Below are 115,343 nucleotides of genomic sequence, written 5' to 3' on the forward strand. Positions count from 1 at the left end.
CTGCATCTCGTCCAGACCTTTGAACAAAGTCACCGTCCCGCCGATTGCCCCTAAAATACCAAGAATCAAACCGCCGGCCCCCAGGATTAACACCGGGTGTTTCAGTTTATGCACCAGCCGGTGCAGGCGCGGAAGACACCATACCGCGACCATCCCCAGCGCGATGGCGATGGCGACAACGATGGCGCCGCTGAAAATATCGGCTATCTGCATCTGGCCGTAGTGAGGGAGCGAGAGCGAAAAATGGGGATGGAAAAACAGGCTGGTCGTCAACGCGCCGGCGGCTGCGGCCATTAGCGGCGCAAAGAGTTTATCCCACAGCGGGACGTCGTTATTGCTGCTGAGCGTCTGCGAAAAGATCAGTGCAGCAGCGACGGGCGTGCCGAAAAGCGCCCCGATGGTGCCTGCGGAGGCGAGGATGGTCCAGTCCAGCGCGCCGACGCGGGGCAAAATGCGTGAACCGAGGAAAACCGCCAGGCCAATATTCACCGCCATAATCGGATGCTCAGGCCCCAGGCTGACGCCGCCGGCCAGACCGATAATCAACGCGATAATCAGCCCCGGCAGTGCCGAAGGGGAAACCGGGGCGCCAATCAGGGGTTCCTGCGCCGGGTCTGGCCCGGCATGGCCGGGACTGAAACGGATCACCAGGCCCACTGCAATACCGGTCAACGTCAGCATCACAACGATCCAGGCAGGAGAATCCGCGGTAGCGCCCAGTGTTGCCGGAAGCGCTGTCCATAACATTGTTTGTAGTACCGACGCGACTTTCATCACGACAATGAGCACCAGGCTTGAGGCTACGCCAATGATTAACGCCGGAATGGCCAGCAACAGCATGGTTCTGGCTCGCGGGTGGAGCATGATGATTTCCTTGTACAAAACGGTATTACGTTACTTTGCACATTAAGCTTTATGGCAATAGTGCAAAAGGTGCTGAAACGGTAAAGTTATTCTGTGACGAAGATCGATAATCCATGGGCATTCACCTTACGGCCGTTGTTGTTATCACGCCTTGAATTTACAGTGTCCCAAAGATTTATTCTGACTTTAGCGGAGCAGTAGAAGAATGACAAAGTATGCTTTGGTAGGTGATGTGGGCGGCACGAACGCGCGCCTCGCATTATGCGATGTAAGTAGCGGTGAGATTTCCCGGGCGAAAACCTACTCAGGGCTGGATTATCCAAGCCTTGAGGCCGTTGTCCGCGTCTATCTGGACGAGCATCAGGTGAGCGTTGAAGACGGCTGCATCGCGATTGCCTGCCCGATAACCGGCGACTGGGTCGCAATGACCAACCATACCTGGGCATTCTCCATCGCAGAGATGAAAAAAAACCTCGGTTTTGCGCATCTTGAAATCATCAATGACTTCACCGCGGTCTCCATGGCGATCCCGATGCTGAAGCCTGAGCATCTGATCCAGTTTGGCGGCGCTGAACCGGTCGAAGGCAAGCCGATTGCGGTTTACGGGGCCGGTACCGGCCTGGGCGTGTCGCATCTGGTGCATGTTGCCCAGCGTTGGGTGAGCCTGCCGGGTGAAGGCGGCCACGTAGACTTCGCGCCAAACAGCGAAGAAGAGGGCATTATCCTCGAAGAGTTACGCGCTGAGATCGGCCACGTCTCCGCCGAGCGCGTCCTTTCAGGTCCGGGGCTGGTGAACCTCTACCGGGCGATTGTGAAATCTGACGGTCGTCTGCCGGAAAACCTGCAGCCGAAAGACGTCACCGAGCGCGCGCTGGCGGACAGCTGCATTGACTGCCGTCGTGCCCTGTCGCTGTTCTGCGTGATCATGGGACGTTTTGGCGGCAACCTGGCGCTGACGCTGGGTACCTTCGGTGGGGTCTATATTGCGGGCGGGATCGTACCGCGCTTCCTCGACTTCTTTAAAGCCTCAGGCTTCCGTGGCGGGTTTGAAGATAAAGGGCGTTTCAGAAGCTACGTGCAGGACATTCCGGTTTATCTGATCGTGCATGATAACCCTGGCCTGCTGGGTTCGGGCGCCCATCTGCGTCAGGTTCTTGGTCAAATCCTCTGACGCATAGCCCTCTCCCGCGGGAGAGGGCGCTTTCTTTACAGGTGCATCAGCTGGCGGAACTCTTTCACCTTGCTGCGGCTCACCGGCACCTGAAAATCCAGATCCTTCAGACGCAAAATGTAGGTGTTGTTAAACCAGGGTTCGATCTCGCGGATCTTGTTTAAATTCACGCAGAACGAACGGTGGCAGCGGAAAAAGTGTGCCGTCGGCAGCTTGCTGCAAAACTCGGTGATGTTCATTGCCATCACGTACGATTCCCGCCGCGTATAGACAAACGTCATCTTTTCATGGGCTTCGGCATAGTAGATATCGTTGACCGGCGTCACGATGATGCGCTCGTCTTTAACCAGGTTAATGGTGTCGTTTTCCCGTACCGCTGGGGTGGCGCTAGCGGGAGCGGTCTGCTGCTGCCATGCGGCCTCCAGCTTTTGCAGCATGCTGACAATCCGAGACTCCTGATAAGGCTTAAGAATGTAGTCAAACGCCTCCAGCTCGAAGGCCTCTACGGCGTGCTCTTTCCAGGCGGTGACGAAAACGATAAACGGCTTGTGGGCAAACTGATTGATGTTTTGCGCCAGCAACACGCCATCCAGCGACGGGATATTGATATCCAGGAAAATGGCGTCGACCCGGTTATGCTGCAAAAACTTCAGCACGTCCAGACCATCATCAAACGTACCCACAATCTCCATCTGGCTGTGGTTTTTAATAAGCCAGGTGAGCTCCTGTTGAGCCAGGAACTCATCTTCTACGATGATAACTTTCATGGGCTACTCCACCTGGGGCAACAGTGATGTCGTCGTATGCGCGAGAGAGCGTTCATTCGGGACGTAAAAAGAAATTTCGGTGCCCGGCTCAAGACGGTGAATATGCAGTCCGTCGCCGTAAAGCAGCTTGACCCGGTGGTGCACGTTCAGCAGGCCGATTTTATTCCCGGGCATCTCGTTAGACTCCACGCGCTCAATGACTTTTGGATCAATCCCGTGGCCGGTATCGCGCACGGCAATACGCACGCGGTTGCCGCTTTCGGTGACGCTGATGGTGACGACGCCTTTGCCTTTACAGGGCTGAATACCGTGAACAATCGCGTTTTCGACCAGCGGCTGGATAAGCAGGCTCGGGATCACGCAGTTGACCTCTTCATCAATATCGTAAATGACCGTGAGCTTGTCGCCAAAGCGCGCCTGCTCAATCGCGATGTAGTCCTTGATTTGATACAGCTCTTTTTTAATGTCGATCTGCTCGTCATCTTTCAGCTCGATGTTGTAGCGCAGATAGCGCGACAGGTTGAAAATCAGCTGGCGCGCGGTGTCCGGATTAAGACGAATGGACGAGGAGATAGCGTTCAGCGCGTTAAACAGGAAATGGGGATTGATTTTGCTCTGCAGCGCGCGCAGCTCTGCCTTATTTGCCATCTCACGCAGCTGTTCCGCCCGTGAAACCTCAAGCTGGGTGGAGATAATCTGCGACAGGCCAATCGCCATCTCCTGCAGGGAGGAGGTGATCTGATGCGCGTGACAGTAATAAATTTTCAGGGTGCCCGTCACGACGCCTTTCTCCCACAGCGGGATCACCAGCATCGAGTGGATCTCCGGCGTTCTGTGGGCTTCATCATTGTTTTTAATAATAATTTTACCGTAGTTAATCGCCTGCCTGGTGGTCGGGCTAATGGTGTCATCGTTGTCGCGATAGTTGTGTTCGCCGACGCCAACGTAGGCCAGCACGTGGTCAATATTGGTAATGGCGACGGCGTCAGCATGGATATCGTGGCGGATAATTTCGCAGACCTGACGCAACGATTCCGCGTTAACGTGGCGGAAAAGCGGCAGCGTTTTGTTGGCGATATCCAGCGCCAGCTTGGCCTGACGGGCGGCACTGGCCTCTTTTTCCCCTTCAACGCTTTGCACCAGCAGCACGATAAAACCGATGCACACGCTGCCCAGGATCATCGGAATACCGATTTTTGAGACGATATCCAGCCCCAGCGCGGTGGTGGGGGCCCAGACGACGACCAGGATCATGGTCAGCGTTTCGCACACCATGCCTGCGACGATCCCGGCGCGCCAGCGCTGTTTTTTCGGGGTTTTTCGGCCGATCCAGCCGGAAAGCACCCCGGCGATAATGCTGGTGATAAAGCACGGCACCGCCGTTACGCCACCGATATCAATCAGGTAGCGGTGCGTCCCGGCAATCAGGCCGGTGATGACGCCCACCCACGGACCAAACAAAATCCCGCCGGACATGACGGCGATAATACGCACGTTAACCAGCGAACCCTCTACCGGCACGCCGGACCAGGTGCTGAACAGGGCGAACAGCGAAAAGATGGCGGTAACGGCCAGCAGCTCTTTTGGCGAGTGGGCTGATTTGTGCAACAGCTCGCGAAACAGGCGAATGCGAATGAGGAAGAACAGGCAAATCAGCATTAATGCCGCACGGTCAAAAACCGCCAGCAGCATAGTGAATATTTCGTGCACGAGGAGACCTGGGAAAACGGGAAAGAACCATGATAAAAAACCTGACGCGTATTGACCAGCTATCCGTCAGGTTTATCAAATGAGGAAAACCATAATTTGCAAAGGGGATTATCTGGCGGTGACCGATGCGTCCTGTTTTTTCCTTGCCCGCGTAACGTCAGGTAACTGGTTTGATATCATCATGTTAAATAACAGCTATCAGAAAGCCGATTCCGAAACAGAGGCTTCCGCTTTTAGGCGCAGCCGGGTTCCGGTTTTCAGACGATCGCTTTTTTTTCATTTCCCTCTCGACAGCATGATTTTTTTCAGGTTATTTTCTAAACATGCCACATCGGTGGCAGCGTCGCTCGGACGGTCCGGGCGCTAACGTTAATCTGAGGAATCTATGGCTGAATTCAGTCCTGAACGCCGTTTTACGCGTATCGATCGTCTCCCCCCTTATGTTTTCAATATCACTGCTGAACTGAAAATGGCTGCGCGTCGGCGCGGCGAAGATATCATTGATTTCAGCATGGGTAACCCTGACGGCCCAACGCCGCCGCATATCGTTGAAAAGCTCTGCACGGTTGCCCAGCGCCCGGATACGCACGGCTACTCAACCTCTCGCGGTATCCCCAGATTACGTCGCGCGATCTCGCGCTGGTATCAGGATCGCTATCAGGTTGATATCGATCCGGAAAGTGAAGCGATTGTCACCATCGGCTCGAAAGAGGGGCTGGCACACCTGATGCTGGCCACGCTGGATCATGGCGATACGGTGTTAGTGCCTAATCCAAGCTACCCGATCCATATCTACGGCGCGGTGATTGCCGGGGCGCAGGTCCGCTCCGTGCCGCTGGTGGAAGGTGTCGATTTCTTTAATGAACTGGAACGTGCGATTCGCGAAAGCTATCCGAAACCCAAGATGATGATCCTTGGCTTCCCGTCGAACCCAACGGCCCAGTGCGTGGAGCTCGATTTCTTCGAGAAAGTTGTCGCGCTGGCCAAGCGTTATGACGTGCTGGTGGTTCACGATTTAGCCTACGCTGACATCGTCTATGACGGCTGGAAAGCCCCGTCGATTATGCAGGTCCCGGGCGCGCGTGACGTGGCGGTAGAGTTCTTTACTCTGTCTAAAAGCTACAACATGGCGGGCTGGCGTATTGGTTTTATGGTGGGTAACAAAACGCTGGTGAGTGCACTGGCGCGGATTAAGAGTTATCACGACTACGGTACCTTCACGCCGCTGCAGGTCGCTGCTATCGCTGCCCTGGAAGGCGATCAGCAGTGCGTTCATGAGATTGCCGCCCAGTATAAGCGCCGCCGCGACGTGCTGGTAAAAGGGTTGCATGAAGCTGGCTGGATGGTGGAAATGCCGAAAGCGTCCATGTACGTCTGGGCGAAAATTCCGGAGCCATATGCGGCGATGGGATCGCTGGAGTTTGCCAAAAAGCTGCTGCAGGATGCGAAGGTGTGTGTGTCACCGGGCATTGGCTTTGGTGATTATGGCGACACCCATGTGCGATTTGCTCTGATTGAAAACAGCGACCGTATTCGTCAGGCGGTGAGGGGCATCAAGAGTATGTTCCGTGCCGACGGTCTTCTCACCTCAAAGAGTGTCGCAGAACACCCCGCGTCGTCATGACATAAAAAAACAGGAGCCGATGGCTCCTGTTTTTTTGACTGCATGTTCTTCACTAGATCATCAGGGCAAAGGTTCCGGCCCAGACTAAAACAATCACCGAAATGCCCATAAAGAAATATTTCACGTTTCATCGCTCCGCGTATCTTGTGGTACGCATTTAAAAACAGAGTCCACCTGATTATAGAGAACTGAAATCCGGTCAAAACGGAAATGAGAGTTTTCCCGTTACGCCGTTAACTCCAGCTCAGAATTCTGTGCTTTCCTGTTGCCATACGGCGCTAATGTACGCCTAAAAATGAGGGGTGACAAGAGGCATTTTTTTAAATAATTTCCGTCACTTACGAGTGTCGTGGAACGGCGACAGTTTGATTTCGCTTCGCAATAAATTTACTTTGGGCGACGCAATCAAAGACGGTTTTCAGCGGGAAGACAGGTGATTGAAAAGGTTAGTTTCTTAGCGAAACTAACCTTCATGAAGGGCTTAAATATAGAGCGAGGATTCGCCAAGAGGGCGGGTTTTGAAACGGCGATGCATCCAAAGATACTGCTCTGGCGCACGCATGATTTCAGTTTCGATGACTTTATTGATAAACGCTGCGGCTTCGCACTCGTTTTCCGGATAGTTAGCCATTTCAGGGGAGATGTGCAGACGATAGCCTGACTTATCTGCTTTTCTCACCATCGTCACGGTCAGCATGGAGGCGCCAGACAGACGTGAAATGACAAAGGTGCCGTTAGTCGTCGCAACGTCTTTCACCGCAAAGAAGGGCGCAAAGCTGCTGCCTTTACGTCCATAATCCTGATCGGGTGCAAACCAGACGGCCTCTCCTTTCTTGAGAGCACCGACCATACCGCGCAGGTTGTTACGGCTGATCATCGCCTTATTGGAACGCATGCGGCCTCGCGTCTGCACCCACTCCATTAGCGCACTGTTGTGCGGTCTGTAGGTTGCCATCATTGGCTGACAAAGCCCCATCACGCGGCCGCCCAGCTCCAGCGACATAAAGTGAACGCCAACGACCATCACGCCGCGTTTTTGCATCTGCGCGCGTTTAAGGTTATCCAGTCCTTCCACGTCAAACCACTTGCGGACACGCTCATCGGGCCAGAACCAGGCCATGCCGGTTTCAAGCAGCGCCATGCCGATAGACTTGAAGTTTTCAGCGATGAGTTTCTCGCGCTCTTCAGCATTGTACTGAGGAAAGCAAAGCTCAAGATTTTTACGCGCGATGGATTCGCGACGTTTCAGGAAAACGCGGGAAGCGCTGCCCAGTTTCGATCCCAGCAAGCGCAGAACAGGGTACGGAAGTTGAACCAACAGCCAGAGTACGCCAAGACCAAACCATGTAAACCAGTAACGCGGGTGCAAAAATGCGCGTTTGAAATTGGATTGAGACAAAATAGAGAAACCTATGTAGAGCCGGTGAAAGTAACGCATAGTGCGATACCACGTGCCTATTAGACCGTAGTACAAGGTCATGGTTGCAGGCTTTACCGATCTTTACGGCGTTACCTGGCCATAGCTGACATTGGGTGGGCGGCATAATGTAACACCGTTATACGATATGTGCTATTACTCGTTTTTGATTAAAAAAGCGGCAGTTCGGAAGGTGTTTGATTTTACAGATTTTATAATCAATCGCTGCAAGAACAGGCCGTCTGCGTGAGTTGAGCAGGTAGCTCATCTTCTGATGAGGGCGTGAACAGGCAAAAAGAGCGGCGTATATATTCGTGACAGATTGCTCATTTAAGAAATTTATTTATCGCTTCTAAATGAGTGATTAGGAATATTCCTTGTGAAATTTCCTATGTGTTATTTATGCGATCAATAATTCAGTTTTCATTGATTATTTCCAAATATCTTATTTTTATCTTGCCGCAATAAGCATTGCGGTCCATTCATGATTTTTGGTTTCGGCTTCTTGATGTAAATCAATATAAGATGTTTTTCCTGGTGTCTATCTGCCTGCAATCATTTTTTCGATATAAATATTCGGTTTACATACCAAAAGTAGTGTCTTTTTCTGAGGCGGCAGGGTAATTTGCCATAATATTTTAGTGGAAAATTCTTAAGAAATTTCTTGTCGCAGATAAAAGATCTGTGTATTTGATTTTGTTTCGATCATTATTCTATTATTGCGCATCAAGAACGATACCGTGAAGTTGGCATAGCAAAACAAAGAGGGATGATGAGATGGCTGACAGTTTTCAGAATGAGGTGCCTAAGGCACGTATTAACCTGAAGCTTGACCTGCATACAGGCGGAGCAAGCAAGAAAATGGAATTACCCTTGAAGTTGCTCGTTACGGGTGATTTCAGCAATGGGCAGGAATCTGCGACAATATCCGAGCGCGAAAAGATTAACATCACCAAAAATAATTTTGATAGCGTTCTTTCCGAATATTCCCCAAAAGTTAATCTGACCGTTAAAAATACGCTGTCTGATGATGGCGGCGAGGACAATATTCAGCTGACTTTTCAGAATATGAAAGATTTCACGCCGGAGCAGGTGGCTGCTCAGATACCGCAGCTGAAGGCGATGCTGGCGATGCGCAACTTGCTGCGCGATCTGAAGGCCAACCTGTTGGATAACCAGACTTTCCGAAAAGAGCTGGAAAAAATCGTTTTGGACCAGTCGCTTAGTGCTGAGCTGCGAAATGAGCTTTCAGCACTGGCATCAAAACAACCTTAACCATCGCGCTGTTTTAACGGATTAATCAAGGAATGCTCATGTCTGTACAAAATAATATTGCTGGCGGTGAAAGCGTGGTGCTGGAACGTCCTGCTGCGGGTGGGGTTTATGCCTCCCTGTTTGAGAAAATCAATCTGAGTCCTGTCTCCGAGTTGAGCGCGCTAGACATCTGGCAAGATGCGCAGGCGATGTCAGATGCGACCGCTGATGAGCGTCTGACTGCCGGTATGCAGGTCTTTCTGGAGTGTCTGACCAAAGCAGGCTCGAAGGTCGAAAAACTGGATAAAAGCCTGATTGATCACCATATCGCTGAGCTCGATTATCAGATCAGCCGTCAGTTAGATGCGGTTATGCACCATGACGAGTTTCAGGCGGTTGAAAGCCTGTGGCGCGGGGTGAAGTCGCTGGTTGATAAAACAGATTTTCGCCAGAACGTGAAAATTGAGCTGCTGAGCATGTCTAAAGAAGACCTGCGCCAGGACTTTGAAGACAGCCCGGAAATTATCCAGAGTGGTCTCTATAAACACGCCTACATTGATGAATATGATACCCCAGGCGGCGAGCCGATTGCGGCGCTGATTTCCGCTTACGAGTTTGATGCTTCAGCGCAGGATGTCGCTCTGCTGCGCAACATCTCTAAAGTTTCCGCTGCTGCGCATATGCCGTTTATCGGCTCTGCAGGTCCAAAATTCTTCCTCAAGGAGTCAATGGAAGACGTCGCGGCGATTAAAGATATTGGCAACTATTTTGACCGCGCAGAGTACATCAAGTGGAAATCGTTCCGCGATACGGACGACGCTCGCTACATCGGTCTGGTGATGCCGCGCGTACTGGGTCGTTTACCGTATGGCCCGGATACCGTTCCGGTTCGCAGCTTCAACTATGTCGAAGAAGTCAAAGGTCCGGATCACGACAAATACCTGTGGACCAATGCCTCGTTTGCCTTCGCGTCCAACATGGTGCGCAGCTTTATCAACAATGGCTGGTGTGTACAAATCCGTGGCCCGCAGGCCGGCGGTGCGGTTCAGGATCTGCCTATCCATCTGTATGACCTGGGTACCGGCAATCAGGTAAAAATCCCGAGCGAAGTGATGATCCCTGAAACCCGCGAATTCGAATTCGCGAATCTGGGCTTCATTCCATTGTCCTACTACAAAAACCGCGACTACGCCTGCTTCTTCTCAGCCAACTCTACTCAGAAACCGGCGCTGTATGACACAGCAGATGCGACGGCTAACAGCCGCATCAACGCCCGTCTTCCTTACATTTTCCTGCTGTCGCGTATCGCCCACTACCTGAAGCTAATTCAGCGCGAGAACATCGGTACCACCAAGGATCGCCGACTGCTGGAGCTGGAGCTGAACACCTGGGTCCGCAGTCTGGTGACCGAAATGACCGATCCGGGCGACGAACTGCAGGCGTCTCATCCACTGCGTGATGCGAAAGTCGTGGTGGAAGACATTGAGGATAATCCGGGCTTCTTCCGCGTGAAATTGTATGCGATTCCGCACTTCCAGGTGGAAGGTATGGACGTCAACCTGTCGCTGGTTTCCCAGATGCCGAAAGCGAAGTCGTAAGAACAGGCAGGAAGCCGATGAAAACGGAACAACCGTTATGGGGTAGGGGCGTTATGGTCTCTCCCCAGCATTTTCAGCAACAGGTCGCGTATGCGGCCTGGTCTGCCGAATGTATTGCCCGGCTGGGCCTCTCCTGTCCGTGGGGGGTTATCAATGCCACTTTCGAACCGGAAGCTCTCAGGCTTGGTCGTTTGCAGGCCCGTCATCTGCATGTCCGTTTTCAGGACGGCACGCTGATTGATACAGACAATACCGATACTCTGCCTCCAGTGCTGTCGCTTGAAAGCGAATCGCAGGTGGTAGAGGTGGTGCTGGCGCTCCCGCTACTGCGGGCGAACGGCGGCAACTGCCTGAAGCCTGATGAGGTAGCCGAGCGTCCGGTGCGATATCGTCAGCGCTGGCGGGATATACGCAATACCTTTGGGGAAGACACCCGTCAGATTGCCGTGATGCAGCCGGAACTGACGCTGCGTTTTGCCCATCAGAACAACAGCGACTATCTGACCTGCCCGGTCGCCCGACTGCAGCAAGACTCGCAGGGGACATGGCAATCAGATGAGACGTTTCTCCCTCCGCTGTTGACCCTCCAGGCGAGCCGTTGGTTGGTAACTCAACTGGAACAACTGATGACCCAACTGCGTGCTCGCCTGGGCCGTCTGATGGCAATGCGGCGTGAAAGCAATGAGCGCATGGCTGATTTCGCCGTAGCAGATGTATCCCTGTTCTGGCTACTCAACGCGCTGAACAGCGCCGAGCCCGTGCTGGGTCAGTTCCAGCGTAACCTGCAAAGCCCACCGGAACGTCTGTATCCGGAACTTTCTCGCCTTGCAGGGAGTTTGCTGACCTTCTCTCTGGAGCATCAGGTGAGCGCCATACCGGCCTGGCATCACGAGCAACTTAATGCGGTGTTTCCACCGCTGTTTGATTTGCTGGGTGATCTGCTTGAAGCCAGCCTGCCGTCCCGCGTGGTGGCCCTGTCACTCGACTATGACCCACGGCTGCACTTCTGGCAGGCTCGCCTGCATGACCCTCGTCTGCGCGAAGGGGCTGATTACTATCTTTCTGTACGCTCGCCGATCCCGGTGGCGCAACTGCAGGAACAGTTCCCGCGTCAGTGTAAGGTGGGCAGTCCTGACCATGTGCGGGGGATTGTCAACTCTTCCCGCGTGGGCGTGCCGTTGACGCCGTTGCGCCATGTACCAGCCGCCATTCCGCTGCGCCTGGAAAATCAGTATTTCAGTCTCGATCTCTCCCATCCTCTGGCGACTGAGATGCTCCAGAGTGGGACGTGCATGTTTTACGTCCCAGGCATGCTTGGCGAGCCTGAACTTGAACTCTTTGCGGTACTGAGAACATGAGTGAACGTAAAAACGGCGCTGCCGTGTCTGTTGATATTGACGCCCTGCTGCAGGATACCTGGCTTCAGGTCATTAGCCTTCGCCATGGCCCGCAGTTTCAGGAAGGTGATGGTCGGGTATTGTGGGAGCGCTGTATCGCTGATGTGGAGCGCGTTCAGCGCGAACTGAAAGCGAGTGAACTCGATGAAGCCAGCTGTGAGCATATTCTCACTGCGCAATGTGCATTGCTTGATGAGGCGGTTAAAGGACGCGGTGTGGAGGATGACGCCTGCGTGCAGTGGTATGACATTCCTCTGCAGGGGCACTTCCTCGGCACGATGGACGCCGGCGACACCCTGTGTGACAGGATGCGTGATGTGCTGCGAGAACCTGCACCAGACAATGCCGTACTGACCTGCTTCCAGCGGGTAATGATGCTCGGATTCCTGGGAGACTTTCGTGCGCTGAACGATCCTGAACGCCAGAAGCTGATCTGCGCACTCAGTGAACATGTCGCGCCGTTCAGCTATCCGCAGACCCATCCTGTTCTGGCAGAAAGCCGCGCAGGGCGGGGAATGGGCGGATGGTTTGCATCGTGGCCCGCACGTATTGGACTAAGCGTGATTGTTCTTGCCGCGCTCTGGTGGGGACTGGATCGCTGGCTCGATCAGATGCTGCTGACCCTGCTGCCGGGAGCCATAAAATGACTTCTGCACAACAGCGCGGGCTTGCGCTGTGGGCCGCCCTGCTGAGTGCAGTGGTCTGTATGGCTTTTCTGCCGGTCTCCCGGCTGGCTTCGGTGCTCGTTCTGCTGGCGATGCTCGGGGTTATCTTCGTGTTCTGGTATATCACCAGACCTCGTGCGGAGCATGACGTCACCCTGCGTCTGGATGACCTTCCTGAAGCCACTTATCGTCAGCCCGTGGTGCTGGTTTGTGGCGATCTGCCGCTGACCTGGCCGCAACAGTCACCGGTGCTAATTGTCACGCAGGGATGCTGGATCCGCGTTGAGGACCATCAGGATCTGGAGCAGGTTGCCCGCCAGATACTGTGGCAGCGCCCGGACTGGGGGCGTCAGCTGTCGGTGATGGTCAGTATCTGCCCGCAGAAACACGTCGACAGCGAAGCCCTGACAAGTCGTTTACTGGCTCTGCGCTGGCAAATCAGCCAGCTGCGTAAAGAGACGGGTCATTCTGTGCCATTGATTCTGAATGGTCAGATCGGCAGCGCGATGACGGATGACATGCTCTGGCAGGCTGCTATTCCTGGTGAAGAGAGGAGCGTCTGGCGTGAGTCGAATGCGCCTTGTTCGATCGCCGCGTGGGTCAACACCGGCGGTGCGCCCGTGATGCAGCAGCAGGTGCTGATGAACAGCCTCATGAGCTGGTTCCATCAGCATGTCCAGGCGGTATTTATCGATGAGAATCCTGATGTTCCGACCATCGCACCTGCAGCAGTGCTGTGGGGGATGGGGCCGATTCTTGCCGCGAGCCTCGCGTCATCGGCCTGGACGGCGTGGTTGTCGCGTCACACCGCCATGCAGCAGGTAGCCGGCTGGCAGCCGGTGGGGACGGACAGCACGGTGATCTCACCCTTCCCGGATTTCATCCTGCCGCTGCTACCGGAGGGAGGAGGACTCACTCCCCGGGCCCGCACCTGGCGCTGTGTCCTCGGTCTTTTCACCCTGGCGGCCATCGCCGCGCTGCTCAGCAGTGGCTGGAACAATCGCCAACTGCTACATCGCGTGAGTTTCGATATTGCACGTTACGACAGCCTCTCCATGGATGACTACGTCCCGAAGGCTAGCGCCGTTGCGGTCCTCCGCGAGGATGCGACGCTGCTGGATGACTATGCCCGTAACGGCGTACCGACCCGGCTGGGTCTGGGGCTTTATCAAGGGGAACGTCTACGGATGCCGGTGCTGGAAGCGATCCGCTCGTATGTGCCGCCACCTCCGCCACCCAAACCACAGCCGACCCCAAAACCGGTACCGAAAATTGTGCGGCTCGACAGCATGTCGCTGTTCGATTCCGGCAAGTTCATGCTGAAAGCGGGTTCCACCAAAATGCTGGTCAATTCCCTGGTGGGGGTTAAGGCCAAACCGGGCTGGCTGATTGTCGTGTCCGGTCATACCGATAATACCGGTACTCCGCAACTGAACCAGACGCTGTCCCTGAAACGTGCCGAAGCGGTGCGCAACTGGATGCGTGACACCGGCGATGTGCCGGAAAGCTGTTTTGCGGTGCAGGGCTATGGCGAAAGCCGTCCGATCGCAACTAACGACACCCCGGATGGGCGCGCGCTCAACCGCCGTGTCGAAATCAGTCTGGTACCGCAGGCCAATGCCTGCCAGATACCGGGCCACACCCAGGCGTCATCGCAGGATGATGGCGCATCACAACACAATGGAGAGTAATTCCATGGCAATTCCTGTTTATCTTTGGCTGAAAGACGACGGCGGCGCGGACATTAAAGGTTCTGTGGACGTTCAGGATCGTGAAGGCAGCATCGAAGTTGTCGCTCAGGAACATAACCTGTACATCCCGACCGACAACAACACCGGCAAGCTGACCGGTACCCGTATCCACACCCCGTTCCTGTTCACCAAGGAAATCGACTCGTCCAGCCCGTACCTGTACAAGGCTGTGACCACCGGTCAGACCCTTAAGTCTGCGGAATTCAAGTGGTACAAAATCAACGACGCGGGCCAGGAAGTGGAGTACTTCAACACCAAACTGGAAAACGTGAAGGTGGTGAAAGTGAATCCTGAAATGTATGACATCAAGGATCCTTCTAAAGAGAAGCACAACCACCTTGAGCGCGTTGAACTGCGTTACGAGAAAATCACCTGGACCTACAAAGACGGCAACATCATTCATTCCGATTCCTGGAACGAACGCGCCACCGCGTAAGTCGCAAGCGGGCAGATTTCTCTGTCCGCTTTTCTCTTTGCTGAACGTCTGCAGTGGCGGGCGCTGAGCAAAGAAAACATCATATCCCGGAAACAGACCTTATGGGCCTCGGTAACGGCCAGGGGCGGTAGCGTGCCTGTCAGGTCCTCAACAGTGAGTAAAACCAACATGGAAAACCCGGCAATCCTCCTTCGACGTCTTAATCCATACTGCGCTCGAGCTCTGGAAGGTGCAGCTTCGCTCTGCCAGACCCGCGCCCATGCAGAAATTCTGCCTGAGCACTGGCTGCTGAAGCTGCTGGAGCAGGGGGAAGGTGACCTGACGGTGTTGGCGCGTCGCTACGAATGGGATATGGATAGCATTTGGCAGGATTTGCTCGGCTGGCTGGATAGACAACCTCGCTCTGTTCGCCATCGGCCTCAGCTGTCTGATGACATCCAGACTCTGATGCAGCAAGCCTGGCTACTCGCTTCACTTAACGAAGAAGAGCATATTCGCAGCGTCCATCTGCTGATGGCACTGGTGGAAAAACCGAAACTGGCACGTTGTGACGGCCTTTGGCCGTTGTTAACCCTTGGTCAGAGTCAGCTGGAGCGCCTGCGACCTTTGCTGGATGCGCAATCGGACGAGCGTCTGGAAATGCAGCGCGAAGCTGAGCTGGCACAGAGCCATGGTGGTGAGGTGGAATTTGTCGGACGCCCGGCTGGAGTAGAAATGAAAGAGGGGGAGCTGAGCCCGGCGCTACAGAACGCGCTGGATAAATTCACCCTTGATGTCACCGCCAAAGCCAAAGAGGGCAAGATTGACCCGGTATTTGGCCGTGATACCGAAATTCGTCAGATGGTGGACATTCTCTCCCGCCGTCGCAAGAACAACCCGATTCTGGTGGGCGAGCCGGGTGTCGGCAAAACTGCACTGGTTGAAGGTCTGGCACTGCGTATTGCCGAGGGGAATGTACCGGAATCCCTTAAAACGGTTGTCCTGCGTACCCTTGACCTGGGCCTGCTGCAGGCTGGCGCGGGCGTGAAAGGTGAGTTCGAACAGCGCCTGAAAAACGTCATCGATGCGGTGCAGCAATCGCCTGTACCTGTCCTGCTTTTTATTGATGAAGCGCACACTATCATCGGCGCAGGTAACCAGGCGGGTGGTGCAGATGCTGCCAACCTGCTGAAACCGGCGCTGGCGCGTGGTGAATTGCGCACTATTGCGGCCACCACCTGGTCCGAGTACAAACAGTACTTCGAACGCGATGCCGCACTGGAGCGCCGTTTCCAGATGGTAAAAGTGGATGAGCCTGACGATGACACCGCCTGCCTGATGCTCCGTGGCCTGAAATCCCGCTATGCCGAACACCATAATGTGCATATTACCGACGATGCGGTTCGCGCGGCAGTCACCCTCTCGCGCCGCTACCTGACCGGACGTCAGCTTCCTGATAAAGCGGTGGATCTGCTGGACACCGCTGCCGCCCGCGTGCGTATGAGTCTTGACACGGTACCGGAGCAGCTAACCCGCCTTCGCGCGAGTATCGCTGCGCTCGACATGGAAAAGCAGGCGTTACTGGAAGATATCGCCATTGGCAATCAGTGCCATGCCGAGCGCCTGAGCGAAATTGAGCAGGAAGAGGTGCGCCAGATAGTGGCACTCGACGAACTGGAAACCCAGTACGGTCAGGAGATGAAACTCACCGAGCAGCTACGCGAAAGCCGTCAGGATATCTCACGTCAGCGTGAGACTCATAGGCTGCAACAGGAGCTTAACGAGATGCAGCATAGCACCCCGCTGCTTTCCCTGGATGTGGATATCCGCACCGTTGCCAACGTGATCGCCGACTGGACAGGCGTGCCGTTGTCATCGCTGATGAAGGACGAGCAGACCGAACTGCTGACCCTGGAAAATGAAATCGGTAAACGTGTGGTTGGGCAGGATGTGGCGCTTGAGGCTATCGCCCGGCGTCTGCGTGCGGCAAAAACAGGCCTTACGTCCGAGAACGGCCCGCAGGGCGTATTCCTGCTGGTAGGGCCGAGCGGCGTGGGGAAAACCGAAACAGCGCTTGCGCTGGCCGATGTCATGTACGGCGGCGAGAAGTCACTTATTACGATTAACCTCTCTGAATACCAGGAGCCGCACACGGTTTCCCAGTTGAAAGGGTCACCTCCGGGCTACGTCGGCTACGGCCAGGGCGGGATCCTCACCGAGGCCGTGCGTAAGCGCCCTTACAGCGTGGTGCTGCTGGATGAAGTGGAAAAGGCGCACCGCGACGTGATGAATCTGTTCTATCAGGTCTTCGATCGCGGCTTTATGCGCGACGGCGAAGGGCGCGAAATCGACTTCCGCAATACCGTCATCCTGATGACTTCCAATCTCGGAAGCGACCACCTGATGCAGCTGCTGGACGAAAACCCGGAAGCCGCCGAAGCAGATCTGCAAGAACTGCTGCGTCCGATACTGCGCGACCACTTCCAGCCCGCGCTGCTCGCGCGTTTTCAGACGGTGATTTACCGTCCGCTGGCTGAAGCTGCCATGCGTACCATCGTGGAAATGAAACTGTCACAGGTCAGCAAGCGCTTACATCGTCACTACGGCCTGACCACGCATATTGATGAGAGCCTGTATGACGCGCTGACTGCCGCCTGCCTGCTGCCGGACACCGGCGCACGCAACGTCGACAGCCTGCTGAATCAACAAATTTTGCCGGTGCTGAGCCAGCAGTTACTGACCTGCATGGCCGCAAAACAGACGCCGCACTCGTTACGCCTTGGCTGGGACGATGAAGAAGGGATCGGCCTGGAATTTGACTGGAATCAGGAAGCAACGTATGAGCACTAATCCTCCGATCAGATATAGCCATAACCATCACCTCCTCGTGGTGAAAGGCTGTGAAGCCGAACCCGACGTGCTGGCTTTTGATGGCGATGAAGCCCTGAGCAGACCGTTCAGCTACCGTGTTGAGTTCACCAGCCGCGACCATGGCATCAGCAAAGAGATGATGCTGATGAAGCCCGGTTCTCTGACGCTGCAGGCCCCGGTTGATCAGGGTTACGGCATCAAAATCCAGCAGCCGCTGCGGGTGATTCAGGGGGGGTGACCGGTTTGAACGCCTCGGCACCTCAAAAGATGAAACGCATTACGCCCTGACGCTTCAGCCGCGTCTGGCACTGCTTGACCGTTCGCACCAGAACGCCATTTACCAGGATATGTCGGTCCCGCAAATCGTGGAAAAAATCCTGCGCGAACGTCACGGCATGCGCGGCCAGGACTTTCTGTTCTCGCTCACAAAAGAGTACCCCCGCCGTGAGCAGGTGATGCAGTACGGCGAGGACGACCTGCACTTTATCACCCGCCTGCTTGGCGAAGTGGGCATCTGGTTCCGCTTCACCACCGACACGCGCCTGAACATTGACGTGGTGGAGTTTTACGATGGTCAGCAGGGGTATGAAAAAGGCCTGAGCCTGCCGTCGGTACCGCCGTCCGGGCAGCACTCGCAGGGTGTGGACTCGGTGTGGGGGATGGAGAGCCACCACAATGTGGTGCAGAAGCAGGTCAGCACCCGCGACTACAACTACCGGCAGGCCACGGAGGATATGAATACTCAGGTTGACGTCACCCGGGGCGACGCGACCACGTACGGGGAAGCGTACCACTATGCCGACAATTATCTGACGCCGGGCAGCGCGTATGAGCGTAATCCGGCGCCCGAGTCCGGCGCGTTTTATGCCCGCATCCGGCATGAACGCTACCTGAATGGCCAGACGCAGACGCGGGCCATCACCAGCAGTCCGGCGCTCTCTCCGGGTATGCTGCTGAAAGTCACCGGCGGGTATGAAGTGGCTGACGTGTTTGCTGCGGGTGTGGTCATCACGGCGATGCTGCTGGAACAGCAGCTGACAGACCTCAAAAAATCAGTGCTGCTGATGAGCGCACCGGATGGAATGGCGCTGAATTCTACCTTTAGCCAACGCTATAAATGATGGCAGCCATAATATTCGTTATTTGTGTGTAGATGATAATGGCGTACCGATGTTAAATACCCCTTACAAGGCATTTCTGGCTGATAGTTTGGTATCAGAGGGGGTTAGTGATGGTGAGGGGTATACGAAGTTGTTTACGTCTGCATAGACTCAGGATGTTCTACTACATATGATGCCGGAGGCTATTAATGCCTAAATATAGTATTTATACAAAAATTGAATCGAATGTTTCAGCAGTCGACCTTTTTTATGATCTCAATGTGTATAGAACTGATGCCAATAATAAAAAACATATGCTACTGTCAGTGGCGAAACAACCAGTAACTTCGAATTATCAAACTCAGTCCCATGAAACGAATGAAACTGAGGATGATCTATCTGTAATCTACATTATGGAAATGAACTTATACCGCAAGCACGGCGGTAAGTTGGTTTCTGTGCTTTTATCACCTGCGAAAAAAATGTACACACTTGGTGAAATGGCATCAGGGCAAGCGTACTCTAAAAATAAACGCGAAAATGTCTGCTATTTTGAAACTAAAGCTCTGACAAAACCGGTTAATGAGAGCGGGGGTGACAATATCCACCGTATACAAATCACTTGTATGCCAAGATTTTTTGTCGCACAGGAACATCCAATAGGAGATCCATTAGACCCTTTCACGAAAAATAATATAAAAAATGAACTTGAAGGCAGAAAGGCTGCTTCCCTGTTAGGCCCGGAAGGGGAATACTATCCAAACCAATATTATTCGATGCTATGTGGTCCTGCAGCATTTTATTATTGTTTAATGATGGATCGATATGATGTTTATGAGCAACTGGTCTGGGATCTGTGGAATAATGGTAAAGCAAGGCTGGGTTCTTACTTACTTGAGCCAAGTATTAGCACGTTGAAAGTGAATGATTTATTTTCAGGAGCAAATCATCCTCGGGTTTCCGCACTTGATTGGATTACAATGGCCAGTTTGCGTGACTCATCTAATTCTTTGTTAAGATATGAATCAGTTGGCGATAATGTATCGGCAATAACATTATGGGGTGATATTGAAAAATGGATGCTGAGTATAGGTGCGCAGAAAATATTTAGTAATATAAGTTTATATCACAGCAGTTTAAACGATATTTGTAAATTAAACTCATTAATGAGTAATGATGTCCATATCTTTAGTTTGATATCTGCTGGCATGCTCCAACAAGGCGCAGATGTTCCATTTAAAGACCATTGGATTGTTTGGGATGGAACGTTAAAGTTAGTAAACGGGGGACGTATTACTAACAAAACCAATTTAGAGGAGCCTGTCTCGTTGAGACTTTTTTCATGGGGTGAAGTTAAAGATAATTCGCTTCGGGCATCATTAACATTAGGTGACTTTCTTAACCATACTTTTGGGGGGATGGTATTTACAAAAATACCATAATCAAAAAATGAATCACTATCTAACAACCTTTATTATTTCTTTGTTTTTGACAGGATGTAGTAATAACCTTATATTTGAGCCCAATAATTTGCCAGATGGGTATATTAATCAGGAGTATTATGTTCCAGTCTCCATCACTGGAGGTACAGGACCGATTGTTGATTTGACTTATGAAGTCCATCCATCAAACTCAGGATTGAAACTGGTCTTCGCTGAAAAAAAATATTACACTAAATACATATATAATAATTTCACCATACAAGGCAAGCCTAAATTACAGGGAGTTGTAACAATCAATATTAGGGGAGGGGTTGTTGCTAGTGCTGGACAATATTTTGAAAAAAAATATGAGATTAATGTTCGGAAATAAATAAGCAATAAAGTATTTTTGAGTATTAAAGAATTTAAAAAAATCATGAGTATTAAAAGATCGCTGAGGAATGGTGATTCGTTGCTAAAGAATGACTGAGGATCCTAGGATAAAATCCTAAAGATAATTTAGGAAATATCTAAAGTCATTAGGTGAGTACAAGGAATACTAGGTTTTTTTACCGTAATCCTAAAAAGCCTAACGAGGTAATCGAAAGATCCTGCCCTAGTAATTTAGGTATGGAGTTTGTAGGGGGATTGAGAAAAGAATTCAATCAGGGCAACCAACTAAATATAAATAATCCTAGGGGGTATGGGTAATGCTAACAGGATAAATTGTTGTTGGGTTGCTGTCACAATGGTATTAATATTGTCCCTTGTATGTTTTTTTGTTGGTGTTGAGCAGGTGTCTGGTGAATTCAAGGAAGATACAGAATATGTTTTTATTAAAAAGCATATGAGTGCAAAACTTTTTTTGTGGATCCAATAAATTGTAATGCAGGTTGTGATATACCATTACTTAGTAATTTAAATGATAAATACTCAAGCAATTCTAGGGTTATTGTTTTTATAGATGTTATTTATCTTCTGAAGAGGTTTATTATAACATGCATATAAAAGTAATAATTGAATTGGTAGAGGGGTTAATTGCGAGAGATACATTATTAATGCAGTGGACTGATTGCTTTTTATTTATGCTAACAAAATGGCTATTCAACAGCCAGAACCTAACTGTGAGTGATTTGATATTATTAATTTCAAACGGATGGGTCTAATAAATGTTTATGGCTTAATGAGCTATATACCTGTTTTTTTATATTATCAGTAGGCATAAAAGTTAGGCGTGAATTAACAATCCATTTTGGCAAAGACTTTCATAAAGAATATACGATAAAAACTAAGCAATAATTAACTTACTTAATGCATGGCTGCTTTTTTCTGAGCATAATTTTTCTGCCAATGTGAAGGAATACAATGAGCATCAATACCCCGATAAGATTCAGCCATAACCATCACCTGCTCGTGGTGAAGGGCTGTGAAGCCGAACCCGACGTGCTGGCTTTTGAAGGCGACGAAGCCCTGAGCAGACCGTTCAGCTACCGTGTTGAGTTTACCAGCCGCGACCACGGCATCAGCAAAGAGATGATGCTGATGAAGCCCGGTTCGCTGACGCTGCAGGCCCCGCTTGACCAGGGTTACGGCATCAAAATCCAGCAGCCGCTGCGGGTGATTCAGGGGGTGGTGACCGGTTTTGAACGCCTCGGCACCTCAAAAGATGAAACGCATTACGCCCTGACGCTTCAGCCGCATCTGGCACTGCTTGACCGTTCGCACCAGAACGCCATTTACCAGGATATGTCGGTCCCGCAAATCGTGGAAAAAATCCTGCGCGAACGTCACGGCATGCGCGGCCAGGATTTTCTGTTCTCGCTCACAAAAGAGTACCCGCGCCGTGAGCAGGTGATGCAGTACGGCGAGAATGACCTGCGCTTCATCACCCGCCTGCTGGGTGAGGTCGGTATCTGGTTCCGCTTCACCACCGACACGCGCCTGAATATTGACGTGGTGGAGTTTTACGATGGTCAGCAGGGGTATGAAAAAGGCCTGAGCCTGCCGTCGGTGCCGCCGTCCGGGCAGCACTCGCAGGGTGTGGACTCGGTGTGGGGGATGGAGAGCCACCACAATGTGGTGCAGAAGCAGGTCAGCACCCGCGACTACAACTACCGGCAGGCCACGGAGGATATGAATACGCTGGTTGACGTCACCCGGGGCGACGCGACCACGTACGGGGAAGCGTACCACTATGCCGACAATTATCTGACGCCGGGCAGCGCGTATGAGCGTAATCCGGCGCCCGAGTCCGGCGCGTTTTATGCCCGCATCCGGCATGAGCGCTACCTGAATGGCCAGACGCAGACGCGGGCCATCACCAGCAGTCCGGCGCTCTCTCCGGGTATGCAGCTGAAAGTCACCGGCGGGTACGAAGTGGCTGACGTGTTTGCTCAGGGTGTGGTCGTTACGGCGATGCGGACCCACGCGCGGCGGGATGAAGACTTTCGCCTCCGTTTTGACGGCATTCCGGACAGCCCGGATTTCAGCTACCGCCCTGAGCCGGGGGCACGCCCGGTGATGGCAGGGACGCTGCCGGCCCGCGTCACCAGTACCACCGAGAACGACACCTACGGCCATATCGATAAGGATGGGCGCTACCGCGTCAATATGCTGTTCGACCGGGACAGCTGGGAAACGGGATTCGAGAGCCTGTGGGTGCGGCAGTCACGCCCGTATGCAGGCGACACCTACGGTCTGCACCTGCCGCTGCTTGCGGGCACCGAGGTGGCGATTGGTTTCGAGGACGGTAACCCGGACAGACCGTACATCTCCGGCGTGCTGCATGACTCGGCGCACGGTGACCACGTCACCATCCGCAACTACAAACGTAACGTCCTGCGGACGCCGGCAAACAACAAAATCCGCCTCGATGACGAGCGCGGGAAAGAGCATATCAAGGTCTCCACTGAGTACGGCGGCAAGAGCCAGCTGAATCTCGGACATTTAGTGGATGCTGAGAAGCAGAAGCGAGGTGAGGGTTTTGAGCTCAGGACGGACAGCTGGGGGGCCATTCGTGCGCAGAAAGGCATTTTTATCAGCGCTGACGGCCAGACGAAGGCGCAGGGTCAGGTGCTGGATATGCAGCCGGCGGTCAGCAATCTGGGTGATGCCCGGGAGCAAATGACGTCCATCTCCGATGACGCGCAGAAGGCAACCGCGAACCCGGCCGATCTCCAGGCGCAGATCAAGCTGCTGGAACAGCAGCTGACAGACCTTAAAAAATCAGTGCTGCTGATGAGCGCGCCGGATGGAATGGCGCTGACCAGCGGACAACATCTGCAGGTATCTGCCGGGCAGAACCTGATAGCCACTGCCGGTAAAAATGCCGACGTCAGCGTGGCGAAAAATCTGTTCATCGGGGTGGGTAATGCCCTGAGCGTGTTTGTTCGCAAGCTGGGGATTAAGCTCATCGCGAACCAGGGGCCGGTGCAGGTACAGGCGCAGAGCGACCTGATGGCGCTGCTGGCCCGGAAGGAAATCAGCATTGTCAGCACGGAGGATGAAATCAGAATCATCGCAAAGAAGAGGCTCACCCTTAACGGTGGGGGGAGTTATATCACTCTGGATGGCAATGCTATTGAGTCAGCAACTATTGGCGACTATCGAACCTGTGCAGGTCATTATGACAGGCAAGAGAAAGCTTCCAATAGACCTGAATTGCCGGAGATGCCAGTTCTTTCTCCTGGCTCTAATCACATGTTTACAAGGATCAAAGGAATGAATGGTTCAGACGCTGAAGGATTAATTTTCAAATCATTTCCGGTGGAGGGGGTGTGATGGCTGACAACTTAATACCCCTGTTTCACAAACCTGTTGATGAGCCAACGGATTTTCATGGGCTTCTGGGATGGTCAGCCGACTGGCGATGCATAAATGATCCCGAAGAAAAACCCGTGCCGTTAGATCATATTGAATCTCTTAATCCCAAAGATAACGTCATTATGGTTCAAAAGGGCGATACTCTAGGAAAAATAGCCAAGGATAACAATATCTCGATAAAAGAGCTGGCAGAGTATAATGAAATAAAAAATGCTTCTCTGATCTATCCTGGACAAGTAATTATATTACCATCATATAAATATCCCGGTGAGATATCGATTTCTGAAACTCCTTCCCATGAAAAATGTGTTATGTCATTTACATTTCAGGACCTTATTGAGAAACCAATTCAAAATCTTAAAGTGAAATTGGTTGCATTGAGTGGAGAGGTATATGAGTCGGTGACAAACGATCTGGGTAAAATTAGTGATTTTATACTCGATAAGGTTTCCGACGTACAGGTGTTTGTTTCTGCTGGGTCTGGTGAGCCAAAAAAAATTGCAGACATATCTCCATCAGAATCGAAAAACAACATTCAGCTAACAAGTCCGAAAGTTAGAATTAGAGGGACGTCATCCGCATTAAATGGTCAACCCGGTCATCTTGACTCTCAAGCTGGAGAGTTAAATACAGTCACAAAAGGACGTGACAGTAAAGGGAATCCTGTACTTCAAATTAATCATGCTTGCCCTAATGAGTATAATCTTAACCTTGGAAGAAATATAATTTATTGGGATGACATAATTGCAGCCTCTAAGCGTAGTGGGATTATACCTCAAAGTATTGCCGCGGTAATAAATGCAGAATCGGCTAAAGATAAAGAGTTGGTCTGGAAACAAGAATCAGTTTGCTATAATTATGGCGAAATGAAAAAGAGAAAGGAAGCCAGAACCAAAGCTGATTTACCTCCGCTTGATATTGTGCTGTATAAAAGTTCAGCTGCGGGGATGACGCAGTTTCTTAACAAAACATGGTTTGGAGAGACTTTTAGAAAGGGAACCTTCTTAAATGACAAAGCCAGAGAAATGGGATTACTAGCTGAAAAACCCAAAATGGATAAGCAAGGAAAGCCCGTTCTAAAAAAAGATAAAACTCCTGTTCTGGAAACTCAGTTCAATGTTTCCCCTGATGTTTGGAAATCAATGTCTGATATAGTTAAAAGTGATTACTTAGTCGGGGAAACACCATACCCACAAAAATCAACAAAATCGATTCAAGATTGGTTAAATATGAGATTTAAGTCACTTTATGCAATTATGGCTGCAGTAGATTATGGAGTGTATAATTTATCTATCCTGAAGAGTATTGGTTACAATATTGATTCCTTAAATGATGCAGATAAAGCTAAAATTATATACTTAACTCATCACCTTGGTGTATCTGATGCATGTAAGTTTATTAACAATGAAATCAGCGAGGTTAGGGCAAAAAAATTACTTATTGCTCAGATTAAAGAGAAGAATGCTAAAGTTAGGGCGGAAGATTGTGATGGAAGCTATCTATTGGCTCATCGACAATGGTTAAGTGGATATATTAATTCAAATATTAAACTTTTCAATTTTTATTGTCCAAAGGTTATTGGTAATCAAGTTAAAGATGTACGGCTTTTTAGCGTTATTGATAAATTATGAGGCTGAAATGAAAGTTAATAACTTAATCCTGACATATTTTCTTATAGTTCCTTCCAGTGTTTTTGCTGCACTAAATTGTTCATCTAATCAAGATGGATGTGAAACAGTGAGCGGACTGTTGCGTTCAAAATTGAACTTTGCAGGCGATACTGATTTAATATTAAATAATGAAACTATTTTAACTCTTCCGACTGATGAGGTAGACGAAGCCTTTGTCTACAATAACTTACCCTATCATAAAAATAATATAAAAAAGATTGATCAGATAATAATTTCCTACAATTCCAACTCCTGCAAGCTAGATGATGCAGAAGTAAACTGCACGAAATACAAGTTGCTAAATTTTAAAAATAAATTAATTATATCTAATGCATTTTACCCTAAAGTTGCGAATTCAAATTTAATGAATGTTACATGGGGCACGGATAATGTTCTAATCAAATTTGAAGATTCTTCAGTGTTTGAATTCAAAGCAGGTGAGATAAGTCTTAAATCTGGTGGAGTTGAAGTTCGAAGTGATAGATTCAAATCTCAAGATAACATAACTTCTAACTGACATTTCAGTCTTTTTTAGGTGTTGGTTTTCTATTGGATAACAACTAATGAATATGCATGTTGGCAGTTATGTAAATGCAGTGAAGTGAGTTAATCAATATGAAAAAAATAGTCAGCGCAGTTTTAGTATCTTTTATAATTCACCGCGGGAGCTGCTTTGCAGCGAGCTATTCTTCAATTCAATCTATGCTGGAAGCAAATTACTCTCATTCTAATGATGCTGGGAACCCCTGGCATAAAGATAATTCAGAAAGTGAAATGAATAATTATAGTTTATGTAAAAAGGATAAGATCCAATGTATTATATCTGACTTTTTAATTCTAATGTACCCAGTTCAAGACCTTGCAACATCACTTAATCAATATATCCCTACTGATATTTATTGGGTGAGAAAAAGTTCAAAAGGTATTTATATTATAAGTTCAGTCAAATATCTCGGCGAGCATTATGTTAGTATCATGACAGTATCACCGATAAAATAGGCAACTGAGGTGTCTTATGGTTCAAATAATCAGGGTTATTTGCAAGAACATCATCTGTTAGGTTTTTCGCTAACAATGATTTTAGTATGATTGCTCAGTGGACGGCTATCATGGAAGATCTAGATGGCAATAATTCAATGCAAAATACATTATCTATCGAAACAAAAAACCGTTAGTCAATGATTCCTATCTGTTGTATATAATTTCATTATCAATCAATGAGAAAAAGAAAATCGAGAAAAATTTTTAATTGCATTTTGACACAAATAATAGCAGCTACATTATTCCTGAAGAATTGAATGGCAGTTATTAACTCACGAATGAGTGATAGATGGTTGATTTAATATATGTATTCACTTAAAAACTTACCTCCCTTATATGGCTTCCCCCCTCCTCTTAAAGGAGTCCGCTGGTTTTGCTTTTTAGTTTTCATTACATGTCTTAGCATAATACTGATGCGCATGTTTGGCAGCTACATTAAAGGTCAAAACTTTTGGTTTCTCGCAATTGGCATTCCCTTTACATGTTGGTTTATCATTGGTTCTGTCTGTGTCGTCATTTGGATACTAAAAGGCATAAAAGCGAACAGCTACGATAAGCGACGAGAAAAGTGGATTCTAAGTGAGACACGAAAAAGCAGAAGGGCGTTTCAGGTTTTATCAACATCATTAATCACCGGGCATAAAGTAAAAGGTAAAGATGACTTATTAAATTTATTAATTACGAATAAATCTATTCTTTTCTCACAAAAAGATCGGGCTGGAAATGAAGGTGTAAGGCTAAGCCTGCTTCAGGACGATAATAATAATCTATCTGAACTTATTCTTTGTCTATTCAATAAATTGATTTGCCAGCTACCTCTGAGTTATATCCCGAACAATGTAAACTTAGTTATTGCATTGGATGTGTCATCAGCAATCCCTAAAGAGAACATCAATGAAATGTGGCTCAAATCATGGCGTGAGTTTGGCAGTTTGCATTCTTTTGAATTAATGGAAAACAATGGTCCAGTAATTTTAGAACATTGGTTAAATAGCAAAACAAAAGAAAATTCACTGCTTTTGGTTGTAGCATTACAAGTTGCACCTATTCATGCGACCAATAGCGCAGAAACTGCAGTTGCATTACTTCTGGGTAACAGACTTATGCAGGAATCAATAACCCCAATGGCAATACTTCATCGCCCCGATCCCTCTTCAGCTGAAGAGCTTGAATCCGGTATGCGAATGGCTGCCTACAACGTTCCGATCAAGGATGGTGTGCTCAAACATCTCTGGTTATCCGGACTCACTGATCAACAACATGCCGAGGTGGTGATTAATCAAAATAAATCACCGGTTCGGGCGGTTGAAAGCGATACTGTCATCAATCTCGATAGTTCCATGGGCCACGCAGGAGCGGCAGCGCCGTGGTTAGCAATTGCCGCTGCTTCGGAAACGGCGCAGCAAACACAGTTACCCCAGATGATTATCTGCGGTGACACGACACAGGATGTGCTGTGGAGCACAGTTGTTACCCCAACGTTTTTCCGACAGGAGATGGATTCGTGAGGTTATCTGCGTTACTTCCTAGAACAATAGTCGGGCGTTATCTTGCTTTGGTCGTCTTCTTCTTGATTTTATTAGGGGCAATGACATTTATCGTCTGGAAATATCCTGACGTTGCTGGTCTGTCAGCAGATACTGAGCAACAGACACACTGGCTTATTGCTGGCTACTGCCTGATCGGGAGCTTAATTGCTGGAGCAATACTGCTATTTATTGCTGTCCAGCATACTGGTAGTAAAGAGTTCGAGACCATCGTTCAAATAACCAACGGCGATGATGAGAAGAATCGTAAGAAAGAGAAAACACCTCATACTCCTGAAGCTATGATGTACGGTGATATTAATCACCACCTGCGCAAACGTTATAACTTCTTCTGGCACCGCAAAATCCGTCTGCTACTGATCACCGGCGATGAAGCCGCGATTGACCAACTGGTGCCTGGCCTGCGACAGCAGCTTTGGCTTGAAGGAAACCGCACCGTGCTGATTTACGGCGGCAGTCTGACAGCTGAACCGGATAAGGAGAAATATACCGCGCTGCGTAAACTGCGTCGCGAGCGCCCACTAGACGGGATTATCCGGGTCATGCCTCAGTCGCTTAACCTGACTCCACGAATCAGCGACAACGACCTCCGCGGACTGGAAAAAATCAGTGAGTTGCTGCATTACTCAACACCGATCTGGCTGTGGCAACTGAGTGACAGCAAGTGGCCGCAGACGACACGTACTGAACAGGTGGTCGGGGCGACGTTCCCGCTGCATGCCAAAGCAGACGATATTACCCGTCAGCTTGAGCTGATGTTGCCTGCATTGCGGACGCAGGGTATGAGTCAGGTCGCTGAGAACAGCGGCCACGACTTCCTGTTGCGCCTGGGCCAGCGCCTCAAAGACGGTGGTATCGTCCGCTGGACTCAACAACTGGTGCCATGGTTGGCTGCCTCCCAGCAGCGTGTTCCGCTGCGTGGTCTGATGTTCAGCCTGCCGGATAGTCAACCTATTCATACGTCTGAGGGCACAGCTGGCGCTGAGAAATATGTCTCCGAATCTCAGCGTCATGCCCTGACCCTGCCAGCAACCTGGCAGGGCATCGTGGATGACTGCACCCGCGTGCGTGGCCGCCGTGTCGGTATGGCCTGGGAGCAGACCCTTGCCTGGACACTGATGACAATCATTGGTGTCTGGGGGGCGGGAATACTGCTGTCTTTCGCAGTCAACCGGATGCAGATAGTTTCTGTTGCTGAGCAGGCTCATGCCCTGGTCGAGCATCCTTCCGTATCCGACTATCAACTGTCGGCACTGCATGAACTGCGAAACGACGCCGGCCGCCTGTTGCACAATGTTCAGGAGGGCACGCCCTGGTATCAGCGTTTCGGTCTTGACCATAACCAGCAGTTGCTCAACGCAATGCTGCCCTGGTACGGCGTGGCGAACAACAGCCTAATACGCGACCCGGCAAATGCTGCCCTGGCGCAAAAGCTCACAGATCTGATCAACTCTGCGCCAAATAGCGACCAGCGTGCACAGCTGGCGAAACCGGGTTATGACCAGCTTAAAGCCTGGCTGATGATGGCTCGTCCGGATAAAGTCGACGGTGCGTTTTACGCACAAACTATGAAAACCGTGCAGCCGACGCGTATGGGGATCTCCACCGGGCTATGGCAAAGCCTGTCGCCGGATTTATGGGCCTTCTACATCTCCGAACTACCAAAGCAGCCACAGTGGAAAATCACGCCGGATGCACAGCTGGTTAGCCAGAGCCGTCAGGTGCTGTTACAGCAGATTGGCCGCCGCAATGCAGAAAGCACGCTGTATGAGAACATGCTCAAATCCGTGCGCCGTAACTTTGCCGATGTATCTCTGGAAGACATGACCAGCGGTACCGATGCGCGGCGGCTGTTTACCACTGAAGAGGTGGTGTTGGGCATGTTCACCCGCCAGGCATGGGAAGGCGGGATTCAGCAGGCCATTGAGAAGGCTGCTGGTTCTCGCCGGGATGAAATCGACTGGGTGCTGAGTGATTCCCGTAAAGCCGTATCGGCGGATATGTCGCCTGAAGCGCTCAAAGCACGCCTGACTGAGCGTTACTTCACTGACTTTGCCGGCAGCTGGCTGAACTTCCTTAACAGTCTGCGCTGGAATCCTGCGAATAATATTGCCGATGTAACCGACCAGCTAACGCTGATGAGTGATGTCCGCCAGTCGCCAATGATTGCCCTGATGAATACTCTTGCCTGGCAGGGGCAGACCGGCCAGAAAAGCGAAGGCCTTTCTGACTCCATTATCAAATCGGCAAAAGATCTGGTTGGTGGAAAAGACAAACCCGCAATTGACCAGTCTGCGACAGGTCCACAGGGGCCACTGGATGAAACTTTCGGTCCGCTGCTTCAGCTTCTGGGCAAAAACACGGGCAGCAACGTCATGTCGGCTGACAACACTCTGAGTCTGCAGACCTATCTGACCCGTATCACTCGCGTGCGCCTGCGCCTGCAGCAGGTGGCCAGCGCCTCAGATCCGCAGGAGATGATGCAAACCCTGGCGCAGACCGTATTTCAGGGAAAAAGCGTTGACCTGACCGACACCCAGCAGTATGGCAGTCTGATTTCGGCAAGCCTTGGTGAAGAGTGGAGTGGTTTTGGTAGCACGATGTTTGTGCAGCCGCTGACCCAGGCCTGGGAGACTGTACTCCAGCCGTCGGCGGCGAGCCTGAATGACAAATGGAGCCGATCCGTAGTGGCGAACTGGCGCACCGCCTTTGATGGGCGCTTCCCGTTTGCAGCGAGCAAGAGTGACGCCTCTTTGCCGATGCTGGCAGAGTTCATCCGTAAAGACAGTGGTCGCATAGATCGATTCCTGACCACAGAACTCAGTGGGGTGCTTCACAAAGAAGGTAGCCAGTGGGTACCGGATAAGGTCAACAGCCAGGGGCTGAGTTTTAACCCAGCTTTTCTGCGGGCCATTAATCAGCTGAGCGAGCTGTCAGACATTCTGTTTACCGATGGCAGTCAGGGCATCAGCTTCGAGCTGCAGGCACGCCCGGCATCGCAGGTTGTGGAAACGCAACTGACCATGGATGGACAAAAGCTGCACTACTTTAACCAGATGGCTGACTGGCAGTCCTTCCGCTGGCCGGGAGAGACTTACAAGCCGGGAACCATGCTGACCTGGACCACGGTCAACGCCGGTGCGCGTCTGTTTGGGGATTACCGCGGAACCTGGGGCTTTATTCGTTGGCTGGATCAGGGCAAGCGTCAGCAGCTTGACCGCAGTCAGTGGATGGTCAGTTTCACCGCTCCGGATGGTCGTACCCTGCAGTGGGTACTGCGTTCACAGCTGGGCAGTGGGCCACTGGCATTACTGGCACTGCGTGGCTTCACGCTGCCGGATCAGATTTTCAGCGTTGACAGCGCGGCCACGGCTCAGGCGCTGATGGCCAATACGGAAATCAGTGACAGGGATGGAATCGAATAATGAGCACTTTGCAGAATCTGATTGCCGCCTGTCAGGCGGATGAAATTGCGTTGCGACAGCAGGCAGAGGCGCGCACGGAACGCTGGCAGACCTGGCTTGCCCCTGTCAGCGATACCAGTCCCACTGGGGAGGAGCCAGGCTATGATGATGATTTCCAGCGTATCAGAGAGGAGGTCAATAAACTCTCCGGCATCGATACAGGGCTGATTTGTACGCTTGCCGAAAAACTGCTGACCACTACCGCTAAAGATATCCGTATTGCGACCTATTACTGCTGGGCCCGTCTGCACCAGGATGGAGAAGCTGGCTTTGCCGAAGGGCTTGAACTGCTGGCGGGATTGCTGCAGCGCTACGGTGCGCAACTTCATCCACAGCGGGAGCGAAGCCGTAAACCGGCACTGGAATGGCTGGCAGGCTCTCGTCTGCTTGACAGCCTTTCCCTGTGGCCTGAAGTGGTACGCGACGATGCTATACGTACAGCCGGTGCGCTGTTGCTCATCCGCAGCAGTCTGGATGCTGAGCCGGAAACGTCACGTCCCGAGTTGAATGCGCTGTACAGCGCGCTGGAATCCCGCCTGATGAAGGCCGGTGGCGTAGATGCTTTGGTTCCGCAGAACGCCAGTAACAGCCTTCAGTCACAGACCTCTGCACACGCGACAGATCATGACGCACCAGTCCTAAGCCACATCACATCCGGTCAGGATTTGTTGACTCAAGCCCGTACTCTGGCGGGATATTTGCGTGAACAACCCGATGGATGGCTTCCTGCACACCGGCTGATGAAAAGCCTGCGTCATGACACGCTGAGAGCTATCCCTGCACCGGATGCTGAGGGGAAAACGCGCATTGAACCGCCGCGGGCTGACCAGCGGGCCATGCTCAAACGCCTGTACCTGCAGCAGAGCTGGCTGGAGATACTTGAGCAGGCGGACAGCACCTTCTCGCGTGGCGCCAATCACCTCTGGCTGGATTTGCAGTGGTATATCCATCAGGCTCTCGTGAAGTTAGGTCAGGATGTGCTGGCCGACATCATCATCGCCGACCTGAAAGGGCTGCTGCGACGCCTCACCGGGCTTGAAACGCTGGCCTTTAATGACGGAACGCCGTTTGCTGATGAGGTCACGCTTAACTGGATCAATCAGAGCGTGCTGGACGATATGTCCGTCTGGCGTGATGAGCAGGTCAGTGCTGTCAGTGGGTCGGACAATGATATCCTGGCCCTCGAGCCGGAAGCGCTTGAGAAAGCTGACACGGATGGCTTGGATGCTACGCTCCTCTGGCTTCAGACACGTCCCGGGACGGACTCCACGAAAGACAAATGGTTGATGCGCCTGCTGATGGCCCGCGTGGCAGAGCAGAAGGGTAAGAACGAACTGGCCCTGCATCTGCTGGGTGAACTCGATGCTGCAGCACAGTCAATCACACTGACGCAGTGGACGCCGGCGCTATTGTTTGAAGTCAAATCGCGTCGTCTCAGGTTACTGCGCATGAAAGCCACACGCAGTGAAACCGATAAATCACGGCTTCAGCCCGAGATGGATTTGCTTCTGTCCGGTCTGATTGCGCTCGATCCGGCCAGCAGTGCAGTGCTTTGCGGGTAACCAAGACTGAATCAAAGGAGTGAACTATGACAAAAGGTTATTATCTCGTCCAGGGGGATATGACAACCTGTGGCGGCAAGATTGTGGACGGTGCAAGTGATCACTGCCTCTTTGGGAAGGCGATCGCCCTTGAACGCGATCGGGTGACCTGTGGTCAGCATCCAGGAATGTATATGATTGCGGGCGGGATCTCGAATGACAGCGTACATGGACGTAAAATGGCGGGTACTCTAGACAGCACCAGTTCCTGCCCCTGCAGGGCGCGCTTTGTGCCATCGATGATGCGGGACACTTACGAGAAAGGAGGAGAGTGTATAAGCTCTTCATTTACACTTGATGGGCTTATTGCTTCTTTACAGACTCCCTATGAGAACCTGCATTCGGAAAATAAGAGTGAACGTCATTGTGCTCATACTGATGGAGCCATTAAGGTTGCTGAATATATACTCAGTGAAATCAAAGCTAATGTCAGAGGCCGTAAGGCAGAAACAATTCGAGGTTTAATTGACGAAGATACATTAAATAAAAGACGTGCCGAATGGGATAACCTTCCCTTTTACTCAAAGTTATCTCTCCCTCCCCAACCTGATCTGCTGGCTGCCATGGCTATCTGGTATCAGACTGTAAAAACGGGTTCTACATGGGATCATAAACCAATAATTCGCGATAGATTTTCGTCAGTGGCTGTTGCACGACCTTTACCTAGAAAAGGAAAACCATCAAGATCTTATTACCACAAGTTTAAACAACACGATTACTTTTATGATGTGTGGTCAAATATACATTATGGCTATGTTGGCCTTAGTGTCGGTTTTTCTGAATCATTGCTCCTAAAAGGTTCTACTTGGGAACAAAATATGACGCCAGGTGCCATTGGGGATGATACGGTAGACGATGTTACGAGCATGAAAATCGGGTTTGCTCTGTTTCATCAATATGGGAAATATGCAGAGAATTTGACTGTAGATAATATACTTGACGCGCTCGTGAAAACACCTGATGTGCTACTTCCTCACTCAAGAGAAAAACATTGGTGCTGGAATGGAAATAACTCAGAAAAGATTGAGGAGTGATTTTGGCAAAGAAAATAAGACTGATTTTTATTATGTTTTTTTTAGGTCTATTGGTGCTGGTTGCTCAAGTTATCCCGATACGACCCGTAATTACCATTATAAATCATACTAATAAATATATATACGTCTTTGCAGGTGTGAGTGTCTATAATGTCGACCCTGATCCTGGCGAAGTTGAGCGAATTGTAAAAGCAAAGCCAGAAATTATAGCGCCTGGTGGGGAAAGTGTATTTACGCCTTCATTTATATCTCTATTCAGAAAGGATGCAGCAATTGATATCAGTTGGAGGGTTGGTAGTCAATATGAATATAATCAAACTGGTGGGGGAGGGCGAAATTTTATCCTGTCTTCAGTTGAGGGTTCTTGTTCTGTATTGATTAAAATAAAAAACGGACGCAATGACGATGCTCTTGAAAGTGTTCCTGGTGATTTGTGTTTAAAGAAGATAAAAGCATTCAGATATAAATATTGATCAATATCTCTTCCTTTTTGATGGCACCTTATTAAGTTTGATATTTTCAGTTCATTAATTAATGAGAAAAATTAATAAAAAACCTATGGACGATTTAACCCTGCGTTATTACGACGCTGAAATGCGCTACCTGCTGGAAGCCGGTGAAGAGTTTGCCCGTGCTCACCCCGAACAGGCGGCAATGCTCAATCTCGATAAAGCGGGCGCACGCGATCCTTACGTGGAGCGGCTGTTCGAGGGCTTTGCCTTCCTGATGGGGCACCTGCGTGAAAAGCTCGATGACGACCTGCCGGAACTAACCGAAGGGCTGGTCAGCCTGCTGTGGCCGCATTACCTGCGTACCATTCCGTCAATGTCGGTGGTGGAGTTCACCCCTGACTGGCGCGAGATGAAAGAGCAGATGCGCATCGTCAAAGGTTTCGAGGTGAACTCGAGGCCGATCGGTGAGAAGGGTACTCGCTGTCGGTACACGACAACCAAAGAGATTACCCTTCAGCCGCTGTCGCTGGAACACGCTCGCCTGTCAACTGACCCTGACGGGCGTTCGGTCATCAGCCTGCGGTTTAACTGCAGCCACCTTGCCGACTGGAGCCGTGTCGATCTCAGCCAGCTCCCGTTCTACTTCAATGCAGACGCCCCGCTGGCCTGCGCCATGCATGAAGCCTTTACCATGAACACGGCGCGTCTCTGGCTGCGGATGCCGGGTGACATGGACAGAAGACCGCTCGACGGGTACTTCGCCGCGCTGGGATTTGGCGATGACGATGACCTGTGGCCGAAGGGAAGCAGCAGCTTTAGCGGCTACCAGCTGCTTCTGGAGTACTTCACCTTCCGTGAGAAATTCATGTTCACGGGGCTACGTGGGCTGGAGACTGTGGTCTTTCCGGCTGAGCTCTCCTGGTTTGAAATCGACGTGGTACTGGCGGAGCGCTGGGAGCATGATTTCAGCTTTACTGAAAAGCATCTGCGTCTGAACTGTGTGCCGGTGATTAACCTGTTCCCGCTGGAGTCTGACCCGCTGACGCTCAACTCCCTTCAGACCGAATATATGCTGCGCCCGATGCGCGTGCAGGATGGCCATACCGATATATACGCGGTGGATTCAGTGATGTCATCGAGCCAGCATACCTACGTGCCGTTCTCCAGCTTTCGCCACAAAGGTGGAATGATGCGCCATGAAGCCCCGGAATATTACTACCACACCCGCGTGCGCCGCGGTCCCTCCGGGCTGCATAACACCTGGCTTATCCTGGGGGGCGAAGCGTTTGATAACCACACCGTCCCTGAAGATGAAAGCCTGTCGCTGACGCTCACTGGTACCAACGGCCAACTGCCGCGACGAGCATTGCAAAGTACCGTGCTCGATACGGTAATGAAAACCACGTCGGCCAGTATCGCCGTGCGCAACCTGTGTGCGCCAACGCTTCCTTGTTACCCGCCGGCGCAAGACCGTTTCCACTGGCGCGTGCTGAGCCATCTCGGTAGCGGGTTCCTGTCGATGATGGATAACGCCGATGTGCTGCGCGGCACCCTTGCGCTGTATGAATGGACCGATAGTGAGATGAACCGCCGCCGCCTGGAAGCCATTATCGACGTGAAGCATAGTGAAACCGAGCGATTTGAGCAGGGTTACCTGGTGCGCGGCGTGCAGATTGAAGTAACGCTGGATAGTCACGGCTTTGCCGGGCGCGGCGACATCTGCCTGTTCGGCGAGATGCTGAGCCGCTTCTTCGCGCTCTACACCGACATCTATCTGTTCAATCGCCTTATTATTATTCTGCAACCAACCGGAGAGCGTCTGGAATGGGAAGAGAAGCACAACCGCCGCATTCCCGGCTGACACCGAGGCTTGAAGCCGACCTTCACCGCATTAACTTCTATCGGTTATGTCAACTGCTGGAGAAACGCAACCCGGGCAGACCGATAATGGGATCGACCAGCCATCCCTCTGATGATCCGGTGCGTTTTGCGCCGCATCCTGGGATGGGGTTCCCGGCCAGCGAACTGAAGGCTGTCGAATATGACGAAGAAGATGACAGCAAGCCAGCTGTTATTCGCACCACCTTTATGGGCATGTACGGTGTCGATTCGCCCTTACCGACGGCGTATCTCGATGATATCACCTTGCGCCGGGAAGGGCATGAGACGCTGCAGGGTTTTCTGGATATCTTCAGTCATCGCATTCTGACGCAGTTTTACCGCGTCTGGCGTAAATACTCTTACCCCGCCACGTTTGAGCCGGGCGGAACGGACAGCATCTCGCAGTCGCTGCTGGGGCTGGTGGGGTTGGGTATTCCCGGTACTGCGAAGCATATTGCCACTCCAGTATCCCGTTTTCTGTCGCTACTTGGAGTGCTACAGCAGCCGGGAAAAACCCAGGAAGGGATCCAGGCTCTTGTGAGTCTGCTGGCCCCCGATACAACGGTGCAGGTCAGCCCCTATTGTCTCCGGCCTGTAGAGATCGACAGGCCGCTGGGTTTTTACGGCGACGAAGATTTTCTGCTTGATGGCAATACGCCGCTGGGTGACGAAGCGATGGATGCAGGTAGCCAGCTGCTGATTGCTCTCGCGACGGATAATGAACAGGAAGCGCAGGGCTGGAAGCCTGATGGACAGTTGTACCTGGATTTCCTGGTTATGTTGCGGGTGTATCTGGGCTGGCGGTTTAAGGCCAGAATGACCCTCACGACGTCTGTTCGACTGCTTGCCGTACCCCCGCTGGGTGAGAATCCTTTCTGGCTGGGAATGAACGGCGTGCTGGGAGCAGAAGGGGATAGCCTTCCTGACGACATCCCTGAAACCTTTACGACAGAGCTGGGTTATTACAGCGGGCTGGAGCCCGCGCAACCACAACAAGGAAACCGACATGTTACGTACAAGTTTAATTAAGACTACGTGCTGGGTGATGCCTCTGATAGCGCTTACTCTGACAGGTTGCGGGGTGACGCAGAGCGTCGCCGACGGTACCAAATCGGCGTTTAATTCTGTGTTCTATAAAAAGATTAAAATCCTGCATCTGGATTTCACCGCCCGTGAAGCGCTGAACACCGACTCTCGCGAAAATAACTCGCTGTCAGAGCCTGTCGTGCTTCGGGTTTACCAGCTCAAAGACCGTAAAACTTTTGATAATACGGTTTATCAGCACCTGCTTCAGGATGATGCCAGCATTCTGAAAGAGGATATGCTGGCCAGTCGTGATGTCGTGGTGAAGCCGGGCGGTGATGCGAGCCTTGATATGCCGATGGAAGAAGAGGCGCAGTTTGTCGCGGTAGTGGGGTTATTTCGCCATCCGGATATGACCAACAACACATGGAAGCAGGTTATCAAACGCAGCGATCTGGATCCGGATAAACCGCGCATTCTGGAAGCTGGTGAGAACCATCTGACGCTGCAGCCGCTTAAGGACGACTGATGCCCCAGAGACATAACACCCCTTCGCTGTATGAAATGCTAACCGGAAATTTTACAGGTGGCCTCAACCTCAACCAGGTCAGTGAAGAAAATCAGGTCATTCTCTCGGTATTGGATAACATGCAGCGCGTACTCAACTGTCGCGCCGGCACGCTGGCGCATTTGCCTGACTACGGGTTGCCTGATATGACGAAAATCCTGCAGGGGATGCCGGGAACGGCCCATGAGCTTATGGGCACATTGTCTGCCGTCCTGCTCAAATATGAGCCACGGCTGAAAAAGATAGACGTTGTTCTGCTGGAGCAGAACGTACCCGGCGAGTTGCGCTATGCCATTGACGCCGAACTTAAAGGGATTGGTCTGGTGCGGTACGGCACTGAGTTTATGCCCGAAGGACGGGTCCTGTTGCGACATCTCAGGCAACAGCAGTATCTCGACACAACAACCCGTATATAAGGTCAGATAACATCATGTCCGTAAAATCACAGTTCCTGAAGAAGCTTCAGGAAAGGCAACCCGTTCCGGCTTCTCCTGGCAGTAAGTGTCAGACTGATATAGCAGAGTTTCGCCTGCGAATGGAGCAACTTCAGACGCAGATGGATGAGTGGCTGACAGGTACTGGGCTGAATGTAGAGCCGCTGGCGGCATTTGTTCCGGACCTGCTGGTAGAGGGAGGTACTTTCGAGATTTCCGGTATCGTTCTGCGTTATGACAGCCGTGCGGTAAAGTTTATGCCGATATTTCTGTATGGCCAGGGCGTGGCTGGCTGTGTCGATGTAACTTTCTGTTCTGGGGAAAAGATTATTTCTCAAGGACGCCTGTTCATGCGGGTGGGGTGTGTGAGTAACTGGACTTATACTCCCCCTGAAACGTCATCTCAGTCAGGGCAACTATTTGATGAAGGTACTTTTTTTGGTCTGATTTTAGCGTTATTGCCATAGCGATAATATTCATTCTCTTTATTAGTCACTGCGAATTGACCCGTGAAATGATCATGGAAGTAATAATGAAAAAACTAAGCCTCTTTCTTATGTTCAGTGTCCTTTTTACCTTACAGGCTGAGGCCGCACGAGGAAGACAGCCCTGCTCAGGTTCAAAAGGAGGGATTGCACATTGCACCTCGGATGGCCGTTTTGTCTGTAACGACGGCAGTTTTAGCCAGTCGAAGCGATTCTGCTCCGGGTACGGTAATGCCGCAACTCACCAGCAGGAAAATTTTTCCGCGCCTACAAGTAAAACACGGACTAAAAAGGTGAAAACCCCGAAAAAACAGGAGCAGCAACCCGTTATGGAAAGTGTTGAGCCAGTCAATACGCAACCCCGTCAGCCCACATGCGCTCCTCTTTATATGGCAAACAAACCCGGCTTCACCCATTTACCGATTTGTTCAGGGAATCAGTATTAATCCTTGTGGAAGAGGTTCCTTCTCCACTATGCGGATTGAATGAACTGGAATGCAAGAAGAAAGGAAATAAAAAATGGCACGTAGAAAAAAGGATAACAATTCTGCGGGAATTATTCTGGTTATTATTGGTGTAATTGCCTGGGGTATTTATGTCGCGGTAAGAGCATTAATTAACCTTAATGAGCGATTTATTGAATCAGTGTCGAATCCGGTCGGAATAGTCGGTCTGTTTTTTGGTTTACTGATAGCTGTTGCCCTGATAATACGGGTTTTCATTTACCGTGGCTTTCTGAAGAAAACAGCGGAGCTTGAGCAGGCTATGTCGTACCTCATTCAGAAAGAGAAAGCCTTTGAAGAGACGGTCAGCACTGAAGTGGCTCGCGGTCTGTATCACGAAAAGAAACAGCTTTCGGGTCAGTGGGAGGAATTTCGCAATGCCAGAAATAAAGCCTCCCGGGCACTGCAGCGTATTGTGGATTCTGCATATAAATTCAAAGTCAAAACCCTGCTTTCCGGTACCACGGTGAATAACTGGCAAAGCAAGTATGACCAGCTCAGGAAGGAGAGAGACGCTTACGCTGCTATCAGCGAGAAAATCACCTTTCTGGAACTTGTGTCAACAACGGGTAAAAAGTGATCCACTAACCGTCACCACCAACGGTTTAATATTGATCCACCTTGTTTACTCAGGATTAGCTTCCGCTATAACCCCGGCCTTTCGTTTCTGCTTCAGTCGATAGCTCTCTCCTTTTATCTGGACTACGTGTGAGTGATGTAAGATCCGATCCAGCATCGCCGATGTCAGGGCCGCATCACCTGCGAACGTCTGGTCCCACTGCCCGAACGGCAGGTTGGAGGTCAGGATCATCGCGCTCTTCTCGTAACGTTTGGCGATGACCTGGAAGAACAGCTTGGCTTCCTCCTGACTGAACGGCAGATAGCCTATTTCATCGATGATAAGCAGCTTCGGGGCCATGACACCACGATTGAGAGTCGTTTTGTAACGGCCCTGACGCTGTGAAGTGGACAGCTGTAGCAGCAGGTCCGCTGCTGTTGTGAAGCGAACCTTGATGCCCGCCCGTACTGCTTCGTAGCCCATAGCTATCGCCAGATGTGTTTTTCCCACGCCCGATGGCCCCAGCAACACGATGTTTTCGTTACGCTCTATGAAGCTCAGGGATCGCAGCGACTGGATTTGCTTCTGAGGAGCGCCGGTGGCGAAGGTGAAGTCGTACTCCTCGAACGTCTTCACCGCCGGGAAGGCTGCCATCCGCGTGTACATCGCCTGTTTACGCTGATGCCGGGCCAGTTTCTCCTCATGTAACAGGTGCTCCAGGAAGTCCATGTAGCTCCATTCCTGATCCACCGCCTGTTGCGACAGCGCCGGCGCTGCGCCGATAAGACTGTCCAGCTGCAGCTGTTCAGCAAGTACCATCAGCCGTTGATGTTGCAGTTCGACCATCATGCGGCTCCTCTGCAGAACGTGTCATAGATGGAGAGTGGATGATGCAACGGCTGCCTGTCGAAGGTCATCAGGCTTTCATCAACCTGCACGTCATACTGTTTCTTCTCCGGTGGCAGTGCCAGCATGGATTGCTGTTCCTCCACCCAGCGATCACAGGGGCGGGTCTGGATAGTTTCATGCTTACGTTGATTGGCCACATCGTACAGCCAGCGCAGGCCGTAACGGTTTGCGGTTTCAACATCGAGGGTGATCCCCATCGGGCGCAGGCGCGTCATTAACGGGATATAGAAGCTGTTTCGGGTGTACTGCACCATCCGCTCCACCTTGCCTTTAGTCTGCGCCCTGAAGGGACGGCACAGGCGGGGAGAGAAGCCCATCTCTTTACCGAACTGCCACAGGGAAGGATGGAACCGGTGCTGCCCGGTCTGGTAAGCATCACGCTGCAGCACCACCGTTTTCATATTGTCGTACAGGACTTCCTGCGGTACACCGCCGAAGAAGCTGAACGCATTGCGGTGACAGGCTTCCAGCGTGTCGTAGCGCATGTTGTCGGCGAACTCGATGTAAAGCATTCTGCTGTATCCCAGAACAGCAACGAACACATGCAGGGGTGACTTGCCGTTTCGCATGGTCCCCCAGTCAACCTGCATCTGCCGTCCGGGCTCGGTTTCGAAGCGAACGACCGGTTCTGCCTGTGCTGGCAGGGTCTGTTTGCGGATGAACTCTCTCAGGATAGTAAGCCCTCCACGATAGCCCAGCTCCATGATTTCCCTGGCAATAACGGTCGCCGGAATTTTGTAGGGATGCGCATCGCTGATCCGCTTAGAGATGTAATCACGGTATTCATCGAGCAGTGATGATGGTGCCGGGCGTGGTGAATACTGCGGCTTTTCAGATTTAGCTTTCAGGTGGCTGCGGACAGTATTGCGCGAAATACCCAGCTCCCTGGCAATGGCCCGGATACTCATTCCCCGCTTGTGCAGGACTTTAATTTCCATACGAATCTCAAAAGTGATCATAAGCTCCCCTGTATTCAGAGGAGCAGATTAACCCCTGGATCAATTTTCAACCGCTGGGGTGGATCAGTTTTGCACCGTTGGTGACATATGTGGATTGACTACTGCAACAACCCGGCAGATGCATGGCCGATTATCGCTGAGAACAAAATCAAGATTGAGCCCGTGAAACGAGTTAGAAACTACAACGAGTGGTATGAGGAATGGGATGCTAGCGTTAATTCACCGCATTTCTGTGAATCACATAAAAACCCATTACGCGCGGCGATGATTGTGTTCCTGCTATCTCAGGACGACAAACATGCTTAGCCAATCAGAAGCCCAATCCTACGAGCAGCAGAGCATACGTCGAACGTTGTGCGCAGGCTGCACGAAGGAGCTATCCGACGATGAGGCTCACGTATGTGAGGAATGTGCGGCACTGGCAATAGCGTATCGCGACCCTAACGGATTTATGACGGAGGAAGATGAGTCGTGAAATTTAATATCAATAACTACGTAATGGTTAAATTAACCGATGCTGGAAGAAATGAGCTACAGAGGCAGCATGATGAGCTCGTTAAAACAACCGGATACAGGGGTGCATATCAGCATCCAAACACCGATAGCAATGGCTACTCCAGATTCCAGTTGTGGGATTTGATGGCGACATTCGGTCATATGATTTTTAACGGCTGTACGCCTCCTTTCGAAACTGAAATCATCATTGGTGAAAAAACGGAGAGTTAAAAATGGCTAAAGGCAAAACGCCGAAGCCTAAGACCTGTCCAATCTGCTCTACCGAATACACCCCCCGAAGTTCTCTCCAGAAAGTCTGCCACAACTACAAATGCGCCATTGCGTTCAATAAGCAACGTGATGCGGAAATTGCTGCCCGTGAACAGCGCAAGCGCGACAAGGAAGCTCGTGCAAAGTGGCGAGAGCGCAAGGCTGAAGTTAAGCCGCTAAAGCACTGGGAAGACCTGACGCAGCGAGTAGTTAATGACTACATCCGAGAACGAGACAGGGATTTGCCATGCATCAGCTGCGGAACGTGGACAACGGTACAGTGGGAAGCGGGGCATTTTAGGTCAAGAGGCAAGGCATCACATCTGAGGTATCACGAAGACAATATCCATGCTCAGTGCCATCACTGCAATGTGCATCTGTCAGGAAACCAACAGCAGTACCGAATCAATCTCATAGCCAAAATCGGCGCAGAACGCGTTGAGGCGCTCGAAAACAACAATACCCCTCACCGAAACACCAGAGAAGAACTGGACGCCATCAGAAAGCGTTACAGGGCTTTGCTGCGCGAACTGGTTAGGGCGAGACAGGAGGCAGCATGACTGATAAATACACTCTTATTTATGCAGATCCACCTTGGGTATATCGCGACAAAGCAGCCGATGGAAATCGCGGCGCTGGGTTCAAATACCCAGTGATGAACGTACTGGATATTTGCCGGCTTCCAGTTTGGGAGTTAGCAGCAGAAGATTGCCTGCTGGCTATGTGGTGGGTTCCCACTCAGCCTGTTGAAGCATTAAAGGTTGTAGAGGCATGGGGATTCAGACTAATGACCATGAAGGGATTCACCTGGAATAAATGCGGTAGCCGACAGGCAGATAAATTGGTGATGGGGATGGGGCATATGACTCGGGCTAATAGCGAAGACTGCCTGTTTGCCGTACGCGGAAAGTTACCTGAGCGCATTAATGCCGGGATTATCCAATCATTTACTGCTCCGCGCCTTGCACACTCGCAAAAGCCGGATTGTGTGCGAGAAAAACTGGTGAAGTTATTAGGTGATGTGCCGCGCATTGAGCTTTTCGCACGCCAATCTTCGCATGGGTTCGATGTATGGGGAAATCAGTGTAAAGGTCCAGCGATTGAATTAATTAGCGGAAAGGCAGTTCATCTTAATCGCAAGGAGGTCGCATGAGTACCGTAACCAACATCCAGCAAGTCAAATGGCAGCGTCACGCAGATGAGCAGGAACTTAAATCACTCGATGCGAAGATTGCTGATGCGGAGAAGGCGGTTAGCTTGCTCAAAAAGCGCCGCGGCGAGCTTGAGAGCAAGCTTTTCATCAACAAGCCTGACAATGACCCCGAGGCTGCCTAGATGAACATGAGTATAAGTTCACTAATCCCCCTTCTTGGTTGGTTCGCAGCAATTTTATGGTTAGCCCACGACATTCTGAAATACAGGGAAGAGCACAGGGTAAGGACTGTAATTGATGCCGCTGAGAGATTTCATGTCGAATATAGATTGATGAAAATCCACAAAACGTCATACCGGAGAGCTAAAGCATGAAGCACACACCGATATTCGGCATGGTCAACTTCATCGACGATGCTCATTTCCGCCGCGTATGGAAGCACCCAAAGAAAACCATCAACTCACGCCAGAAGGCATGGGTTCACTACATGCTCCAGGTATGGGGAAAGGTTAACGCCGGAGATGATTCCCCGGGTGGTGCAATCAACGTTATCGGCCGCCTGATGATTCGTAGCCAGTGGAGTGATGACAAGGCTAAGCAGATTGAGTCTGTCGTCATGCGGCTGTACGAAGAAGATGGACTGCGTGGAGATGCGCTCTATAAGAAAGCTCGCGAACTGGTCATCCCTCAATCATCGTTCAGCAACATCATCGCTCTCGCCAAAGAATCCGATGATGCTGCTTTCGTTGAACGTGTGATGGTCAAGACGTTTCACCGTGAAAGCCCCGTCCGCGATGTAGCTATTAAGCGATATTGCAATCGCAATTGCACGCAAGATATCGCCAGGCTGATGAATGCAGTAACCGGAATGGATATCCAGTCATGCAGGCGTAGGGTTGTCTGGTGCGAGAATGTGCTCGATTCGGAAATCTTTTATGCGATGAGGCGTGAAATTGAGAAGGAATTTCCACAAGCAGCATAATATTTAGGTCAATTGCCCTAAATAACTTGCCATCGCGAAATTGAAGTAGTACATTTTGTGTATGCTCGGAGCAAAAGCGAACAGAGCAGCCAAACAAATAAGCCCTGAGGTTCACGCCTTGGGGCTTTTTGCGTTAATGCCGATAGCAAAACACATCGTCACTGTGGCGGTGTTATCTTGCATGAGGTGGAAGAGTAGCGCTCCTTCCCGTCAGCTCCACGAAACGGAGCCCATAACAGGTAAAATCATTGCCCCGGCGAGTCCAGGCACACTTCCCTGGCGCGGCAATGATTTTTCCGTTGTGGTGAATGCGCAGGCTGATGCGACAAATGTGATGGCGCTGCAAACGCCAAATCCATTTATAGGGGCTAAGCGTGTCCTGTCATGCCTTTAAGACTCGCGAACTTATTGGTACTGAAAGCCGGATATCAGCACCGGCCACCACACAATGAGCGTTTCCTTCCCGCGTCGGCATGAATTGGAAGGTGTAGGTCAGCATTAACATGTCGCCTGATGAAGCTTAAGGCAGAAACCGAAAGGTCGCGACACTTCCCCGAGCTGACTACGATGGGAAGACAGGCCGACACCATTCAAGCCCTTGCAGAAATGCAGGGGCTTTTTATTGCACGACCTTTCTGAAAATGCCCTTCCACCAACAACCAGAACCTCACTCACACACCTCATGCGCTTCGTGGTCACGGGGTAGGGCATTTTACAAAAAAGAAAACCCGCTCAATGGCGGGCTTCGTGAAGATGGGTGGCAAGAGACTGCTCGAACAGCCTCTTGCCTGATTTGCTCATGCCTTTAGTCACGAACAAACCACGTTACCGCAAAATGTATCCTGGATTTGTTCTCAAATACATCAACCTTTTCTTAATAATGAACAAATCCCCCAAAATGAGGGGTGGAAATGAAACGTATGCCAGATAAAGAAAGCATGGCGGGACTCTCATGGCTGGTCTTGCTTGGGCTGGCTTGCTGGGGTGGTCTTGTGCGCTACCTCATCGACGTGAAAAACAATAAAGCAACCTGGAGCTGGGTTAACGCTCTGGCACAAATAGCAGTATCAGGACTCACCGGGGTGATAGGCGGCCTGATAAGCCTGGAGGGTGGACTGAGTTTCTATCTTATTCTTGCTGCATCTGGATTGAGTGGGGCAATGGGGTCTGTTGCGCTGACTTATTTCTGGGAGCGGCTTACAGGAATTAAAGATGCAAATAATTAATTCTCAGCGCAAGGCTTTCCTCGACATGCTTGCATGGTCGGAAGGAACCGATAAGCCCGGGCAGAAAACAAATAATCATGGTTATGATGTAATTGTTGGTGGATCAGTATTCACCGATTATTCAGATCACCCTCGCAAGCTAGTAACACTGAACCCTAAGTTAAAATCCACAGCAGCCGGTCGCTATCAGCTTCTGGCTCGTTGGTGGGATGCATACAGAAACCAGCTTGGGCTGAAAGATTTCTCGCCAGCCAGTCAGGATGCAGTAGCGTTGCAGCAGATTAAAGAACGTGGCGCACTGCCTATGATTGATAGTGGCGATATACGCCAGGCTATCGACCGATGCAGCAATATCTGGGCATCACTGCCCGGCGCTGGATATGGTCAGTTTGAACACAAAGCTGACAGCCTTATCGCCAAATTCAAAGAGGCTGGCGGCATCGTTAATGAGCCAAAATCATGAGCAGGTTAACCACAATCATCATTGCTGTTGTCGTCTGCATCATCGTATCGCTTGGGTGGGCTGTTAATCACTACCGTGATAACGCCATAGAATACAAGAAGCAACGAGACACGGCGGTTAACGAAGCTGCACTGGCAAAAGCAACCATTACCGATATGCAGACTCGTCAGCGCGACGCTGCCACTCTCGACGCCAAATACACACAGGAACTCGCAGATGCAAAAGCTCAAAATTATGCTCTGCAGCGCAAGCTTGATAATGGTGGCAGGGTGCTCGTCAAAGGCCGCTGTCCAGTGCCAGCCTCAACCCAAACCGCCGTCACCTCCAGCATGGGCAATGATGCCTCCGTCGAACTCTCTGACGTTGCTGGACGAAACGTTCTCGGTATCCGCTCCGGAATCATCAGTGACCAAGCATCCCTGAGAGCCCTGCAGGAATACATCAACACTCAGTGCCTGAAATAGCCGCATAAGGAACCTTCATGCTTAAGCCAAAAATCACTTTTGATTCCTACAGGAAAAGATGGAGATGCCAGACCATTGTTCAATGGCCTGGAGAAAAGTGCTTTGTAACTGGCGTGGGCACGACGATTAATGGTTCATATGCTCGCTGGAAAGTTCTGCAAAGAGTCTGCGACCAGAGAGGCCCAGAGTAACCCACCATATCGCTACATCTTCGCTGCTTACCTGCATTAGCCATGACTGCAGTCCCTCCTTTCTGCAAGAGCGTGCAGGTTATTCGAAAAAGATGATACCGCGTCACAGCATTGCGGGATGTCTGTGGCGTTCATAGCTGCCTTCTCAAGCAGTGGTAGAAGAATTGAGGATATATAAAGTTCTGCAAATGGTGTCGGTAAAGCGCCATTGACAGAGTTTTATGTAGATTTGAAGCGTCACTGGTGTCGAGAATTCCCAGTGAGATATCCAAACATCCAGCAGGAAATTCCAAAATGACTAAACGCGCTATCTCAACTGGTGGTTATCCAATCGAAGTATCCACCCCAACTGACCCGGTAACCATCCCTGCAGCGACAACCTCAGCAATCGGCGGGGTTAAGAAGATGGCTGCACAGGCTGATTCAACTGCAACTGATGTTGCTGGCCTGTTGGCTGACTTCAATGCTCTACTGGCTAAAGCTCGTGCTGCCGGGCTGATGTGATGATCACCATGAAGGTGGTCGCACAAAAGCGGTGGTGGGTAAGCCCATTACTTTCCGTGCTTAAGGCATTTGTCTATGCACGCATCGTTAAAGATAAACACTTCAGATCCCTTTCATGCTTCATTGCTCGATGGGGATTCAAGTTCAAGAAGGAGAAGTGAAATGGCCCTCATACATATCACGCGTGAAAACGGAAAGTATATTGCGCGAGGCTATGGCCACAGCAATGCCAGTCATTCACCAATAAGTGCATATGTTGGGCTCAAATTGATGAGAATGTATAGGCTTGGTCTTATTGGCAGCAAGTATCCATTTACCAGAATCGAATGGATACACATCCAAGCAAAAAACATCACTAACAAACTCTCCATGGAGCGCAAGCTAATGAATCAACGCTTTGCGACACCAAGAGTGACATTCTGAAAGAGAAATAACTATGGCCAGGCCAACCAAGTACCAGAAGGCGTACGCCGAGCAGGCTCGCAAGCTGTGCATGCTTGGCTACACCGACGCTCAATTAGCAGACTTCTTCGAGGTCTCTGAAGCAACTATCAATACGTGGAAGAAAGAGCACCCAGAGTTTCTGGAGTCCGTAAAAAAGGGCAAAGACCTTGTTGACGCTGAAGTGGTCGATAGCCTCTTCCAGCGAGCAATGGGTTATGTAGCCCCTGACACAGATATCCGCGTTATTGATAACCAGATAGTCAAAACGCAAATCAAGAAGCATTACCCTCCTGATACTGCAGCCGCCATCTTCTGGCTTAAGAATCGACAGAAGAAAGACTGGCGAGACAAAATTGACCACGCTATCGAGGGTGCCAATGGCGGCCCGGTAGAAGTCGTCAATTACACAGCAGCAGATTACGCGGCAGCTCAGGCAGCAATGGAGGAGAAACTAAAAGGCCTGGACTGATATGAACGAAATTATCGAATGGGATGATTTGTCATTCCCTGAGCGTGTAGTGCTTCGTTCAAAGTCCACCAAATCGTTTCTCAACTTCACTCGCCTGTGGTTTGAGCTGATTCAGGGCGATCGCCTTCTGGTTAACTGGCATCACCGGTTAATGGCGTCAAAGATTGATGACCTGATAGCCGGTCGATTAGAGCCTGGCAACCTGATTATCAACATTCCTCCTGGCGGGACGAAAACTGAGTTCTTCTCGATTCACTTTCCGGCCTACGTCAATGCACTGGTGCAGGAAGGCAAGCTCAAGCGCTTTCGTAACCTGAATATCTCATTTGCTGACACTCTGGTTAAGCGTAACTCACGCCGCACCAGAGACATTATCGCCAGCAAGGAGTATCAGGAGTTCTGGCCTTGCTCATTCGGCGTTAATCAGGCTGAAGAATGGGAGATAAAAGACGATCGCGGGCGCTCAATCGGGCAGACGGTTTCCCGTTCAAGCAACGGGCAAATTACCGGTGGTCGTGGTGGTTACTACGGTCCAGAGTTCTCCGGCATGGTTATGCTGGATGACTACAACAAGCCAGTCGACATGCTCAGTGAGTCGCGCAGGAATAGCGCCAACACGCTTCTGGTGAACACCATTCGCTCTCGTCGTGGTGATAAGTCCAAAGAGCACCCAACGCCGTTTGTGAGCATTCAGCAGCGCCTTCACACCGATGATGCAACAGGTTTCATGTTATCTGGCGGGATGGGCGTAAAGTTCCACCATGTAGCTATCCCTGCCCTGATTGACGAGAAGTACATCCAGTCTCTTGCTGAGCCATGGCGCTCTCTGTGCTGGGAGACGGTGAAGGATACTGACTCTGTGGAGGTATCCGGCACTCGCTACTGGTCATACTGGCCGCAGATGGAAGACGTGAACGACCTCCTGCAACTCTGGGAGAAAGACCGTTACACATTCCTCTCTCAGTACCAGCAGAATCCTATGGCGCTCACTGGTGGAATCATCGATACCGACTGGTTCCAGACCTACACCACGCTTCCCAAGCTCACTCACCGAGCCGTATACGTTGATACGAACAGCGGCAAAGTTGAGGACTGGCTTGACTACACGGTATTCACGCTTGTTGGCATGGGTGTTGATGGCAACCTCTATATCATCGATGTAGTGCGTGGTCGCTGGGACCCTGAAGACCTCCTGAAGAAAGCGGAAGAGGTCTGGGAGAAATGGCGTATGCAGGGCTCGCTACGAATCATGCCAATGCGTCATATGGCTATCGAAGAGAAACAGGCCGGGCAAGGTCTGATAACCACCCTCAAGAAGCGCAACAGCATACCGGTTAAAGAGATACCTCGCGGTGCAGGACAGAACAAACTGGTTCGCTGCCTCAACGTCATACCTCAGATTAAAACTGGCAAGGTCTATGTTCCTGCCACTCACGATGAGCACGGAGCTATCAGGCCTCACGTTTACTACGAGGACGGAACGGTAGCTGGTACTACCTCATGGGTTATCACCGCAATGACTGAATGCGCCGCTTTCTCTGCTGACGACAGTCACGACAATGACGACATCCTTGACACCTGGATGGACGCCATTGACGACAATCTTATTTCTGGTCGCCAGCCAATGGTTATCGACCCGAGCCAACTCAGGAGAATTTAAGTGTGGCCGTTTAAAAAGAAACAAGTCGCCGCGCCTGAGCCGGTGAAAGAACAAAAGCCTGAGATGAAAATCCGGGCAGAGGCGGTAGCAGAGATTCAGGCTAAGCCGCATCGCGAGATTGAACAGTACAAGCCACCGAAAGGCGTTATCCCTGAGAGCATAGAGAAAGGCATACTGGCGATGGACTCAACGCCATACGCCTCTCTGAACGAAGCTTATATGGGATATACCTATGGCTATCCTGACAGTTTTCCTGGCTATCCATATTTGGCTACGCTCGCTCAAAAGCCTGAGTATCGCAAGATGGTCGGAACCATCGCCGAAGAGATGACCCGCAAGTGGGTCAAGCTTAGGACGGTTGGCGATGACGATAAAGCAGATCGCGTCCAGAAACTCTACGCTGCAATGGAAAAGTTCAAGGTTAAGGACCGATTCCGCGAGGCAGCAGAGCATGACGGTTATTTTGGCGGCGGCCAGATTTATATCGATGTTCAATCGGCTAAAGGCGTTTCTGCATGGACTGACCCGGTAGAATTGCAGTCAAAGCTTTTTCTGTCTGACAAGAAGATTAAGAAAGGCAGTCTCAAGGGATTCACCGTTATCGAGCCAGTCTGGACTTACCCTGGCGTCTACAACACAGATAACCCGATGAGCCCTGACTTTTACAAGCCGACAGAATGGTTTGTGATGGCTAAGACGGTAAATGCCAGCCGTATGCTGGACTTTGTGTCACGAGAAGTGCCTGACCTTCTTAAAGCGGCGTATAACTTCCGGGGGCTAAGCCTTACGCAGATTGCCGAGCCGTACGTTAATAACTGGCTGAGGACGCGGGACAGTGTAAGCGACCTGATTCACTCGTTCACCATTCCTGTTCTCTCAACCAATATGGCGAAAGTGTTACAAGGCGGTGGCGCAGAGTCGCTAATTAATCGCCTTCAGATGTTCAATCAGTGCCGGGACAATCGCGGTGCTTTTGCTGTAGATAACACACCCGCACAAGAGGAAAAGGCTGAGTTCATTAGCGCGCCTCTTGGTGGTCTTGATGCCTTACAGGCGCAGGCACAGGAGCAAATGGCAGCGGTTTCCAGCATACCGTTGGTCAAGTTGCTAGGCATTTCTCCTGCTGGCCTTAACGCATCATCTGATGGTGAGATTAGAGTCTTCTACGACTACATCCACGCACTGCAGCAATCCATCTTCAAAGACAACCTGAAGCGCGTTCTGGACATCATCCAGCTTTCAGAGTTTGGCAACATCGACCCAGATATCTACTTCGAGTTTGAGCCTCTCTACGAGATGACCGAGAAAGAGAAAGCAGAAATCCGCAAGATTGATGCTGACACCGATGCGGTAAACGTAGCAACTGGAGCGCTGACGGGTAACGAGATTCGGCAGAAGATCGCAAATGACCCCGACAGCCCATACCACTCACTGGACTTAAGCGATGACATCGAAATCGAAGACGACTACGAAGACGATGACCAGCGGGAAGAAGAAATCGACGCGGCAAACGCTGAGGGCAATTCATCCTAATGCCGGTGTTGAGGCGTGGTATCGCAGACAATTAGACAACCAAATCAGAGAGATGCAGAAGTCTGTTGTGTACTGGCTGACCGCTAATTACAAAGCAAGTGGTGCAGCGGTGGCAATGGACGCATCTCCTGCCGTGTTTATGCGTGATGCCATGAAGAAACTCGCTAAGCGATGGACAAAGGCATTTGACAACGTGTCTCAGAAGTTGGCTGAAAGGTTTGCCGGTGACGCGATGAAGAATACCGATGTATCTCTCCATAACGCACTTGAAACTGCTGGATTCACGGTTGAGTTCAAAATGACCGCGCCGATGAATAACGCACTTCAGGCGACCATTGCAGAGAATGTTGGGCTGATACGCTCGATTCCGGAGAAGTATTTCACTGAGGTTGAGGGGCTGGTAATGCGCTCGGTTGCACGAGGTCGTGACCTGTCTTACCTCACTGACGAACTTCAGAAGCGTTATGGCATTACGCGCAGGCGTGCAGCATTAATCGCTCGCGATCAGAACAACAAGGCGACTTCAGTAATGCAGGCAGCAAGGCAGCAATCACTTGGTATCACTCAGGGCGTCTGGAAGCACTCTCAAGCTGGCAAGGAACCACGACCATCGCACGTTAAAGCTGATGGAAAGGTATTTGATCTAAGCAAGGGAATGTATCTGGATGGTAAATGGGTTATGCCAGGTGAGGAAATCAATTGCCGTTGCACCTGGTCACCAGTCATACCCGGTCTTAGCTAGACGGAATAAACAATGAAAACAACTGAACGGTTGGCATTTGACCGCGCATCAGTGCGCTCGTTTGATGGCAACGGCAGGCTTCAGATCGCAAAGACAAACATCAGCAAGGCCAATGTGTGCCCATATTACGGTAAAGAAATACCGAATTGGGAAGCACTAGGACTTGAGCCTGACAAGATATACAGGCTATGGCGTCATCCTGATGAACTGAAAAAAGCCGCTGCAACATTCAATAACATCCCTGTTTTGAGCACTCACATCCCTGACTTCCCTGGCGACCCACCAAGGCAATATCGGGTAGGAACCACCCATTCTAACTGCGAGTTTGACGGCAAATACCTGACCGTAGGGATGAGCATTTGGGATGACTCGGCGATTGCTGGTATCGAGACAGGCGAACAAAAAGAACTCTCTGCATCGTACCAGTACGTCGCAGATATGACCCCCGGCACTACCCCTGATGGTGAAGTTCATGACGGCATCATGAGAGAGATTGTTGGGAATCACGAAGCGCTGGTAGAGACCGGCCGAGCGGGACCAGATGTACTGGTCGCAGATTCATTACCCCCGGAGTTAATGCTCATGAGCAAACGTAAAGCCGCGATTATTCGCGCAACGCTGAAGCCGTTACTGGCAGCTGATGCTGATTTGGAGGCTGAAGTACGGAAGGCGCTTCTGGCGCTGGATGAGGCCGAAAAAGAAGACGAGAAAGAAAAGAAACCGGCTGAAGACGAGGATGACGACAAGGGCGACGAGAAGAAGAAAACCGCTGACGACGAAGATGACGAAGACAGCGATGACAAAAAGAAAAAGCCAGCCGAAGACGAAGACGATGAAGACGATAAAAAAGACGACAAAGTCTCCAAAACGGCAATGGACAGCGCGATCCGTTTAGCAGCCGACAGCGCAACCAAACGTGCGGCGGAGAACTTCCGCAAAGTGCGTGAAGCTGAGCAGGCTGTGCGCCCACTGATTGGCGATGTCGTTGCAATGGACTCAGCTGATGATGTCTACCGCACTGCGCTTGAGCAGGCTGGCGTGGATATCGAAGGCGTTCATCCTTCGGCCTTCCCTAAGATGGTCAAAATGGCTATCGAGCAGCAGAACAACAAACGACCTGTCATTGCGCAGGATTCCGCATCTCACAGCGAATTTGAGAAAGCTTTCCCGACCGCTGGCAAACTGAAACGAGGTTTCTAACATGGCAGGTTTTCAGAGTGTAATTAACCAATACCCAGCACCGGGTGTTGAAGGTGGCTTTGCTAGCACCAACCCTCACGCCACTTTCCTGGCTGGCGAAGCAGCATTGGTAGCTGGCACTAGCGGTCTTACTGTTGGTCGCTTTGCGTGGGCTGTCGATGGTGTTGCATCAAATACCGGCACAGGCGCTCCTTCAGGATTCGTTCATCGCGATGGTCAGGCTTCAATCACTGTATGGCTTGGTGAGGCTTCAATGCTCATTCAGCCAGGCCGTGAAGTAACCCTGATGACCGCTGGCGACTTCTGGGCTCGTACCGCCACTGCAGCAACTCGCGGTCAGAAAATCTTCGCTGTGCTTGCTGACGGCACCATTAAAACCGGTGCGGCAGGAGCAACCATTTCCGGCGCAGTCGAAACGCCTTTCTATGCTGGTAGCGCTTGTGATGCAGGCGAACTGGTCAAAATCAGCACCTGGAGCAAGTAATGAACGAATTTCAGAAACACTATTCCGCTGCTAGCGGCAAATACGGCATCATTCTGCCGGGCGCGAAAGACTACCTGAAGCCTGACTTCGCAGAAAACTTCCAGATGGCTATGGATGCCCAGCCAACCATGGTTACTGCGAACAACGCAGGTATCCCGGCGTATTTCACCAACTACGTTGATCCTGAGCTGATTCGTGTTCTGGTCACGCCAATGAAAGCCGCTCAAATCTACGGCGAAGTGAAAAAGGGCGACTGGACCACCTTGACCGCGCAGTTCCCAATCGTTGAAAGCACCGGTGAAGTTAGCTCCTATGGTGACTTCAACAACAACGGCATGGTTAGCGCCAACGTCAACTGGGTGCCTCGTCAGTCATACCACTACCAGACCCATACCCGCTGGGGTGAGCGCGAGCTGGATATGTACGGCGCGGCGCGTATCGGTTACGCAGCAGAGCTGAACGTAGCATCTGCTCTGGTTCTGCAAAAGTTCCAGAACAAATCCTACTTCTTCGGCATTGATGGGCTGATGAACTATGGCGCACTGAATGACCCTAGCCTTCAGCCATCCGTAACTCCAGCGCCTACTGGAACAGGTGGTAGCGTTCTTTGGGATGACAAAGATGGACAGGCGGTTTATGACGACATCGCCGGACGTCTGTGGAAGCAACTCGTAGCGCAGACCAAAGGCCTTGTGGAGCGCACCGATCGCCTCAAGCTCGGCATGTCTCCAGTGTTAGAGGTCAACCTGACCAAAACTAACATGTACAACGTGAACGTCACTGACCTTCTGAAGAAAAACTTCCCCAACCTGACCATCGAAACTGCTGTTGAGTATTCAACCGATGCGGGCGAAATCGTGCAGTTGATCGCCGAGCGTCTGGGTGAGCAAGACACCACTTATGCTGCATTCACTGAGAAGATGCGTGCGCATGCTGTGGTAGTAGAGGAATCATCCTGGAAGCAGAAAAAATCCGGTGGCACCTGGGGCACCATCATCCGTCAACCTCTGGCAATTGCCAGCATGCTGGGAGCATAAGAAATGGCTGAAGTAGTTACTGTTGGTTGCAAACTGCCTAACGGCCTTCTGATTGATGTTGACGGTGTGGTTGTCCATATCAATGGGGCAAATTCCTCGTCTGTAGTTGGAGGTTACGGCCTGACTGAAGGTGTTGATAAAGACTATTTCGAAAAATGGTTGAAGCAACACGCAAATCAGCGCTACGTGAAAGGCGAACTGGTATTCGCTCAGGCAAAAACCAACAGCGCACAGTCCAAGGCTTCCGAAAACGCCAAAGTGAAAACCGGGCTTGAAGGTCTGCCGCAGGACAAGCCTATGGAAGGCGTGGTGAAAGACGAAGAAGCAATGAAGGCGCGAGGTTAATCATGGCGATCGTTGTTTTCGACATTAACGCATTCCGTGAGCGTTACCCCGAGTTTGACACGGTAAGTGGCACGCTGCTGAATGCGTATTTCGTTGAGGCAACGGTCTACCTTGATAACACTGATTGCAGTCCTGTTACCGATGTAAATGTGCGTGCGGTGTATCTGAATATGCTCGTGGCGCACATTGCAGCCCTGAATTCAGGCGTGGGTGGTCAGAAGCCATCCGGACTTGTCGGCAGGGTTGCGAGTGCATCTGAAGGGTCTGTGTCAGTGTCTACCGGTGAGGTCCCTGTAAGTCCATCGTCATGGTGGTATCTGCAGACACCTTACGGCGCTGCTTACTGGCAGGCTACCGCTCCTTACAGGACGTTTAAATACGCTCCTGGCGCATCACCATCATTCTATCCCGGACATTATTACCGCAGGCCAGTTACCCGGAGGTGAGCATGACCACGTTTAGTGGTGGCGCAGCTTTAGAGGCGAAACTTGCTGAACTGGCGGAAAAGCTTGGTGACGGTAAAACGCTAAGGGTCGGATTCCTTGAAGGGGCAACATACCCTGACGGGCAATCTGTCCCAATGGTTGCCGCAGCCAACGAATATGGCGACCCGGCAATGAACAGGCCGCCACGCCCATTTTTCCGGAACATGATCGCCGAAAAGTCACCAGAATGGCCGCAGGATATTGCGAAAATAGCTGAGGCTACAGGTTATGACGCAGAAGCGATGCTGGGGCTGATGGGTGAGCACATTAAAGTCCAGTTGCAAGGCTCAATCAGGGATTTGATGGAGCCTGCGTTATCTCCAGTTACGATCGCCAAAAAGGGCTTCTCTAAGCCACTCATTGAAACATCCCACATGCTAAACAGCGTCGATTACGACATTAAGGATGGCGTATGAACCTGAGAGGCATAGCCAATAGCGCAACGAGAGCAATAAACCCCAACGTTGATGGAGTGTTCCGGATTAATACCGGATTCACTACGTTACCTGGCGGAAAGCGAGAGCAGACGTACAGCAACGTCGATGTTGAAGTGCAGATGCAGGAGCTATCGTCCACCGACCTACGACAGGTAGATGCTATCAACATTCAGGGCATCCTTAAAAGTGCGTATCTGAATGGAAATTTCAACGGCGTTAACCGACCAGATCAAAAGGGTGGCGACATTCTTATCGTTAACGGTCAGCAGTGGTTGGTGGTGAAGGTTCCTGAGTTATGGCCTGACTGGTGCCGAGTGATTGTTAACCTTCAGAGGTCGCCATGACAGCCACAGTAGACATCACCGAGCTTGACCTGCGCATTGCGCTGCAGGCGTTTCTGATGGATATCACCGGCCTCACCATCGACAACGTACTGGTAGGTCAACAGAACCTCACGCCCATGCCGCTTCATGACTTCATCATCATGACGCCGCTGAAGCAGATAGGACTGTCTACCAATCGAGTCAAATACGACGACAACGGCGTGTATGGCGAAGGTAAGCAGCTAAACCAGCGCAGCACCCAATGGCCTTGCCAGATTGACTGTTACGGCGAGAACGCGGCAGATAACGCAGCAATCATCGGTACGCTAATCCGATCAGACTTTGCCTGTGAATGGTTCAGACAATACGGCAACGTCATCACACCTCTTTACTGCTCAGACCCTCATCAGACAACGATGATAAACGGCGAGCAACAATACGAAGGACGCTGGACGATGGAATTCATCGGGCAATTCAACCCGTCTGTTACCACACGCCAGGACTTCATGGACAGCATTACAGTCGGCGTTATTGCCGCAGATTTAAAATACCCTCCGGAGAGTTAATAAATGGCAATCCCATTAAGAAAGGACGTCCAGATTAACCCTGGCGTTTTGCCTGCTGGCGGTTCAGCGCTTGACTTGAATGGCCTTATCCTTACCGACAGCGCTTATGCTCCGGTGGGGAGTGTTATCACGTTCACAAACAAAGAAGATGTAGCGGCCTATTTCGGCAGTGCATCTGCTGAATTCAGCATGGCTGAAGTGTATTTTCAGGGCTACGACAATTCCACCAAGACCCCGGGTGCATTGCTGTTTGCACGGTTCAACCCGGAAGCAGCTGCAGCATGGTTGCGCTCGGGGTCAATGGCGGCCGTAACGTTAGACCAGCTCAAATTGCTGAGTGGTGTACTGACACTGACCGTTGACGGAACTGCGCATACCTCAGCCAGTATCGACCTGAGCACAGCAACCAGCTTTGCTATGGCTGCTGACCTGATTGAGACTGGTATCGGCTCCACCGTAACTGTAGAGTTTGACACCACACAGAAGCGCTTCATCATCACCAGTGCGACCGATGGCGCAGCGAGTACCATCACATACGCAACCGGTACTTTGTCTGCTGGACTGAAACTGACAGCGGCTACTGGCGCTCAGTTGTCACAGGGAGCAGATGCAGCAGTGGTCACCACGGCGATGCAATCAGTGCTTGATAGCTCTCAGAACTGGGCAATCTTCACTACATCCTTCACGCCGACCGAACAAGAGGCGCTGGACTTCTCAGCCTGGGTTAACGGTCAGAATTACCGATTCGGCTACGTGCCATTCACGCTGGAAGAATCCGCGCTGGTGTCTGGCTCAACTGATACGCTGGCGTACAAAATCATCAGCACTTACGACTATTCCAACGTCGTACCGGTATTCGGTGACCAAGCGCACGCAGCAAGCATCCTTGGATACGCTGCATCTCTTGACTTCGACAGGTTAGAAGGTCGCGTAACCCTTAAGTATCGTGAACTATCCGGGTTGTTGACAGAAGTAAGCACCTCAGCAAATTACGATGCTCTTATCGCGAATGGGTACAACTTCTACGGTCAATACGCAGAAAACAAAGTGGAAGAAAATTACTGGGCTGACGGAACGATCACTGGTGATTTTAAATGGGTAGATTCTTTCTGCTTCCAGATTTGGCTAAATGCCAACCTGATGGGCGACGCAATTCAGTTGTTTAAATCAAACCGGTCTCTCCCATATAACACCCGAGGCGATGCGGCAATTGAGGCTTCATTTGCCGACACCATCAATCAGGGCATTGCATTTGGTGGTATTCGTACCGGAATTGATCTTTCCAGCTCTCAGGCATCAGAAATCAATAATGCTGTTGGAGCCGATGTAATTCCATCTATCACAGCAAAAGGCTGGTATTTGTACATTCCTAAGGCAACAGCAGAACAACGCGCTCAGCGTATTCGCCCGGGGTGCTCGCTTTATTACACCGATGGTGGAAGCGTACAGAAACTCACTTTAGCCTCAGTAATGGTTCAGTAAGGAGCAATCAATGTCTAACACAATTACGAGTGCAGACTCTATTTTTGCCCTCACTGTTACCAACCTGTTCCCCAGCGCTCAAACGCTGGAAGGATACGCAGCGGACGCGATGTTTGCTCTGGGTGATACAGAAATGGCGGTTTCTGTCCGTGGCGCTGACGGTAAGCTCTCTGGCGGTTTCGTTTTCGGTGAGTATCTGCAGACGATCACAATCATGCCTGACAGCCCATCTCGTGACCTGTTCGAGACATGGCAGCTGACGTCTCTGACCTCAAAGGCAGTATTCCGCTGCAACGCAACAATCATCCTCCCGGCGATTAGTCGCAAGTTCACGTTGACCAACGGCATTCTGCAACGCGTAAAAGCTATCCCTGATGCTCAGCGCGTACTGCAGGCAATGACCTTCCAAATCAATTGGGAATCAGTCGTGGGCGAAGCGTACAACGCATAAGGATTAACATGGCACGCAAAGAGATTTTCTACACCGTCGAAGATAAAGGCCGTGACAATGGGAAGATGTTTTACATTCGCGAAATGTCAGCTACTCAGGCTGAGTGGTGGGCAATTCGTGCCGGACTGGCAATGGCTAAAAACGGCGTTAATCTTCCGGATAACTTTTCAGATATGGGTATGGCAGGCATGGCGAAAGTCGGCCTCGAAATGGTGGCTAAAATCCCTCCAGAGGATGCACGGCCTCTCCTGGACGAGTTGATGAAGTGCGTTCAGGCCGTTCCAGACCCAGCCAATCAGAGTGTTAAGCGCAACCTGATTGACGATGATACTGAAGAAGTTATGACTCGCCTGAAACTTCGCGGTGAAGTCTTTAAGCTGCACGTCGATTTTTTAACCGCCGCCGCCAGTTAGACATCCCTCCGGTAATGGGTCAGCAAATCGCTGGCCTGACCGACTATGCCAACGTACCTAAAACAATAGCAACGGTTATGTCATCGGGTAAATGCTCGTTGACGGAGCTAAGCACAACGCTTGGTGTAGAGGATTTATGGTGGTGGCTTGAGGTCATTACGATCGACAATTACAACCAAATGGTCATCAACAGGGCTCAGGAGAATGGCTGATGCCAACGATTATTGACTCACTGGTAGTCACTCTTGGTCTTGACTCTTCCGGATTCAAGAAAGGCCAGACAGAAGTAAAAAAAGGCCTGGACGATACCAGAAAGAATGCTGACCAGACAGCTAAAGACATGGAGGCCGCAGGTAAAAGAGCGGCCTCATTTTTTGGCTCAATCCGAACAGAATTACTTGCGCTGGTAGGTGTTACTTTATCAGCGCAGGGCATCAAGACTTTCATCACCAACATGACATCGGATTTGATGCGGTTGGGGATTGAATCACGCGCTCTGGATATCTCGGCTAAGTCTCTTGATGGATGGGAGCGAGCAGCAGCGGCAGCAGGCTCTACTGCAGAACGCATGGCTGGAACGTTGGGCAACTTCCAGAAGACGCTGACAAACATTCGCACCGGTGGCGGACAGGACGATCCACTTTTCGGTGCTCTGGCATCATTCGCCGGTGCAACAGGCGCTAACTTCGACTACCAGAACGACAACGCCGAAAAAATCATGCGCAAGATTGCCGGCAACTGGGGCAAATTGAGCAAAGACGCTCAGCGTAGATTTGGCGGCATGTTTGGGTTTGATAATGCCACTCAGCAGGGGCTTGCAAGCGGTTCTCTGGTACAGGATGCGGACAAGTTCACGAAGACATCCCGTGCAACCGAAGAGGCGACCAAAAAGGCACTGGAATTTAATCGCCGCGTAGAAGAAATGAAGCTGTATTAGACGTCAACTAGTTTTGCCGACTGGCGCCAACTACTCTGGCCGCATCCATTGAGCGAGGTTTTAAGCCACGCTGGTTACTGCCTTCGATGTCTTCTTCCGGTAACTTTCTCCTTTTAGCTCGAACATATATCCGTGATGGATCAGCCTGTCCGCTGCCGCCACCGCCATCGTTTCATCCACGAAGATGCTGCCCCACGTGCTGAACGGATGATTGCTGGTTATGACCAGACTGCCGCGCTCATAACGATGGGCGATCAGCTCGAACAGCACACCCGTTTCCGCGTTGTCGCGTTTGACATACCCGAGGTCGTCTATCACTATCACCCGGTAGCGATCCAGTTTCAGCAGAAGCTCGTTCAGTTTCAGTTGTGTCCGCGCTTTTCGCAGCTCCTGCAGCAGCTCTCCGGCACTGTAGAACCGGGCCCGGTAGCCCAGTCCTACAACGCCATCCACGATCGCTGCCGCCAGATGGCTTTTCCCCAGGCCGCTGGCACCGAACAACAGGACATTTTCTCCGGCATCAACCCAGTCTGTCGTTTCGCAGAGCTGCCGGAACTGAGCGTTATTCAGTTCCGGCACCTGGCTGAAGTCATACTCACCCAGCGTTTTCGCCACCGGCAACCGGGCTTCCTTTTTATAGCGGCGCAGTTTTTCGCTCTCGCGCCACAGGAGTTCTTCATTGCACAGCGTCAGCAGATAGCGTGACGGGGTCCAGCCCTCTGCCAGAGCCCGTTTCTCCAGCGCATGCCATTCAGCGCTGACGCGGGTCAGACGCAGTTTGCGCAGACTACGCTCAAGGTGGTGGATATTGCTCACTGCAGACCTCCTTTGCCGCGCAACAGCTGTTCATAACTACTCAGGTTGTGCTGAACCACACTGACTGTCGGCAGCTCCTTTTCCTTTATCCCCAGGAACCGCATCAGGCGGTGCAGATCCAGCTCACCCGGGGTATTCAGCATCTGTTCCATCCCCCGTGCCACGATCGAGATATCGTCATAGCCCGCCGCCAGTTTCAGGGCGTGTACCATCAGGCGACCAGCCATCTCTGGCTCCAGATGATTGCACAGGCGACGCCACAGTTTTCGCCATTCATCGTCCGGCAGGATGTCATTTCTCAGCGTGGCATGGCAGAACGCACCAGGCTTTTTCGCCAGACTGTCGATCACATGCCGGAAGTCGATGCACCTGGCCCGGGTTTTCCCTTTTTCTGGCCTGACGCGGGCGCAGCTCATCACTTCACTGCTACCCACGTAACAGCTCAGGCGATCATCCCACAAGCGGACGCGTAACAGCTGACCGACAAGTCTGGAAGGGACGCTGTAGACGACGTGCCTGACGTTGATGGTACTGCTGCTACTGACCCTCACCGTCAGTTCGTCATAGTCGGCGCTGCGACGCAGCGGCAGTGGTTTCAGATGGGGGCGCTCTTCTTTCACCAGATCCTGGTTGTTGCGGTTGTGGCGCATGACCTGCTGAGTGATGAAGGCCTGGTATTCTTCCACGGTGCTGAAGTCGTTACTGCCCCTAAGCATCAGCGCCTGGCGGATCCGTCTTTTCAGATGCCCGTGGGCGCTTTCAACTGAACCATTTTCGTGGCCACGACCGGCGTTATTGTGCACGCCCTGCATACCGTAGTGCTGGCAGAGGGCAGCATAGCGCTCAGTCAGCTCGCGGCGACCGTCTTCACCCTGGTGTTTCCATGCTGCCCGCAGGCTGTCCGTTTTATGCTCTGTTGGTACGCCACCCAGTTGCCCGAGGGCTTCCTGCAGGCCTTCAGCCAGGGCAGAGAAGCTCTCACCACCCAGTACAACCCGCATCCAGCTCCAGTGGCTCCACTCCAGGCGGAAGTGATACAGCTTATGCGTCAATAACTTGCCACCGATGGTGACAACTACACCTTTCAGCTCGGTAAAGTCCGACAGGCCGCGCAGGCCAGGCTGATGAAGTTGCCGGAACATCACTTCCTGCTCGGCACCATACTGCAGCTTCCACTCGCGCACCCGCCGTTGCATCGTCCTGCGAAGGCTGCTGGGGTACTGACCGGGATATTTATCCTGCAGCATTTCCAGCAGGGTCGTGGGCATCAGAGCAGGTCTTTCCTTCAACAGGGGAACAAGCTCGCTGTCCCAGACGGCCTCAAGCGGATCTTTACGTGTCCGCCAGTGACGATTACCGGTTTTAGACCACTGATCTTTTTCGATCCTGCGACCTGAGCGAACAGAGATACCGGCCTTCATGGCCGAGATATGCTGGGTTACACCTTTTTTACGCTGAGTCATGTAATAACTGACCTGATGAGTATTGAGCGTCACGCCATTTCCTGTGGGATCATGAACATGGTGCTCAGATTACAAAATCGGCCAGAATAATCAGCGCTAACCGGACTGAGTTATTGTCGCCTAATAGGAATTGTCGACCATGAAAACGGCAAGGGCTACATCAGCTCATCTGACATCATGGGCGGCATTCAGTTGGGCGCGGGTTCATCGGCATCTCGCAATATGCCAACTGCTGCTGGAAGCCAGACCAACATCAATATCGGTAAAATCGACATGCAGACATCGGCTGGTAATGCCAATGCGCTTGGTACTGATATCCAGAGAAACCTTCAGAGAAACCGCCTGGTGAATCCAGCGATGTCAGGGCAGGGATAATATGGCCTTTTCACTGAACGAAACAACGCTACTCAGCGCGATAAACAGCGGCAACATCTTTTCCATTATCAACAGTACCCTTTCGCCTGGTTACGGGATTTACCTGAAATCAGGCCTAAGGGCATTGTCTCCTTCCTCATTTCTTGGGATTGAGTATGGGGCTGATGCTTCAGTGGTATCAACTCCAATTGAACAGGGCTCTTACAGCAGCTTTAACAAGGTAAAACGGCCGCCAATTATCCGGGTTCTGTTTACGCTGGAAGGATGGACGGGGTTTAGCGGTAGCATCCCTAACCTCACCAACTTCACCCTGACTAGCCGATCTGACATGCTTGAAGCTCTTGATGCGATGGTTGCTGATGCGCAGGTGTACGACATAGAAACGCCGGACACGACATACGAAGATTACGACCTTGTTCGATACAATTACCGGACATCAGATCGCGATGTGACCCTTCTGACGGTGGAAGCTATCTTCCAGGCTGTTTTGCAGGAAGCTGAAGTCACCCTGACAAGCACCACAGCCAATAGCAACACCACATCAAACGGCACAAGCAAGGCAGCCAGCGTCGTTACTGAGAAGGCTAACTCAACGGCGACAAATTCCACTCTTGAGGATGTAAAAGGCGCATTAACTGGTCTGAAAGAGTCAGTGTCCAGCGCGGCAACAACTGTCGCAACGTCTGTCACAAATGCCGTTAGCAATGCAACGTCAGGTGCAACGAGTGCCATCAATGGCGCGGCGACATCGGCTATCAAAAACCTTGCGACAACGGTGGATGAACTGGTAGCGGGGTTATCCTGATGCAGAACATTTCTCTCAAGCCCCTCAAGGCTCAGGAAGTCAGCGTTAACCTTGATGGTCAGTCAGTCACTCTTCGCATTGTACAGCGCTCTACAGGCATGTTTATCGACGTTGGGTTGGATAATTTGTGGATAGCCCAAGGTGTGCTTTGCCATAACTGCAACAAGATAGTCCGTTATCCCTATCTCGGCTTCAAGGGTGAGCTTTTCTTCGCTGATACCAAAGGAAGTCTTGATCCTGTTTATGACGAGCTTGGGACGCGATTCAAGCTGTTCTACGCCACAGCAGATGAGATGGCAGCATGACCTATAAAAAGAGAACGCTGAAATTTCAGTTCACGCTGAAAGACGGTGCTTTCGATGAGTCAGGAAACAATATCCTGACCATCGACAACATCAAGGCAGAAATAGAGATAGGTGCTTACGGCGGGATATCAGGAACGACACTGGAAGCAAGGGTGTTTGGACTAAGCATCGAAAACATGGCTCTACTGAGCTATAAGGGCATCCAGTTAAACGGTGCCAAGCAGAACATGATGAAGGTTTGGGCGGATGACAGGCCGGTATTCTTCGGCTCTATCACTAACTGCTTTGCCGACCTTAACCAGATGCCAGATGCGCCACTGATAATCAGCGCCTTTTCTACAGGGTTCGACCAGTCAATCACTGCGCCTCCTTTCTCAAAAGAGGGCATTGCAAGCGTTGCTGAAATTATCACGACAATAGCAGCAAGTATTGGCTATGCGGTGGTTAACAACGGCGTTCTGGCGAAGCTTGAAAATCCTTACTTCGAAGGTAACCCGATAGCGCAGATTCAGCAATGCGCTCACGCTGCAGGCATCGAGATTGATTTCAGGCTGGGAGCTATTTACATCTGGCCGCAGGGTGGAAGCATCGACGACACAATACCTCTCATATCACCAGAACACGGATTAATTGGATACCCGGTATTCAGTAACTACGGGATTAACTTCCAGTGCCAGTACAGTGATCTGATTTTGCGAGGTCGCAAGGTGCAAATAGAAACCTCACTACCGAACGGAAGCGGGGTTTATACGGTGCAGTCGGCAATTCACCATCTTTCGACATGGACTGAAGGCGCTCCGTGGGCAACCATCGTGTGGGCATCAATCGGACAGCTAACAGTGAGGCAGTAATGAACCTATTTACTACGCGGCCTCAGGACACGGCAACCGATGCCAACTCTCAGCAATTCCTGATGCATCAGTTTCTGATGGGAAAGTCATTCATCACGCTGGCGATCGTAACTTCGGTTAATGAATCCGGAGAAGTCGTGTCAGTGAAGCCAATGGTGGAGGGGTTCACTGGGGGCGGAGACCTAATTCCGAACTCGGTTATTCACGGCGTTCCGGTCTGGCGATTGCAGAGAGGTGCCAGCGCCGTAATCATGCCTCCCGTAGAGGGAGATATTGGTCTTATTGCCATATGCGATCGCGATATCACGGCAGTGAAGAAGACAAAACAATCCGCATTGCCCGGGTCAAATCGCACGCACAGTTACTCAGACGCCATCTATCTAGGCGGGGTGCTGAATGCAGAGCCAAGCCAGTATGTGAAGTTCGCCAATGATGGGATAGATATCGTGTCTCCACTGGTTGTGCAGGTTAATGGCAACACGGTTGTAGTCAATGCCGACGACAAAATCTCGCTCAATGCCCCAGTCATTGAAGCAAACGGCCAGCTTACTCAGGGCTCTGGTAGCTTCGGTGGCAATGCGACATTCGGAGGTACGATTACCGCAACCGGAGAAGTCACAGGAAATGGCATCCATCTCAGTACGCACAAACACGGTGGCGTACAAACAGGCTCCGGAAGCACCGGAACGCCAACAAACTAACCCGCTTCGGCGGGTTTTTTATTGCCCGGAGTTTACATGCTCACCAAATCACTGCTTTTGACTGACCAGTGGGATATCACGCTAGACGACAGCGGAAGCATGGCAATCACAGCCAATCCATATGCAGTAGCACAGGACGTTGCTTGCGCGTGCTCAACATTCCTCGGTGAGCCCTGGTATGACACCACGCTCGGCATTCCGTATTACGAGCGGATTCTCGGTCACTGGCCGGGGACGCAGCTCATCAATACCAAGATGGCCACTGAAGCAAAAAAACTCCCTTACGTTCAGTCAGCATTCTGTACCACAACGGTTGGCAAAGCAGATCGCCTTGCATCCGGCGTTATGACCATAACAGACCAAAACAATATCACATCAACGGTGGTTTTCTGATGACTCATGAAGAATTAAAGACATGGCTTAAATATGACATGAAAACTGGATGTTTTACGTGGAATAAAAAGCCTTCTCGCAGAGTTTGCGTTGGTGATATTGCAGGAACTCTTGATACCGATGGTTATAGGAAAATTAAGGTTATGGGAAAGGTAATCCATTCCCATCGACTTGCCTGGTTTTATGTTCATGGCTATCTGCCAGAGCAGGAAGTAGACCACATCAATAGGATTAGATCGGACAACAGAATTGAAAATTTAAGGCTCGCAACACGATCTGAAAATGCGAAAAACAAAGAAAAGTCCAAGGCAAACACAAGTGGCTTTAAAGGTGTTAGTCAGCAAAAGAAGACTGGTAACTGGGTAGCGCATATTAGGTTAAACGGAAAAAATAAGCATCTTGGCACCTTCAGAAGCCCAGAAAGAGCCTCGATTGCATACCGAATAGCAAGTCATTTTCACCACAAAGAATTCTCTCCCACATATGAGGTAACAAATGGCTGAAGTAACAGTTAGCACAGCCGTCCCCTCTGTCACGTTTTCCGCTACCGGCATTGCCGTTCCTGATGAGATAGATATTCTCAACGGGCGATTAACTGACCTTGATACCGCCATGGGCGGAGGGATGAGTAAGAGTCTGACGACTCCGCAGGGACAGATTGCCATGAGCGACACGGCAATCATCGGAGACAAGAATGACAATCTGGCATGGCTGGTTAATCAGATTAACCCTGACTTTGCTGAGGGTCGCATGCAGGATGCGATCGGACAGATTTACTTCATTGACCGTATCGCGGCGATTGGAACAACGGTAACCGCTACCTGCACCGGCCTTGTCGGAACGGTTATCCCTGCTAACAGCATTGCTCAGGATGCCAGCGGTTATCTTTACTTCTCGCTTGCTGACGCTGTTATTCCTTCCTCTGGTTCCGTAGATGTAGTTTTTCAGAATCAGGCTTCAGGGCCAATACCGTGTCCAATCGGATCGCTGGAAACAATCTATCGAGCGATTCAGGGATGGTCAGGTATAACCAATGCAACCGCTGGAGTGCTGGGAAATGAAGTAGAGAGTCGGGCTAACTTTGAGTATCGTCGCAAGCAGTCAGTTGCTGGTAACTCCAACAATCAGCTCGGAGCAGTATACGCAAACGTGCTGGCAGTCAGTGGTGTTACTGATGCATATGTGACGCAGAACAACACCAGTCTGACGGTAACAAAGGGGTTCACTAACGTATCACTGGAGCCGCATTCATTGTATGTGTGCGTGTACGGTGGAACGTCGGCAGATATCGCAAAGGCGATCTGGCAGAAGCTTCCGCCTGGCCCGTCAATGGTAGGAAACACAACATACACGGTGGTTGATGATGTGAACTATGTTCAGCCATATCCAGAGTATGAGATTAAATGGCAAACACCATCAGCGATCAGCGTCTATTTCAAAGTTGAACTTGCAGACAATAACGCATTGCCAGGCGATATCGTCAACAGAGTTAGAGCCGCCATCCTTAGCTCTTTTAATGGCGAGGATGGCGGAACACGAGCACGCATTGGCTCAACCATATATGCCGGTCGTTACTATGCAGGCGTACAGGCAATTGACAGTGACAACGTTGATATCTTCAGCATCACAATAAGCCGTGACGGAACGACATATCAAACATCTGCATCCTTTGGCATTGATGAAGTGCCGACACTGGATGCATCAAACATCTCGGTGACACTGGCATGATAAACGTCGCGGATACAATCCTGACGCAATATGCCGACAGCCCGAAATTAAAATCCCTGATTTATTCGTTCAATGAAGCGGTAGGTATTGAAGGTTTTCTGGATGATTTCTATGACGTGATATGGAACATCCAGACAGCCGATACCTACGGCCTGGACGTGTGGGGAAAAATCGTGGTTGTCAGCAGACAGCTGACGGTAACAGAGAACCAGATATATTTCGGTTTTAATGAAGCCTCATCGACACCACCAGTAGTGGATGATCCACAGCCATTCAACCAGGCACCGTTTTACTCTGGCGAGATTTTAACATCCACCGTGACTCTTTCAAATGATGCCTATCGTAAGCTCATCATGATGAAAGCTGCAGCAAACATCTCCGACTGCACAATCCCAAATCTAAACAAACTTCTTACCTTTATGTTTGGTGATAGTGGCCGCTGTTACGTTAGAAACGATGGGGACATGGTAATGAGCTATGTATTCGAATTTGCTCTTTCCACATCGGAACTCGCAATAGTTCAAAGCTCAGGTGCACTTCCTTCCCCAATCGGGGTAACTGTTAATATTGTTCAGCAGGTATGACATGAACTCCTCAGACTCACCATCGAAAATAATCAAAGCCTTTGGTGTTAATGGGCTAAAAAACACCATTCCTGTTGATTCAAGCACGACGACGGATAACAACGGGGTAGCCACTTTTGATAAAGGTTTCCCGCCGATTACCATGCAGCCTTTGAGTGCAGGAGGCATTCCCCCGTCCGGCAAAGACGTGAATGGCGTGCTGTACTCAGTAACAATTCAGCAGCAATGGCAAAACGCTGGCATGGGATATCTGTTCGATTCCACCTATGCGTCAAATATCTCTGGCTATCCACAAGGTGCCACTATTCCATCAAGTGATTATTCTGGTTTCTGGATTAATACCACAAATGGAAACACAAACAATCCAGAAAGCGCAACAGCACTTCCAACAGGATGGGTTCCTGGTTATGCCTACGGCAGCTCAGCAGTAACTATTTCAACTGCAAATGTTAATGTCAGCGATCTCCAGGCGGCAAAAGACAGAATTATTCTAACCGGAAACCTAACAGGTAACAGAATACTTTACCTACCACAATGGATTAAAGACTGGACAATTGAAAATAAATGCACTGGAACTAATTTCTCAGTAATCCTAAGCACAAGAGCCGCTGGAACAACAGTTCAGTCATTGCCTGGATCAATCCAAAATATTCATTGTGACGGTGTAAATATTTCACCTGAAGTGCCCTCTATATCAGGGAAGGCCAGATTCTCAACTCCTGGAACATTTTCATTTACGGTACCTGCTGGAGTTACGACTTTATATTTGTCTGGTTGTGGCGCTGGAGGCGGTGGCGGCGGAGGCGGTGGCGCACCAGATTCAATCAGTAAAACATCCTCATCAGGCGGTGGTGGTGGCGCTGGAATTTCAGCTTATAGCCTGCCGGTATCCGTTACTCCTGGAATGACATATGCAGTCGTTATAGGAGCAGGTGGCAGCAAAGGAAATGGTGGGGGAGCTGGAGGGGATGGGTTTAACGGGGGTGATGGTGGAGATACATCATTTGGAACTCTACTTACTCTCCCAGGTGGAAAGGGCGGAATTAAAGGCCTGGCAGCAATTGGTACGTTCCCAAACCCAATAGGTGGAGATGGTGGGTTTCCTGGTGGATCGGCAGGAACAACAGGCTCAATCAATTCAATTGTACCATCGGTAGGGGGTGGAGGTGGCAGTGGTCCATTTGGAACTGGAGCAGGATCATCACGAGGAAGTACTGGACAAGGTAGCTCATCTGGTTCTGGCGTAAGCGCACCATCTCCATCTGGATTTGGTGCCGGAGGCGGTGGCGGTGCTGGGACTCTTGGGGCAACTAATACTGCCGGGAATAATGGCACCCCAGGAACTGGCGGACTGATGATCGTTGAATGGTGATTTATTATTAACTTAATAACCCCGCTTTTGCGGGGTTTTTTATTTCCAGGAACCGCAAATGTCAATTTCAGACACATTAAAAGCACAGAAATATGCTTCAATTGCAGAGGTTGCAGCAGCTCAAAGTAAGTTATATGCAGACAAACTAGAAGCGGCTCCAGATTATGCAGCACAGGCCGCGGCATCAGCAAGCCTTGCTGCCACGTCAGCTTCACAAGCAGAATCTGCATCATTAACTGCTATATCTGCAGCGAATTCCGCAACAGCATCAGCTATTTCTGCTTCTAACTCAGCGGAAGCTGCAGGAGAGGCCGCTGCTGATGCAATTCAAAACTATATAGATCAGAGTGTCAGGGTTCCTGGTTCTGAAACAATTAACCCAGTTCCTGTGGCAGCATCACGAGCGAATGCTGTTTTTCTCTGGGATGGCGCATCACAGCCCACAGGAAAGCTTCTTTCTGAATTTGCTACTTTGGATGGTACCGGAAAGATTCCGGTATCCATGATCCCATCTATCGCATTAACAGAGCCATTTGTGGTTAGCTCCCAGGCGGCCATGCTTGCACTGAATGCGCAAGTAGGGGACATCGCAAAGAGGACTGATTTAGGCTATTCATTCTGCCTTGCATCCCTGCCCCCATCTACACTGGCCAACTGGGTTCAGCTTACCGATGATGTCCTGGCTCAGCTTGGGCTTTCATCTGGCGCAACGATGGTTGGTGCCGTTGACGATAGCTCAAACCCTACAACCGTTCAGGGCGCGCTAAACCTGAAGACCTCCATAGCATCTCTTGCTGCATCAACCGGTGCAACACTAATTGGTGCGACTAACAATGCAGGGGCAACCTCTACGGTTCAGTCTGTATTAAATCTGAAACTGGAGAAAACAGAATTAGCTGCAACCGATGGAGAAAAGTTTATAGGAATATGCCCGTCTATAGCTACTCTGCGCTCAACAGAGCCGACATCGAATGGTCAGAGAATTACCCTTAGGGAGCATACGGTCGGTACTGGGAAAGGAGGAGGTCAGTTCCGGGCTGTACTTTCTGGTTCAAGTTACACAGACAACAACGGAACTATCATTAAAACATCTGGCGGTGCCGCCTGGTTGCGTATTAATTCTGAAATTACTAACCCATTAATGTTTGGCGCTCAGGCAACTGTAGGAGTTGATGACTCATCAGCAATCAATGCAGCCATAGCGGCTACAATTACAGAATGCGATGGCTTAGGTTACAGCTATCAAATTGCTTCTACAATAGCAATAAGCCAGCCAAGCAAGCGCTTTAGAAAAGCCAGAATATCCCTTACATCTACTGCCTCAGTTTCTACTGTCATGCTGCGTATGCGCGCTAACTATTCAGAGATAATTGATTGTGTATTTGACGGAAACGGCGGGGCCAATACTAGTGCCGCTATTATCTGGGAAGGAGCATTATGTCAGAGTGGTGGCGTTGTTCGTAATTGCCAGTTTTTGTATTGTGGAGCAAATGGTATTAGTGTAAGTGGAGATTACACTAATAGTTTATTCAATGATGGAGGCGTCATTCAGGATTGCTTCTTCAACACTTGCGGAAGCACCAACCCAAATGATAACCGTCGTTGCTCTATCCTGGCTGATGGTGTTTCTAACTTCCGTATCCAGGGTTGTGATATCCGCAAGAGCAATTGGGGTATATATGTTCGCCAGGATACGAGTTTAGCAGGAAGACCACGCAAATCTGGCAACAAAATTCTAGATTGCCATGTGGAAGGATCAGGTAGAACTCACCCAACCTACACTGTTGCACAAGGTCTTTCTGCAAACCGTCAGGAAGGAATGATTGTTAACAACGTCCGTGTGCATGATTTTGCTGACAACGGGTTTGACTTTGGTAGCAGCAGGGATTGCCAGATATCAAATGCATATTTTAACTCAGTTAAGGATGCTATCTTCATCGGTGATATCTCATGCGAACGATACAATATCAGTAACGTCATTGCAGAAAGTTGTGACCGTGGTCTTCGTGTTGTTATGGATGGCACAATATATCCAACTGAGACAGCACAACAAATACGCATTTCAAACATGCAAGTATTTGACCCTATCTATATCGGTTTCTCTATTGTCAATACTGGTGCAACAACCGTTGTGAAAGATATAGAGCTTGTTAACTGCAATGTAGATTCAACTAACTCGTGGAGTTTAAGTACATACACTCAGGCTTATCGCATTGTTGGATGTCAATTTATTGAGCTACTAAATTGCTCAGCAAATGTGAATAAGCAAGCGGCTATATATATCAAAGCATCAGAGCTTGTAAGCGTTAGAGGCGGAATCTTCCGTAGTTCCGCCAAAGATGGAACAAGCTCTTATGCCATTACCGTAGAGAATGACAGCAACCGCGTAAGCATTTCAGACACTATGATGTTTGGAGAATCAACCGCTGGTGCGGTACTCCTTGCTGGCGGGTCTGGGCATTCAGTGAAACATACCAGATGGAGATCTATGACTGGAGGCGTTAGCTCCAGTGGTGCCACCTCACCTTACTTGCTTGATAATATAGCGTTCTAATAAAAGGCCGCATATGCGGCCTTATTTTTATGCTTCTTTCGGTCTTGATTCAGTGCGCGTAATAAGTCTTCCCTCAATTGACTTTCCAAATCGAATCATTGGCCTTTCAACTAGATAATGAAGGACCGCTCCAGCAGATATGGTAATGGTAGTCATCATGAAGAACTTTGCAATTCCGTTTACGGAAGTGAAAAACTCAGGTTTATAGTATCCAAATATGTTTATAAACAAATAGTGTGATATGTAGATAGAATATGAAACATCACCAAGAAAATTAAGTGATGCACGCTCCTTTACCCCAACAGACCTCTCATAAATAAGATAGCCTATAAAAATAACTAAAGAAATTACTCCTGCCTTATCCAAACCAAAGCCGCTAAAGATACCACTAAAATAGTGAGTAATGAAAAAGCCTAGCGACACAAAGAATATGAAAGTACCAACTCCCTTGCCGAGATCAAAGCTGAATTTTCTAAACGATTCATATATCATCATGCCAATGATGAACTCAATCAGTATTGGAGATGAGGCAAATCTTAGAAATGAAAAAAACTGGCTATCATATGGAACGTTTGCAGCAGCATCTCCAGAAATTGAAATGCCTCCATTATATATGTATTGAATGATAAATATCTGAGACAATAAAATAACAGATGTGATTAGCGTCCGGTATTTATGAGAAATGGACATGGCAATGCAGAATATGGAATAAAAATATATTTCATAAGTAAGCGTCCATGCCGGTCCAAGAATGTTGTATCCGAATCCAGGTGACTCTATCCTGTAGTCTCTATGAATGAAAAGCATGGCTCTTGCCAGGTTTTCTAATGGTTCTATGCTATATACAGAAAGAGCTCCAATAGCGAAGACAACAAAAAATGCCGGATAAATCCTGAAGAACCTTCTTACGGCAAACACTGAGCATGGAGTTGGGTTTTTTGTTGAAAGCGCTATGATGAAACCGCTTATCATAAAGAATAGATCAACGCCAAACGCGCCCGAGTTAAACAGTATTGAACCGATATCTTTTTGCGCATACTGGCCATTGAGATACCCTCTGAAGTGAAAGAAGACAACCATTAAGGCTGCAATTCCCCTCAGCTGATGTATAGACAAAATCTTAGAGTTCATATTTATGAGTCTTATTCTTTCTTGTTTATCAAAGTGAATGCATGTAACACATATGCATTGTGACCTATATCACTACTTAGTTAATCTTTCTTTAATGGAGTTGACGGCATTTGCAATGTTAGACCAGTCAGACATTAGCCATATTAAAATCATAACTATTTCAGATATCTGTAGCTGATAATTGTTAGAGCTAAACCCTGTGACCAATCCAAGAAAAGATAACAGGGCGCAAAATCTAACCAGAAAATTAACCATTTTGTAATCACTTGCGTCATAACCGTACCATGCGACCATGTTAACACCAGCTCATCTCTTGATCACCAATAAAGATCTAATATACTGTATGTACATACAGTCATTATCGGAGGTGCACCATGGGATTCCCGTCGCCAGCAGCAGACTACGTAGAAGATCGCATATCGCTAGACAAGCGCCTTATCGCGCATCCTGCAGCCACATACATGATGATAGCGGGCTCTACATACCTGCGTGCTGGCATCATGAAAGGTGCAATGCTTATCGTCGACTCGTCGCTGACACCGAAAGATGGTTCTCTGCTGGTGTGCACTATTGATGGTGAGTTCAGGATTATGCGCTACAGGACACATCCGCAGCCGTATCTGGAAAACCCTGAAAATGGGAGAAGGGAGCCGTTACCGCTGAAGGACGAAGTGTCGGATACATCGCGGCCGGTGTTCGGGGTGATTACGTACTGCATCAACGATGCTCGCTCTGGTGAGTTTGATGATTGTCCGGTGATGTAACATAAACAAAAAACCCCGCTTTGCAGCAGGGCTTCAGGGGGGGGGGGAAGGATTTTCTTCCAGAGCACAGGTTAACCGTGACTCTTTCGTGTGGAAACTAAAGAATAGTGCTGTTATACCTTTTCGTCAAGCCAGTCTGCCCAGAACTGCATCATCTCGCGACGCGTATCGAGATATTCTGCGTGGTTGTACACTGAGCGAGTTCCGCCGCTAACGTGCGCCAGCTGCATCTCTATCGCGTCTTTGTTCCAGTGCTTCTCGTTGAGTACGGTGCTGAACTGGTGGCGCATACCATGCCCGCTTGTCTGACCTTCATAGCCAATGCTGCGTATCACGCCGAGCACGGCATTTTCACTGATAGGCTTCTTCCTGTCAGTTCTGCCCGGGAAGCATATCTCATACTGGCCAGTGATTTGTTGCAGGAATTTGAAGAGTTCGATAACCTGGTCTGACATTGGAACGACATGCAGCTTTCTGCCTTTCATGACTTCCGGGTCAACACTGATTAACCTGGTTTCGTAATCAATTCCCGTCCATACCAGCGAACGCAATTCCACTGTGCGCATAGCCGTATAGTGAAGAATCTGCGCCGCTATCTTCGATACAATCCAACCGCCATACGCGTTTAGGGCCCTCTGGAATTCGTGGATGCGGTGCATTGGAAGGAAAGGGTAGTTCTTCTTTCTGTATCCCTTCATCGCTCCGGCAAGGTCTCTCGATGGATTGTATTTAGCCCTGCCAGTTATGATCGCATAACTGAACACCTCACCACACCTGCGCCTCGCCTTATCAGCGCGCTCCATTGCACCCCTGTCCTCGAATATCCTGATTATCTTCAGCAACGTCATTGGTTCAACGTCATCCATGCGTAAGTGACCAATGACAGGAAGTATGTCGTCATTGAACATACTCATCATCTCGTCAGCATATCCCTTAGACCACACCTTAGATTTATGTGCATGCCACTCACGGAAGATATCTCCGAACGAGTCAGCCGCCTCTTCTTTCTCTTTCTTCTTTAATGCCTGCTTCTGCTCTGCCGGGTCGACACCAGTCAGCAGTTTCATTTTTGCTTCAGACTGCTTCGCCCTTGCTTCAGTGAGAGAGATTTCCGGATAGGGCCCAATGACCAGTGTCTTTTCCTTTCCCTCGAACCGGTAACGCATACGCCACACCTTCTTACCAGATGGCGGAACGAACAGGAATAGCCCTCCAGAATCTGCGAGGCGATATGATTTTTCAGCAGGCTTAGCTGCGTCTATTTGCTTTACCGTAAGCATGTGGGCATAAATCCGTGGTCATTTTGCAGTGTGCCCACAATATGCCCGCAAAAGTTTGCTGTAGTCAATTCGCTTTGGTTCGCTTCGGTTGAGTATGAATGTCTAATTATAAAGGTGTGATGGGCGTTTGGTTCTGAAGCGGAGAGGTGGGTTCTGTTAAAAATGGTGTCCCCTGCAGGAATCGAACCTGCAACTAGCCCTTAGGAGGGGCTCGTTATATCCATTTAACTAAGGGGACGAGGCGGCACGAGTATAGCGTTATTTACACTTTGCGTTAAGCACATCGCCGCCTGACTGCTCAAAGAGTCACCATTCAGGTCGATTTTTTTGTCGATTTATCATCATTTTCCCGTGCCTTTAGCTCAGCTTTGCGTTTGTTCGACATGTCGTTACGGATTTGGGCATGGCTTAACAGCGCAAAGATAAACGTTCCGCCGCAGATGTTTCCCGCCAGCGTCGGAAGGGCGAACGGCCAGAAAAAATCGCTCCAGTGAAGCGTACCGTTAAAGACCAGATAGAGGATTTCAACGGTACCGACCACAATATGCGTGGTATCCGCCAGCGCAATCAGCCAGGTCATTAGTATGATCACCACGATTTTAGCGCTTCCCGCTGAAGGAAACATCCACACCATCGTGGCGATAATCCAGCCAGAGATGATGGCATTTGAGAACATCTCGATCGGGGTGTTTTTCATCACATCCATGCCTATTTTCACAAACGCATCCCGGGTGGGTTCATCAAAGATCGGCATATATTCAAATGCCCATGCTGCGATGCCTGTACCGATGATATTACCCAGCAGGACCACGCTCCATAGACGCATCAATAAACCGAAATTGCCGAGGGTGGGGTTTTGCATCACCGGCAGCACGGCGGTCACCGTGTTTTCGGTAAACAGCTGCTGGCGGGCCATAATGACAATAATAAAGCCGAAGGTATAGCCGAGGTTCTCCAGTAAAAATCCGCCGGGTACGCCTTCCAGCTGCACATGAAATATCCCTTTTGCGAGGAGTGACGCGCCCATTGAGAGCCCGGCAGCGATGGCTGACCAGAAGAGGGCCATCGCGTCGCGCTCCATCTCTTTTTCGCCATCCTGGCGTATATGCTCGTGGATGGCCATCGCGCGGGAGGGGAGGCGATCTTCATCAATTTCTATCCTCTCACCGCGCGCCTTCTCCTCGCTTTCAATTTCAAGATCCTCATTGTTCTCGCCAATTTTTTCTTCGCCCACGTCTTTCATATTTGCTCCCGGAGGTTGATCTTTCTGTTAAGCGTAGCGGCTTTTATCGGGATGCCTGTGGGGATGCTCTTAAATTGGCGGCAATGACAACAAAGGTGATACATCTCTTTCAAAGTCATTATAAAATTGGCAGCGAAACGAATTCCAAAAGCCAGGCTATGCTGAGATCAGAGTCACGGTGGTTACTGCCCGTAATTGTGCTCATAGACATCGGTAAACGTGCTGTTACAATCGCTTGCACGTTTACAGACGGAGCGTCAACGGCTCCGTTACGGATGGCAATCAACGATAGCCATACTGAACAGGGAGATATTTATGAAACTTCGGCTGTCGGCGCTTGCGCTTGGCGCGACGATGCTTGTGGGCTGCGCCAGCTCCGGTGAGCAAACGGGACGCTCGGATCCTCTCGAAGGATTTAACCGCTCAATGTATAGCTTCAACTACAACGTACTGGACCCGTATGTGGTTCGTCCGGTGGCAGTAGTATGGCGCGATTATGTTCCACAACCTGCGCGTAACGGGTTAAGTAACTTTACCAGCAACCTCGAAGAGCCTGCGGTAATGGTGAACTACTTCCTGCAGGGTGACCCGTATCAGGGGATGGTCCACTTTACCCGCTTCTTCCTGAACTCCATTCTGGGGATGGGGGGCTTTATTGATGTTGCAGGTATGGCTAACCCGAAACTGCAGCGTGAACAGCCGCACCGTTTCGGCAGCACGATGGGGCACTATGGCGTCGGGTATGGCCCATACATGCAGTTACCGTTCTACGGTAGTTTCACCCTCCGTGATGACGGCGGCGATATGGTGGATACGCTGTATCCGGTCCTGTCATGGCTGACCTGGCCGCTGTCGGTGGGTAAATGGACGGTGGAAGGGATTGAAACCCGCGCGCAACTGCTCGATTCTGATGGTCTGCTGCGCCAGTCTTCTGACCCGTACATTATGGTACGTGAAGCGTACTTCCAGAATCATGACTTTATTGCCAACGGCGGTAAGCTGAAGCCGGAAGAGAATCCAAACGCGAAGGCGATCGAAAACGAACTAAAAGATATCGATTCGGAATAAATAAAAAAGGTGAGCAATGCTCACCTTTTTTGATTACAGCGCGATTAGAACGCGTAGTTGAAGTTCGTACCGAACAGCCAGGCTTTACCTTCAGAGGTAAACTCGTACGGACCTTCCTTGAACGTCACTTTCTGACCGTGCATATAAGATACGCCCGCGTCGATGGAGGCATTTTCGTTCAACGCATAGGTTGCGCCAGCACTTAACCAGAAGCGGTCCTGATCCGGAATGGAAATGGAACGTTTGTCTGCCGGAACCGGGCTGTCGTCAAATGCGATACCGGAGCGGAAAGTCCAGTTTTTATCGTAGTAGTAGGTGGTGCCCAACGCAATACGATAGGCGTCGTGGAAGCTTTCGTCCTTATAGAACAGCGTCTGGCCATTGGTTCCGGTCGCTTTCAGTTCCTGGAACTGGCTCCAGCTGGTATAGGCCAGGCTGTAGTGAATAGCCCATTGTGGTGCAACACGGTTGTAACCCGAGACTTCCCACATTTCTGGCAAATGCAGTGACAGTGAACCTGGAACGGTCTGGTTTGACGTTCCCCAAGGAATGGTGGTACCAGCACCTGGAACCAGACTGTTCACAGGCGTCAGGATGCCGCTCTTGTAATCGCCGTCGAAGTCAATTTTGACTTCAGAACGATAGGTCAGGCCCCAGCGATTGTTTTTGTCCAACTCGTACAGGATGCCGGCGTTCCAGCCATAGCCCCACTCATCACCTTTAAGGCTGGCAATTTTGTTGCTGTTTCTTGGCAGGCTAGACGTTTGTTCCCCGGCATAACGTTCGATTTTGGCATCGGCGTAGACGGCATCAAAGCCCAGACCAAAGCTCCAGCTATCGTTCAGGCGATAAGCACCGCTCAGGTTCAGGTTCAGCGTAGTAAGGTCTGTTTTACCGCCGTATTCACCTGCCGGGTAGTTGTTATTGAACTCGGTAGCAAGGCCGTAGTTAGACGTTACGGATGCACCCCAGCCAAACTGTTCATTTATAGGCGCAACGAAGTGCAGGTTCGGGATCCATGCTGTTGGGGCAATATTGTCCGCTTTAAGGCTCGCACCCGTATAAGGCGACTTACCAGAAACGTTGACATCAGGATCGATATAAACCGCACCGGCAGAGAAAGTCGGACGATCAAACATCATGATCAATGCAGGGTTACGACTCGCGTTACCTGCATCATCAGCAATAGCGCCTTCCCCGGAATACGCGCGGCCAAGGCCAGAGGAAGAAAATTCGTTTAACTGAAAGCCCGCTGACCAGGCGGAAGTGGAGACGAGTGCCACTGCGACTGCCAGCGCAGTCTTGTTGAACAGGGTTTTCTGGCTCATGACCATAACCTCATTGAGTTATTTTTATTCAATAATTGTTACATACCGTAACAGGAGCGCGAAGTGTAGGGTCTGAGGTATTACAGACAAATCAGACCAGTGGCCAGAGTATAGGTCTGACCAGCCTGAATGTTGCAAGTTTGTTTATTAATATTTTCAAACATGTTTCGTGAAACGAGATCTGGTTGGCAAAATTGTGACCATCGCGACTCACCCAAAAGGGTGGTTTTTGTTTTAGATCATTTTTTAGTGTGATATTGGTCACTTATCCGATTTTGCGCCATTAACGGCTGGAGAGAGCCCGCGCCGGGGCGTAAAATAGCAGCATCGTGTTTATCTCGCGCGCTGCGCGAATACAGAGGAAATTGAGCTATGAGTAAATGCAGTGCTGATGAAACCCCGGTTTGCTGCTGTATGGATGTTGGGACCATCATGGACAACACCGATTGCACCGCCTCTTACAGCCGCGTATTCACCAACCGTGCCGAAGCGGAAGAGACCCTGAACGCGCTGAGCAAGCGTGCGCGTGATGTTGAATCCGATCCGTGTGAAATCAAGTCTACCTTTACCGAAGTGGAAGGCGGCGTGAAGCTGGATATCGACTTTGTCTTAGCCTGTGAAGCTGAAACGCTGATTTTCCAGTTAGGCCTGCGTTAACCTCTGCTGCCTGATGCCCTCACCCCAACCCTCTCCCACGGGAGAGGGTGCAAACACTAAAAACGGTAACCTACGGGTTACCGTTTTGCTTTTACCTCGGGGCATTTTCTTTTTCTTCTCTGTGCCTTAGCTCGCACTTTTTCGTTTCCCCGATTGGCTGAATGTAAAAAAATGGTTAAGACTATTATCAGGTCAGACCACTTTGTGTTTGCGAAAATTTTTTACAGGGGAGTGTTATGAGTCAGGCATTACCGCTTATTACCCGTCAGGGCGATCGCATTGCCATAGTCAGTGGATTGCGCACACCGTTTGCGCGTCAGGCAACGGTGTTTCATGGCATACCGGCCGTCGACCTGGGGAAAATGGTAGTGGGGGAGATGCTGGCTCGCAGCGAAATTCCGCCTGAGATTATCGAACAACTGGTATTCGGTCAGGTCGTGCAGATGCCTGAAGCGCCCAATATTGCGCGGGAAATCGTCCTCGGTACCGGGATGAACGTGCATACCGATGCCTACAGCGTCAGCCGCGCCTGCGCAACCAGCTTTCAGGCCGTGGCTAACGTCGCTGAAAGCTTGATGGCGGGCACGATCCGCGCCGGGATTGCGGGGGGGGCGGACTCCTCTTCGGTGCTGCCGATTGGGGTCAGTAAAAAGCTGGCGCGCATCCTGGTTGATGCCAATAAAGCCCGCACGATGGGGCAGAAACTCAAACTCTTCTCGCGTTTACGCCTGCGCGACCTCATGCCTGTGCCACCTGCCGTCGCGGAATACTCTACCGGCCTGCGCATGGGCGATACCGCCGAGCAGATGGCGAAAACCTACGGCATTACCCGTGAACAGCAGGATGCCCTGGCGCATCGTTCGCACCAGCTCGCTGCAAAGGCCTGGTCGGAAGGCAAACTTGCCGACGAGGTGATGACGGCTTATATCCCGCCTTATCGTGAACCGCTCGCGGAAGATAACAATATTCGCGGCACCTCGACGCTGGCGGATTACGCAAAGCTGCGCCCTGCGTTTGACCGCAAGCATGGCACGGTAACGGCGGCGAACAGTACGCCGCTGACGGACGGTGCCGCCGCCGTGATCCTGATGACTGAATCCCGCGCGAAGGAGCTGGGCATCACTCCCCTGGGCTATTTACGCAGCTATGCCTTCACCGCCATTGATGTCTGGCAGGACATGCTGTTAGGTCCGGCGTGGTCCACGCCTCTGGCGCTGGAGCGCGCGGGGCTGACGCTGGCTGATTTAACCCTTATTGATATGCACGAAGCGTTTGCCGCGCAAACCCTGGCAAATGTTCAGCTGCTGGCAAGCGAGCGTTTCGCACGCGATGTGCTGGGCCTCGCCCACGCCACAGGCGAAGTGGATCAGAGTAAATTCAACGTGCTGGGCGGCTCTATCGCCTATGGTCATCCGTTTGCCGCCACGGGGGCGAGGATGATCACACAAACATTACATGAACTCCGTCGCCGTGGCGGCGGGTTTGGCCTTGTTACCGCCTGCGCGGCGGGTGGCCTTGGCGCAGCAATGGTTCTGGAGGCTGAATAATGGATATGCCATCTGCATTTAATCTGACGGTTCGCCTCGATAACGTGGCCGTTATCACTATTGATGTGCCTGATGAAAAGATGAATACCCTGAAGGCCGAATTTGGTGTTCAGGTGCGCGCGATGCTAAAGCAGATCCGCGACAACAAAGCCATTCGTGGTCTGGTGTTTATCTCTGCCAAGCCGGATAACTTTATCGCAGGGGCCGATATCAACATGATCGCCCGGGCGCAAAGCGCTCTGGAAGCCGAAGAGCTGGCGCGTCAGGGTCAGCAGGTGATGGCGGAGATCAACGGCCTGCCGATCCCGGTCATTGCCGCGATCCACGGTGCCTGTCTGGGCGGCGGGCTTGAGCTGGCGCTGGCCTGCCACAGCCGGATTTGTACTGACGATGCGAAAACCATTTTGGGTCTGCCGGAAGTGCAGCTGGGCCTGCTGCCTGGCTCCGGCGGAACGCAACGACTGCCGCGCCTGGTGGGCGTCAGCACTGCACTGGAGATGATCTTAACCGGTAAACAGCTGCGCGCCCGTCAGGCGCTGAAGGCCGGTCTGGTCGATGACGTCGTGCCTCACTCCATTTTGCTGGAGGCCGCGGTTGAGCTTGCGCTGAAAGGGCGTCAGGCAAGACGGCCTCTGCCGGTACGCGAGCGCGTGCTGGCCGGTCCGCTGGGGAGAACGCTCCTGTTCAACATGGTGGGCAAAAAGACCGAACAAAAAACCAAAGGCAATTACCCGGCGGCAAAGCGGATCCTGGAAGTGATCGAAACCGGGCTGTCGCAGGGCAGCAGCAGCGGCTATGCCGCGGAGGCCAAAGCCTTTGGCGAACTGGCGATGACGCCGCAGTCTCAGGCGCTGCGCAGCATCTTCTTCGCCAGCACGGACGTGAAAAAAGATCCCGGCAGCGAGGCTGAGCCTGCGCCGCTGCGTGCTATTGGCGTGCTGGGGGGCGGGCTTATGGGCGGCGGTATCGCTTTTGTTACCGCCAGCAAAGGCAAATTGCCTGTACGAATAAAAGACATTAATCCTAAGGGGATCAACCACGCGCTGCAGTACAGCTGGCAGAACCTTGATCAAAAGGTCAAACGCCGCCATATCAAGGCAAGCGAGCGTGATAAAACCCTGGCGATGATCTCCGGCACTACGGATTACAGCGGTTTTGCGCACCGCGATCTGGTGATTGAAGCCGTGTTTGAGGATCTGGTGCTTAAGCAGCAGATGGTGGCAGACGTTGAGCAACATTGCGCCCCGCATACCATTTTTGCCTCAAACACGTCGTCATTACCGATTGGCGATATCGCGGCGAAAGCCGAGCGTCCGGAGCAGGTGATCGGACTGCACTACTTTAGCCCGGTCGAAAAAATGCCGCTGGTGGAGGTGATTCCGCATGCGACCACCAGTCCGCAAACCATCGCCACGGTAGTCAAGCTTGCGAAGAAGCAGGGGAAAACGCCGATCGTGGTAGCAGATAAAGCCGGCTTCTACGTCAACCGCATTCTGGCTCCCTACATTAATGAAGCAATGCGGTTGCTGACGGAAGGCGAGAAAATCGAGCACGTCGACGAGGCATTGGTAAAGTTTGGTTTCCCCGTTGGCCCAATCCAACTTTTGGATGAGGTGGGAATAGACACCGGCACTAAAATTATACCAGTGCTGGAAGCCGCCTATGGCGATCGTTTTAGCCCACCTGCAAACATTGTTTCTGCAATTTTGAAGGACGATCGCAAAGGCAGAAAAAATGAACGCGGTTTCTATCTTTACGGCGCGAAAGGGCGTAAAAGCAAGAAACAGGTCGACCCTTCGGTTTATGGGCTTATTTCGACCACCGGTCAGGGAAAACTGTCCGCCGTTCAGTGTGCTGAGCGCTGCGTGATGATGATGCTCAATGAAGCGGCGCGCTGCTTTGGTGAGCAGGTGATCAAGAGCGCACGCGATGGTGACATTGGCGCGGTATTTGGCATTGGTTTCCCGCCTTTCCTTGGCGGCCCGTTCCGTTATATGGATACGCTCGGCGCGGGAGAAGTGGTTGCTATCCTGCAACGTCTGGCTTCGCAGTATGGTCCACGGTTTACACCGTGTGACGAATTATTGCAGATGGCGGAACGCGGCCAGACATTTTGGCCTGCAAGGGAAACTGTCCTCGTAAGCTGAGGTCAAAGAAGGGTAAATCCTGAAGTGAATGAACCTGTTCTGGCGATTTTGTAAACAGAGATTGACTATACTTACGCCAATGAGGTAAAAAACAGCGTTTCATTCACCGAATGGATCAGGCACAATGCCCGACCATCGGGTTTTCTACCTCGCGGCGTTTATCGCGGGTAGCTAACGCCGGTGATTCTGGTTAACAAAAGCGGTGCAATATGCAAGTTTTTATCATGCGTCACGGCGACGCGGCACTCGATGCTGCCAGTGACTCAGTACGTCCTTTGACCGTCTGTGGCTGCGACGAATCTCGTCTAATGGCGACCTGGCTTAACGGTCAAAAAGTGGACATCGAACGCGTTCTGGTGAGTCCGTTCCTGCGTGCAGAACAGACGCTGGACGTGGTAGGGGAGTGTATGAACCTGCCATCCAGTGTGGATGTTCTCCCTGAACTCACCCCATGTGGCGATGTAGGCCTTGTCAGCGCTTATCTTCAGGCGCTGTGCAATGAAGGTGTCGCTTCCGCGCTGGTCATTTCCCACCTGCCACTGGTTGGCTATCTGGTATCTGAGCTGTGCCCTGGCGAGACCCCGCCGATGTTCACGACATCCGCCATTGCCAATGTTTCTCTCGACGAAACGGGCAAAGGTGTCTTCAACTGGCAAATGAGTCCGTGCAACCTGAAGATGGCAAAAGCGATCTGACGTGACGTGCGATATGGCGGGGGCAATGTGCTTCCCGCCATTCTGTCAGGGCAACTCTGGCGGCTGCCACTCTTCCACTTCAATCAACACCAGCAATGCGGCATCTCCGCCGTACTCTTTGGGTGCCTGATGAAAAGCCATCACGTGTGGATGCTGAGCCAGCCACAGCGGCGTCTGTTGCTTAAGGATATGTTTACCGTGGCCATGCATCACGCAGGCGCAGAAAACATGTTCACGGCGACAGGCCGCGATCAACGCCCCCAGCTCCTGTTTCGCCTGCATCTGCGTTAAACCGTGCAGATCGAGAAACAGCTCGGGCGAATAATCTCCGCGACGTAACTTTTTCAGCTCAAAATGGCTGACGTCTTCGCGTACGTATTTTACAGCCCCCTGCGTATTGAGCAGCGGCTGAAATTCATCTGAAAAATAGTGGCTGTTATCGGCCTGCTCCTGCAGCAGGCGTTTGACCGGTACTTCGCTGATTTTTTTGCGCTGCGGGCGATGGACGATGGTGTCCTGCGTGATTTTACGCGTCCCGGTCATTAGCTGTCGGAAGAGCGCCTGATCCTCCTCGCTGAGCGATGTTTTCTTTTTCATTCGTCATTCTCATCTCGTATTTCCGACAGTGTACCCGACTAAACGCATTTTTTAACCTCAAGCGAGACGCGTCATTGCTGATTTATCGCCGTCTTCATGGCAAACTAGCCGCCGAAAATTATGCGAGCATGCCCTGGAGGAAAGAGTGGATAAAATTTTTGTCGATGAAGCAGTAAACGAGCTGCATACCATACAGGACATGTTGCGTTGGTCGGTTAGCCGCTTCAGCGCCGCCAATATCTGGTACGGTCACGGTACCGATAACCCGTGGGATGAAGCCGTGCAGCTGGTGCTGCCGTCGCTCTACCTGCCGCTGGATATCCCGGAAGACATGCGCACCGCGCGCCTGACCTCCAGCGAAAAACACCGCATCGTTGAGCGCGTCATCCGCCGCGTGAACGAGCGTATTCCGGTCGCCTATCTGACCAACAAAGCCTGGTTCTGCGGCCACGAGTTCTACGTCGATGAACGCGTGCTGGTGCCGCGCTCGCCGATTGGCGAGCTGATTAACAACCACTTTGAGGGCCTGATCGGCCATCAGCCGCAGCACATTCTGGATATGTGTACCGGCAGCGGCTGCATCGCGATTGCCTGCGCCTATGCCTTCCCGGAGGCAGAAGTGGATGCCGTCGATATCTCCACCGACGCGCTGGCCGTGACCGAGCACAACATTGAAGAGCACGGCCTGATCCATCACGTTACGCCAATTCGCTCTGACCTGTTCCGCGACCTGCCGACGCTGCAGTACGATCTGATCGTCACCAACCCGCCGTACGTCGATGCGGAAGACATGTCCGATCTGCCGAACGAATACCGTCACGAGCCGGAGCTGGGTCTGGCGTCAGGCTCTGACGGCCTGAAGCTGACCCGCCGCATTCTGGCCTGCGCGCCAGATTACCTGACCGACGACGGCGTTCTGATTTGTGAAGTGGGCAACAGCATGGTACATCTGATAGAGCAGTACCCGGATGTGCCGTTCACCTGGCTTGAGTTCGACAACGGCGGTGACGGCGTCTTTATGCTGACCAAAGCGCAGCTGCTCGACGCGCGCGAATACTTCAGCATCTATAAAGATTAATCCAGCGGGCTTCGGCCCGTTTCACAACGCTCAAACACAAACAACAATATCGGAGCCGTGATGGCAGGAAACAGTATTGGACAGTTATTCCGCGTGACCACCTTTGGCGAGTCGCACGGGCTGGCGCTGGGCTGTATCGTTGATGGCGTACCGCCAGGCATCGAACTGACCGAAGCCGATTTACAGCACGACCTCGACCGTCGTCGTCCGGGCACCTCTCGCTACACCACGCAGCGTCGCGAGCCGGACCAGGTAAAAATTCTCTCCGGCGTCTTCGAAGGCCGCACCACCGGGACCAGCATTGGTCTGCTGATCGAAAACACCGATCAGCGCTCCCAGGACTACGGCGCCATCAAAGACGTCTTCCGTCCGGGACATGCCGACTATACCTACGAACAAAAGTACGGCTTCCGCGACTATCGCGGCGGCGGGCGTTCTTCCGCGCGTGAAACCGCGATGCGCGTGGCGGCAGGGGCAATTGCTAAGAAATACCTGCAGCAGAAATTTGGCATCGTCATTCGCGGCTGTCTGACCCAGATGGGCGACATTCCGCTGGCGATCAAAGACTGGGATCAGGTTGAACAAAACCCGTTCTTCTGCGCCGATGCCGACAAGCTTGAAGCGCTGGACGAACTGATGCGCGGCCTGAAAAAAGAGGGCGACTCCATTGGGGCGAAAGTCACCGTGGTGGCGGACGGCGTCCCGGCTGGCTGGGGCGAACCGGTATTTGACCGTCTCGATGCCGACATTGCCCACGCGCTGATGAGCATCAACGCGGTGAAGGGCGTAGAGATTGGCGACGGCTTTGACGTGGTTCAGCTTCGCGGCAGTCAGAACCGCGACGAAATCACGAAGGCGGGCTTCCAGAGCAACCATGCGGGCGGCATCCTGGGCGGGATCAGCAGCGGGCAACAGATTATTGCCAACATCGCGCTGAAGCCAACCTCCAGCATCACCGTGCCGGGCCACACGATTAACCGCGATGGCGAAGAAGTTGAGATGATCACCAAAGGACGTCACGATCCGTGCGTGGGGATCCGCGCGGTGCCGATCGCTGAAGCGATGCTGGCGATCGTGCTGATGGATCACTTCCTGCGCCAGCGCGCGCAGAATGCGGATGTGACGACCACCATTCCACGCTGGTAAACATGAAAAAAACCGCAATTGCTCTGCTGGCGCTGCTCGCCAGTGGAGCCAGTCTGGCCGCGACGCCATGGCAAAAAATCACCCACCCGGTGGCGGGAAGCGCGCAGTCGATTGGCGCCTTTTCCAACGGCTGTATCGTCGGTGCCCAGGAGCTTCCTCTCCAGTCTGATACCTATCAGGTGATGCGCACCGATCAGCGGCGTTATTTCGGCCACCCGGATCTGGTGCTGTTCATCCAGCGTCTGGGAAATCAGGTGCATAACCTGGGGCTGGGCACGATGCTGATTGGCGATATGGGGATGCCTGCCGGCGGGCGTTTTAACGGTGGACACGCCAGTCACCAGACCGGACTGGATGTCGATATCTTCCTGCAGCTGCCGAAAGCACGCTGGACCTCCGCCCAGTTGCTGAAACCGCAGGCGCTGGATCTGGTGGCGAGCGACGGTAAGCGCGTTGTGCCGTCCCTGTGGACGCGAGACGTATCCAGCATGATCAAGCTGGCTGCGGAAGATAACGACGTCACGCGGATTTTCGTTAACCCGGCCATCAAGCAGCAGCTTTGTCTGGATGCCGGAACCGACCGCGACTGGCTGCGCAAAGTGCGCCCGTGGTTCCAGCATCGTGCGCACATGCACGTTCGTCTGCGCTGCCCGGCGAACAGTCTGGAGTGTGAAGATCAGCCGCTACCACCGCCAGGCGATGGCTGCGGTGCGGAACTGCAAAGCTGGTTTGAACCGGCAAAACCTGGAACCTCTAAGCCTGAGAAGAAGACACCGCCTCCGTTGCCGCCTTCCTGCCAGGCGCTACTGGATGAGCATGTACTTTAATGGATAATTTCGTCGATCTGTTTATGGTGTCACCGCTGCTGCTGGTGGTGCTGTTCTTTGTGGCCATGCTGGCCGGTTTTATCGATGCGCTCGCCGGCGGCGGCGGGTTGTTAACCGTGCCCGCGCTGCTGGCGGCGGGCATGAGCCCGGCACAGGCGCTTGCCACCAACAAGCTTCAGGCCTGCGGCGGCTCGCTCTCGGCGTCGCTCTATTTTATCCGCCGCAAGGTAGTGAGCCTGGCCGATCAGAAGCTCAATATCCTGATGACCTTTATCGGCTCCACGTCTGGCGCGCTGCTGGTTCAGCACGTGCAGTCTGATATTTTGCGTCAGATCCTGCCGATTCTGGTTATCTGCATTGGCCTCTACTTTTTGCTGATGCCAAAGCTCGGTGAAGAGGATCGCCAGCGTCGTCTGCACGGCCTGCCGTTTGCGCTTATTGCGGGCGGCTGCGTGGGGTTCTACGATGGATTCTTTGGTCCCGGAGCTGGCTCGTTCTACGCGTTAGCCTTCGTGACGCTGGCCGGGTTTAACCTCGCCAAATCCACCGCCCATGCCAAAGTGCTCAACGCAACCTCAAACGTCGGTGGCCTGCTGCTGTTTATCATCGGCGGCAAGGTCATCTGGGCAACCGGATTTGTAATGATGGCAGGGCAGTTCCTGGGCGCGCGCGCGGGCTCGCGCCTGGTGTTAAGCAAAGGACAAAAGCTTATTCGCCCGATGATCGTCATCGTCTCGGCCGTAATGAGCGCCAAACTTCTTTATGACAGCCATGGACAGGAGATCCTCACCTGGTTGGGGATGCACTAATGAACAGTACGCATAAATACGAACAGCTTATTGAGATTTTCGACGGCTGTTTTGCTGATGATTTTAATACCCGTCTGATTAAAGGCGACGACGAACCGATCTATCTTCCTGCTGATGCAGAGGTTCCGTATAACCGCATCGTCTTTGCCCACGGCTTTTACGCCAGCGGCTTGCACGAGATTTCACACTGGTGCATTGCGGGGAAAGCGCGGCGCGAGCTGGTGGATTTCGGCTACTGGTACTGCCCGGACGGACGTGACGCCGCAACGCAGGGTCAGTTTGAGGATGTGGAAGTGAAGCCGCAGGCGCTGGAATGGCTATTTTGCGTCGCGGCGGGTTTCCCGTTCAACGTGAGCTGTGACAATCTCGAAGGCGACTTCGAGCCAGACCGTATCGTCTTCCAGCGCCGCGTTCACACGCAGGTGATGGAATATCTTGAGAAAGGCATCCCGGAACGTCCGGCGCGCCTGATTGAGGCCTTACAGAATTATTACCACACGCCGGAAATCACGGCGGAATGCTTCCCGTGGCCGGAAGATCTTTAACAGAGGAAAGAAGATGATCGCAGAATTTGAATCACGCATTCTGGCGTTAATTGATGACATGGTGGAACACGCCAGTGATGATGAGCTGTTCGCCAGCGGTTATCTGCGTGGTCACCTGACGCTCGCGGTAGCCGAGCTGGAAGCGGGTGACGATCACTCTGCCGACGCCGTTCACGCTGAAGTCACTCGCAGCCTGGAAAAAGCCATTCTGGCCGGGGAGCTCTCTCCGCGCGACCAGTCACTGGTGCTGGGCATGTGGGACAATTTGTTCCAGCAGGCTAAACGCTAAGTCATCGTATTTCGCCCGGTGGCGCTGCGCTTACCGGGCCTACGAATATCCCCTCAGCCCTATTGGTGAGGGCACCCTACTTAACCTTCTTCCCCTTCAGCAGTTTCCGTACCCACAAGCGATTCGGATTCAGCCCCGCAAGCGTAACCCTGTCCAGCGGAATCGGCTCGTCGCTCATTTGTGCAGCTAACACTTCCGCCAGCAGCGGTGCGGAACACAGCCCGCGAGACCCTAATCCACCGAGCATATACAGCTCCGGATAAACCGGCGCGCTTACCGCTTTATCCCGGTTATCAGCAAGGTCCTGATAGGCCGTAAGCGTCGCGTCGTAGTCCGGCACATTTCCCGCCATCGGCAGATGATCGCGTGTGGCACAGCGCACGCCGCAGCGCGCTTCCCCCTCGCTGACGTCAACCGCTTTCGCCCACGCCGCATCCGGGAAACAGTCAATCAGGCGCTGGCGGTTCTGCGCCTGATCCGCGTCGCTGTAGCGCATATCCGTTTCGCCACGATGATAGCTGGCCCCGATGCAGTGATGGCCGTTAGACGGATTTTGCGGCGTCAGATAGCCGTCATAGCACAGCACCTGACGCAGTTTGCTCAGTACGGGCGCGGAAGGAATATGGCTTACCTGGCCACCGACCGGATAAACCGGCAACGCCTCCGTCTGGATAAATTGGCCGATGTTATGCCCGTTTGCCAGCACAACGCTGGCATGGCTCGCCTCTCTGCCATCGGCAAAACGCAGATTCCAGCGTTCTGTCCGGCTCAGCGATTCAACGGTGTGTGCATAATGCGCCGTCAGCCCGCGCGACTGCGCCAGGGCAATGACCGCCGCGGTCAGTTCAGCCGGGCACAGCCAGCCGCCGAGCGGATACTGAATACCCCCACAGCCGGTTTCTACGCCAGCGGTGTCCGCCACCTCTTGTGCACTTACCGCGCGGGCAATCTCGTCAGGCAGGCCCAGCGACAGCATCTGCGTGATTTTTTGCTGGCTCTTTTCATCCCAGCCGAGCTGCGTCACGCCGCACCAGTCATGAGCGAACGCCACCGGCAGGGCGTCGTACAGGCGACGAGCGAAGGTAAACGCCGCCGGGAAAAACTGGAACAGCGCCGGGTCGTGCGCGCTTAAAAGCGGATAGAGCGCCCCCTGGCGGTTGCCGGACGCGCCGCCTGCTGGCGCGTCGTCAGCGCAGTAGAGCGTGGCCTGCCAGCCGCGGTGGAGAAGCGCGAGAGAGAGCAGGGCGCTGGCGATCCCCCCGCCGACTATCGCCACCTCACGTGATGCGCTGGCGCGGCGTGCAAACCAGGGGGACTGAGCGGGAACGTCCAGCGTCTGCTCCATCCTGCCGACCAGCATGTCGCGCTTGCGGCCAAAGCCTTTGGTCTTCTGCATGGTAAAGCCCGCCTCCTGCAGCCCGCGGCGGACAAAGCCCGCCGAGGTGAAGGTGGCAAGCGTTGCGCCAGGACGCGCCAGCCGCGCCATCGCGCTAAACAGATGCTGGCTCCACATGTCCGGGTTTTTGGCGGGGGCAAAGCCGTCCAGGAACCACGCGTCGACCGTCTGATTCATCGAATCATCGAGCGTATCGGTCAGGTCGTTGATGTCGCCAAGCCATAAATCCAGCGTTACGCGTCCGCCGTCCAGAATCAGACGGTGACAGCCGCCGATGTGAGGCGGCCATTGCGCCTGAAGCTGCTCCGCCCAGGCTGCAAGCTCTGGCCAGCGCTGATGAGCGAGCCGCAGATCGTGCGCGGTGAGCGGGAATTTTTCGAAACTGATGAAATGTAATCTTTGTAGCGTAGCCTCAGGGTGTGCAGCGTGAAACTGGTTAAACGCCTGCCAGAGGGTTAAAAAATTCAGCCCGGTGCCGAATCCGCTCTCCGCGACCACAAACAGGCTGCGCGGATGCTCCGGGAAGCGGGTGCTGAGCTGGTTTCCATCGAGGAAAACATAGCGAGTTTCTTCGAGTCCGTTATCATTAGAAAAATAGACGTCATCAAAATCTCGGGAAACAGGTGTACCCTCAGCGTTGAATTCGAGGTTGGCGGGTTGTATAGCGTTTTGTTTCACGTAAGTTACTCGTCTGACAGGCAGTGGCACGATCTTAACGATGTGAGTCCATCGGTGCAAATTTCCGCAGAAAATGTCTGATCGGACTTGTTCGGCGTACAAGTGTACGCTATTGTGCGACTCGAAACTTACTATAGTGCGACTTACAGAGGTATTGAATGAAACGTGCAGTGATTACTGGCCTGGGCATTGTTTCCAGCATCGGTAATAACCAGCAGGAAGTCCTGGCATCTCTGCGTGAAGGACGCTCCGGGATCACTTTCTCTGAAGAGTTTAAAGATTCAGGTATGCGTAGCCACGTATGGGGTAACGTCAAACTGGACACCACCGGTTTGATTGACCGCAAAGTGGTTCGTTTCATGAACGATGCCTCTATTTATGCTTATCTCTCCATGCAGGAAGCGATCAAAGATTCCGGCCTGAGTGAAGAGGTTTATCAGAACAACCCGCGCGTGGGTCTGATCGCCGGTTCCGGCGGCTCATCAAAAGCGCAGGTATTCGGCGCTGACGCAATGCGTAGCCCGCGTGGTCTGAAAGCAGTAGGTCCGTACGTGGTTACCAAAGCCATGGGTTCTGCGGTTTCCGCATGCCTGGCGACCCCATTCAAAATCCACGGTGTGAACTACTCCATCAGCTCCGCGTGTGCAACTTCCGCACACTGCATCGGTAATGCTGTTGAGCAGATCCAGCTGGGTAAACAGGACATCGTATTTGCTGGCGGCGGCGAAGAGCTGGGCTGGGAAATGGCCTGTGAATTCGACGCGATGGGCGCATTGTCCACCAAGTACAATGAAACCCCGGATAAAGCATCCCGTACCTATGATGCTCACCGTGACGGTTTCGTTATCGCTGGCGGTGGCGGTATGGTTGTAGTTGAAGAGCTGGAGCATGCCCTGGCACGTGGCGCGCACATCTACGCTGAAATCGTGGGCTACGGTGCAACGTCTGACGGCGCCGACATGGTTGCGCCATCCGGCGAAGGCGCGGTGCGCTGCATGAAGATGGCGATGCACGGCGTTGATACCCCAATCGACTACCTGAACTCCCACGGTACCTCTACTCCGGTAGGCGACGTGAAGGAGCTGGGTGCGATCCGTGAAGTCTTCGGCGACAACAGCCCGGCGATCTCCGCGACCAAAGCCATGACCGGTCACTCTCTGGGTGCGGCTGGCGTGCAGGAAGCGATCTACTCTCTGCTGATGCTGGAAAACGGCTTTATCGCGCCAAGCATCAACATTGATGAGATGGACGAGCAGGCTGCTGGCCTGAACATCGTAACCAAACCAATGGACGCGACGCTGACCACCGTCATGTCAAACAGCTTCGGCTTCGGTGGCACCAACGCCACGCTGGTCATGCGTAAGCTGAAAGCATAAGCGTTTGAATGTATAGTAGAAGGGAGCCTGATGGCTCCCTTTTTTTATGCCTGAATTCGGAGTTATGCATGACGGCCGCAACCTCAGAAAAAAACGCCACGTCCGGGAACACCTCGCTGTTCCGCATCGCTTTTGCGGTATTTCTAACCTATATGACCGTTGGCCTGCCGCTGCCGGTGATCCCGCTGTTCGTTCATCAGGAACTGGGCTATGGCAACACCATGGTCGGCATTGCCGTGGGCATTCAGTTTTTAGCCACGGTTTTAACCCGCGGTTACGCCGGACGGCTGGCGGATCAGCACGGTGCAAAACGCTCGGCGCTACAGGGAATGTTTGCCTGTGGGCTTGCTGGCGGCGCATGGCTGCTGGCGGCTCTCCTGCCGGTAGACGCCGCGTATAAATTTGCGCTGCTGGTGCTGGGCCGTTTAATCCTTGGCTTCGGTGAAAGCCAGCTGCTGACCGGCACCCTGACCTGGGGAATGGGCCTGGTGGGGCCAGCACGCTCCGGCAAGGTGATGTCCTGGAACGGTATGGCCATCTATGGCGCGCTGGCCGCGGGCGCACCGCTTGGGCTGCTGATTAATAGCCAGTTTGGATTTGCGGCGCTGGCCGCAACCACGATGGTTTTACCCCTGCTGGCGTGGGCGTTTAACGGCTCGGTGCGTAAGGTGCCCGCGCACAAAGGCGAGCGGCCTTCCCTGTGGAGCGTGGTTGGCCAGATCTGGCAGCCGGGTCTTGGCCTGGCGCTGCAGGGCGTGGGTTTTGCGGTGATTGGTACCTTCGTCTCGCTCTATTTTATGAGCCGCGGCTGGGCGATGGCCGGTTTTACGCTTACCGCGTTTGGCGGCGCGTTTGTGCTGATGCGCGTGCTCTTCGGCTGGATGCCGGATCGCTTTGGCGGCGTGAAGGTGGCGGTGGCGTCGCTGGTGATTGAGGCCATCGGTCTGCTGCTGCTGTGGAATGCACCCGTGGCATCCGTTGCGCTGCTTGGTGCGGCGCTGACCGGCTGCGGCTGTTCACTGATCTTCCCGGCGCTGGGCGTTGAAGTGGTGAAGCGCGTGGCCCCGCAGGTGCGCGGTACGGCGCTGGGCGGCTATGCGGCGTTTCAGGATATCTCATACGGGGTCACCGGGCCGCTGGCAGGGGTGTTAGCCACCTCGTTTGGCTATCCGTCCGTCTTCCTGGCCGGTGCGGTTTCTGCGGTGGTGGGGATCGTGGTGACGCTGGTGGCGTTTCGCAGGACTTGAGCCGTTGTTGCCGGGTGGCGGCTGTGCCTTACCCGGCCTACGGTTCGAGCAATTGTAGGCCCGGTAAGCGTCGCGCCACCGGGCAAAACCTCAGGCAACCAGCCAGAAAATCGCCAGTGCAATCAGTAGCGCAATAAACATCAGCCCCGGACGCGCAGAGAGCGTTCTGAACGTCTCGACGACTGGTGCAAACAGCGGGCTGTAGATCGGCTGAATGTTTCTCACCTCCGGCACGCCGCCCTCACGCTCGGCGCGACGAACGAAGATTTGATTGAGCAGATCCTGCACCTGCGCGGTGGTCAGGACCGTTTGCGGCGTGGCCTGCCAGTTTTGCTGGGCGTAATCACGAATCACGTCGAACTCATGCGGATCAAGCGGCTGTTTAAGTGCCGCCTGGACGGTATGCAGGGTAGGGGCATTCTGGGTGCTGAGCGTCTGGCGCGCCTGGAGCCAGGTCGCCAGATGAGTAAACTGTTTGGCCGGGATCAGCTCACCCGCCTTCACGCCGGACAGCTCCAGCATGGATTGCCAGATAAGCTTCGTCGGTTCGCCGGTGGCCGCAGCCAGCTTTGTCACCATCTGCTTGAGCGTGTTGTGCTCGGCAGGCAGCAGCGGACGCTCGGTCGCCGGGCGCACCTGAGGCTGCGGAATCGACAGCTCGTTGTTCTGCAGCAGCGTCAGCACGGTTTTGAGCTGGTCGGGCGTCAGCTGGCCCAGCGCGGTCTGACCATACTGCTGGCGAATAAAATCACTCACCGCCTGGCGGTTATTGCCCTGGCCCAGCAGCTCCGTCAGCTGAGCGACAATCTGGCGCGTGGTGTGGTTCTGCTGCGCGGTAGTGATACGCTGGTTCAGGTTTTGCTCGGCAGCAGGGAAATGACGCGACTGCAGCGGTGCGTCGTTCCTCACGCCTAGATCATGCTTAACCCCGGCCCAGACTTCCGCATTTTGCTGTGAAGTCAGCGCAATCAGGCGCGTGATCAGTCGCTCCAGCACGGTGCGCTGTTGCGTGGATAGCGGTTGTTCACCGGCAACGTTTGGCGTGACGGGGCCTTCACCCGGAGGGCGTGGCGGCGTACCTGAAATGGGCTGCATCGTCAAAAATCCTTAAAGTCAAAACTCAGCGTTAACCAGGTATACGTATATGCCTGGCGGCCAGATTATGGCACACTTGGCAGGTTTTCTTCCTCTCAAACAGGTACTCAGACGTGAAAATCCTCGTTGATGAAAATATGCCTTATGCCCGTGAGCTATTTAGCCGCCTGGGTAACGTTAAGGCTGTCCCTGGTCGCCCGATCCCGGTCAACGAACTGGATGACGCAGATGCGCTGATGGTGCGCTCGGTGACCAAAGTAAATGAGGCGTTGCTCGCCGGTAAAGCGATTAAGTTTGTCGGAACCGCAACGGCAGGGACCGATCATGTGGATGATAAGTGGCTGAAGCAGGCTGGAATCGGTTTTTCCGCCGCGCCGGGCTGTAACGCCATTGCCGTCGTGGAATATGTTTTCTCCTCGCTGCTGATGCTGGCCGAGCGCGACGGGTTTGCGCTGAAGGACCGCACCGTGGGGATTGTCGGCGTGGGTAACGTCGGCGGACGCCTGCAAAAGCGCTTTGAAGCGTTAGGGATCCGCACGCTGCTGTGCGATCCGCCGCGCAAAGACAACGGCGATGAGGGGGATTTCCGCCCGCTGGACGAGCTGGTCGAACAGTGTGACGTGCTGACTTTCCACACGCCGCTGTTTAAAGAGGGGCCGTATAAGTCGCTGCATCTTGCTGACGAGGCGCTGATCCGTCGTCTGAAGGCTGGCACTATTCTGATAAATGCCTGCCGGGGCCCGGTTGTAGATAACGCCGCGCTGCTGACGTGTCTGAACGAAGGACAAGACCTCAGCGTGGTGCTGGACGTCTGGGAGCCGGAGCCGGATCTCAACGTTGATCTGCTTAACAGGGTGGACGTGGGCACCGCGCATATCGCCGGTTACACCCTCGAGGGGAAAGCGCGCGGCACGACGCAGGTCTTCGAGGCCTACAGCGCTTTTATCGGCCATCCGCAGCAGGTAGCGCTGGATACCTTACTCCCCGCGCCTGAATTTGGCCGCATTACCCTGCACGGTCCGCTCGATCAGGCAACGCTGAAAAGGCTGGTGCATTTGGTGTATGATGTGCGCCGCGATGATGCGCTGCTGCGTAAAGTGGCGGGGATCCCGGGTGAGTTTGATAAGCTGCGCAAGAACTACGTTGAGCGCCGCGAGTGGTCTTCCCTGTATGTGATGTGCGACGACGCCTCGGCGGCGACGCTGCTGCATAAGCTGGGATTTAACGCCGTTCATCACCCGGCACGTTAATGTCTTCTTAATGCTCCCTGTCGGATACTCCGACAGGGACGCTTTTTTATTTCTGGAGTAAACCACCATGTCTGAAGGCTGGAACATTGCCATTTTAGGTGCCACGGGTGCCGTGGGCGAAGCCCTGCTCGAAACCCTTGCTGAGCGTCAGTTCCCGGTGGGCGACATCTATGCGTTGGCGCGTACGGATAGCGCGGGTGAGCATCTGCGTTTTAACGGTAAATCCGTGATGGTCCAGGACGCGGCCGCGTTCGACTGGACGCAGGCGCAGCTGGCGTTTTTTGCCGCGGGCGCTGAAGCGACTGCTGCATACGTTGAAGAGGCGACCAACGAAGGCTGCCTGGTGATCGACCTGAGCGGCCTGTTCTCAATGGAGCCGGACGTGCCGCTGGTGGTGCCGGACGTGAACCCGTTTGTGCTCGCTGACTACCGCAACCGTAACGTCATTGCGGTTCCGAACAGCCTGACCAGCCAGCTGCTCACCGCCCTGAAACCGCTGATCGACGACGGCGGCCTGTCGCGCATTACCGTCACCAGCCTGCTGTCCGCGTCCGCGAACGGCAAAAAGGCCGTTGACGCGCTGGCCGGGCAGAGCGCGAAGCTGCTGAACGGTATCCCGATTGATGAAGACGATTTCTTTGGCCGCCAGCTGGCGTTCAACATGCTGCCGCTGCTGCCGGACCGCGAGGGCTCCGTGCGCGAAGAGCGTCGTATCGTCGATGAAGTGCGTAAAATTCTGCAGGACGATGGCCTGATGATCTCCGCGAACGTCGTGCAGTCCCCGGTCTTCTACGGCCACGCGCAGATGGTAGGTTTTGAAGCGCTGCGTCCGCTGGCGGCAGAAGAGGCGCGTGATGCGTTTGGCCGCGGTGAAGACATCGTGCTTTCTGAAGAGAGCGAGTTCCCGACCCAGGTAGGTGACGCCTCCGGAAGCGCGCATCTTTCCGTTGGCTGCGTGCATAACGATTACGGTATGCCGGAACAGGTTCAGTTCTGGTCCGTTGCCGACAACGTTCGCTTTGGCGGCGCGCTGATGGCGGTCAAGATCGCTGAGAAACTGGTGCAGGAGTACCTGTACTGATGTCAGACGTTGAACAAAAGCCGGTCCATAGAATTGCCCTCGGAATTGAGTACGATGGCAGTAAATATTATGGCTGGCAGCGTCAGAACGAGGTGCGCAGCGTCCAGGAAAAGCTGGAAAAAGCGCTCTCTCAGGTGGCAAACGAGCCGATTAACGTCCTGTGCGCAGGACGTACGGACGCGGGTGTTCACGGTACGGGGCAGGTGGTGCACTTTGAAACCGCCGCCGTGCGTAAGGATGCTGCCTGGACGCTGGGCGTAAATGCGAATTTGCCTGGTGACATTGCGGTGCGTTGGGTAAAAGCTGTGCCGGATGATTTTCACGCGCGCTTCAGCGCCACGGCGCGTCGCTACCGTTATGTCATCTACAACCAGCGCCTGCGTCCGGCGGTGTTAAGCCAGGGCGTGACGCATTTTTATGAACCGCTTGATGCAGAACGCATGCATCGTGCGGCGCAGTGTCTGATTGGTGAAAATGACTTTACGTCGTTTCGTGCGGTGCAGTGTCAGTCCCGCACGCCGTGGCGCAACGTCATGCACATAAACGTCAGCCGTTTTGGCGCGTATGTGGTGGTGGATATCAAAGCCAATGCCTTTGTACATCATATGGTTCGGAATATTGTGGGCAGCCTGATGGAAGTGGGTGCCGGACACCAGCCGGAGAGCTGGATTGCAGACCTGCTGGCAGCGAAGGACAGAACGCTTGCGGCAGCCACGGCGAAAGCGGAAGGGCTATATCTGGTCTCGGTTGACTATCCGGATCGGTTTGACCTGCCGAAACCGCCAATGGGTCCGCTATTTTTAGCGGACTAAACAAAGGTGCAATTAGGGTTTAGACAATATGGACGTAATTCGTTTTTTAATTGATTTCATCCTGCATATTGATGTTCACCTGGCAGAACTGGTCGCGCAGTATGGCGTCTGGGTTTACGCCATTCTGTTTCTTATTCTGTTTTGTGAAACCGGGCTGGTCGTTACCCCATTCCTGCCAGGGGATTCACTGCTGTTTGTTGCCGGCGCGCTATCGGCGTTACCCACCAATGACCTGAACGTGCATCTTATGGTTGTGCTGATGGTGATTGCCGCCATTATCGGTGATGCGGTTAACTATACGATTGGACGGGTGTTCGGTGAGCGGCTTTTCAGCAATCCTGATTCAAAAATTTTCCGTCGCAGCTATTTAGATAAAACCCATGCGTTTTATGAACGCCATGGCGGAAAAACCATTATCCTTGCGCGTTTTGTGCCTATTGTACGCACTTTTGCACCGTTTGTGGCGGGAATGGGGCATATGTCCTATCGTCATTTTGCGGCATACAACGTGGTTGGCGCGCTGCTGTGGGTACTGCTGTTTACCTATGCAGGCTACCTGTTTGGCGATCTTCCGATCGTTCAGGAAAATCTTAAGTTACTGATTGTAGCGATTATTGTGCTTTCAGTACTGCCGGGCGTTATCGAAATCATTCGTCACAAACGTGCGGCGGCAAAGCAAGCGAAGTAAATGCACGCTGGCGGTTCGACCACTTTTTTATCCAAAGTTTCGGGCTGTTATGTTTTAATGTGCAACATTCATGGTCTGTTGGAGGCAAAAATGGCATTATTCGCCTCTTATAGCAAAACTGGCATACGACCAGGTTCAGGCAGAAAGGTTATCAATGAGCTGGATTGAACGAATTAAAAGCAACATTACCCCAACGCGTAAAGCGAGCATTCCTGAAGGGGTATGGACGAAGTGTGATAGCTGCGGCCAGGTTCTGTATCGCGCAGAGCTGGAGCGCAACCTTGAGGTGTGTCCGAAGTGCGACCACCATATGCGTATGTCGGCGCGCAACCGCCTGCATAGCCTGCTGGACGAAGGCTCTCTGGTAGAGCTGGGTAGCGAACTCGAGCCAAAAGACGTGCTGAAGTTCCGCGACTCCAAAAAATACAAAGATCGTCTGGCCTCTGCACAGAAAGAGACCGGCGAGAAAGACGCGCTGATCGTCATGAAAGGCACCCTGCATGAGATGCCGGTTGTTGCCGCTGCGTTTGAGTTCGCCTTTATGGGCGGCTCAATGGGCTCCGTGGTCGGTGCGCGCTTCGTGCGTGCCGTTGAGCAGGCGCTGGAAGACAACTGTCCGCTGATCTGCTTCTCTGCCTCCGGCGGTGCGCGTATGCAGGAAGCGCTGATGTCGCTGATGCAGATGGCGAAAACCTCTGCTGCGCTGGCGAAAATGCAGGAGCGCGGTCTGCCGTACATCTCCGTGCTGACCGACCCAACCATGGGCGGCGTCTCCGCGAGCTTCGCGATGCTGGGCGACCTGAACATCGCTGAGCCAAAAGCGCTGATCGGCTTTGCGGGTCCTCGCGTTATCGAGCAGACCGTTCGTGAAAAACTGCCGCCTGGCTTCCAGCGCAGTGAGTTCCTCATCGAGAAAGGCGCCATCGACATGATCGTCCGCCGTCCGGAAATGCGCCTGAAGCTGGCGAGCGTCCTGGCGAAGCTGATGAATCTGCCAGCGCCGAACCCGGATGAGCCGCGCGAAGGCGTGGTGGTACCGGATCAGGAACCCGAGGCCTGATAACTGAAAAGGGCAGGGCCGGTTGGCGCTGCCCTTTTGCTTTCTAATCTGTTAATGACAACCGGGCATTATGGAAAATAAAAGCATTCCCCAAGCCACGTCGCCCCTGGCCGCGTGGCTTTCTTATCTGGAAAACCTGCACAGTAAAACCATCGATATGGGGCTTGAGCGCGTAAGCCAGGTCGCCGCGCGTCTTGATGTGCTCAAACCGGCACCTTTCGTATTCACCGTCGCGGGCACCAACGGTAAAGGCACGACCTGCCGCACGCTGGAATCAGTCCTGATGGCCGCGGGTTACAAAGTTGGCGTGTACAGCTCTCCACACCTGGTCCGCTACACAGAGCGCGTTCGCGTGCAGAACAGCGAGCTGCCGGAATCGGCGCATACGGCGTCGTTCGCGGAAATTGAAGCCGCACGCGGTGAGATCTCATTAACCTATTTTGAATACGGCACCCTGTCGGCGCTGTGGCTGTTCAAACAGGCGCAGCTGGACGTGGTGATTCTTGAGGTTGGCCTCGGCGGACGTCTTGATGCGACTAATATGGTGGATGCGGACGTGGCGGTAGTCACCAGCATCGCGCTGGACCATATCGACTGGCTGGGACCGGATCGTGAAAGCATTGGCCGCGAGAAGGCCGGTATTTTCCGCGCAAATAAGCCCGCGGTGGTTGGCGAGCCGGATATGCCGCATACCATTGCTGACGTGGCAAACGAGAAGGGCGCGCGTCTGCTGCGCCGCGACGTTGACTGGCAGTATGAGGTTCAGGAAAATATCTGGCGCTTTAGCGATGCCCAGGGCGCGCTGGACAACCTGCCGCTGCCGCAGGTGCCACAGCCGAACGCGGCAACCGCGCTGGCGGCACTGCGCGCCAGCGGCCTCGCGGTCAGCGAGCAGGCGATCCGCGACGGCATTCAGAGCGCAATTCTGCCCGGACGTTTCCAGATTGTCAGCGAGTCACCGCGCCTGATTCTGGACGTGGCGCACAACCCGCATGCGGCGGCGTATCTCGCGGAACGTCTCAAATCGTTACCAAAAACCGGGCGCGTGCTGGCGGTTATCGGTATGCTTCATGATAAAGATATCGGCGGGACGCTGGCCTGCATGGAGAGTGTGGTCGATAGCTGGTATTGTGCTCCTCTGGAAGGGCCGCGCGGCGCGACGGCTGAGCAGCTGATGGAACATCTCGGCAAAGGCGCAATCTATAGTAGCGTGGCTCAGGCCTGGCATGCCGCGATGGCGGATGCTAAACCAGAAGATACCGTGCTGGTGTGTGGGTCATTCCACACGGTGGCACATGTCATGGAAGTGATGGACGCGGGGAGAACCGGTGGCGAGTAAGTTTCAGAACCGTTTAACAGGAACCATTGTGCTGGTCGCGCTCGGGGTGATTATTCTCCCGGGTCTGCTCGACGGGCAGAAAAAGCATTATCAGGATGAGTTTGCCGCTATTCCGCTGGTGCCGAAACCGGGTGACCGCGATGAGCCGGATATGCTGCCAGCGGCGACGCAGGCGCTGCCTGCTCAGCCTCCGGAAGGGGCGGCGGAAGAGGTGCGTGCAGGCGATGCCGCCGCACCGTCGCTCGATCCGTCTCGCCTGGCGGCAGCCAGCAACAGCGATATCGATCCGGTGCCGGTAGAGCAGCCTAAGCCTGTTGAAAAACCGAAGCCGGTTGAGAAGCCGCAGCCGAAGCCGCAGCGGGATAAAGCGGCTGACCAACTGGCTGCCGCCTCAGAAACGCCACCGCCAGCGAAACAAGACGCGGCACCGGCCGGTAAAGCCTATGTTGTGCAACTGGGCGCGCTGAAAAACGCCGATAAGGTCAACGAGGTTGTGAGCAAACTGCGCAGCGCGGGCTATCGCGTTTACACTTCTCCTTCCACGCCGGTGCAGGGTAAAATCACCCGTATCCTCGTGGGGCCAGAAGCGTCTAAAGACAAACTGAAAGGTTCGCTCGGTGAGCTGAAGCAGATCTCCGGCCTGAGCGGTGTGGTGATGGGCTACAGCGCGAACTAAGTACGACCTGCTCCTTAAAGAGAGAGGCGATAAGCCACGGCGTTGAACATTTTTTCAGCGCCTTTTTTATTTACGCGCGGGAAGGAAATCCCTACGCAAACGTTTTCTTTTTCTGTTAGAATTCGCCCCGAACTGGATGACAGGGCGTTAAATCGTGGGACACATATGGTCTGGATTGATTACGCCATCATTGCGGTGATTGGTTTTTCCTGTCTGGTTAGCCTGATCCGTGGCTTTGTTCGTGAAGCGTTATCGCTGGTGACTTGGGGTTGTGCTTTCTTTGTCGCCAGTCATTACTACACTTACCTGTCTGTCTGGTTCACGGGCTTTGAAGATGAACTGGTCCGAAATGGAATCGCTATCGCGGTGCTGTTTATCGCAACGCTGATTGTCGGCGCTATCGTGAATTACGTGATAGGTCAGCTGGTCGAGAAAACCGGTCTGTCAGGAACGGACAGGGTGCTCGGGATCTGTTTCGGGGCATTACGAGGCGTGCTGATTGTGGCCGCGATCCTGTTCTTCCTGGATACCTTCACCGGGTTCTCCAAAAGCGAAGACTGGCAAAAATCGCAGCTCATTCCAGAGTTCAGCTTCATCATCAGATGGTTCTTTGACTATCTGCAAAGCTCGTCGAGTTTTTTGCCCAGGGCATAAACCCTGAGATGTGGCTTAACGAGGAAAAGACGAATGTGCGGTATTGTCGGTATCGCCGGTTTCATGCCGGTAAACCAGTCGATTTATGACGCGTTATCGGTGCTTCAGCACCGTGGGCAGGATGCTGCGGGTATCATCACCATTGATGCAAACAACTGCTTCCGTTTACGCAAGGCGAATGGCCTGGTAAACGATGTGTTTGAAGCCCGCCATATGCAGCGTCTGCAAGGTAATATGGGTATCGGTCACGTTCGTTATCCTACTGCTGGCAGTTCCAGCGCTTCTGAGGCACAGCCTTTCTACGTCAACTCACCGTACGGCATTACCCTTGCTCATAACGGCAACCTGACCAACGCGCACGAGCTGCGTAAAAAGCTGTTCGAAGAAAAACGTCGCCACATTAACACCACCTCTGATTCTGAAATCCTGCTCAACGTGTTCGCCAGCGAGCTGGATAACTTCCGTCACTACCCGCTGGAAGCTGACAACGTCTTTGCTGCTGTCGCTGCGACAAACCGTCAGATCCGCGGCGCGTACGCCTGCGTCGCGATGATCATCGGTCACGGCATGGTGGCCTTCCGCGATCCAAACGGCATTCGTCCGCTGGTGCTCGGCAAACGCGACCTCGGCGATGGCCGTACCGAATACATGGTTGCCTCTGAGAGCGTGGCGCTGGACACCCTGGGCTTTGAGTTCCTGCGTGACGTTGCGCCGGGCGAAGCGGTCTATATCACCGAGAAGGGCCAGCTGTTTACCCGCCAGTGTGCCGATAACCCGGTCAGCAATCCGTGCCTGTTTGAATACGTTTACTTTGCCCGCCCGGATTCCTTCATCGACAAGATTTCCGTCTACAGCGCGCGCGTCAACATGGGCACGAAGCTGGGCGAGAAGATTGCCCGCGAGTGGGACGATCTCGACATCGACGTGGTTATTCCTATCCCGGAAACCTCCTGCGATATCGCGCTGGAAATCGCCCGCATTCTGGATAAGCCATACCGCCAGGGCTTCGTGAAGAACCGCTACGTTGGCCGCACCTTTATCATGCCAGGCCAGCAGCTGCGCCGTAAGTCCGTGCGCCGCAAGCTGAACGCCAACCGCGCGGAATTCCGCGACAAGAACGTTCTGCTGGTGGATGACTCCATCGTTCGCGGCACCACCTCTGAGCAGATTATCGAGATGGCGCGCGAAGCGGGTGCGAAGAAAGTCTACCTGGCCTCTGCTGCGCCGGAGATTCGCTTCCCGAACGTGTACGGCATCGATATGCCAACCGCCAACGAGCTGATCGCTCATGGTCGTGAAGTGGATGAAATTCGCCAGATCATCGGTGCCGACGGCCTGATTTTCCAGGATCTGAACGATCTCATCGACGCCGTGCGTGCCGAGAACCCGGAAATTCAGCAGTTCGAATGCTCCGTGTTCAACGGTATTTACGTGACCAAAGACGTTGACCAGCAGTACCTCGACTATCTTGATTCGCTGCGCAACGACGATGCGAAAGCCGTCCAGCTGCAGAACGATCTTGAAAGCTTAGAGATGCACAACGAAGGTTGATGGTCCGGCAGGTGAGGGCGAATGCCCTCACTTGCAACTCCCCGCAAAATCCTGCACAGTCTGCCCTGAAATCAGTAAGGGCGAAAATCATGAAACGACTCATTGTTGGGCTCAGCGGTGCCAGCGGCGCGATTTACGGCGTACGTCTGTTACAGGTTCTGCGTAACGTGGCGGAAGTCGAGACTCATCTGGTGATGAGCCAGGCGGCGCGGCAGACCCTCTCTCTGGAAACCGATCTCTCCCTGCGCGATGTTCAGGCACTGGCAGACGTGGTTCACGATGCCCGTGATATCGCCGCCAGCATCTCCTCAGGCTCGTTTAAAACGGCCGGCATGGTTATCCTGCCCTGTTCCATTAAAACGCTCTCAGGCATTGTGAACAGCTATACCGACACTCTGGTAACGCGCGCGGCGGATGTGGTGCTGAAGGAGCGTCGTCCTCTGGTGCTCTGCGTGCGGGAAACGCCGCTGCACCTCGGCCATCTGCGTTTAATGACCCAGGCCGCTGAGCTTGGCGCCATCATCATGCCGCCGGTACCGGCGTTTTATCATCGCCCGACCTCGCTGGATGACGTGATTAATCAGACCGTTAACCGCGTGCTGGATCAGTTTGACATCGACCTGCCTGAAGACCTTTTCACCCGCTGGCAAGGGGCCTGATTCTGTGCACAAACAGAGTGCATGAAAAGAGACGTTGCCCTGTTTCAGGGCAATTATGCAACGGCGATCATATCCTCGACATTTAATTCGTTTTTTCCCTTTTTCTCTTTCCGGTTCGTTCGGCAGACCTGCTATCTTTCACCATTAAGGCAATATCGCAACGTTTTATTAACATATTTAACGTCGAAGTTTTGACCAGACGGCAATGTGGCATAAGACCTGCAAGATGAAGCCTGCAACACAACACACAACACAATACATAATAAAATCACGGTACTTGAGGGTAAATGTATGAAGAAGACGGTTCTGGCTCTGTCTTTGCTCGTGGGGTTAAGTGCGGCAGCAGGTAGCTACGCAGCGCTTCCACAGACGGTTCGTATCGGTACAGACGCAACCTACGCGCCATTCTCTTCCAAGGATGCGAAAGGCGATTTCGTGGGGTTTGATATCGATCTGGGTAATGAAATGTGCAAACGCATTGCGGTGAAATGCACATGGGTGGGCAGCGACTTTGACGCGTTAATCCCGTCGCTGAAAGCCAAGAAAATCGACGCCATTATCTCTTCTCTCTCCATCACCGAAAAACGTCAGCAGGAGATTGCCTTCTCTGACAAGCTCTACGCCGCGGATTCTCGCCTGATTGCGCCGAAAGGTTCCCCGATTAAGCCAACCATCGACTCGCTGAAAGGCAAGCATGTTGGCGTGCTTCAGGGGTCGACCCAGGAAGGTTATGCCAATGCGACCTGGCGTGAGAAGGGTGTAGACGTGGTGGCTTACCAGAACCAGGATCTCATTTACTCTGACCTGGCAGCAGGCCGTCTGGACGCGGCATTCCAGGATGAAGTCGCCGCGAGTGAAGGCTTCCTGAAGCAGCCTGCGGGTAAAGACTATGCGTTTGCGGGCCCGTCTGTGAAAGACAAAAAATACTTTGGTGACGGCACCGGTATTGGCCTGCGTAAGGATGATACCGAACTGAAAGCCGCCTTCGACAAAGCCTTTGCAGAGCTGCGTAAAGACGGTACTTACGACAAACTGGCGAAGAAATACTTCGACTTCAACGTATACGGTGAATAACACCTGGCGCTAACGCACCGTAAAGGTGCGTTACGGGAGCGGTTGACCCAATGCGGTGCATTTGTTGCACCGTATTGGATCGCTTTGTGCATACTTACGCATTTATAATGCAAAAATTCCCGCCTGGAGGGCATTAGTCTTTGCCTGACAGAGGGGATTGATGGCACATTAACACCACCCCTTCGTCGTAAAAATCCCGTATGAAGACAGTTTGTTGAGGACAAATATGAAAAAACTCGTGTTGTCACTATCTCTGGTGCTGGCCTTTTCCAGCGCCACCGCGGCATTCGCAGCCATTCCGCAGAAAATTCGGATTGGTACCGATCCAACCTATGCGCCGTTCGAATCGAAGAATTCAAAGGGTGAACTGGTGGGTTTTGACATCGATCTGGCCAATGAGCTGTGCAAACGCATCAAAGCACAGTGTACCTACGTTGAGAACCCGCTGGATGCGCTGATCCCGTCCCTGAAAGCGAAAAAAATCGACGTGATTATGTCCTCGCTCTCCATCACCGAAAAACGCCAGCAGGAGATTGCCTTCACCGACAAACTCTACGCGGCCGATTCTCGTCTGGTGGTGGCTAAAGCTTCTGACGTTCAGCCAACGCTGGAGTCCCTGAAAGGCAAACGCGTCGGCGTGCTGCAGGGCACCACGCAGGAAACCTACGGCAACGAACACTGGGCGCCGAAGGGGATTGAAATCGTCTCCTATCAGGGCCAGGAAAATATCTACGCAGACCTGACGGCAGGCCGAATTGATGCGGCATTCCAGGATGAAGTTGCGGCAAGCGAAGGCTTCCTGAAAACGCCGGTGGGTAAAGATTACAAGTTTGGCGGCCCGTCCATTAAGGACGTGAAGTTGTTTGGTGTGGGCACCGGTATGGGCCTGCGCAAAGAAGACAACGAGCTGCGTGAGGCGCTGAACAAAGCGTTTGCTGAAATGCGCGCTGACGGCACCTACGACAAGCTGGCGAAAAAGTACTTTGATTTTAATGTTTACGGCGGCTAATCGCCCCGTCAAATAACGTGCGGCCCCTCCCGCTGCGGGAGGGGAAAAGACACGGTTCCACCACTCACGATACGACAGGGCTCGCGGTATGCTGTACGGATTTTCTGGCGTTATTTTACAGGGCGCGCTTGTCACCCTTGAGCTGGCTATCAGCTCCGTGGTGCTGGCGGTGCTGATAGGTCTGGCAGGCGCAGGGGCGAAGCTTTCGGCTAACAAACCGCTGGCGCTAATTTTTGAAGGCTACACCACGCTTATTCGCGGCGTTCCCGATCTGGTGCTGATGCTGCTGATTTTTTACGGTCTGCAGATTGCGCTGAACAGCGTAACGGACGCGATGGGCATGGGACAAATTGATATCGACCCGATGGTGGCCGGTATTATTACCCTCGGTTTTATCTACGGTGCCTACTTCACCGAAACCTTCCGCGGTGCCTACATGGCCGTGCCGAAGGGCCACATTGAGGCGGCTACCGCATTTGGTTTTACCTCTTCACAAACGTTTCGCCGGATCATGTTCCCGGCCATGATGCGCTACGCGCTGCCGGGCATCGGCAACAACTGGCAGGTTATCCTCAAAGCGACAGCGCTGGTCTCGCTGCTTGGTCTGGAAGACGTCGTGAAAGCGACTCAGCTGGCGGGCAAGAGCACCTGGGAGCCGTTCTACTTTGCGGTGGTCTGCGGCGTGATTTATCTGGTCTTTACGACCGTCTCCAATGGTGTGCTGCTTCTGCTCGAGCGTCGCTACTCCGTGGGTGTGAAGAGGGCTGACCTGTGATTGAGATTATTCAGGAATACTGGAAATCCCTGCTGTGGACCGATGGCTACCGCTTTACCGGCGTGGCGATTACGCTCTGGCTGCTGATCTCCTCCGTGGTGACGGGCGGTATTCTGGCGGTGTTTCTCGCCATTGGCCGCGTGTCGAACAATAAATTTATCCAGTTCCCGATCTGGCTGTTTACCTACGTGTTTCGCGGTACGCCGCTCTACGTGCAGCTGCTGGTGTTCTATTCGGGGATGTATACGCTTGAGATCGTAAAAGGCACTGAGATGCTGAATGCGTTCTTCCGCAGCGGTCTGAACTGTACGGTGCTGGCGTTGACGCTCAACACCTGCGCCTACACCACCGAGATTTTCGCCGGGGCCATTCGCTCCGTCCCTTACGGTGAGATTGAAGCGGCGCGCGCGTACGGCTTCTCGTCGGTGAAACTCTACCGCTGCATCATTCTGCCGTCGGCCCTGCGTATCGCGTTACCGGCGTACAGTAACGAAGTGATTTTGATGCTGCACTCCACCGCGCTTGCCTTTACCGCGACGGTGCCGGATCTGCTCAAAATCGCGCGCGATATTAACTCCGCGACCTATCAGCCGTTTACCGCGTTTGGCATTGCGGCGGTGCTCTATTTAATTATCTCTTATGTTTTGATTAGCCTGTTCCGTAAGGCTGAAAAACGCTGGTTGCAGCATATAAAACCTTCTTCGACGCACTGAGAAAGATGATGGCTGAGAACAAATTAAACGTTATTGATTTGCACAAACGCTACGGCGAACATGAAGTGCTGAAAGGGGTGTCGCTGCAGGCTAACGCAGGCGATGTAATCAGTATCATCGGCTCATCCGGCTCGGGTAAAAGTACTTTCCTGCGCTGCATCAACTTCCTCGAAAAGCCGAGCGAAGGTTCGATTGTGGTGAGCGGGCAGAATATTAACCTGGTCCGTGACAAAGACGGCCAGCTGAAGGTCGCGGATAAACACCAGCTGCGCCTGCTGCGTACGCGCCTGACGATGGTATTCCAGCACTTCAACCTCTGGAGCCACATGACGGTGCTGGAGAACGTGATGGAAGCGCCGATTCAGGTGCTGGGGCTGAGCAAGCAGGAAGCCCGCGAGCGTGCGGTGAAATACCTGGCGAAAGTGGGTATCGACGAGCGCCAGCAGATTAAATACCCGGTGCATCTCTCCGGCGGTCAGCAGCAGCGTGTCTCCATCGCGCGTGCGCTGGCGATGGAGCCTGAAGTGCTGCTGTTCGACGAACCGACCTCCGCGCTGGATCCGGAACTCGTTGGCGAAGTGCTGCGCATCATGCAGAAGCTGGCCGAAGAGGGCAAAACGATGGTGGTGGTGACGCACGAGATGGGCTTCGCCCGTAACGTCTCGAACCACGTGATTTTCCTGCATCAGGGGAAAATTGAAGAGCAGGGCCACCCGGACGAGGTGCTGGCGAACCCGCAAAGCCCGCGTTTGCAGCAGTTCCTGAAGGGGTCTTTGAAGTAGATTTTGCCCTTCTCCCTCTCCCTGTGGCTCTTCGCTTACCGGGCCTACGGGCTGGATGTTCTCCCTCTCCCTGTGGGAGAGGGTTGGGGTGAGGGCATCAGGCCGCAGAGCAGCCCAATCGCCCGGTGGCGCTTCGCTTACCGGGCCTACAAATTCTATTGCCGTTCGGCACACTCCAGCCGATACACCCAGTCGTCATAGCGCACGCCGTCAATTTCATACGCCTTTTCGAGCACCTGCGTACGCACAAACCCCGCTTTCTCCAGCACCCGCACCGAACCGCCGTTATCCGCCAGCACATACGCGTTAATCGCTTTTACGCTGGTCTGGTTGAACGCATAGCCACATACCGCGCGCAGCGCCTCGCTGGCAATCCCTTTTCCCTGCGCGGCAGGCACAACCGTATAACCGATATCGGCCTCTTCACGATTCTCAGGGCTGATTTGCAGGCCAATATCACCCAGCGGCGTATCGTCCTCCAGAGAGCGGATCACGAAGACATGCTCCGCCATCAGGCGTGCGGCAAACGCGCGTCGGGTCTCTTTTTCCGGCGCGATGGCGGCCATGTAGCGCATGATGCTGCGATCTTCACGCAGCGAGCGGAAGAAGGTCCAGTCGGTGGGTTCGAAAGGAGTGAGGTGAAGTCGGGGAGTGGTGATTGTTGCCATTGTTACGCCATTTCTTCGGAACATGGCCTGTCACTGTAACATATTCACCGCACCACATCCCCCAGCACCTCTTCTAATTCATACCAGCGGAACGCAAAGCCGGCCGCTTCCAGCCGTTTTGGCAGCGCCCGCTGTCCGCCTAATACCAGCACGGACGCTTCACCCATCATCAGGCGAATGACCGTGGCAGGCACGCGCAAAATCGCCGGGCGGTGCAGGGCATGCCCCAGCGCGTGAGCAAACTGTTCGTTACGCACCGGATACGGCGCAACCATGTTAAACGGCCCGCGCAGATCGTTATCCAGCAGCCAGAGAATACCGTTGACCATATCGTCGATATGGATCCACGCCAGGTACTGACGACCATTCCCAATGGGGCCGCCGAGCCCGAGCCGGAAAGGGGGAAGCATCTTCGCCAGAATGCCGCCTTTCGGCGCAAGCACGACGCCGGTCCGCAACAGGCAGACGCGGGTACGATCGCTCTGCGCCGCGCAGGCGAGACGCTCCCACTGGGCGCAGAGTTTATGGGTAAACTCGTTATGGGGCGGCTCTTCCTCGGTCACCACCACCTCACCGAGATCGCCGTAATAGCCTACCGCTGAACCCGAAATCAGCACCGAAGGCGGGGTGTGGCTATTACGGATCAGCTCGACCAGCTTTTCGGTAATGTTCCATCGGCTGCTGCATAACAGCTGTTTTTGCTCTTCCGTCCAGCGCTTATCGGCGATGGGTTCACCCGCGAGGTTAATGACGGCGTCGAAGCCGTCCAGATTTTGCTGATCGGCCAGATTTTTCCAGATATCGACACCTGCCCCCAGCACCTGACGCGCTTTCTCCGGGCTGCGCGTCACCACGGTAATGTCGTGATGCAAGGCCTGCAGACGCGCAATGAGGTGACGACCAATAAGGCCTGTACCGCCGGTCAGCAAAATCTTCATACAACCTCCAGGTTTACGCCTGGCGTCGCCAGCTTAACGTCATAGAGACGGAATCGGCGTAGCGCAGGGCGTGAAGTTTATCGATCTCAACTTCAGCATAAGTGACCCAGTGATGTTCGCGTGCGATATCGAGCACATCCTGAGTTAATTTTTCCAGCAGAGAGAAGCGGTTATTCTCCACGTACTGAATGATATTTTTGGTGATTGTGCGGTAGTTCAGCGCGTCGTTGATGTCTTCGCTGGCCCGCGCTTTGTCTGCGGGGTAGTGAATCACCACGTTAATGACAATATCCTGACGGTTGGCGATCTCTTCCTCTTTGATACCGATGAAGGTACGCAAGCGTAAATTTTTTATACGAATAACAGCGTCTGGCTGTGACATTGCAGGTCTTCTCCGTGTCAGTATTTCCTGCTCATAATACATGAGAGGCTCGCAGGCACCCAGTCTCATAGACGGTTAAATCTGCTGGATTTTTTGCATCGCTCGCTCGGTGGCCGGACGGGTTCGGATGCGCTCAAACCAGTTATTCACCGCCGGGTAAGAGGCCAGGTCAATTCGGTGTTTTTCATGCGTATTCACCCACGGCCAGCAGGCGATATCGGCAATACTGTAATGATCGCCCCCGAGCCAGGGGGTTTTCTCCAGCCGCCGGTTCAGAACGTCATAGAGCCGTTGAGTCTCAACCTGATAGCGTTCTATCGCATAAGGGATGGGCTGCGGGGCGTAAGCGGTAAAGTGATGGTTTTGACCCAGCATGGGCCCCAGCCCGCTCGTCTGCCAGAAGAGCCATTGCAGGGTATGGTGACGCTCGCGCAGTTCACCGCTCAGCAGTTTGCCGGTTTTCTCCGCCAGGTAGAGCAAAATTTCACCGGATTCAAACAGGCTCAGCGGTCTGCCCCCATCCGCAGGCCGGTTATCAATAATGGCCGGGATTTTATTATTCGGCGAGATAGCCAGAAAGAGAGGGCTGAACTGTTCGCCTTTGCTGATATCCACGCGAATGATCCTGTAATCCAGCTCGGCTTCTTCAAGAAAGAGGGTGATCTTATGGCCGTTTGGGGTAGGGGCATAATAAAGGTCGATCATTCTCAACTCCTGTCCATGCGAAGAGTGGTGCCATGACAAATGAGTATAGGTGGTTGTTGTAAATCGTGAGTTTTCATCAAGTGACAGCGAGACAAAGAGATTATATGTTGAGTAAAAACCGATCAGCCTATGAGGATGTTATGAACCAGCCCGCCATCACGTTGTGGTCCGATGCGAATTTCTTTTCTCCCTATGTTATGAGCGTATACGTTGCGCTGGCCGAAAAAGGGCTCACTTTTACGCTGAGGACCGTTGATCTTGACGGCGGTGAACACCTCAAACCGCAGTGGCAGGGCTACGACCTGACCCGACGCGTGCCTGTGCTGGAGATTGACGGTTTTGCCCTGAGCGAATCGTCGGCGATCGATGAATATCTGGAAGATCGGTTTGCGCCGCCTGAGTGGGAGCGTATCTATCCTCACGACCTGCAAAAACGCGCGCGGGCGCGGCAGATCCAGGCGTGGCTGCGAAGCGATCTGGTACCGATTCGCGTGGAACGCTCGACGGACGTCGTGTTTGCCGGGGTGAAAAAGCCAGCGCTCAGCGCAGAAGGCAGCGAAAGCGCGCAAAAACTGATTGAAGCCGCCACCTCGCTCCTCGCCCACGGCAACCCAAACCTGTTCGGCGAGTGGTGCATTGCCGACGCCGATCTGGCGCTGATGCTCAACCGCCTGATCCTCAACGGCGATGAGGTGCCGCAGCTGCTGGTGGATTATGCCGCGTTTCAGTGGCAGCGCGCCTCCGTGCAGCGCTATGTGGCACTCTCGGCCAAGCGCGCGGGCTGATAAGCCCTGACGCTTCAGGTATGATGGGGGCAGTCTGTTTTCCCGAGGAGTGACTGATGAAACTGATGTTTGCGTCGGATATCCATGGCTCGCTGCCCGCTACCGAGCGTGTCCTCTCCCTGTTTGCACAAAGCGGCGCGCAGTGGCTGATTATTCTGGGCGATGTACTCAATCACGGCCCGCGCAACGCGCTGCCGGAGGGCTACGCCCCGGCACAGGTTGCCGAAAAGCTCAACCCGTATGCCTCGCGTATCGTTGCCGTTCGCGGCAACTGCGACAGCGAAGTGGACCAGATGCTGCTGCATTTTCCCCTTACCGCGCCATGGCAACAGGTGCTGCTGGAACAAAGCCGCCTGTTCCTGACCCATGGGCATCTTTTCAGCCCGGATAATCTCCCGGCGCTCGCGGCTGGCGATGTCCTGGTTTACGGTCATACTCATATTCCGGTTGCTGAAAAGCGCGGTGAGATTTATCACTTTAACCCGGGTTCGGTCAGCATACCGAAAGGCGGATACCCTGCGAGCTATGGCATGCTGGATGGAAATACCCTGAGCGTTATCGCACTTAATGATCAGCAAGTTATTGCGCAGGTAGCGATTAATCCGTAAGTTACACCTCAACTGCAAACGCGCCGAAAGAGCGCTTAGAAGAGAAGGTTTCCCGATGGTGGAGCAGAGTCATTTGGCAAGTACAGAGTGGGTTGACATTGTCAGCGAAGAGAATGAAGTGATCGCGCAGGCCAGCCGCGAACAAATGCGTGCGGAGCGTCTGCGCCACCGCGCAACGTACATCGTTGTGCATGACGGTATGGGCAAAATTCTGGTCCAGCGCCGTACGGACACCAAAGATTTTCTCCCGGGCATGCTGGACGCCACCGCAGGTGGGGTTGTGCAGGCAGATGAAGTGCTGCTGGATTCCGCACGTCGTGAAGCGGAAGAAGAGTTAGGTATCGCCGGCGTGCCGTTTGCCGAGCACGGTCAGTTCTATTTCGAAGACGAAAACTGCCGCGTCTGGGGCGGGCTGTTTAGCTGCGTTTCTCACGGCCCGTTTGCACTGCAGGAAGAAGAGGTGAGCGAAGTCAGCTGGATGACGCCGGAAGAGATCACCGCGCGCTGCGACGAGTTTACGCCGGATTCGTTAAAAGCGCTGGCGCTGTGGATGACCCGCAACGCCAAAAACGAATCGACCAGATCAGAGAAAGAGGAAGAGGCTGAGTAAGATTCAGCAACTCTCTCTCAGACACAGACTGGACGCGATGGGCTTTTGATCGCGCCAGTCACCGTCATTCAGACGCTCCAGCAGCGCTTTCCCGGCTTCAATTCCAATCTTACGATGCGGCACCGCCATCGTCGTCAGCGGCGGCTGACAGACGCGGCTCACGTCGCAATCGCCAAAGCCGACCACCGCCAGATCGTCCGGCACCTTGATTCGCCTGCGCTGGCATTCGTACAGCGCGCCGCAGGCCAGTTCATCAGACACGCAAACCAGCGCATCCAGCTCTGGCCATGCCAGCAAAAACTCAGGCAACTGCGCAGCACCCGTGGAGAAGCTCGGCGGCATCGCCGCGTTTATGACCCGGTTCGGCGACATATGGTGGCGAAGCATGGCTTTATACCAGCCCTGTAAATGCTGCTGGAAAATCCACTGCTCCTGGTTGGCGCACAGCAGCCCAATATTTTGATAGCCGCGCTTAATCACCATTTCCGTGAGCTCATACATGGCCGCTACGTTATCAATCCCGATATTCATATCTATCGGGTCGGCGCGCATGGCGCCCATCTCCATCACCGGAATAGAGGCATTTTTCAGCCAGTGGCGAACGGTGTCGGTATGTTCAACGCTGAGCAGGATAGCGGCGGCAATATTCGACGCCAGCAGCGTCTCCAGCAACTTCTCCTCCTGCTCAAGACGATGCTGGGATTCAGCCAGCATGATCTGATATCCGGCAGGCTGTAGCACCTGCTGTAGCCCGGCGAACATCTCCGAGCAGCCGGCTTCGGAGAGATTAGGCACCACCATGGCTATCGTCCATGACGACGCCGAGGCCAGCGCGCTGGCGGCAAGATTAGGCATATAGCCCAGCTCCTGCACGGCAGCTTCAATTTTTTCTCGTAGTTTA

At 52.5% G+C, this 115,343-nt stretch carries 117 protein-coding genes, 1 tRNA gene and 2 pseudogenes (2 of these 120 only partly in view); 98 read left to right on the forward strand and 22 right to left on the reverse strand.

The window, feature by feature from the left end; translation table 11 throughout:
• Positions 1-864, reverse strand: partial view of an ion channel protein gene (locus V4835_RS07140; protein WP_259386829.1) — the 5' portion only. Its footprint begins 372 nt before the window's first position; 864 of the gene's 1,236 nt are visible here — the first part of the coding sequence; the start codon lies at positions 862-864; the stop codon falls past the left edge of the window.
• 205 nt (positions 865-1,069) lie between these two features.
• On the opposite strand from V4835_RS07140, the gene glk reads away from it, so the two are divergent.
• A complete protein-coding gene (glk, locus tag V4835_RS07145) occupies positions 1,070-2,035 on the forward strand; it encodes a glucokinase (RefSeq protein ID WP_048029635.1) in 966 nt (321 codons plus the stop codon).
• Positions 2,036-2,070: 35 nt separating this feature from the next.
• On the opposite strand, the gene V4835_RS07150 is transcribed toward glk, so the two are convergent.
• The gene (locus V4835_RS07150) at positions 2,071-2,802 is read right to left on the reverse strand and encodes a LytR/AlgR family response regulator transcription factor (RefSeq protein WP_063143501.1); all 732 of its coding nucleotides are present in this window, start codon (positions 2,800-2,802) and stop codon (positions 2,071-2,073) included.
• A 3-nt stretch (positions 2,803-2,805) separates the two neighbouring features.
• Positions 2,806-4,512, reverse strand: a complete 1,707-nt coding sequence (locus V4835_RS07155) for a sensor histidine kinase (RefSeq protein WP_063143502.1) — start codon at positions 4,510-4,512, stop codon at positions 2,806-2,808.
• A 79-nt stretch (positions 4,513-4,591) separates the two neighbouring features.
• Between V4835_RS07155 and V4835_RS07160 the strand changes: the two genes are divergently transcribed.
• Together V4835_RS07160 and alaC are read left to right on the forward strand one after the other, a co-directional pair.
• The gene (locus V4835_RS07160; protein WP_331411703.1) at positions 4,592-4,879 is read left to right on the forward strand and encodes a hypothetical protein; all 288 of its coding nucleotides are present in this window, start codon (positions 4,592-4,594) and stop codon (positions 4,877-4,879) included.
• An 18-nt stretch (positions 4,880-4,897) separates the two neighbouring features.
• Positions 4,898-6,136 carry an alanine transaminase gene (gene alaC / locus V4835_RS07165; RefSeq protein ID WP_023308710.1) on the forward strand — a complete coding sequence of 413 codons (1,239 nt, stop codon included), beginning with the start codon at positions 4,898-4,900 and terminating at the stop codon, positions 6,134-6,136.
• 52 nt (positions 6,137-6,188) lie between these two features.
• Here the strand turns inward: alaC and ypdK are convergent, their stop codons facing one another.
• Both ypdK and lpxP read right to left on the reverse strand, forming a co-directional pair.
• Complete coding sequence (ypdK, locus tag V4835_RS07170) at positions 6,189-6,260, reverse strand: membrane protein YpdK (RefSeq protein ID WP_099458937.1); 72 nt, start codon at positions 6,258-6,260, stop codon at positions 6,189-6,191.
• Between the two features lie 357 nt (positions 6,261-6,617).
• Positions 6,618-7,574 carry a kdo(2)-lipid IV(A) palmitoleoyltransferase gene (gene lpxP / locus V4835_RS07175; protein WP_063143503.1) on the reverse strand — a complete coding sequence of 319 codons (957 nt, stop codon included), beginning with the start codon at positions 7,572-7,574 and terminating at the stop codon, positions 6,618-6,620.
• 756 nt (positions 7,575-8,330) lie between these two features.
• On the opposite strand from lpxP, the gene tssB reads away from it, so the two are divergent.
• The 25 genes and pseudogenes from tssB to V4835_RS07300 all read left to right on the forward strand — a co-directional run.
• The gene (gene tssB / locus V4835_RS07180; RefSeq protein ID WP_032643508.1) at positions 8,331-8,828 is read left to right on the forward strand and encodes a type VI secretion system contractile sheath small subunit; all 498 of its coding nucleotides are present in this window, start codon (positions 8,331-8,333) and stop codon (positions 8,826-8,828) included.
• Between the two features lie 32 nt (positions 8,829-8,860).
• Complete coding sequence (tssC, locus tag V4835_RS07185; protein WP_032643506.1) at positions 8,861-10,405, forward strand: type VI secretion system contractile sheath large subunit; 1,545 nt, start codon at positions 8,861-8,863, stop codon at positions 10,403-10,405.
• Between the two features lie 17 nt (positions 10,406-10,422).
• Positions 10,423-11,763, forward strand: coding sequence for a type VI secretion system baseplate subunit TssK (gene tssK / locus V4835_RS07190; protein ID WP_331411706.1), 1,341 nt, complete (start codon positions 10,423-10,425; stop codon positions 11,761-11,763).
• Positions 11,760-12,449 carry a type VI secretion system protein TssL, short form gene (gene tssL / locus V4835_RS07195; RefSeq protein WP_331411708.1) on the forward strand — a complete coding sequence of 230 codons (690 nt, stop codon included), beginning with the start codon at positions 11,760-11,762 and terminating at the stop codon, positions 12,447-12,449. Before tssK ends, tssL begins: the two co-directional genes overlap by 4 nt.
• Positions 12,446-14,158 carry an OmpA family protein gene (locus tag V4835_RS07200; RefSeq protein ID WP_331411709.1) on the forward strand — a complete coding sequence of 571 codons (1,713 nt, stop codon included), beginning with the start codon at positions 12,446-12,448 and terminating at the stop codon, positions 14,156-14,158. Before tssL ends, V4835_RS07200 begins: the two co-directional genes overlap by 4 nt.
• Before the next feature lie 4 nt (positions 14,159-14,162).
• A complete protein-coding gene (gene hcp / locus V4835_RS07205; RefSeq protein WP_023325816.1) occupies positions 14,163-14,654 on the forward strand; it encodes a type VI secretion system effector Hcp in 492 nt (163 codons plus the stop codon).
• A gap of 168 nt (positions 14,655-14,822) precedes the next feature.
• On the forward strand, positions 14,823-17,483 hold the full coding sequence (gene tssH / locus V4835_RS07210) for a type VI secretion system ATPase TssH (protein WP_331414094.1): 2,661 nt from the start codon (positions 14,823-14,825) through the stop codon (positions 17,481-17,483).
• A pseudogene (gene vgrG, locus V4835_RS07215) lies at positions 17,473-18,523 on the forward strand (type VI secretion system tip protein VgrG); the annotation flags it as partial. The gene tssH and the pseudogene vgrG, both read left to right, overlap by 11 nt.
• 290 nt (positions 18,524-18,813) lie before the next feature.
• The gene (locus V4835_RS07220) at positions 18,814-20,046 is read left to right on the forward strand and encodes a hypothetical protein (RefSeq protein WP_331411710.1); all 1,233 of its coding nucleotides are present in this window, start codon (positions 18,814-18,816) and stop codon (positions 20,044-20,046) included.
• A gap of 7 nt (positions 20,047-20,053) precedes the next feature.
• Positions 20,054-20,416 (forward strand): hypothetical protein, encoded by a 363-nt coding sequence (locus V4835_RS07225; protein WP_331411711.1) that lies wholly within the window; start codon positions 20,054-20,056, stop codon positions 20,414-20,416.
• Between the two features lie 974 nt (positions 20,417-21,390).
• Complete coding sequence (locus V4835_RS07230; RefSeq protein WP_331411712.1) at positions 21,391-23,805, forward strand: type VI secretion system Vgr family protein; 2,415 nt, start codon at positions 21,391-21,393, stop codon at positions 23,803-23,805.
• Entirely contained in the window at positions 23,805-25,478 is a 1,674-nt protein-coding gene (locus V4835_RS07235; RefSeq protein WP_331411714.1) for a LysM peptidoglycan-binding domain-containing protein, read from the forward strand. The genes V4835_RS07230 and V4835_RS07235 overlap by 1 nt, the downstream gene beginning before the upstream one ends.
• A gap of 7 nt (positions 25,479-25,485) precedes the next feature.
• Positions 25,486-26,034, forward strand: coding sequence for a hypothetical protein (locus tag V4835_RS07240; protein WP_331411716.1), 549 nt, complete (start codon positions 25,486-25,488; stop codon positions 26,032-26,034).
• Between the two features lie 943 nt (positions 26,035-26,977).
• On the forward strand, positions 26,978-28,066 hold the full coding sequence (locus tag V4835_RS07245; protein ID WP_331411717.1) for a hypothetical protein: 1,089 nt from the start codon (positions 26,978-26,980) through the stop codon (positions 28,064-28,066).
• A gap of 320 nt (positions 28,067-28,386) precedes the next feature.
• Entirely contained in the window at positions 28,387-31,530 is a 3,144-nt protein-coding gene (locus V4835_RS07250; RefSeq protein WP_442877322.1) for an ImcF-related family protein, read from the forward strand.
• Positions 31,530-33,131, forward strand: a complete 1,602-nt coding sequence (gene tssA, locus V4835_RS07255; RefSeq protein ID WP_331411721.1) for a type VI secretion system protein TssA — start codon at positions 31,530-31,532, stop codon at positions 33,129-33,131. The genes V4835_RS07250 and tssA overlap by 1 nt, the downstream gene beginning before the upstream one ends.
• A gap of 26 nt (positions 33,132-33,157) precedes the next feature.
• On the forward strand, positions 33,158-34,204 hold the full coding sequence (locus tag V4835_RS07260) for a polymorphic toxin type 44 domain-containing protein (RefSeq protein ID WP_331411722.1): 1,047 nt from the start codon (positions 33,158-33,160) through the stop codon (positions 34,202-34,204).
• A complete protein-coding gene (locus tag V4835_RS07265) occupies positions 34,201-34,677 on the forward strand; it encodes a hypothetical protein (protein WP_331411724.1) in 477 nt (158 codons plus the stop codon). Before V4835_RS07260 ends, V4835_RS07265 begins: the two co-directional genes overlap by 4 nt.
• 85 nt (positions 34,678-34,762) lie before the next feature.
• On the forward strand, positions 34,763-36,517 hold the full coding sequence (gene tssF / locus V4835_RS07270; protein WP_331411726.1) for a type VI secretion system baseplate subunit TssF: 1,755 nt from the start codon (positions 34,763-34,765) through the stop codon (positions 36,515-36,517).
• On the forward strand, positions 36,481-37,566 hold the full coding sequence (gene tssG, locus V4835_RS07275) for a type VI secretion system baseplate subunit TssG (RefSeq protein WP_331411728.1): 1,086 nt from the start codon (positions 36,481-36,483) through the stop codon (positions 37,564-37,566). Before tssF ends, tssG begins: the two co-directional genes overlap by 37 nt.
• Positions 37,544-38,089: a type VI secretion system lipoprotein TssJ gene (gene tssJ, locus V4835_RS07280; protein ID WP_331411730.1), complete on the forward strand. Its 546-nt coding sequence runs from the start codon at positions 37,544-37,546 to the stop codon at positions 38,087-38,089. The genes tssG and tssJ overlap by 23 nt, the downstream gene beginning before the upstream one ends.
• Complete coding sequence (gene tssE / locus V4835_RS07285) at positions 38,089-38,544, forward strand: type VI secretion system baseplate subunit TssE (RefSeq protein ID WP_331411732.1); 456 nt, start codon at positions 38,089-38,091, stop codon at positions 38,542-38,544. Before tssJ ends, tssE begins: the two co-directional genes overlap by 1 nt.
• A gap of 14 nt (positions 38,545-38,558) precedes the next feature.
• Positions 38,559-39,029 carry a hypothetical protein gene (locus tag V4835_RS07290; RefSeq protein WP_331411734.1) on the forward strand — a complete coding sequence of 157 codons (471 nt, stop codon included), beginning with the start codon at positions 38,559-38,561 and terminating at the stop codon, positions 39,027-39,029.
• A 65-nt stretch (positions 39,030-39,094) separates the two neighbouring features.
• Positions 39,095-39,493: a hypothetical protein gene (locus tag V4835_RS07295; protein ID WP_331411735.1), complete on the forward strand. Its 399-nt coding sequence runs from the start codon at positions 39,095-39,097 to the stop codon at positions 39,491-39,493.
• A 73-nt stretch (positions 39,494-39,566) separates the two neighbouring features.
• Positions 39,567-40,106: pseudogene (locus V4835_RS07300) on the forward strand (GIY-YIG nuclease family protein); the annotation flags it as partial.
• Positions 40,107-40,175: 69 nt separating this feature from the next.
• Here V4835_RS07300 and istB (V4835_RS07305) read toward each other — a convergent pair.
• Positions 40,176-40,958, reverse strand: a complete 783-nt coding sequence (istB, locus tag V4835_RS07305) for an IS21-like element ISSen3 family helper ATPase IstB (protein ID WP_001531258.1) — start codon at positions 40,956-40,958, stop codon at positions 40,176-40,178.
• Positions 40,955-41,977: an IS21-like element ISSen3 family transposase gene (istA, locus tag V4835_RS07310; protein ID WP_279750628.1), complete on the reverse strand. Its 1,023-nt coding sequence runs from the start codon at positions 41,975-41,977 to the stop codon at positions 40,955-40,957. Before istA (V4835_RS07310) ends, istB (V4835_RS07305) begins: the two co-directional genes overlap by 4 nt.
• Before the next feature lie 87 nt (positions 41,978-42,064).
• On the opposite strand from istA (V4835_RS07310), the gene V4835_RS24360 reads away from it, so the two are divergent.
• The 28 genes from V4835_RS24360 (at position 42,065) to V4835_RS07450 (ending at position 60,733) form a co-directional block, all read left to right on the forward strand.
• Complete coding sequence (locus V4835_RS24360) at positions 42,065-42,283, forward strand: phage protein NinX family protein (protein WP_442877309.1); 219 nt, start codon at positions 42,065-42,067, stop codon at positions 42,281-42,283.
• Positions 42,276-42,452, forward strand: a complete 177-nt coding sequence (locus tag V4835_RS07315; protein WP_331411737.1) for a protein NinF — start codon at positions 42,276-42,278, stop codon at positions 42,450-42,452. The genes V4835_RS24360 and V4835_RS07315 overlap by 8 nt, the downstream gene beginning before the upstream one ends.
• Entirely contained in the window at positions 42,449-42,703 is a 255-nt protein-coding gene (locus tag V4835_RS07320) for a hypothetical protein (protein ID WP_331411739.1), read from the forward strand. The genes V4835_RS07315 and V4835_RS07320 overlap by 4 nt, the downstream gene beginning before the upstream one ends.
• A 2-nt stretch (positions 42,704-42,705) precedes the next feature.
• Positions 42,706-43,302 carry a recombination protein NinG gene (locus V4835_RS07325; RefSeq protein ID WP_331411741.1) on the forward strand — a complete coding sequence of 199 codons (597 nt, stop codon included), beginning with the start codon at positions 42,706-42,708 and terminating at the stop codon, positions 43,300-43,302.
• Complete coding sequence (locus V4835_RS07330; protein ID WP_331411743.1) at positions 43,299-43,895, forward strand: MT-A70 family methyltransferase; 597 nt, start codon at positions 43,299-43,301, stop codon at positions 43,893-43,895. The genes V4835_RS07325 and V4835_RS07330 overlap by 4 nt, the downstream gene beginning before the upstream one ends.
• Positions 43,892-44,077, forward strand: coding sequence for a hypothetical protein (locus tag V4835_RS07335; protein ID WP_331411744.1), 186 nt, complete (start codon positions 43,892-43,894; stop codon positions 44,075-44,077). Before V4835_RS07330 ends, V4835_RS07335 begins: the two co-directional genes overlap by 4 nt.
• 188 nt (positions 44,078-44,265) lie before the next feature.
• On the forward strand, positions 44,266-44,877 hold the full coding sequence (locus V4835_RS07340; protein ID WP_052923235.1) for a hypothetical protein: 612 nt from the start codon (positions 44,266-44,268) through the stop codon (positions 44,875-44,877).
• Between the two features lie 920 nt (positions 44,878-45,797).
• Positions 45,798-46,103, forward strand: coding sequence for a phage holin family protein (locus V4835_RS07345; RefSeq protein WP_331414096.1), 306 nt, complete (start codon positions 45,798-45,800; stop codon positions 46,101-46,103).
• Complete coding sequence (locus V4835_RS07350) at positions 46,090-46,566, forward strand: glycoside hydrolase family 24 protein (RefSeq protein WP_331411746.1); 477 nt, start codon at positions 46,090-46,092, stop codon at positions 46,564-46,566. Before V4835_RS07345 ends, V4835_RS07350 begins: the two co-directional genes overlap by 14 nt.
• The gene (locus V4835_RS07355; protein ID WP_331411748.1) at positions 46,563-47,030 is read left to right on the forward strand and encodes a lysis protein; all 468 of its coding nucleotides are present in this window, start codon (positions 46,563-46,565) and stop codon (positions 47,028-47,030) included. The genes V4835_RS07350 and V4835_RS07355 overlap by 4 nt, the downstream gene beginning before the upstream one ends.
• 485 nt (positions 47,031-47,515) lie before the next feature.
• A complete protein-coding gene (locus V4835_RS07360) occupies positions 47,516-47,725 on the forward strand; it encodes a head fiber protein (RefSeq protein ID WP_320707195.1) in 210 nt (69 codons plus the stop codon).
• 75 nt (positions 47,726-47,800) lie between these two features.
• Positions 47,801-48,148 (forward strand): hypothetical protein, encoded by a 348-nt coding sequence (locus V4835_RS07365; protein ID WP_331411751.1) that lies wholly within the window; start codon positions 47,801-47,803, stop codon positions 48,146-48,148.
• Positions 48,149-48,161: 13 nt separating this feature from the next.
• Positions 48,162-48,638 (forward strand): hypothetical protein, encoded by a 477-nt coding sequence (locus V4835_RS07370; RefSeq protein WP_063957805.1) that lies wholly within the window; start codon positions 48,162-48,164, stop codon positions 48,636-48,638.
• A gap of 1 nt (position 48,639) precedes the next feature.
• Positions 48,640-50,298 (forward strand): phage terminase large subunit, encoded by a 1,659-nt coding sequence (gene terL, locus V4835_RS07375; protein WP_331411753.1) that lies wholly within the window; start codon positions 48,640-48,642, stop codon positions 50,296-50,298.
• Positions 50,299-51,831 carry a DUF1073 domain-containing protein gene (locus V4835_RS07380; RefSeq protein WP_331411754.1) on the forward strand — a complete coding sequence of 511 codons (1,533 nt, stop codon included), beginning with the start codon at positions 50,299-50,301 and terminating at the stop codon, positions 51,829-51,831.
• Between the two features lie 52 nt (positions 51,832-51,883).
• Positions 51,884-52,573 carry a phage head morphogenesis protein gene (locus tag V4835_RS07385; RefSeq protein ID WP_331414097.1) on the forward strand — a complete coding sequence of 230 codons (690 nt, stop codon included), beginning with the start codon at positions 51,884-51,886 and terminating at the stop codon, positions 52,571-52,573.
• A 12-nt stretch (positions 52,574-52,585) separates the two neighbouring features.
• Positions 52,586-53,773, forward strand: a complete 1,188-nt coding sequence (locus V4835_RS07390; protein WP_331411755.1) for a DUF2213 domain-containing protein — start codon at positions 52,586-52,588, stop codon at positions 53,771-53,773.
• 1 nt (position 53,774) lies between these two features.
• Complete coding sequence (locus V4835_RS07395; RefSeq protein ID WP_044157985.1) at positions 53,775-54,257, forward strand: structural cement protein Gp24; 483 nt, start codon at positions 53,775-53,777, stop codon at positions 54,255-54,257.
• Positions 54,257-55,294 (forward strand): DUF2184 domain-containing protein, encoded by a 1,038-nt coding sequence (locus V4835_RS07400; RefSeq protein WP_331411756.1) that lies wholly within the window; start codon positions 54,257-54,259, stop codon positions 55,292-55,294. Before V4835_RS07395 ends, V4835_RS07400 begins: the two co-directional genes overlap by 1 nt.
• A gap of 3 nt (positions 55,295-55,297) precedes the next feature.
• Positions 55,298-55,639, forward strand: a complete 342-nt coding sequence (locus V4835_RS07405; RefSeq protein WP_331411757.1) for a hypothetical protein — start codon at positions 55,298-55,300, stop codon at positions 55,637-55,639.
• 2 nt (positions 55,640-55,641) lie between these two features.
• A complete protein-coding gene (locus tag V4835_RS07410; protein WP_331411759.1) occupies positions 55,642-56,085 on the forward strand; it encodes a DUF4054 domain-containing protein in 444 nt (147 codons plus the stop codon).
• 2 nt (positions 56,086-56,087) lie between these two features.
• A complete protein-coding gene (locus V4835_RS07415) occupies positions 56,088-56,540 on the forward strand; it encodes a hypothetical protein (RefSeq protein WP_331411761.1) in 453 nt (150 codons plus the stop codon).
• Positions 56,537-56,905 (forward strand): hypothetical protein, encoded by a 369-nt coding sequence (locus tag V4835_RS07420; RefSeq protein WP_063858635.1) that lies wholly within the window; start codon positions 56,537-56,539, stop codon positions 56,903-56,905. The genes V4835_RS07415 and V4835_RS07420 overlap by 4 nt, the downstream gene beginning before the upstream one ends.
• On the forward strand, positions 56,902-57,450 hold the full coding sequence (locus V4835_RS07425; protein ID WP_331411762.1) for a phage neck terminator protein: 549 nt from the start codon (positions 56,902-56,904) through the stop codon (positions 57,448-57,450). Before V4835_RS07420 ends, V4835_RS07425 begins: the two co-directional genes overlap by 4 nt.
• A 3-nt stretch (positions 57,451-57,453) precedes the next feature.
• Entirely contained in the window at positions 57,454-58,932 is a 1,479-nt protein-coding gene (locus V4835_RS07430; protein ID WP_331411763.1) for a DUF3383 domain-containing protein, read from the forward strand.
• 10 nt (positions 58,933-58,942) lie between these two features.
• A complete protein-coding gene (locus tag V4835_RS07435) occupies positions 58,943-59,383 on the forward strand; it encodes a phage tail fiber protein (RefSeq protein WP_226423515.1) in 441 nt (146 codons plus the stop codon).
• A gap of 8 nt (positions 59,384-59,391) precedes the next feature.
• Positions 59,392-59,796, forward strand: a complete 405-nt coding sequence (locus V4835_RS07440) for a hypothetical protein (RefSeq protein WP_331411766.1) — start codon at positions 59,392-59,394, stop codon at positions 59,794-59,796.
• Positions 59,797-60,007: 211 nt separating this feature from the next.
• Complete coding sequence (locus V4835_RS07450) at positions 60,008-60,733, forward strand: hypothetical protein (protein ID WP_331411768.1); 726 nt, start codon at positions 60,008-60,010, stop codon at positions 60,731-60,733.
• A gap of 60 nt (positions 60,734-60,793) precedes the next feature.
• Here V4835_RS07450 and istB (V4835_RS07455) read toward each other — a convergent pair whose 3' ends face one another.
• Together istB (V4835_RS07455) and istA (V4835_RS07460) are read right to left on the reverse strand one after the other, a co-directional pair.
• On the reverse strand, positions 60,794-61,549 hold the full coding sequence (gene istB / locus V4835_RS07455) for an IS21-like element ISEc10 family helper ATPase IstB (protein ID WP_039817893.1): 756 nt from the start codon (positions 61,547-61,549) through the stop codon (positions 60,794-60,796).
• The gene (gene istA, locus V4835_RS07460; RefSeq protein WP_039817891.1) at positions 61,546-63,045 is read right to left on the reverse strand and encodes an IS21 family transposase; all 1,500 of its coding nucleotides are present in this window, start codon (positions 63,043-63,045) and stop codon (positions 61,546-61,548) included. The genes istB (V4835_RS07455) and istA (V4835_RS07460) overlap by 4 nt, the downstream gene beginning before the upstream one ends.
• A gap of 343 nt (positions 63,046-63,388) precedes the next feature.
• Here istA (V4835_RS07460) and V4835_RS07465 point away from each other — a divergent pair, with 343 nt between their 5' ends.
• From V4835_RS07465 to V4835_RS07510, 10 genes are all read left to right on the forward strand, one after another.
• The gene (locus V4835_RS07465; protein WP_331411769.1) at positions 63,389-64,192 is read left to right on the forward strand and encodes a hypothetical protein; all 804 of its coding nucleotides are present in this window, start codon (positions 63,389-63,391) and stop codon (positions 64,190-64,192) included.
• A complete protein-coding gene (locus V4835_RS07470; RefSeq protein ID WP_047749422.1) occupies positions 64,192-64,497 on the forward strand; it encodes a phage baseplate plug family protein in 306 nt (101 codons plus the stop codon). The genes V4835_RS07465 and V4835_RS07470 overlap by 1 nt, the downstream gene beginning before the upstream one ends.
• A complete protein-coding gene (locus tag V4835_RS07475; protein WP_288725706.1) occupies positions 64,494-65,348 on the forward strand; it encodes a hypothetical protein in 855 nt (284 codons plus the stop codon). The genes V4835_RS07470 and V4835_RS07475 overlap by 4 nt, the downstream gene beginning before the upstream one ends.
• Positions 65,349-65,410: 62 nt before the next feature.
• Positions 65,411-66,049 (forward strand): Gp138 family membrane-puncturing spike protein, encoded by a 639-nt coding sequence (locus V4835_RS07480; RefSeq protein ID WP_331411773.1) that lies wholly within the window; start codon positions 65,411-65,413, stop codon positions 66,047-66,049.
• A gap of 36 nt (positions 66,050-66,085) precedes the next feature.
• Positions 66,086-66,442, forward strand: coding sequence for a hypothetical protein (locus V4835_RS07485; RefSeq protein ID WP_331411775.1), 357 nt, complete (start codon positions 66,086-66,088; stop codon positions 66,440-66,442).
• Positions 66,442-66,945: an HNH endonuclease gene (locus V4835_RS07490; protein WP_331411777.1), complete on the forward strand. Its 504-nt coding sequence runs from the start codon at positions 66,442-66,444 to the stop codon at positions 66,943-66,945. The genes V4835_RS07485 and V4835_RS07490 overlap by 1 nt, the downstream gene beginning before the upstream one ends.
• On the forward strand, positions 66,938-68,170 hold the full coding sequence (locus tag V4835_RS07495; protein WP_331411779.1) for a baseplate J/gp47 family protein: 1,233 nt from the start codon (positions 66,938-66,940) through the stop codon (positions 68,168-68,170). The genes V4835_RS07490 and V4835_RS07495 overlap by 8 nt, the downstream gene beginning before the upstream one ends.
• Positions 68,167-68,754, forward strand: coding sequence for a DUF2612 domain-containing protein (locus V4835_RS07500; RefSeq protein WP_331411780.1), 588 nt, complete (start codon positions 68,167-68,169; stop codon positions 68,752-68,754). Before V4835_RS07495 ends, V4835_RS07500 begins: the two co-directional genes overlap by 4 nt.
• A 1-nt stretch (position 68,755) precedes the next feature.
• Complete coding sequence (locus V4835_RS07505) at positions 68,756-70,126, forward strand: glycine-rich domain-containing protein (RefSeq protein ID WP_331411781.1); 1,371 nt, start codon at positions 68,756-68,758, stop codon at positions 70,124-70,126.
• A 58-nt stretch (positions 70,127-70,184) separates the two neighbouring features.
• Entirely contained in the window at positions 70,185-72,680 is a 2,496-nt protein-coding gene (locus V4835_RS07510) for a right-handed parallel beta-helix repeat-containing protein (RefSeq protein ID WP_331411783.1), read from the forward strand.
• Between the two features lie 27 nt (positions 72,681-72,707).
• Here the strand turns inward: V4835_RS07510 and V4835_RS07515 are convergent, their stop codons facing one another.
• Entirely contained in the window at positions 72,708-73,811 is a 1,104-nt protein-coding gene (locus tag V4835_RS07515) for an acyltransferase family protein (RefSeq protein WP_331411785.1), read from the reverse strand.
• 374 nt (positions 73,812-74,185) lie between these two features.
• Between V4835_RS07515 and V4835_RS07520 the strand changes: the two genes are divergently transcribed.
• Positions 74,186-74,575, forward strand: coding sequence for a HumD family translesion DNA polymerase (locus tag V4835_RS07520; RefSeq protein ID WP_442877310.1), 390 nt, complete (start codon positions 74,186-74,188; stop codon positions 74,573-74,575).
• Between the two features lie 113 nt (positions 74,576-74,688).
• Here the strand turns inward: V4835_RS07520 and V4835_RS07525 are convergent, their stop codons facing one another.
• From V4835_RS07525 to V4835_RS07535, 3 genes are all read right to left on the reverse strand, one after another.
• On the reverse strand, positions 74,689-75,855 hold the full coding sequence (locus V4835_RS07525) for a tyrosine-type recombinase/integrase (protein ID WP_331411787.1): 1,167 nt from the start codon (positions 75,853-75,855) through the stop codon (positions 74,689-74,691).
• A 163-nt stretch (positions 75,856-76,018) separates the two neighbouring features.
• Positions 76,019-76,093: transfer RNA gene (locus tag V4835_RS07530), tRNA-Arg, on the reverse strand.
• 75 nt (positions 76,094-76,168) lie between these two features.
• Entirely contained in the window at positions 76,169-77,098 is a 930-nt protein-coding gene (locus V4835_RS07535; protein ID WP_331411789.1) for a formate/nitrite transporter family protein, read from the reverse strand.
• Between the two features lie 315 nt (positions 77,099-77,413).
• Between V4835_RS07535 and mlaA the strand changes: the two genes are divergently transcribed.
• Complete coding sequence (mlaA, locus tag V4835_RS07540) at positions 77,414-78,166, forward strand: phospholipid-binding lipoprotein MlaA (RefSeq protein WP_331411790.1); 753 nt, start codon at positions 77,414-77,416, stop codon at positions 78,164-78,166.
• 44 nt (positions 78,167-78,210) lie between these two features.
• Here the strand turns inward: mlaA and fadL are convergent, their stop codons facing one another.
• Positions 78,211-79,494 carry a long-chain fatty acid transporter FadL gene (gene fadL / locus V4835_RS07545; RefSeq protein WP_331411791.1) on the reverse strand — a complete coding sequence of 428 codons (1,284 nt, stop codon included), beginning with the start codon at positions 79,492-79,494 and terminating at the stop codon, positions 78,211-78,213.
• 372 nt (positions 79,495-79,866) lie between these two features.
• On the opposite strand from fadL, the gene V4835_RS07550 reads away from it, so the two are divergent.
• The 4 genes from V4835_RS07550 to sixA all read left to right on the forward strand — a co-directional run bounded on the left by V4835_RS07550 (position 79,867) and on the right by sixA (position 84,540).
• On the forward strand, positions 79,867-80,151 hold the full coding sequence (locus V4835_RS07550; protein WP_331411792.1) for a YfcZ/YiiS family protein: 285 nt from the start codon (positions 79,867-79,869) through the stop codon (positions 80,149-80,151).
• Between the two features lie 236 nt (positions 80,152-80,387).
• Positions 80,388-81,698, forward strand: coding sequence for an acetyl-CoA C-acyltransferase FadI (fadI, locus tag V4835_RS07555; protein ID WP_331411794.1), 1,311 nt, complete (start codon positions 80,388-80,390; stop codon positions 81,696-81,698).
• Positions 81,698-83,845, forward strand: coding sequence for a fatty acid oxidation complex subunit alpha FadJ (gene fadJ / locus V4835_RS07560; RefSeq protein ID WP_331411796.1), 2,148 nt, complete (start codon positions 81,698-81,700; stop codon positions 83,843-83,845). Before fadI ends, fadJ begins: the two co-directional genes overlap by 1 nt.
• A gap of 209 nt (positions 83,846-84,054) precedes the next feature.
• On the forward strand, positions 84,055-84,540 hold the full coding sequence (gene sixA, locus V4835_RS07565) for a phosphohistidine phosphatase SixA (protein ID WP_045330962.1): 486 nt from the start codon (positions 84,055-84,057) through the stop codon (positions 84,538-84,540).
• Between the two features lie 45 nt (positions 84,541-84,585).
• Here sixA and smrB read toward each other — a convergent pair whose 3' ends face one another.
• Positions 84,586-85,137, reverse strand: a complete 552-nt coding sequence (smrB, locus tag V4835_RS07570) for an endonuclease SmrB (protein WP_032646638.1) — start codon at positions 85,135-85,137, stop codon at positions 84,586-84,588.
• 145 nt (positions 85,138-85,282) lie between these two features.
• Between smrB and prmB the strand changes: the two genes are divergently transcribed.
• From prmB to V4835_RS07600, 6 genes are read left to right on the forward strand one after another with little or no spacing between them, the layout of a single operon-like run.
• Positions 85,283-86,215 (forward strand): 50S ribosomal protein L3 N(5)-glutamine methyltransferase, encoded by a 933-nt coding sequence (gene prmB / locus V4835_RS07575; protein WP_033146104.1) that lies wholly within the window; start codon positions 85,283-85,285, stop codon positions 86,213-86,215.
• 60 nt (positions 86,216-86,275) lie between these two features.
• Positions 86,276-87,361, forward strand: coding sequence for a chorismate synthase (gene aroC, locus V4835_RS07580; protein WP_045354342.1), 1,086 nt, complete (start codon positions 86,276-86,278; stop codon positions 87,359-87,361).
• 2 nt (positions 87,362-87,363) lie between these two features.
• Positions 87,364-88,188, forward strand: coding sequence for a penicillin-insensitive murein endopeptidase (mepA, locus tag V4835_RS07585; protein WP_023312576.1), 825 nt, complete (start codon positions 87,364-87,366; stop codon positions 88,186-88,188).
• Positions 88,188-88,997 carry a sulfite exporter TauE/SafE family protein gene (locus tag V4835_RS07590; RefSeq protein WP_032642026.1) on the forward strand — a complete coding sequence of 270 codons (810 nt, stop codon included), beginning with the start codon at positions 88,188-88,190 and terminating at the stop codon, positions 88,995-88,997. The genes mepA and V4835_RS07590 overlap by 1 nt, the downstream gene beginning before the upstream one ends.
• Positions 88,997-89,542 carry an elongation factor P hydroxylase gene (locus V4835_RS07595; RefSeq protein WP_331411802.1) on the forward strand — a complete coding sequence of 182 codons (546 nt, stop codon included), beginning with the start codon at positions 88,997-88,999 and terminating at the stop codon, positions 89,540-89,542. The genes V4835_RS07590 and V4835_RS07595 overlap by 1 nt, the downstream gene beginning before the upstream one ends.
• A gap of 13 nt (positions 89,543-89,555) precedes the next feature.
• Positions 89,556-89,831, forward strand: coding sequence for a YfcL family protein (locus tag V4835_RS07600; protein WP_028013966.1), 276 nt, complete (start codon positions 89,556-89,558; stop codon positions 89,829-89,831).
• Between the two features lie 76 nt (positions 89,832-89,907).
• On the opposite strand, the gene mnmC is transcribed toward V4835_RS07600, so the two are convergent.
• Positions 89,908-91,905, reverse strand: a complete 1,998-nt coding sequence (gene mnmC / locus V4835_RS07605; protein ID WP_331411803.1) for a bifunctional tRNA (5-methylaminomethyl-2-thiouridine)(34)-methyltransferase MnmD/FAD-dependent 5-carboxymethylaminomethyl-2-thiouridine(34) oxidoreductase MnmC — start codon at positions 91,903-91,905, stop codon at positions 89,908-89,910.
• Positions 91,906-92,063: 158 nt separating this feature from the next.
• On the opposite strand from mnmC, the gene fabB reads away from it, so the two are divergent.
• Positions 92,064-93,281, forward strand: a complete 1,218-nt coding sequence (fabB, locus tag V4835_RS07610) for a beta-ketoacyl-ACP synthase I (protein ID WP_023312571.1) — start codon at positions 92,064-92,066, stop codon at positions 93,279-93,281.
• A 68-nt stretch (positions 93,282-93,349) separates the two neighbouring features.
• Entirely contained in the window at positions 93,350-94,528 is a 1,179-nt protein-coding gene (locus tag V4835_RS07615) for an MFS transporter (RefSeq protein WP_063145395.1), read from the forward strand.
• Positions 94,529-94,618: 90 nt separating this feature from the next.
• Here V4835_RS07615 and flk read toward each other — a convergent pair whose 3' ends face one another.
• The gene (gene flk / locus V4835_RS07620; protein WP_331411805.1) at positions 94,619-95,623 is read right to left on the reverse strand and encodes a flagella biosynthesis regulator Flk; all 1,005 of its coding nucleotides are present in this window, start codon (positions 95,621-95,623) and stop codon (positions 94,619-94,621) included.
• A gap of 113 nt (positions 95,624-95,736) precedes the next feature.
• On the opposite strand from flk, the gene pdxB reads away from it, so the two are divergent.
• The 15 genes from pdxB to hisP all read left to right on the forward strand — a co-directional run bounded on the left by pdxB (position 95,737) and on the right by hisP (position 109,746).
• Positions 95,737-96,873 (forward strand): 4-phosphoerythronate dehydrogenase PdxB, encoded by a 1,137-nt coding sequence (gene pdxB / locus V4835_RS07625; RefSeq protein ID WP_331411807.1) that lies wholly within the window; start codon positions 95,737-95,739, stop codon positions 96,871-96,873.
• 67 nt (positions 96,874-96,940) lie between these two features.
• On the forward strand, positions 96,941-97,954 hold the full coding sequence (locus V4835_RS07630; protein ID WP_331411809.1) for an aspartate-semialdehyde dehydrogenase: 1,014 nt from the start codon (positions 96,941-96,943) through the stop codon (positions 97,952-97,954).
• On the forward strand, positions 97,954-98,766 hold the full coding sequence (gene truA, locus V4835_RS07635) for a tRNA pseudouridine(38-40) synthase TruA (RefSeq protein WP_063145399.1): 813 nt from the start codon (positions 97,954-97,956) through the stop codon (positions 98,764-98,766). The genes V4835_RS07630 and truA overlap by 1 nt, the downstream gene beginning before the upstream one ends.
• 28 nt (positions 98,767-98,794) lie before the next feature.
• Positions 98,795-99,454, forward strand: coding sequence for a DedA family protein (locus tag V4835_RS07640; protein ID WP_032659206.1), 660 nt, complete (start codon positions 98,795-98,797; stop codon positions 99,452-99,454).
• Positions 99,455-99,608: 154 nt separating this feature from the next.
• Entirely contained in the window at positions 99,609-100,514 is a 906-nt protein-coding gene (gene accD / locus V4835_RS07645; RefSeq protein ID WP_063145400.1) for an acetyl-CoA carboxylase, carboxyltransferase subunit beta, read from the forward strand.
• 70 nt (positions 100,515-100,584) lie between these two features.
• Positions 100,585-101,853 (forward strand): bifunctional tetrahydrofolate synthase/dihydrofolate synthase, encoded by a 1,269-nt coding sequence (folC, locus tag V4835_RS07650; protein ID WP_331411813.1) that lies wholly within the window; start codon positions 100,585-100,587, stop codon positions 101,851-101,853.
• The gene (gene dedD, locus V4835_RS07655; RefSeq protein WP_331411814.1) at positions 101,843-102,529 is read left to right on the forward strand and encodes a cell division protein DedD; all 687 of its coding nucleotides are present in this window, start codon (positions 101,843-101,845) and stop codon (positions 102,527-102,529) included. Before folC ends, dedD begins: the two co-directional genes overlap by 11 nt.
• 165 nt (positions 102,530-102,694) lie before the next feature.
• The gene (gene cvpA / locus V4835_RS07660; protein WP_000262116.1) at positions 102,695-103,183 is read left to right on the forward strand and encodes a colicin V production protein; all 489 of its coding nucleotides are present in this window, start codon (positions 102,695-102,697) and stop codon (positions 103,181-103,183) included.
• A 33-nt stretch (positions 103,184-103,216) separates the two neighbouring features.
• A complete protein-coding gene (purF, locus tag V4835_RS07665) occupies positions 103,217-104,734 on the forward strand; it encodes an amidophosphoribosyltransferase (protein WP_063145403.1) in 1,518 nt (505 codons plus the stop codon).
• An 89-nt stretch (positions 104,735-104,823) separates the two neighbouring features.
• Complete coding sequence (locus V4835_RS07670) at positions 104,824-105,393, forward strand: UbiX family flavin prenyltransferase (RefSeq protein WP_029740194.1); 570 nt, start codon at positions 104,824-104,826, stop codon at positions 105,391-105,393.
• Between the two features lie 291 nt (positions 105,394-105,684).
• Positions 105,685-106,467 (forward strand): lysine/arginine/ornithine ABC transporter substrate-binding protein ArgT, encoded by a 783-nt coding sequence (argT, locus tag V4835_RS07675; protein WP_023312560.1) that lies wholly within the window; start codon positions 105,685-105,687, stop codon positions 106,465-106,467.
• A 226-nt stretch (positions 106,468-106,693) separates the two neighbouring features.
• Entirely contained in the window at positions 106,694-107,476 is a 783-nt protein-coding gene (gene hisJ / locus V4835_RS07680; RefSeq protein ID WP_032659199.1) for a histidine ABC transporter substrate-binding protein HisJ, read from the forward strand.
• Positions 107,477-107,564: 88 nt separating this feature from the next.
• The gene (locus tag V4835_RS07685; RefSeq protein ID WP_014832782.1) at positions 107,565-108,251 is read left to right on the forward strand and encodes a histidine ABC transporter permease HisQ; all 687 of its coding nucleotides are present in this window, start codon (positions 107,565-107,567) and stop codon (positions 108,249-108,251) included.
• Complete coding sequence (locus V4835_RS07690; protein WP_063145404.1) at positions 108,248-108,964, forward strand: ABC transporter permease; 717 nt, start codon at positions 108,248-108,250, stop codon at positions 108,962-108,964. Before V4835_RS07685 ends, V4835_RS07690 begins: the two co-directional genes overlap by 4 nt.
• 8 nt (positions 108,965-108,972) lie before the next feature.
• The gene (hisP, locus tag V4835_RS07695; protein ID WP_032641999.1) at positions 108,973-109,746 is read left to right on the forward strand and encodes a histidine ABC transporter ATP-binding protein HisP; all 774 of its coding nucleotides are present in this window, start codon (positions 108,973-108,975) and stop codon (positions 109,744-109,746) included.
• Positions 109,747-109,901: 155 nt separating this feature from the next.
• Here hisP and V4835_RS07700 read toward each other — a convergent pair whose 3' ends face one another.
• The 4 genes from V4835_RS07700 to yfcG all read right to left on the reverse strand — a co-directional run bounded on the left by V4835_RS07700 (position 109,902) and on the right by yfcG (position 112,439).
• The gene (locus V4835_RS07700; protein WP_331411817.1) at positions 109,902-110,414 is read right to left on the reverse strand and encodes a GNAT family N-acetyltransferase; all 513 of its coding nucleotides are present in this window, start codon (positions 110,412-110,414) and stop codon (positions 109,902-109,904) included.
• Between the two features lie 44 nt (positions 110,415-110,458).
• Positions 110,459-111,352, reverse strand: a complete 894-nt coding sequence (locus tag V4835_RS07705; protein ID WP_331411819.1) for a TIGR01777 family oxidoreductase — start codon at positions 111,350-111,352, stop codon at positions 110,459-110,461.
• Positions 111,353-111,365: 13 nt separating this feature from the next.
• Positions 111,366-111,734 carry a dihydroneopterin triphosphate 2'-epimerase gene (folX, locus tag V4835_RS07710; RefSeq protein ID WP_023336419.1) on the reverse strand — a complete coding sequence of 123 codons (369 nt, stop codon included), beginning with the start codon at positions 111,732-111,734 and terminating at the stop codon, positions 111,366-111,368.
• Positions 111,735-111,809: 75 nt separating this feature from the next.
• Positions 111,810-112,439, reverse strand: a complete 630-nt coding sequence (gene yfcG, locus V4835_RS07715; RefSeq protein ID WP_331411821.1) for a GSH-dependent disulfide bond oxidoreductase — start codon at positions 112,437-112,439, stop codon at positions 111,810-111,812.
• A 140-nt stretch (positions 112,440-112,579) separates the two neighbouring features.
• Between yfcG and yfcF the strand changes: the two genes are divergently transcribed.
• The 3 genes from yfcF to yfcD are packed head-to-tail and all read left to right on the forward strand — an operon-like array spanning position 112,580 to position 114,442.
• Positions 112,580-113,224: a glutathione transferase gene (gene yfcF / locus V4835_RS07720; protein WP_063145408.1), complete on the forward strand. Its 645-nt coding sequence runs from the start codon at positions 112,580-112,582 to the stop codon at positions 113,222-113,224.
• Positions 113,225-113,280: 56 nt separating this feature from the next.
• On the forward strand, positions 113,281-113,832 hold the full coding sequence (yfcE, locus tag V4835_RS07725) for a phosphodiesterase (RefSeq protein ID WP_063145409.1): 552 nt from the start codon (positions 113,281-113,283) through the stop codon (positions 113,830-113,832).
• Positions 113,833-113,887: 55 nt separating this feature from the next.
• Positions 113,888-114,442 (forward strand): NUDIX hydrolase YfcD, encoded by a 555-nt coding sequence (yfcD, locus tag V4835_RS07730; RefSeq protein ID WP_063145410.1) that lies wholly within the window; start codon positions 113,888-113,890, stop codon positions 114,440-114,442.
• Between the two features lie 3 nt (positions 114,443-114,445).
• On the opposite strand, the gene V4835_RS07735 is transcribed toward yfcD, so the two are convergent.
• On the reverse strand, positions 114,446-115,343 hold the 3' portion of the coding sequence (locus V4835_RS07735) for a LacI family DNA-binding transcriptional regulator (protein WP_331411823.1). It continues 122 nt past the right edge of the window; only the last 898 of its 1,020 coding nucleotides appear in the window; the start codon falls outside the window, past its right edge; it ends in the stop codon at positions 114,446-114,448.

The organism is Enterobacter cloacae complex sp. CARB60, assembly GCF_036487345.1.
GTDB lineage: Bacteria > Pseudomonadota > Gammaproteobacteria > Enterobacterales > Enterobacteriaceae > Enterobacter > Enterobacter asburiae_D.

Bases quoted from the DNA above. Each gene is read 5' to 3' on its own strand.
- glk (WP_048029635.1), top strand. From the start codon at position 1,070: ATGACAAAGTATGCTTTGGTAGGTGATGTGGGCGGCACGAACGCGCGC.
- V4835_RS07410 (WP_331411759.1), top strand. From the start codon at position 55,642: ATGGCGATCGTTGTTTTCGACATTAACGCATTCCGTGAGCGTTACCCC.
- V4835_RS07420 (WP_063858635.1), top strand. From the start codon at position 56,537: ATGAACCTGAGAGGCATAGCCAATAGCGCAACGAGAGCAATAAACCCC.
- purF (WP_063145403.1), top strand. From the start codon at position 103,217: ATGTGCGGTATTGTCGGTATCGCCGGTTTCATGCCGGTAAACCAGTCG.
- yfcG (WP_331411821.1), bottom strand. From the start codon at position 112,439: ATGATCGACCTTTATTATGCCCCTACCCCAAACGGCCATAAGATCACC.
- sixA (WP_045330962.1), top strand. From the start codon at position 84,055: ATGCAAGTTTTTATCATGCGTCACGGCGACGCGGCACTCGATGCTGCC.
- V4835_RS07510 (WP_331411783.1), top strand. From the start codon at position 70,185: ATGTCAATTTCAGACACATTAAAAGCACAGAAATATGCTTCAATTGCA.
- V4835_RS07450 (WP_331411768.1), top strand. From the start codon at position 60,008: ATGCCAACGATTATTGACTCACTGGTAGTCACTCTTGGTCTTGACTCT.
- V4835_RS07330 (WP_331411743.1), top strand. From the start codon at position 43,299: ATGACTGATAAATACACTCTTATTTATGCAGATCCACCTTGGGTATAT.
- tssJ (WP_331411730.1), top strand. From the start codon at position 37,544: ATGTTACGTACAAGTTTAATTAAGACTACGTGCTGGGTGATGCCTCTG.
- V4835_RS07525 (WP_331411787.1), bottom strand. From the start codon at position 75,855: ATGCTTACGGTAAAGCAAATAGACGCAGCTAAGCCTGCTGAAAAATCA.
- V4835_RS07350 (WP_331411746.1), top strand. From the start codon at position 46,090: ATGCAAATAATTAATTCTCAGCGCAAGGCTTTCCTCGACATGCTTGCA.
- V4835_RS07315 (WP_331411737.1), top strand. From the start codon at position 42,276: ATGCTTAGCCAATCAGAAGCCCAATCCTACGAGCAGCAGAGCATACGT.
- V4835_RS07700 (WP_331411817.1), bottom strand. From the start codon at position 110,414: ATGGCAACAATCACCACTCCCCGACTTCACCTCACTCCTTTCGAACCC.
- V4835_RS07495 (WP_331411779.1), top strand. From the start codon at position 66,938: ATGGCTGAAGTAACAGTTAGCACAGCCGTCCCCTCTGTCACGTTTTCC.
- V4835_RS07615 (WP_063145395.1), top strand. From the start codon at position 93,350: ATGACGGCCGCAACCTCAGAAAAAAACGCCACGTCCGGGAACACCTCG.
- V4835_RS07385 (WP_331414097.1), top strand. From the start codon at position 51,884: ATGCAGAAGTCTGTTGTGTACTGGCTGACCGCTAATTACAAAGCAAGT.
- V4835_RS07670 (WP_029740194.1), top strand. From the start codon at position 104,824: ATGAAACGACTCATTGTTGGGCTCAGCGGTGCCAGCGGCGCGATTTAC.
- hcp (WP_023325816.1), top strand. From the start codon at position 14,163: ATGGCAATTCCTGTTTATCTTTGGCTGAAAGACGACGGCGGCGCGGAC.
- tssE (WP_331411732.1), top strand. From the start codon at position 38,089: ATGCCCCAGAGACATAACACCCCTTCGCTGTATGAAATGCTAACCGGA.
- cvpA (WP_000262116.1), top strand. From the start codon at position 102,695: ATGGTCTGGATTGATTACGCCATCATTGCGGTGATTGGTTTTTCCTGT.
- V4835_RS07290 (WP_331411734.1), top strand. From the start codon at position 38,559: ATGTCCGTAAAATCACAGTTCCTGAAGAAGCTTCAGGAAAGGCAACCC.
- V4835_RS07150 (WP_063143501.1), bottom strand. From the start codon at position 2,802: ATGAAAGTTATCATCGTAGAAGATGAGTTCCTGGCTCAACAGGAGCTC.
- fabB (WP_023312571.1), top strand. From the start codon at position 92,064: ATGAAACGTGCAGTGATTACTGGCCTGGGCATTGTTTCCAGCATCGGT.
- mepA (WP_023312576.1), top strand. From the start codon at position 87,364: ATGAAAAAAACCGCAATTGCTCTGCTGGCGCTGCTCGCCAGTGGAGCC.
- V4835_RS07345 (WP_331414096.1), top strand. From the start codon at position 45,798: ATGCCAGATAAAGAAAGCATGGCGGGACTCTCATGGCTGGTCTTGCTT.
- V4835_RS07515 (WP_331411785.1), bottom strand. From the start codon at position 73,811: ATGAACTCTAAGATTTTGTCTATACATCAGCTGAGGGGAATTGCAGCC.
- argT (WP_023312560.1), top strand. From the start codon at position 105,685: ATGAAGAAGACGGTTCTGGCTCTGTCTTTGCTCGTGGGGTTAAGTGCG.
- V4835_RS07470 (WP_047749422.1), top strand. From the start codon at position 64,192: ATGCAGAACATTTCTCTCAAGCCCCTCAAGGCTCAGGAAGTCAGCGTT.
- aroC (WP_045354342.1), top strand. From the start codon at position 86,276: ATGGCAGGAAACAGTATTGGACAGTTATTCCGCGTGACCACCTTTGGC.
- folC (WP_331411813.1), top strand. From the start codon at position 100,585: ATGGAAAATAAAAGCATTCCCCAAGCCACGTCGCCCCTGGCCGCGTGG.
- yfcD (WP_063145410.1), top strand. From the start codon at position 113,888: ATGGTGGAGCAGAGTCATTTGGCAAGTACAGAGTGGGTTGACATTGTC.
- V4835_RS07230 (WP_331411712.1), top strand. From the start codon at position 21,391: ATGAGCATCAATACCCCGATAAGATTCAGCCATAACCATCACCTGCTC.
- V4835_RS07705 (WP_331411819.1), bottom strand. From the start codon at position 111,352: ATGAAGATTTTGCTGACCGGCGGTACAGGCCTTATTGGTCGTCACCTC.
- V4835_RS07435 (WP_226423515.1), top strand. From the start codon at position 58,943: ATGTCTAACACAATTACGAGTGCAGACTCTATTTTTGCCCTCACTGTT.
- V4835_RS07225 (WP_331411711.1), top strand. From the start codon at position 20,054: ATGAATCACTATCTAACAACCTTTATTATTTCTTTGTTTTTGACAGGA.
- fadL (WP_331411791.1), bottom strand. From the start codon at position 79,494: ATGAGCCAGAAAACCCTGTTCAACAAGACTGCGCTGGCAGTCGCAGTG.
- V4835_RS07390 (WP_331411755.1), top strand. From the start codon at position 52,586: ATGAAAACAACTGAACGGTTGGCATTTGACCGCGCATCAGTGCGCTCG.
- flk (WP_331411805.1), bottom strand. From the start codon at position 95,623: ATGCAGCCCATTTCAGGTACGCCGCCACGCCCTCCGGGTGAAGGCCCC.
- V4835_RS07505 (WP_331411781.1), top strand. From the start codon at position 68,756: ATGAACTCCTCAGACTCACCATCGAAAATAATCAAAGCCTTTGGTGTT.
- V4835_RS07235 (WP_331411714.1), top strand. From the start codon at position 23,805: ATGGCTGACAACTTAATACCCCTGTTTCACAAACCTGTTGATGAGCCA.
- V4835_RS07520 (WP_442877310.1), top strand. From the start codon at position 74,186: ATGGGATTCCCGTCGCCAGCAGCAGACTACGTAGAAGATCGCATATCG.
- V4835_RS07600 (WP_028013966.1), top strand. From the start codon at position 89,556: ATGATCGCAGAATTTGAATCACGCATTCTGGCGTTAATTGATGACATG.
- V4835_RS07355 (WP_331411748.1), top strand. From the start codon at position 46,563: ATGAGCAGGTTAACCACAATCATCATTGCTGTTGTCGTCTGCATCATC.
- yfcF (WP_063145408.1), top strand. From the start codon at position 112,580: ATGAACCAGCCCGCCATCACGTTGTGGTCCGATGCGAATTTCTTTTCT.
- V4835_RS07395 (WP_044157985.1), top strand. From the start codon at position 53,775: ATGGCAGGTTTTCAGAGTGTAATTAACCAATACCCAGCACCGGGTGTT.
- V4835_RS07485 (WP_331411775.1), top strand. From the start codon at position 66,086: ATGCTCACCAAATCACTGCTTTTGACTGACCAGTGGGATATCACGCTA.
- V4835_RS07500 (WP_331411780.1), top strand. From the start codon at position 68,167: ATGATAAACGTCGCGGATACAATCCTGACGCAATATGCCGACAGCCCG.
- V4835_RS07440 (WP_331411766.1), top strand. From the start codon at position 59,392: ATGGCACGCAAAGAGATTTTCTACACCGTCGAAGATAAAGGCCGTGAC.
- V4835_RS07340 (WP_052923235.1), top strand. From the start codon at position 44,266: ATGAAGCACACACCGATATTCGGCATGGTCAACTTCATCGACGATGCT.
- mlaA (WP_331411790.1), top strand. From the start codon at position 77,414: ATGAAACTTCGGCTGTCGGCGCTTGCGCTTGGCGCGACGATGCTTGTG.
- V4835_RS07220 (WP_331411710.1), top strand. From the start codon at position 18,814: ATGCCTAAATATAGTATTTATACAAAAATTGAATCGAATGTTTCAGCA.
- V4835_RS07295 (WP_331411735.1), top strand. From the start codon at position 39,095: ATGAAAAAACTAAGCCTCTTTCTTATGTTCAGTGTCCTTTTTACCTTA.
- V4835_RS07160 (WP_331411703.1), top strand. From the start codon at position 4,592: ATGAGGAAAACCATAATTTGCAAAGGGGATTATCTGGCGGTGACCGAT.
- tssL (WP_331411708.1), top strand. From the start codon at position 11,760: ATGAGTGAACGTAAAAACGGCGCTGCCGTGTCTGTTGATATTGACGCC.
- V4835_RS07685 (WP_014832782.1), top strand. From the start codon at position 107,565: ATGCTGTACGGATTTTCTGGCGTTATTTTACAGGGCGCGCTTGTCACC.
- V4835_RS07430 (WP_331411763.1), top strand. From the start codon at position 57,454: ATGGCAATCCCATTAAGAAAGGACGTCCAGATTAACCCTGGCGTTTTG.
- V4835_RS07365 (WP_331411751.1), top strand. From the start codon at position 47,801: ATGCACGCATCGTTAAAGATAAACACTTCAGATCCCTTTCATGCTTCA.
- V4835_RS24360 (WP_442877309.1), top strand. From the start codon at position 42,065: ATGTGGATTGACTACTGCAACAACCCGGCAGATGCATGGCCGATTATC.
- hisP (WP_032641999.1), top strand. From the start codon at position 108,973: ATGGCTGAGAACAAATTAAACGTTATTGATTTGCACAAACGCTACGGC.
- istB (WP_001531258.1), bottom strand. From the start codon at position 40,958: ATGATGGTCGAACTGCAACATCAACGGCTGATGGTACTTGCTGAACAG.
- tssK (WP_331411706.1), top strand. From the start codon at position 10,423: ATGAAAACGGAACAACCGTTATGGGGTAGGGGCGTTATGGTCTCTCCC.
- V4835_RS07260 (WP_331411722.1), top strand. From the start codon at position 33,158: ATGACAAAAGGTTATTATCTCGTCCAGGGGGATATGACAACCTGTGGC.
- terL (WP_331411753.1), top strand. From the start codon at position 48,640: ATGAACGAAATTATCGAATGGGATGATTTGTCATTCCCTGAGCGTGTA.
- V4835_RS07405 (WP_331411757.1), top strand. From the start codon at position 55,298: ATGGCTGAAGTAGTTACTGTTGGTTGCAAACTGCCTAACGGCCTTCTG.
- V4835_RS07550 (WP_331411792.1), top strand. From the start codon at position 79,867: ATGAGTAAATGCAGTGCTGATGAAACCCCGGTTTGCTGCTGTATGGAT.
- istA (WP_279750628.1), bottom strand. From the start codon at position 41,977: ATGATCACTTTTGAGATTCGTATGGAAATTAAAGTCCTGCACAAGCGG.
- alaC (WP_023308710.1), top strand. From the start codon at position 4,898: ATGGCTGAATTCAGTCCTGAACGCCGTTTTACGCGTATCGATCGTCTC.
- tssA (WP_331411721.1), top strand. From the start codon at position 31,530: ATGAGCACTTTGCAGAATCTGATTGCCGCCTGTCAGGCGGATGAAATT.
- hisJ (WP_032659199.1), top strand. From the start codon at position 106,694: ATGAAAAAACTCGTGTTGTCACTATCTCTGGTGCTGGCCTTTTCCAGC.
- folX (WP_023336419.1), bottom strand. From the start codon at position 111,734: ATGTCACAGCCAGACGCTGTTATTCGTATAAAAAATTTACGCTTGCGT.
- accD (WP_063145400.1), top strand. From the start codon at position 99,609: ATGAGCTGGATTGAACGAATTAAAAGCAACATTACCCCAACGCGTAAA.
- V4835_RS07480 (WP_331411773.1), top strand. From the start codon at position 65,411: ATGCATCAGTTTCTGATGGGAAAGTCATTCATCACGCTGGCGATCGTA.
- V4835_RS07595 (WP_331411802.1), top strand. From the start codon at position 88,997: ATGAACAGTACGCATAAATACGAACAGCTTATTGAGATTTTCGACGGC.
- tssH (WP_331414094.1), top strand. From the start codon at position 14,823: ATGGAAAACCCGGCAATCCTCCTTCGACGTCTTAATCCATACTGCGCT.
- fadI (WP_331411794.1), top strand. From the start codon at position 80,388: ATGAGTCAGGCATTACCGCTTATTACCCGTCAGGGCGATCGCATTGCC.
- V4835_RS07490 (WP_331411777.1), top strand. From the start codon at position 66,442: ATGACTCATGAAGAATTAAAGACATGGCTTAAATATGACATGAAAACT.
- V4835_RS07240 (WP_331411716.1), top strand. From the start codon at position 25,486: ATGAAAGTTAATAACTTAATCCTGACATATTTTCTTATAGTTCCTTCC.
- lpxP (WP_063143503.1), bottom strand. From the start codon at position 7,574: ATGCGTTACTTTCACCGGCTCTACATAGGTTTCTCTATTTTGTCTCAA.
- fadJ (WP_331411796.1), top strand. From the start codon at position 81,698: ATGGATATGCCATCTGCATTTAATCTGACGGTTCGCCTCGATAACGTG.
- tssC (WP_032643506.1), top strand. From the start codon at position 8,861: ATGCTCATGTCTGTACAAAATAATATTGCTGGCGGTGAAAGCGTGGTG.
- V4835_RS07640 (WP_032659206.1), top strand. From the start codon at position 98,795: ATGGACGTAATTCGTTTTTTAATTGATTTCATCCTGCATATTGATGTT.
- V4835_RS07400 (WP_331411756.1), top strand. From the start codon at position 54,257: ATGAACGAATTTCAGAAACACTATTCCGCTGCTAGCGGCAAATACGGC.
- V4835_RS07360 (WP_320707195.1), top strand. From the start codon at position 47,516: ATGACTAAACGCGCTATCTCAACTGGTGGTTATCCAATCGAAGTATCC.
- V4835_RS07200 (WP_331411709.1), top strand. From the start codon at position 12,446: ATGACTTCTGCACAACAGCGCGGGCTTGCGCTGTGGGCCGCCCTGCTG.
- V4835_RS07590 (WP_032642026.1), top strand. From the start codon at position 88,188: ATGGATAATTTCGTCGATCTGTTTATGGTGTCACCGCTGCTGCTGGTG.
- V4835_RS07425 (WP_331411762.1), top strand. From the start codon at position 56,902: ATGACAGCCACAGTAGACATCACCGAGCTTGACCTGCGCATTGCGCTG.
- V4835_RS07475 (WP_288725706.1), top strand. From the start codon at position 64,494: ATGACCTATAAAAAGAGAACGCTGAAATTTCAGTTCACGCTGAAAGAC.
- V4835_RS07250 (WP_442877322.1), top strand. From the start codon at position 28,387: ATGATGTACGGTGATATTAATCACCACCTGCGCAAACGTTATAACTTC.
- V4835_RS07465 (WP_331411769.1), top strand. From the start codon at position 63,389: ATGGCCTTTTCACTGAACGAAACAACGCTACTCAGCGCGATAAACAGC.
- smrB (WP_032646638.1), bottom strand. From the start codon at position 85,137: ATGAAAAAGAAAACATCGCTCAGCGAGGAGGATCAGGCGCTCTTCCGA.
- tssB (WP_032643508.1), top strand. From the start codon at position 8,331: ATGGCTGACAGTTTTCAGAATGAGGTGCCTAAGGCACGTATTAACCTG.
- tssG (WP_331411728.1), top strand. From the start codon at position 36,481: ATGGGAAGAGAAGCACAACCGCCGCATTCCCGGCTGACACCGAGGCTT.
- V4835_RS07245 (WP_331411717.1), top strand. From the start codon at position 26,978: ATGTTTGGCAGCTACATTAAAGGTCAAAACTTTTGGTTTCTCGCAATT.
- V4835_RS07335 (WP_331411744.1), top strand. From the start codon at position 43,892: ATGAGTACCGTAACCAACATCCAGCAAGTCAAATGGCAGCGTCACGCA.
- V4835_RS07415 (WP_331411761.1), top strand. From the start codon at position 56,088: ATGACCACGTTTAGTGGTGGCGCAGCTTTAGAGGCGAAACTTGCTGAA.
- V4835_RS07370 (WP_063957805.1), top strand. From the start codon at position 48,162: ATGGCCAGGCCAACCAAGTACCAGAAGGCGTACGCCGAGCAGGCTCGC.
- yfcE (WP_063145409.1), top strand. From the start codon at position 113,281: ATGAAACTGATGTTTGCGTCGGATATCCATGGCTCGCTGCCCGCTACC.
- V4835_RS07535 (WP_331411789.1), bottom strand. From the start codon at position 77,098: ATGAAAGACGTGGGCGAAGAAAAAATTGGCGAGAACAATGAGGATCTT.
- truA (WP_063145399.1), top strand. From the start codon at position 97,954: ATGTCAGACGTTGAACAAAAGCCGGTCCATAGAATTGCCCTCGGAATT.
- V4835_RS07325 (WP_331411741.1), top strand. From the start codon at position 42,706: ATGGCTAAAGGCAAAACGCCGAAGCCTAAGACCTGTCCAATCTGCTCT.
- tssF (WP_331411726.1), top strand. From the start codon at position 34,763: ATGGACGATTTAACCCTGCGTTATTACGACGCTGAAATGCGCTACCTG.
- V4835_RS07630 (WP_331411809.1), top strand. From the start codon at position 96,941: ATGTCTGAAGGCTGGAACATTGCCATTTTAGGTGCCACGGGTGCCGTG.